Consider the following 115,343-nt stretch of genomic DNA (forward strand, 5'->3'; position numbering starts at 1 on the left):
GGAAAGCCTGCGGCGGCATCTGGAACGCGCCGAGGAGACCGCCGGGGACCTCCGCCTCGCGACGGATACCCTGGACGCGGGCGGCGACGGCGACGTCCTTTTCCCCGCCCGCCCCGAGCGCCGCTGCTCCTGGTGCGACTTCCGCCCGAGCTGCGCCGAGGGCCGCCAGGCGGCGCCGGGCCTGCAGCCATGGGAGCTGCTCGCCCCGTAAGGCCGCCCGAGACGACGATTGGACCGACGAGAACGTGGCGTCACCCGAGACTGAGAACCTGGCGACCGTTCCCCTGCCCGCCGGCGATCGCCCTCACCCGGATACTTCCGCGCCCGGGGACGGGCCGACTGCTGAGCTGCCCACTGGGGCTGGTACCGGCTCCGGCGCCGGCGCTGGCTCTGGTGGGAGGCCGGGGGCGGCCGGGCGTGCGGGTGGTTCTGGTGGCGGTGGTGGCCAGGCGGCTGGGCTTGCGGGTGGCGGTGGTGGCCAGGCGGCTGGGCTTGCGGGTGGCGATGGTGGCCACGCGGCCGGGCGTGCGGGTGGTTCTGGCGGTGGCCAGGCACCCGGGGATGGTGCGGCTGGCCGTTCCGCGGCAGTTGGTGGCAGCAGCCACCTGTCTGGGGATGGTGCGGCTGGCCGTTCCGCGGCGGTGGTTGGTGGCAACGGCCAGGCTCCGGTGGCTGGCCGTTCCGCGGTCGTAGCTGGTGGCAGTGGCGACGTGTCCGCGGGCGGAGCGGCTGCGAGTTCTGCGGCCGCGGTCGACAGCGCGGCCGCGACGGTGCAGCTGTCGACCGGTGGTGCCGCGGGTCCTGCGGTCGAAGGTGCGCCGGGCCGGGCAGAGATCGGGACCGGGGCCGGAGTCGAAGCGGGGCCCGAGGTCGGCGGCCGGGTGGCGAAGGAGCCGGGCCGGTGGTGGCGTGGGCTCACCGGGTCGGTCGCGGCGGGGCTGGCTGTGCTGGCGGTCGGGGTGCTGGGCGTGGCCGTGGTGTGCCTGGTGACCGGTGCGCCGGGGCCGGGACTGTTCCTGCTGATCGGCCATCCCGTTGCGGCGGTGGCGGCATTGCTGGTGCAGCGCGTCGCCGATCGGCGGAACGGGGCGGTGGCCGGGGTGGCCGGTGTCGGCGTTCTGGTGATCACCTTGGTGGCGTTGACGTTGTTCTGGTGGGCCTGACCGGGCACGTAAAGCAGTTGGCCCGGCTCCCGCCGTTCGGTGAAACTGGTGGGGTGTTCTCCGACGCTGACGCCGCCGAGTTGTACGACGCGCTGAATCCCTGGGACGGCAGCCGCTTTCCGGCGGACGCGTTTTACGACGGGCTGGTGACGGCCGCCGGGTCCGTGCTTGATGTCGGGTGCGGGACCGGGGCCATGCTGCACCGGGCGCGCGAGCGGGGGCATCGGGGGCGGCTCGTCGGGATCGATCCGGATCTTGCCGCGCTGGAGCGGGCGCGGCGGCGGACCGACGTCGAATGGATCGCCGGCACAGCCGCGGAAATCGGGCTGCGGCAGGAGTTCGAGCTCGCCACCATGGTCAGCCACGCGTTCCAGTGCCTCATCGGCGACGACGAACTCCGTCGCTCGCTCGCGGCCGTTCGCGGGGCGTTGGCGGACGGCGGGTGCTTCGCGTTCGAGACCCGCCACCCGCAGGCAAAGGCTTGGCAGGACTGGAATCCCGCCGACGTCACCGAAATCGCGGGGCTGCGGATGTGGCATGAGGTCGAGTCCGTCGAGGACGGTGTCGTCACGTTCGCCGAGACCACTGCCCAGCCGGACGGCACCGTGCTGCGTGTCGACCGCGGCGCCTTGCGGTTCCTGGACGTCGCGCGGCTGAACGCGTTCCTCACCGAAGCCGGGTTCGAGGTCGCCGAGCAGTACGGCGACTGGCAGCGCGGCCCGCTGACCGGTGCCAGCCGGGAGATCGTGACCATCGCCCGGCGCGTCGGCTGAATCCCGGCGGCCGGGCAAGCAGCGGCCGAGCTACTTCAGCGCCGCCAGGATGGGGCCGCGTTGTTCCAGCAGTACCGGGCCCAGCGCGGTCAGCCGGACGACCCCGCCGTAGCCGCTGCGGTCGACGCCGACGGTGCGGACCGTCGAGCCGTCCGCCTCGTTCAGCACGGCCAGACCGCCCTTGATCGGGACGACCAGTTGCCGCGCGAAGGTGATGCCCGGGCCGAGGGTGCCGTCGAGGGTCCAGCGGGGCGTGAGGTCGTCGCGCGAGAGGGCGACGGTCTTGGTGCCGGTGAACCAGTAGATGCCGCTGTCGGTGCGCGAGGTCTGCTCGACGCCGCCCGGCGGGTCGCCCGCGAGGTCGCTCGCCGGCAGGTCCATCGGGTACGCGGACTTCTCAGTGCCGTCCGGGCCGTAGATGACCAGCAGTTTCTGGTCCGGCAGCAGCACTGCCGTCAGATCGCCCGACATCGCGATCACTCGCGCGCGAGAGCCGGCCAGCACCGAGCTGAACACCACGGGCGGCTCGTCCTCGTGCTCGCCCGTCGCCTTGTAGACGGTGAGACGGTCGTGCGGGTCGCCGGGGCAGCGCTCGATCACGCCGACCTTCTCCGCCGCCGCGGCCACCGTGCCGTACGTGCAGCCGGTGCGCGGCTGCTTGTTCGGGTTCACGATCGCCGGGACCTTGCCGTACTCCATGCTCTTCACCAGGTCGTCGCGCCAGGTGTCGAGCAGTTGCTTGCCGGTGGTGGTCACATGGCTGCCGTCGCTGACGAGCTGGGTGCCGAGTTCGGCGTCGCCGTTGCGCTGGGCGGTGATGTGCCCGGTCGACGGGCTCAGCTGCGTGACCTCACTGCAGCCCTGCGACTTGTGGTAGACGGCGTTCACCCGCCCCCACGCAGTGTCCACAGTGCACAGTTGCAGGTTCTCACGTGTGTAGTGCCAACGGATCCGGCCGGTGAGCGGGTCGCGGCCGGCGACCTCGCCGCCATCGGCGGTGACCACGTTGCCGCCCTCGCCGATCGGCACGGGCGTGGCGGCGCTCGGCGCCTGCCACAGCTGGGCCATCGACCCCGGCACCGCGGCGGGTGCGGGCGGCAGGGCCGGCGGCGGTTCGGCGATCGCGCGGCTGGTGTGCAGGTTGTCGCTGTTGACGGCCACGATCAGCGCGACCACCACCACGACCACCGCGATCAGGGCCGCGATCACGCGATCCCGGCCCCGGTTCCACGGCGACTTCCGCGCCTTCACCGGCGGCGCGTTGTCGCGGCCCGACGCGACGTCGTGCCGCGACGGGATCAGGACGTCTTCATCGCCGTACGCCGGCGGCTCGGAGTTGTGCCGCTCCGTGCTGTACACGGCAGGCTCACCGTCGCGCGGCTCGTCGCTGTACGCGGGCGGCTCAGCGTCGCCCTGCTCGGCCTCGTACGCGGCCGCCCCAGCGTCGCCCGGCTCAGCGTCGCGCTGCTCGTCGCTGTACGCGGCTGGCTCAGCTTCGTACCGCTCCGCGGAGACAACGCCCGAAGGCTGTTCTTCGCCGAAGCGCCCGGCGCCGAGTTCCTCAGCGCCGGGCGATCCGGTGTCCTGCTGGCCGTCGGCGGGAGTGCCCGCTACGTCCGATCCGGGCTGTTCCGGTGCGTTGTGCTCCGCACCGTCCCCGTGGTCGCTCACGTACCTTGCTCCCGCCGTCGGCTCCGCTTGTTCCCCTCAGTCTGCCGACGCAGGTGTATCAGACGTCGCGGAGGGGCGGCGACGACGGCGCCGGCGGGCCGGACGCTCCCCGTTCTCGCCGGAGTCCTTCTCGGCCGAGCCGGCGGGGCCGGTGGCCTCGGGGCTCGAGTTCGCGGCACCGCGCGAGCGACGACGGGAGCGGGTGCGCTCGCCGCCCTCGGCCGTGTCCGCGCCGGAATCAGCCGAGGCCGAGCCCGAGCCAGAACCCGAGGCCGCGGCGTCGGCGGCCTCCACGGCTTCGGCCGCACGCGAGCCGCCGCGGGTCCGCTTGCGCGGGGTGCGGTTGCGCTTGCGCGGCGCCTCCTCGGCGTCGGACGGAGCTGCGGCGGCACCACGGCCGGGACCACTACGGCCACGACGCTTGCCGCCCAGGTCTTCTTCCTCTTCCGCGGCCAGCCCGGCGCGGGTGCGCTTGGACAGCGGCAGCCGTCCGGTGGTGCCCTCCGGGATGCCCAGGTCGCTGAACAGGTGCTTCGACGAGGAGTACGTCTCCACCGGCTCCGGCTTGTCCAGGCCGAGCGTGTCGGAGATGAGCTTCCAGCGCGGCATCTCGTCCCAGTCGACCAGGGTGACGGCGACACCCGTGCGCCCCGCGCGGCCGGTGCGGCCGATGCGGTGCACGTAGGTCTTCTCGTCGTCCGGGCACTGGTAGTTGATCACGTGCGTGACGTCGTCGATGTCGATGCCGCGGGCGGCGACGTCGGTCGCGACCAGCACGTCGACCTTGCCCGAGCGGAACGCGCGCAGCGCCTGCTCACGCGCGCCCTGGCCGAGGTCGCCGTGCACGGCGGCGGCCGCGAAGCCGCGCTCCACCAGGTCGTCGGCCACCTTCTGCGCGGTGCGCTTGGTGCGGCTGAAGATCATCGTCAGCCCGCGGTCCTCGGCCTGCAGGATCCGGGCGATGACCTCGGGCTTGTCCATCGAGTGCGCCCGGTAGACGAACTGGGTGGTGCGCTCGTGGATCGCGCTCGCGTCGTTCTCCTCGGCGCGGATGTGCGTCGGCTGGCGCAGGAAGGTGCGGGCCAGCGTGATGATCGGGCCGGGCATGGTGGCCGAGAACAGCATGGTCTGCCGCTCGTCCGGCACCATCCGCAGGATGCGCTCGATGTCGGGCAGGAAGCCCAGGTCGAGCATCTCGTCGGCCTCGTCGAGGACCAGGCCGCGGACCTTGCCCAGCACCAGGTCCTGCCGCTCGGCCAGGTCGAGCAGCCGGCCCGGGGTGCCGATCACGACGTCGACGCCCTTGCGCAGCGCGTCGGTCTGCTGCTCGTACGGGCGGCCGCCGTAGATGGCCAGGGTGCGGATGCCGAGGTGCTTGCCCGCGCCCTTGAGGTCGTTGGCGACCTGGACGCACAGCTCGCGGGTCGGGACCACGACCAGCACCTGCGGGGTGCCGTCGCCGGGGACCTGGACGCGGTGCAGCAGCGGGACGCCGAAGCCGAGGGTCTTGCCCATGCCCGTGCGGGCCTGGCCGATCAGGTCGTCGCCGGCCATGGCCAGCGGGAGGGTGAGCTCCTGGATGGCGAACGTGCGCTCGATGCCGGCCTCGGCCAGCGACCGCACGATCTCCGGCTTGACGCCGAACTCGGCGAAGGTAGGCGCCTCGGGCGTGACCGGGGCACCGGCCTGCAACGGGTGCGAGGTGTCGAGTGCCGGCGGGGCGTTCTCGCTGTGCTCGAGGGCCACCGCGGCGGTTTTTTCGGTTGTCGAACTCTCTGCGGTCAGGGTGATCGCCTCTCTCGTGACCAGCGCGCACAGGCCGGTTTGTCACTCGACACTCGACCGGGGGCTCGGGCTCGCACCGTCTTCCGATGTCGGAGCCGCCCACCCAGGAATGCCGCTGGAGGCGTGCACGCACAATTTGCGGCGAACCCCGGCAGCCCTGGTGGCGCCGGTCGCCCGCCTGGTTCCCGCAGCCGATGGCGTGCGGAAGCTTTGTCAATCTCTTCGGCAGTGTACCTGGTCAGGAGTTTTTCAACAGTACCGGGCGCGGCGGGGCCGGGTGGGATCGGTCTCTTCCCGACGGCCGCGGCCGGTTCGGCGATACCCTCGTCGCCGTGACCGAGCCGAAAGAGATCAGCGAAGGCGTCGTCGACCTGCTCGGCGTGATCGCCTATCTCGAACTTTCCGCGTTCGACCGGATGGCGGAGGACGCCCGCAGCGCGCCCACGCTCGCCGGCCGCGCCGCGCTGGCGTCGATGGCCGCGGCGGAGATCGGTCACTACGACCTGCTGGCCGCGCACCTGGCGGGCAGCGGCGTCACGGTCGAGGACGCGATGGGCCCGTTCGTCGCGCAGGTGGACGCCTGGCACGCCTCGACGCGGCCGAAGTCGTGGCTGGAGTCGCTGGTCAAGGCCTACGTCGGGGACGGGCTGGCGGCCGACCTGTACCGCGAGATCGCGAGCTGGCTCGACGCGGAGACCAAGGACCTGGTGCTCACCGTGCTGGCCGACACGGGCCATTCGGCGTTCGCCGAGCGCGAAGTCGCGGCCGGCATCAAGGCCGACCCGAAGACGCGCGACAAGCTCGCGCTGTGGGGCCGCCGCCTGCTCGGCGAGGCGCTGACGCAGGCCCAGTACGTCGTCGCCGAGCGCGATGGCCTGGCGGAACTCATCGTGGCCGGATCGGGCGACCTGTCGGGAATCGGCGCCCTGTTCCGCCGGTTGCAGCAGGGGCACACCAAGCGCATGCAGGCTCTCGGTCTCGGGTGACGTGGCTTTATCGCGCGGACGCGCGACACCGGAGCGGAGCGGTTCGGCTAGCCTTGCCAGGCGTAACCCCATCGAATTTTCAGCGGAGGTCCCACGTGGAGGTCAAGATCGGCATCAAGGACACCCCGCGCGAGCTGGTGGTGTCCAGCGGCCAGACCGCCGACGAGGTGGAGAAGCTGGTCGCCGAAGCCCTGACGGCCGGTGACGGGCTCTTCCGCCTCAACGACGAGAAGGGCCGCAAGTACCTCGTGCCCGCCGACCGCATCGCGTACGTCGAGATCGCCCCCTCGGACGCCCGCAAGGTCGGCTTCGGCGTCGGCGACTGAGGTCCGGCTGCGTTCCAAAACGCCGTCAAGGCCTCCTTACCCGCGTGTGACACGCGGGTAAGGAGGCCTTGACGGCGTTTACGCCAAGTGCGAGTCAGGCGTTCAGTTCCTCGAGGCTGGTCGGCACCGCGAACGGTGGCGTCGACGTGCCCATGACGCGGTAGCGGCCCCAGGGGTCCGGGTCCGACAGCTCGCCGGTGGCGGTGCGGTCGGCCACGCGGATCTCGCACGCCTTCTTCTTGCCGCCGGCCAGCTCGGTGACGGCCGGGTCGGCGGAAATCCGGCCGTACCAGTGGTAGTAGCCGTCGATGGGCTGGAAGTAGCCGCGCAGGTCGACCTCCACCGGCAGCTCCCGGCCGTGGGCGACGAGGGTGGCGGGGCCCGTGTAGCCGTCTTCGTCGTGCTCGCTCATGACCGTGCTCCTCTGCTCAGCCGGCGTCGCTGTCGGCCGGGTTCTCGTCGTCCTTGGCGCGGCTGAGCTGGACGACCTTGTTGGCCTCCAGCGGCAGGCTCGGGTCGATCACCACGCCGTGCTGGCGGGTCAGCCCGTCGATCGCCGCCCAGATGATCTGCGTGAGGTACTCGACGACCGAGTCGCGGCTCATCGAGCGCCGGTCGAGCCACCATTCGCCGGTGCTCTGGACCATGCCGACGATGCCGTGCGCCCACGGTTCCGCGGCGCCGGAGTCCATGGTGAACATCCGCATGTAGTCGCCGAGGAGCGCGGTCAGCGCGGTGGCGATGACCTCCTTGTCCTCGGCCACGACGTCGGCGTCCACGACCTTGCCCTGCAGGCCGCCGTGCGCGAGCAGGCGGTAGAGGTTCGGGTGCTCCTCGATCACGGTGAAAAACGCGTCGAGCGCCATCCGGATCCGCGGCACCGGCGCCAGTTCGGCGTTGATGGCCGGGATCAGCCGCTCGAAGAGGATCTCCGTGCCGCGCTGGCCGAGCGCGACGTACAGGTCGGCTTTGTCTTCGAAGTGCCGGTACAGCACGGGTTTCGTGACGCCTGCCTCCGCGGCGACGTCCTCCATGCCCAGGTCCGGGCCGTGGTTGTCGAGCGCCCGCAGCGCGGCCTCGACGAACTCCGCGCGGCGCGCGATGCGGTGCTTGCGCCACCGGTCGCGCCGGGCGTCGCCGGTCGTCGCCTCCCCGGAAGCGGACTGCTTGCCGGACTGCTTGCTGGAGCGCTTGACACGTTCGATCACGCAGGTCATGCTACCAGAGGTAACTGTTACCTCAAGTTACACGTATGGGAATTACAGGCGGCACCGGCGCCGGAAGGGGCGAGTTCATGACGCGGACGCTCAAGGACACGGACCGGGACAGGACCGCCGAGCGGCTGCTGAAGTCCTCGGCCAACAAGTTCTACGACCCCGACGTCGACATCGACTGGGATGCCCCGCTGGTCGAGGGCAAGCGCTTCATCCTCGACGAGCGCTCCTCGCTCTACGGCACCGAACTGTGGGACAAGCTGAGCCCGGAGCAGCGTATCGAGCTGGGCAAGCACGAGGTCGCCAGCGTGGCGACCACGGGCCTGTGGTTCGAGATCCTGCTGATGCAGATGCTGCTCAAAGAGGTCTACGAAGAGGACCCCACGACGGCGCACGCGCAGTTCGCGCTCACCGAGATCGCCGACGAATGCCGCCACTCCACCATGTTCGCGCGCATGGCGTCGCGGATCGGCTGCCCCGCGTACGGCCCGGTGCCGTTGCTGCGCCGCTTCGCGAAGCTGATGCCGGCGATCTCCTACGGCCCCGCGCGGTACGGCGCGATCCTGGTCGCCGAGGAGGTGCTCGACCGGCTGCAGCGCGAGCAGATGATCAGCGAGGACGTGCAGCCCCTGGTGCGGATGGTCAACCGCATCCACGTGCTGGAGGAGGCGCGGCACGTCACGTTCGCCCGCGAGGAGGTGACGCGCGGGATGGCGAAGCTGTCGAAGGCGGAGATCGTCTACCAGCAGTTCATCATCGCGCTGATCTCGTACTTCGTGACCCGCGCGTTCATCAACCCGAACGTCTACAAGGCCGTCGGCATCCGGCCGCGCGACGGCGTCAAGGCCGCGCTGGCCAACCCGAAGTGGCAGGGCACCATCGCCTGGGCCGGCGAGAAGATCATGCCGTTCCTGCAGGAGTCCGGCCTGGTCGGGTGGCCGGGGCGGTACTTCTGGCGCAAGTCGTTCCTGCTGCCGAAGGGCAAATAGGTGACTACAGCCGACGTACTTCTTCCCGCGGAGGCGGCATGACCACCGTCGAACGGCTTCGCCACCCGGCCCGTGAGCACCGGTTCGTCACGAGTGACGGCTGTGCGCTGCACGTCGAGGCGTCCGGTCCGGCCGACGCCGCGGTGACGCTGGTGCTCGTGCACGGCTGGACGCAGGACCACCGCACCTGGGACGGGGTGGTGGCCGCGCTCGGCCCGGGGACCCGGGTGCTGCGTTACGACCTGCGTGGCCACGGCGGATCGGCGCCGGCCCGCCGGGGCACCGCCACGATCCCGCGCCTGGCCGACGACCTCGCCGAGCTGATCGCCGCGCGCGTGCCGTCCGGGCCGATCGTGCTCGCCGGGCACTCGATGGGCGGGATGACCGTGATGGCGCTGGCCGAACGGCATCCGGAGCTGGTGGCGTCGCGCGTGGTGGGGGCGGCTTTCGTGGCCACGTCCTCGGGCCAGATGGACCGGATCACGTTGGGGCTGCCGGGTTTGGCCGGGGAGTTCTCGGTGCGCTTCGAGCGGCGGATCGCGAAGGCGCTGGCCCACCGGCGCGGGGAGCGGTTGCCGCTGAGCCCGGCGCTGGTGCGTTCGGGGGCCCGGTTCCTGGTGTTCGGGGAGCATCCGCGACGCGCCGACGTCCGGCTGGTCGCCGATCAGCTGCTGTGCGCGCACCCGGCCAGCCTGGGGGAGTTCCAGGACGCCATTTCCACGCACGACCGGCGGGTGGCGCTGGCTGCCCTGCGCGGGGTGCCGGCGGTGGTGCTCGCGGGGGAGAAGGACCGGCTGTGCCCGTTGCCGCACGCCAAGGTGATCGCGGACGAGCTGCCGGACGCGGAGTTCGTGCGTTATCCGGGGGCCGGGCACATGCTGCCGCAGGAACGGGCGGGGGAGGTCGCGGTGCGGATCGGGGCGCTGGTGCGAAAGAGCTCGTGAGTGTTTAGGACGGTTCTAACCGTCCTAAACACTCACGAGTCCTTGAGGGGGAAGCCGCCGCCGACGCCTCGCCAAGCCAGGTTGGCGGTCAGGGCGACGGCTTCTTCCTTGCTGATCGACTGGTTGTGCTGGAGCCAGTACCGCGCGCTCACCTGGCTCATCCCGACCAGGCCCACGGCCAGCAGCCGCGCCTTGTCCTCGTCCAGGCCCGCGTCCGCGGTGATCGTTTCCGTGATCGCCTCGACGCTGGCCGAGGTGGCCCGGTCCACCGCTTCCTGCACGGCGGGCTCACCCCTGAGGTCCGACTCGAAGACCATGCGGAACGCGCCGGCGTCGTTGTGCACGAAGTCGAAGAACGCGGCGACGGTGGCGGGGACGCGCTGGCGGTTCTCGGTGGTCGAGTCCAGTGCGCCCTTCACCCGGCCGACCAGGTCGTCGACGTGGCTTTCCAACAGGGCGATGTACAGGTCCAGCTTGCCGGGGAAGTGCTGGTAGAGCACCGGCTTGCTGACACCCGCCTCTTCGGCGATCTCGTCCATCGCCGCCGCGTGGTAGCCGTTCTCCGCGAAGACACGTTGCGCGGCCGCCAGGAGCTGGGCGCGGCGTTCTGTCCTCGGCAGCCGGACGCCCCGTTGCTGCAGTCGCGCCATGTCCGTCATTGTGCCTCCCGTCCGCGGCTTCGACGGGCGGGGTCACCACCGCGTGAAGTGGCCTTGAGATTACTCGTCGGTACGCCTGAAACGCCAAGTGTCGGGCATTCTGGATTCGTGACCAGTCCGACCACCCGCCCGGCCGCGAACCCGGCGACCCGCGCGCCGCTCACCCACGTGCCCCTCTCCACGCGGCCGTTGCCGCAGCTCGACCCGGTGCTCCCGCCCTGGCCGGGCGCCGTCGAGGAGGTCGGCGGCGTGGCCCTCAACGTCCGCCGCACCCCGGGCCCGGACGGCTCGGTCGCGGTCTACGTCCACGGCCTCGGCGGCTCGTCCAGCAACTGGACGGACCTGGCCGCGCTGCTTTCGCCCGTCGCGAGCGGACGGGCGATCGACCTGCCCGGCTTCGGTTACTCCGAGCCCGAGGCGCTGTTCGACTTCAGCCTCGACGCGCACGCCGAAGTCCTGGCGAAGTACGTCGAGGGGCTCGACGCCGGCCCCGTCCACCTGCTCGGCAACTCCATGGGCGGCGCGATCGCCCTGCTCGTCGCGGCGCGGCGGCCGGAGCTGGTCAAGACGCTCACGCTCATCTCGCCCGCGATGCCGGACCGCCGCCCGGACCCGCGCCGGCTGTCGGACCCGATGATGGCGCTCGCGTACCTGCCGCTGGTGGGCTCGCGCGTGCGGCGGCGGCTGGCCGGGCTGACCCCGCGCGAACGCGCCGCGCAAGTGATCAAGCTGTGCTTCCACGACCCGGCCAGGTTCTCCGACGCCCAGCTGGACGAGCTGGCCGAAGAGCACGGTGCGCGGGCCGCGTTCGCCTGGGCCGCGCCGGCCATGGCCCGCAGCACGTTCGGCATTTTCCGGGCCTGGTCGGCGCGCGGCGAGGCCTCGCTGTGGGCGGTCGCGCCGCGCGTGACGAGCCCCACACTCGTCGTCTGGGGGCTGCACGACCGGGTGATCTCGGCCCGCCGCGCGCCCCGCACCGCGCGGCTGATCCCGCACGGCCGGCTGCTGGTGCTCCCCCGAACCGGCCACGTGGCGCAGATGGAGCGCCCGAACGTCGTAGCCCGGGCGGTCCTGGGGCTCTGGGAGTCGGCTGAAAACGGTCAGTGGTAGTCCGATCGGGTGAAAGATGATCTCTCGGTAATCCGCCAGTCGCTTTCAGCATCACCGTGCGGTTATGGCACCCTGGGGCCGTGGACCGGCTTAAGCACGACGCTCGAGGAGACGACCGGCGGGCTTCGTACGCCGGGTCGTCACGGCGCACGTCGTCTTCCGGGGCTGCGTCCTCCTCGTCATCTTCGGGCTCTTCGAAGAAGCCCGCGAACTCCCCGCTGACCGACACCGGCTCGCCGCGCGTCGGCCAGTTCCGCCCCTCGAAGGCCCCGGCGCAGCGCGTCGGCGAGGACCGCTACCGCCCCGGCACCCGCCGCACCAGCGCGGAGCCGCTGCGCGCGTCGTGGAAGCCGAAGGGCGAGGACGAGCCCGAACGGCCCGCCCGCCGTCCCGTCAAGAAGTCCGGCGGCGGCGTCGGCAAGTTCGTGAAGACCTACGGCTGGCGCGTGTACGCGCTGCCGATCCTGGTGGTGATCACCGCGCTGGTGGTGTTCAACACGGCCACCGGCCCGCCCGAACCGGGCTCGCCGGCCGGCGCCGCCTCGGGTGAGGCCGCCGTGGGCAACTCCTCGTCGGGCGCGATCGACGGCGGCGACGGCATTCCGGAGAACCCGGCGAAACCGGTCGACGTCAACGTGCCGACGGCGGAACTGCCGAACGGCGGCGACTTCACCCAGGACGGCAAGGGCACCTGGCACGTCGTGGCCGGCTCCGGGCCGGTCGTCGGCAAGGCCGGGAAGCTGTACACCTACACCGTCGCGGTCGAGGACGGCATCGACCCGGCCAGCTACGCCGGCGACGACAGCTTCGGCACTGCGGTCCAGGGCATCCTGTCCGACCCGCGCAGCTGGACGTGGAACGGCGAGATCCGGCTGCAGCGCGTCGACGCGAGCTACCCGGACCCGGACTTCCAGGTGAGCCTGACCTCGCCGAACACCACACACCGGGCCGACGCGTGCGGCTTCCAGATCAAGTTCGAGGCCTCCTGCTACCGGCGCAGCATGGGCCGGGTGCTGATCAACCTGGCCCGCTGGGTGCGCGGCGCGAAGGTCTACGGCGCGGACATGACCGGCTATCGCCAGTACGCCATCAACCACGAGGTGGGCCACGCGCTCGGCAACATCCACGTCGGCTGCCCCGGCAACGGCCAGCCCGCGCCGGTGATGATGCAGCAGTCGTTCGGCGTGGCCGACGACTACGTGGCCGCGCTGAACAACATCCCCGGCGGCGACAAGGGCAAGGTGGCCCCCGACCACCGCGTCTGCGTGCCCAACGCGTGGCCGAACCCGACCCCGCCGCAGTAGCCGTACAAAGCAACCCCCTTCTCACGATCTGGACCCTGGGAAGCCCAACTTGCCAGTGAGCGTTGTGGATACTGGGATCGACAACGCGATCCGCGCGAGATGGAGGACCCGATGTCAGACACGGCACTGCCGCCGCTCGTAGAGCCGGCTGCCGAGCTCACCAAGGAAGAGGTGGGCCGGTACAGTCGTCACCTGATCATCCCCGATGTCGGGGTGGTCGGGCAGAAGCGGCTCAAGAACGCGAAGGTCCTGGTCATCGGGGCCGGCGGCCTGGGCAGTCCCGCGCTGCTGTACCTCGCCGCGGCGGGCGTGGGCACGCTCGGCATCGTCGACTTCGACGTGGTCGACGAGTCCAACCTGCAGCGCCAGGTGATCCACGGCATCTCCGACGTCGGCAAGCTCAAGGCCGCGTCGGCGCAGGAGTCGATCGCCGAGATCAACCCGTTCGTCAAGGTCTACCTGCACACCGAGCGGCTCGAGTCGGCGAACGCGCTGGAGATCTTCGGCCAGTACGACCTGATCGTCGACGGCACGGACAACTTCGCCACGCGGTACCTGGTGAACGACGCCGCCGTGCTGCTGGGCAAGCCGTACGTGTGGGGCTCGATCTTCCGGTTCGAGGGCCAGGTCAGCGTCTTCTGGGAGGACGCGCCGAACGGCAAGGGCCTGAACTACCGCGACCTCTACCCCGAGCCGCCGCCGCCCGGCATGGTGCCGTCGTGCGCCGAGGGCGGCGTGCTGGGCGTGCTGTGCGCGTCCATCGGCTCGATCATGGTGACCGAGGCGATCAAGCTGATCACCGGCATCGGCGAGCCGCTGCTCGGGCGGCTGATCAGCTACGACGCGCTGGAGATGAAGTACCGCGAGGTCAAGATCCGCAAGGATCCCGAGACCCCGAAGATCACCGAGCTGATCGACTACGAGGCGTTCTGCGGCGTCGTGTCCGACGAGGCGGCCGAGGCCGCTTCGGGCAGCACGATCACGCCCGCGGAGCTCAAGGCCAAGTTCGACAACGGCGACAGCTTCGCCCTGATCGACGTCCGCGAGCCGCACGAGTACGAGATCGTCAACATCAAGGGCGCGAAGCTGATCCCGAAGGACCGGATCCTCTCGGGCGAGGCACTCGCGGAGCTGCCGCAGGACAAGCCGATCGTGCTGCACTGCAAGTCCGGCGCGCGGTCCGCGGAGGCGCTCGCGGCGTTGCACGCGGCCGGCTTCAAGGACGCCACGCACCTGGGCGGCGGCGTGCTGGCCTGGGCGCGGCAGATCGACCCGAGCCTGCCGACGTACTGACAGTAGTGGTCCCTGAAGGCCACCATGAGGGCATCTAGGTCCCTGAAGGCCACCTTGAGGGCATCTACGTCCCTTATGGTGGCCTTCAGGGCCTTACGGCGGGGAAGTGTCGGCAGGGCGTGAGAAAACGGTGCGTGACCAGCGCGTCTTCTCGTTCGTGGCTGGTGGGGAGGGGTACCGTTTCCTCTTGTGCGGTCCACTCTCGAACGGCCATCCGAGCGCGTGTGCGTTGCTTTCGGCGGCGACACCGGCGGGGTTTCGGCGTTGCCGGACTCGTCCGCCTGGCGCTGCGGCGACCTGGTGCTCAAGCCGGTCACCGACAAGTCCCGCACGCTGTGGACCGCGCGGGCGCTGGACCACGTCGACGAGCCGGGCCTGCGGGTCGCGAAGCCGGTGCGTTCGCGCGACGGCCGCTGGATCGTCGGCGACTGGTCCGCGTGGCACTACGTTTCCGGCACGCCGGAGCACCGCTGCGACGAGGCCGTGCTCACCGCGGTGAAGCTGCACCGCGCCACGGCCGACCTTCCCCGGCCGGACTTTCTGGCTGCCCGCAAGGATCTTGACGCGGTCGCGGACCGGATCGCGTGGGAAGAGCTGGACCGCCCGCTCGACGAGGCCAAGGGCGGCCGCTGGTTCGAGATCCTGGCCCCGGCCCGCCGCCCGGTGAAGCTGCCGCCGCAGGTCGCCCACGGCGAACTGCTCGGCGGTGTCCTGTTCGACGGCGCCGCGGCCCCGGGCATCGTCGACTTCGTGCCGTACTACCGGCCGGGCGAATGGGGCGCGGCCATCGCCGCCGTCGACGCCCTGTCCTGGGGCGGCGCGACGGCCGCGCTGATCGACCGCTGGGCCCACCTGCCGGAGTGGCCGCAACTGCTGCTGCGCGCGGTGCTCTTCCGCCTGGCCGCGAACGCGCTGAACCCCCGCGCGACCGGCGCCGCCCTGGACGGCCTGCGCGCGGCGGCCCGTGAGGTCAGTGCTGTCCTCTGAGGCATCCGCTGCATCGGGACGAGCAGCGCGGACCTCACCAGCGGGCCCGCGCGCGGCGGGGGGATATGTGAACTGGCCGAAACATTCGGGAGTTTCCAGGTAACACGGCGTCCTTAGCGTCGGGGTCCTCGCCGATCCCGAGGAGCGCCCGTGCCGCACGTCGACACGCATTGCCCGTACTGCGCGTTGCAGTGCGGGATGCGCTTGACGGGTTCACGGGTCGAGCCGCGGGACTTTCCGGTCAACGCCGGGGGGTTGTGCCAGAAGGGCTGGACGTCCGGCGATCTGCTGCGCTCCGGGCGGCGGCTGACGACGCCGCTCGTCCGGCGGGGCGGGCAGCTGCGGCCCGCGAGCTGGGACGAGGCGCTGGACGTCGTCGCCGGGACGCTGCGGGAGCTGCGGGAACAGCACGGTCCCGATTCCGTCGCGGTGTTCGGCGGCGGTGGGCTGACCAACGAAAAGGCTTACCTGCTCGGCAAATTCGCCCGCGTCGCGCTCGGGACCTCGCAGATCGATTACAACGGCCGGTTCTGCATGTCGTCGGCTGCGGCCGCCGGGCTCCAGGCCTTCGGCGCTGACCGCGGGCTGCCGTTCCCCGTCACCGACCTCGGTGACGCCGACGTGGTGCTGCTGGCCGGGGCGAACCCCGCCGAGACGATGCCGCCGTTCGTGCAGCACCTGCGGCGCGCGGACCTGATCGTGGTCGACCCGCGCCGTACGCCGACCGCCGAGCTGGCGGGCCTGCACCTGGCCCCCGCGCCGGGCACGGATCTCGCGCTGGCGCTGGGAATCCTGCACGTCGTGGTCGCGGAAGGCCACCTGGAAAAGTCCTTTGTGGACGTGAGGACCACGGGCTTCGACGAGATGTGGCGCATCGCCGCCGCGTGGTGGCCGGAGCGGGCCGAGCGCGTCACCGGCGTCTCGGCCGCCGACCAGCGAGCCGCCGCGGCCAAGCTGGCCGGCGCGCGCAACGCGTACGTGCTCACTGCGCGCGGCACTGAACAACATGCCACGGGCACGGCGAACGTCGGCGGCTGGATCAACCTGGCGCTCGCGCTCGGCCTGCCCGGCCGCGAGGGTTCCGGCTTCGGTTGCCTGACCGGTCAGGGCAACGGCCAGGGAGGCCGGGAGCACGGGCAGAAGGCCGACCAGCTGCCCGGCTACCGCAAGATCAACGACCCCGCCGCGCGCGAGCACGTCGCCGGAGTCTGGGGTGTGACGCCGGAAAGCCTTCCGGGGCCGGGCCGGTCGGCCACCGAGTTGCTCGAAGCGCTCGGCCACGACGGCGGTCCCCGCGCGCTGCTTGTCTTCGGCAGCAACGTGGTGGTGTCCGCGCCACGCGCGTCGGGCGTCCAAGATCGACTGTCCTCATTGGATCTCCTGGTGGTCGCCGACCTCGTGCTGTCCGAGACGGCCGAGCTGGCGGACGTCGTCCTGCCCGTGACGCAGTGGGCCGAGGAGGACGGGACCCTCACCAGCCTGGAGGGCCGGATCCTGTTGCGTCGCAAGGCCCTCGACGCGCCACCGGAGGTCCGCACCGACCTCGAGGTGATCCACGGCCTCGCCACCCGCCTCGGCCAACCGGCCGCGCGGTTCCCGGCCGACGCCGAGACCGTGTTCGAGGAGCTGCGCGCCGCGTCGAAGGGTGGCACCGCGGACTACTCCGGCGTCACCTACGAGCGCCTGCGCGCGGGCGAGGCGCTGCACTGGCCGGTGCCGGCCGTGGACCACCCCGGCACGCCGCGGATGTTCCTCGACCGCTTCGCTCACCCGGACGGCCGCGCCCGCTTCGCCGCCGTCGACCACACCGGGCCCGCCGAGCTGCCCGACGCGGACTTTCCGTTGCAGGCCACCACCGGCCGGGTGCTGCAGCACTACCAGTCCGGCGCGCAGACCCGCCGGATCACCGAGCTGCTGGACGTCGTGCCGGAGATGTTCGTCGAGGTCCACCCGGACACCGCCGCGCGCTCCGGCCTCGCCGACGGTGAGCGCGCGCTGGTCCGCTCGCGGCGCGGTGAGACCGTGGCGAAGGTCCGGTGCGTCGGCTCGTTGCGGCCGGACTTGGTGTTTCTGCCGTTCCATTTCCCGGGTGAGGGTCGTGCGAATCTGTTGACCAATCCCGCGCTTGACCCGGTCAGTCGGATGCCGGAGTTCAAGGTGTGTTCGGTGTCGCTGTCCAAGGTGGACGCATGAGTGCGCGGCACGTGGTGGTCGCGGGGTACGGCATGGCCGGGGCGCGGCTCGCGGACGAGATCCGCCGACGCGATCCTGCAGGGGAGCGCGTGCGGCTCACCGTGGTTGGCGCCGAGCCGCATCCGGCGTACAACCGGGTGTTGCTGTCCTCGGTGGTCGCGGGCGGGCTGAGCGCCGAGCTGGTCCGGCTGCACGACGAGGGCTGGGCCGCGCGCACGGACGTCGACCTGCGTCTCGACACGAGTGTCACCGCGATCGACCGCCAGAACCGTTGTGTTGAAACGAAAAACGGCCCAATGTCCTACGACGCGCTGGTGCTCGCCACCGGCGCGTCGCCCTGGCTGCCGCCGGTGGAGGGGCTCGAACCCGGCCCGGACGTCGTCCCGTTCCGGACGCTCGACGACTGCGCCCGCATCGTCGACGCCGCCCGTCCCGGCGCGCCCGTCGCCGTGCTCGGCGGTGGCCTGCTGGGACTCGAAGCCGCGCGCGGGCTGGCCGGTCGCGGCGCGAACGTCACTGTCGTGCACCCGCGCCGGCATCTGATGGAACGCCAGCTCGACCCCGGTGCCGGGCGGGTGCTCGCGCGGCGGCTCGCGGAGCTGGGCGTCACCTTCCGCTTCGAGGCGACGGCCGCGCGGTACCTGCCCGGCGACGGCCTGAAGCTCGACGACGGCACGCTCGTCCCGGCCGACCTCGTGGTGGTCGCGGCGGGGGTCCGCCCGGAGACCGCGCTGGCCGAGGCGGCCGGGCTGGCCATTGACCGGGGTGTGCTGGTCGACGATCTCTTGCGCACCAGCGACGGCCGGGTCCACGCCCTCGGCGACTGCGCCCGGCACGCGCACGCCCCCGCCGGGCTCGTGCAGCCCGCGTGGGAACAGGCAGCGGTACTCGCCGACCTGCTCACCGGCGCCGACACCGCCGCGCGCTACCGCGGAACCACTGCCGTCACGCGGCTGAAGGCGCGCGACGTCGACCTCACCGCCGTCGGCGAGACCCACGTGACCAGCGAGGACGGCGACGCGGACGTGCTCACCTTCGACGACCCGTCCGGCGGCCGCTACGGCAAGCTGGTGATCCGCGATAACCGGGTTACCGGCGCGATCCTGCTCGGCCTGCCGGACGCGGCTGCAACCGTCACGCAGTTCCATGACCGTGGTATTCCGCTGCCCGAAGACCGGCTCGCGGTGCTGCTCGGCCGCGCGCTGCCCACCGGCAGTCCGGTCGCCGCGAGCCCCGCCGAACTGCCCGCGTCGGCGCTGATCTGCCGGTGCAACGCCGTCACCAAGAGCCGGCTCGTCGACGCCTGGCGCGGCGGCGCGACCGACGTCGCCGCACTGGCTCGCGTCACCCGGGCAACCACCGGCTGCGGTGGTTGCCGGGACACCGTCGGCGCCGTCGCGGACTGGCTGGCGGCGCAATGAAGACCCCTGTCGACCAAGGAACCGTCAACCAGGAGGAAACCATGACCACCACGGCCCACCGGGGAGCCCGCTGGATCGAGCGCTGGGAGCCCGAGGACGAAGGCTTCTGGGAGGCCACCGGGAAGAAGATCGCCCGCCGCAACCTCTGGTTCTCCGTGTTCGCCGAGCACATCGGGTTCTCGATCTGGACCCTGTGGTCGGTGGTCGTGCTGTTCATGGGCCCGAAGTACGGCTTCTCGGCCGCGGACAAGTTCCTGCTGGTGTCCACACCGACGCTGGTCGGCGCGCTCATGCGGCTGCCCTACACCTTCGCCGTGGCGAAGTTCGGCGGTCGCAATTGGACAGTCGTCAGCGCGCTCCTGCTGCTCGTCCCGACGGTGCTCACGGCGATCGTGCTGCACCCCGGCACGTCACTCGGCACGTTCCTGGTGATGGCGGCGCTGGGCGGGGTCGGCGGCGGCAACTTCGCGTCGTCGATGACCAACATCAACACCTTCTACCCCGAGCGGCTCAAGGGCTGGGCGCTCGGCCTCAACGCCGGCGGCGGGAACCTCGGCGTGGCGGTGATCCAGCTCGTCGGGCTGTTCGTGATCGCCGTGGCCGGCGCGACCGTGCCGCGGCTGGTGCTTTACATCTACATTCCGCTGATCGTGATCGCGGCCGTGTGCGCGGCGCTGTTCATGGACAACCTCGCCACCGTCCGCGGTGACAAGAAGGCGATGCGCGAAGTCGTCCGGCACGGTCACACCTGGGTGATGTCGCTGCTGTACGTCGGCACATTCGGCTCGTTCATCGGCTACAGCTTCGCGTTCGGGCTGGTGCTGCAGAACCAGTTCGGCCGGACGCCGTTGCAGGCCGCCGCGGTGACGTTCCTCGGCCCGCTGCTCGGCTCGTTGTCCCGCCCGCTCGGCGGACGGCTGTCGGACCGGATCGGCGGCGCCCGGGTCACCTTCGCGACGTTCGCCGCGATGGCGCTGGCCACGGTGGTGCTGATCCTGGCTTCGTCGGCGAACTCGCTGGCGCTGTTCACGGTCGCGTTCATCGTGCTGTTCGTCCTGACCGGGATCGGCAACGGCTCGACGTACAAGATGATCCCGGCGATCTTCCAGGTCAAGGCCAGGGCGGCGATCGACGCGGGCGCCGACGGGACGGCCGAGCTGCTCAAGGCGCGCCGCCTGTCCGGCGCGCTGATCGGGTTGGCCGGGGCGATCGGCGCGCTGGGCGGGCTGTTCATCAACCTCGCCTTCCGCCAGTCCTTCGCCGACGCGCACAGCGGGGTGCCCGCGTTCGTCGCGTTCCTGGTGTTCTACGCGGTGTGCGTGGCCGTCACCTGGGCCGCCTACCTGCGCAAGCCCGCGACGCAGGCGAAACCGGCGCTGGCCGGGGCCCAGGTCTGATGCGCACCCTGGTGGTCGCCGGGCACGGCATGGTCGCGCACCGGCTCGTCGAGGCGGTGCGCGCGGCGGACACGGCCGGGTTGTGGCGGGTCGTCGTGCTCGCCGAGGAGCCGCGGCCGGCGTACGACCGGGTCGCGCTGACATCCTATGTGGACACCTGGGACCCGGCGGCACTGGCGCTGCCCGGCTCCGACTACGCCAGTGACGACGCGGTCGAGCTGCGGCTGGGCGACGCGGTGACGTCGGTGGACCGGGCCGCGAAGACCGTCACCACCGCATCGGGGCGCACACAGGCCTACGACGCGCTGGTGCTGGCCACCGGGTCACGGCCGTTTGTGCCGCCGGTGCCGGGCCGGGACTTGCCGGGTGTGTTCGTCTACCGGACCATCGAGGACCTCGACGCCATCCGCGAAGCCGCGTCCCGCCCCGGCCGGGGACGCCGGTCCGCCGTGGTGATCGGCGGTGGCTTGCTCGGTCTGGAAGCGGCGAAAGCGTTACGTGACATGGGCTTGTCGCCACACGTCGTCGAGATGGCGCCGCGGCTCATGCCGTTGCAGGTGGACGAGGGCGGTGGCGCGTTGCTGCGGCGGCTGATCGCGCGGCTCGACGTGACCGTCCACACGGGAACGTCCACGGACGTCATCGAGGCGGACGGCTCCCGGTTGTTGGCGAAGCTGGGCAACGGGACCGAGCTGGACGTCGACCTCGTGGTGTTCTCCGCCGGGGTCCGGCCCCGTGATGACCTGGCGCGCGAGTCCGGCCTGGCGGTCGGCGGGCGCGGCGGCGTGCTGGTCGACGCGGAGTGCCGGACCAGCGACCCGGCGGTGTACGCGATCGGGGAGTGCGCGGCCGTCGAGGACCGGGTGTACGGCATCGTCGCGCCGGGTTATGCGATGGCCGAGGTGGTCGCGGCCGGGCTGACCGGTGACAGCGCGACGTTCCCGGTGCCGGACACGTCGACCAAGCTCAAGCTGATGGGCGTGGACGTCGCGAGTTTCGGCGACGCCCACGCGGCCACTGAGGGCGCGCTGGAGGTCGCGGTCAACGACGCGGTGACCGGCACGTACAAGAAGCTCGTGGTCACCGACGACGGCAAAACGCTGCTCGGCGGCGTGCTGGTAGGTGACGCTGCGGAGTACAACACGCTGCGAGCCCTCGTCGGCCGGACGCTGCCTGCCGAGCCCGGCGCGCTGCTGGCCCCGGCCGGCGGGGCCGCGTCGGTGGGGGTCGACGCGCTGCCGGACGAGGCGTTGATCTGTTCGTGCAACGGCGTTTCCAAGGGCCGGCTGACGCGGGCGATCACCGCGGACGGCTGCGATTCGGTCGGCAAGCTGAAGACGTGCACTCGCGCGGGCACCTCGTGCGGCTCCTGCGTGCCGATGCTGACGAAGCTGCTGAACGCTTGCGGGGTCGAGCAGTCCAAGGCGTTGTGTGAGCACTTCGGACAGTCGCGGGCCGAGATGTTCGAGATCATCCGGGCCACGCGCATGACCACGTTCAGCGAGGTCATCACGCGGTACGGCACGGGCACCGGTTGCGCGGTCTGCAAGCCGGCCGTCGCGTCGATCCTGGCCACACTCGGCAACGGCCACATCCTCGGCGGCGAGCAGGCGACGCTGCAGGACACCAACGACAAGTTCCTCGCCAACATGCAGCGCAACGGCAGTTACTCCGTCGTGCCGCGGATCCCCGGCGGGGAGATCACACCGGACAAGCTCATGGCGATCGCCCAGGTGGCGCAGGATTTCGGGCTGTACACCAAGATCACCGGCGGCCAGCGGATCGACCTGTTCGGCGCGACCGTGGACCAGCTGCCGGAGATCTGGCGGCGGCTGGTGGACGCCGGGTTCGAGTCCGGGCACGCGTACGGCAAGGCGTTGCGGACGGTCAAGTCGTGCGTCGGGTCCACCTGGTGCCGCTACGGCGTGCAGGACAGTGTGGCGCTGGCGATCGAGCTGGAGCTGCGGTACCGCGGGCTGCGCTCGCCGCACAAGATCAAGTCCGGTGTGTCCGGGTGCGCGCGGGAATGCGCGGAGGCGCGGAGCAAGGACTTCGGCGTGATCGCGACGGAGCAGGGCTGGAACCTGTACGTCGGCGGCAACGGCGGGGCGACGCCGCGGCACGCCGAGCTGCTGTTGTCCGATGTGGACACCGAGACGCTGGTGCGGACGATCGACCGGTTCCTGATGTTCTACGTGCGCACGGCCGACCGGCTGCAGCGCACGGCGCCGTGGATCGAAGAGATGGACGGCGGCCTCGACCACCTGCGCGCGGTGATCGTGGACGACCGCCTCGGCATCTGCGAGGACCTGGACGCGGCGATGGCCAAGCACGTCGAGGGCTACACCGACGAATGGCGCGGGGTGCTGGAGGATCCGGAGAAACTGGGGCGGTTCAGCTCGTTCGTGAACGCGCCGGGCACGCCGGACCCGTCGATCTCGTTCCGCGAGGAGCGCGCGCAGAAGGTGCCCGTGATGCTGGGCGTGCCGGAGGTCAGGCGATGACGGTGTCGATCGAGCGGACCTGGACCGCGGTGTGCCCGGCTTCGGCGGTCCCGGAGTTCTCGGGAGTCGCGGCGCTGGTGGACGGTGACCAGGTGGCCGTGTTCCATGTGGACGGAGAACGGTGGTACGCATTGTCCAATTGGGACCCGTGCAGCGGGGCGGCGGTGCTCTCACGCGGCATCGTCGGTGACGCCGGGGGAGTCCCGGTGGTCGCGTCGCCGGTGTACAAGGACCGGTTCGAGCTGACCACCGGACGCTGTCTGGACGACGAAAACGTGACGGTGGCGGTGTATCCGATCCGGGTGCGCTCAGGTGTGGTCGAGGTGGGCTCACCGTGACGGACGTGCTTCCGCTGGCCGGGTTCGTGGTCGGTATCACCGCGGCGCGCCGGGCTGAAGAGCTCGGCGCGCTGCTGGTGCGTAAGGGGGCGGAGATCCGGTACGGGCCGGCGATCCGGATCGTGCCATTGGCCGACGACACCGAGCTGCACGAGGCGACGTTGCGGCTACTGAAGTCCTCGGTGGACTCGGTGGTGGCGACGACCGGCATCGGCTTCCGCGGCTGGGTGGAGGCCGCCGAGGGCTGGGGGCTCGGCGAGGCGTTGCTGGAGTGCCTTTCGCACTCGGCCCTGCTGGCGCGCGGCCCGAAGGCGACCGGCGCGTTACGCGCGGCTGGGCTTTCGGAGGACTACTCGCCGGCGTCGGAAAGCAACGCCGAGGTGCTGGAGCACCTGCTGGAGTCCGGTGTGAATGGACAGTCGATCGCGGTGCAGCTGCACGGAGAGCCGCTGCCGTACTTTGTGGACACCCTGCGCGCGGCGGGCGCGGAGGTGATCGAGATCCCGGTGTACCGCTGGGTCGGCCCCGCGGACCCGGCGCCGCTGGACCGGTTGCTGGACGCCGTGCTGGACGGCACCGTGGACGCGCTGCCGTTCACGAGCGCGCCGGCGGTGGCGTCGGCGCTGGCCATGGCCCGGCGGACCGGGCGGCTGTCCGCGCTGGTGGACGCGCTGTCGTCCCGGGTGGTGGTCGCGTGCGTCGGCCCGATCACGGCGGGACCGCTCGCCGCGCTGGGCGTGCCGACGGTGCAGCCACAGCGTTCCCGCATCGGCGCGCTGGCCCGGACCGTCTCGGAGGCGCTGGTGTCCCGCTCGCCGCGGCTGTCCGCCGCCGGGCACGCCATCGAACTCCGCGGCCAGGCCGCCATCGTCGACGGCGAATGGTGCGACGTCGCCCCGGCTCCCATGGCGCTGTTGCGTGCGCTGGCCCGCTCGCCGGGCCGGGTCGTCTCCCGTCGCGAGCTGTGTTCCTCGCTGCCCGGCGGCGGTGAGGAACACGCGGTGGAGACGGCGATCGGGCGTCTGCGCACCTCCCTCGGCGGTGGCGGCGTGGTGCAGACGGTGGTGAAGCGCGGCTATCGGCTGGCAGTGGACTCGTGAGTGTTTATGACGGTTAGAACCGTCATAAACACTCACGAGCCCTAAACCCAGGTCACCGCATAGGTGCCGTACCCACGAGCCGCAGCCACCAGCGCAGCTTCGTCCTCGGCCGCCGTGCGGTCCGCGGGCCGGAGTGGGATGAACGGCGCGATCGTCAAGGTCAGGCGCTTGCCCGCGGCCTTGGCGCGCCAGGTGCCCAGTAGTTCGCCGTCGACGAGCAGGGCGCCGGGGCTGCCGAGGATCTTCCAGACCTCCTTCGCGTACGCCTTGTCCGGGACCAGTACAGCCTTGTCGCGCGCCTGCGTGAACGGGTCCCACGGCGGCAACAGCCGGACCAGTGACGGCGAGGGCGGGTTCTCCAGCGCCGAGACCCGGTCCGCGGGCAGGAAGGCACGGCGACCGTCGACCCGGACCTCGGCCAGGTCGTCGGGCCAGGTCTGCTTGAGCACGCTCTTCGCCGTGCCCGCGAAACCCGCCGCGTCGCCCTGGGCCGCGGGGCCGTTCAGGCGCAGGTACCGCTCCAGCACCCGGGACGCGGCCGCCGGATCCGCGTGGGTCGAGACCCGGCCGCGGTCTTCCAACGGCGCCAGCGTCGCCGGGGACTGGCCGGCTTCCAGGCGGACGCCGCCGTGCAGCGCGGCGACGCGCATGAGCTGCTCGTAGACGTGCGTGGCCTGGCAGCCCCGGCACGCGTAGGAGAACGAGTCCGGCAGCAGCTTCGTCACCGCGGTGCTCGCGGCGCCCTTCGACGTCGTCTTCGTCACGACCTTGCGCAGCGCCCGCGCCGTGGTGAAGAGAACGTCCACTGCGGACAGTCCGGTGGCCTGTAGTTCCTTCTGCTGCCACAACATCCGGGCCAGCGCATCCGCCTCGTCCAGTGGGACCAGCGACGCGACCAGCTCCGGCAGGTCCGCGCGCCGGTGGAAGTGCGGCGCGCCGCGGTGCGACCACACCAGCGCGAGCCGGGGGTCGTCGGCCAGCGTCGTCGGGACCACCGGCCCGGCCGAGCGCGCCGCGAGACCGAGCAACGCCGTGTCGCGCATACTGTCCTGGAGGCCGAGGTCGAACACGGCCAGCGACAGCGGGTCACCCGCGCCGCGGTGCAGGCCGTGTTCGGCGATCCGGTACGCCATGACCTGCTTGCGCGACACGTCGAGCACGTCGGGCCCCTTTCCGCTCAGAGCCGGTAGTCGAAGGTGTAGGACATGGCCGGTTCGCCCATCACGCCGTCCACCGAGCCCGTCCCGGTGAGCCCGGCCAGCTCACCGGTCGCGGAGCCGGGCACGACCTCGAACTTCGACTGGATGCCCTTCGGGTCGAAGCCGACTTCGTGCCGCACGACAAAGGTGCCGCGACGGCCGTTGACACTGCCGTCGAAGCGCTCGTAGCCGGGCGACGTCGTGTCGCCGCCGTCGTAGCCCTCACCTGCGTAGTACAGCAGGTAATCGCAGATCGACTCACCCTCGATGACGCCGCTGTACGCCATCGTGGCGTGGGCGTACGCCACCCGAGGCTGTCCTTCGGCGCCGCTGGCGAGGTGTTCTTCCCAGTTCTTCATGGTGAACGAGTTCATGAGACCTACTCAATCAGCCATACCTGTCAGCTTGTGTCAGGTTTTTCGGTCATACTCGAATCCATGCGCGCCAGCCGGCTCCTCTCCGTCCTCCTGCTGCTGCAGAACCGCGGCCGGATGACGGCCGACGAGCTGGCGGCCGAGCTCGAGGTGTCCGTGCGCACCGTGTACCGCGACATCGAGGCGCTTTCGGCGTCCGGCGTCCCGGTGTACGCGGACCGCGGCCGCACCGGCGGTTACCAGCTCGTCGACGGCTATCGCACCCGCCTGACCGGGCTGACCGAGGAGGAGGCGCAGTCCCTCTCGCTCGCCGGGCTGCCGACGGCGGCCGCTGAGCTGGGGCTCGGCACGGTGCTCGCGGCGGCCCAGCTCAAGCTGCACGCGGCGCTCCCGAAGGAGCTGCGCAGCCGCGCGGGCCGTGTCGCCGAGCGGTTCTACCTGGACGTGCCCGGCTGGCACCGCGGCATCGAAAGCCTGCCGCAGCTTTCGGCCGTCGCCGACGCGGTGTGGTCGGCGCACCGCATCCGGATCCGGTACGAGCGCTGGGGCCGTCAGGTGGTCGAGCGGGTGCTGGAGCCGTTGGGCCTGATCCTCAAGGCGGGCAACTGGTATCTCGCCGGCCGCTGCGAAGGCGCCGACCGGACTTACCGCGTTTCCCGGGTCCTGGAGCTGGAAGACCTGGGCGAGCCGTTCGAGCGGCCGTCGGACTTCGACCTCGCGGCCTACTGGCAGGAATGGTCCGCGCAGTTCGAAAAGCGGATGTACCCGACGGCCGCGAAGGTGCGGCTGTCGTCGCGCGCGCAGTCTCTCGTACCGTTCTACTTGGGCAGTGTCGGCGCGCGGGCGCTGCGTGAGGCCGTCGACGGCGGTGCGGAGCCCGACGACGGCGGCTGGCTCACGTTGGACCTGCCGGTCGAGCCGGGCGAGCCCGCGATCGGCGAGCTGCTGCGGTTCGGGCCGCACTTGGAAGTGCTTGAACCGGCGGACCTGCGGACGCGGCTCGCGAAGGCGATCGAGGAGATGGGCGCGGTGTATGGGTGAGCTGGACGGGGTGCGGATCGGGGTCACGGCCGAACGGCGGGCCGACGACCTGATCGCGGCCCTCGCCCGGGCCGGCGCCGAAGTCCGGCACGCCCCGACGATCACCATCGTCCCGCTGCCCGACGACCCGCAGCTGCGTGAGGGCACGGAAGACGTGCTGGCCGAGCCGGTCGACTTCACCGCCGTGACGACCGGCGCGGGCTTCCGCGGCTGGCTCTCGGCCGCCGAGGACTGGGGCCTGCGTCAGCCGCTGCTGGACGCTTTCGGCGCGTCGCGGATCTTCGCCCGCGGCCCGAAGGCGGTCGGCGCGCTGCGCGGCGCGGGGCTGCGCGAGGACTTTTCGGCGCCGGGGGAGAGCAACGCCGAGCTGTTCGGCGGCCTGGTGGACGCGGGGGTCGCGGGCGCGCGCGTCGCCGTCCAGCTGCACGGCACGCCGCTGCCGGAGTACACGAAGCTGCTCACCGACGCGGGCGCGTCACTGGTCACCGTGCAGCCCTACCGCTGGCACTCGCCGCCGAACACCAAGCCGGTCTTCTCACTGATCCACGACGTCCTGTCCGGCGAGGTCGACGCCATCGCGTTCACCAGCGCCCCGGCGGCGGCGAACTTCCTGGCGCTGGCCGCCGAGTACGGCCGTCGCGAGGAGCTGCTGACGGTCCTGCGCCGTGGCGACGTCGTGTGCGCCTGCGTCGGGCCGGTCACGGCGGCGCCGCTGGAGGACGCCGGGGTCCGGACGTTGCAGCCGGAACGCCAGCGTCTCGGCGCGTTGGTGAAGCTGCTGGTCACCAGGTTGGGGCAGCAGGGGCCACAAAGCTGAGCGAGGACCTGCCTCGGGACCGATCTGCCGTCACTGTGCTGCCACCATTGCGTCGCTGCCACCATTGCGTCGTCGCGGCCACCGGTGGGGACCCGGCCGGTGCGAATGGGTCCTCAGCCGCCGGCTGCCGCGCCACCACGAGCCGTCGCCGCGGTCCGCCTGCGCCGCCAGCTCAGCAGCACCGCCACCACGGCGAACAATTGCAGTTCTGTCGAGAGCCCTGGCAAGTCGGCGGAGGCACCGGCGCCCGCCATGCCGTCGCGGCGGATGGTGCCGGTCGCATCGCCGGCCGGGCCCAGCATCGAGTACTCGCGGCCGGCGAAGGCGCTCTGGCGGAATTGGACGTCCCGGCCCGTGAGGTGCGGGCTCAACCGACGCCGCACCCGGTCCGTGCTCGCCAGGACCTCGTCGTTTTCGGCGAGCAGGTCGTAAACGCCGCTGAAGCGGTGCTTGCGCACGCGGTACCCGGTGCCGTCGATGCTGCCCCGCCTCAGGGCCAGCTCCGGCAGCTGCCGCCCGTCCTGGGTGACTTCGTACCGGTGGCCAGGCAGATTGGCCCTCTTCACTCGTAACATGCCCATGGGAAAGCACGCCCCGGGGGAGGGCCGATCCGTCCGAAGTGGACTCATTCCGGCGACCGAGGCCATCGTGCGCCGCAGGTAAGGCGCCGTTTCCCGCTCCCCGACGCCGCCGCGTTCCAGCAGCCCGTGCTCGCGAGTCTCGCCCCCGGCGACCACCTGCCGATGCCCGTGGAACCGGCCATCGCGTTGCGCGGCGGACGCCACGTCCTCGCCTGCGGCAGCATCGGCGTCGGGCTGCACCAGGCCACCCTGCTCGGCATCCACCGCGCCCTCGCCCCCGGCCGGCCGTCACCGAGGCGATTGCCGCGCCACCCTCAGCCCCAGCCACGTCATCGACGAGCGCTTCTCCCCCGCGTGCGTAACCGCCGCGCGGGACGCCGGGTACCCCGTGACGACCCGTTCTGCCGACGATCCCACCCTGCCCCGCGGTTTCTGGGCCGCCATCACCACCGACCCGGACACCGGCACCCGCACCGGCGCGCGGATCCCTTACGGTCGAGGTCCCGTGCGCGCGATCTCGGTGCCGGGTTTGAAAACTGCGTTACCCACTCGGGAGGTTCCAGCGATGGCGGTGTCCGGCGGTTCGGTGCGGTCGATCGACTTGTTCAGCAACGAGGTACTGGCGGATCCGTACCCCGCTTACCGGTTGTTGCGTGACGCCGGTCCCGCTGTCTACTTGGAACGCATCGACGCGTGGGTGCTCGCGCGGGATGCTTCAGTGCGTACTGCGCTCACCGATTGGGAGACTTTTTCCTCGGCGGCCGGCATTGCCCTGACCGACGGGGTGAACCAGGCGCTGAAGGGGATGGTGCTCGCTTCGGACCCGCCGGAACACGATCAGCTCCGTGCGGTGATGAGTGAGCGGCTGGCTCCTCGTGTCCTCGGCGGCTTCCGTGGCAGTGTGCGTGAGCAGGCGGACATCATGGTCCGCGATCTGGTCTACCGACGTTCGTTCGACGCGGTGGACGATCTGGCCCGTGCGTTCCCCGTGGCTGTGCTGCTGGATCTGATCGGACTGCCCGAGGACGGGCGGGACCAGGTACTACGCTGGGCCGACGGAGCGTTCAACGCTTTCGGCCCGGACAACGAACGCCTTCGCCAGGCCCTGCCCGTCAGCCGGCACAAGATCGACTACCTGGCGTCCGTGGTGGCATCCGGCCGGTTGACTCCCGGGAGCATCGGGCACGGCATCTACGAGGCGGCCGAACGCGGCGAGATCAGCCACGAGTCGTGCGTCAACCTGCTGGCGGCGCTGGTCGATGCCGGGCTCGACACGACGATCAACGCGATGTCGAACGTGGCGCTGCTGTTCAGCGAACATCCGGAGCAATGGGAGCGCCTGCGCGCGGATCGGACCCGGATCCCGGCGGCGTTCAACGAAATCCTGCGGTTGGAGACTCCGGTGCAGGCGTTCGCGCGCGGGGTGACCACCGACTACGACCTGGACGGGGTGACCTTGCCCGCTGGGGCACGGGCGCTTCTGCTCTACGGCTCGGCCAACCGCGACGAGCGAGCGTGGACCGAACCGGAGAAGTTCGACATCGGCCGCGACGCCTCCCAGCACCTCGCCTTCGGCCGCGGGATCCACGTCTGCGCCGGGCAGGGTCTCGCCCGCCTGGAAGCCCATGCGTTGCTCTCGGCCCTGCTGGAGCACGTCGCGCGTTTCGAGACGGGCGAACCGGAACGACGGCTGAACAACACAGTCCGCGGGCTGAGCCACCTCCCGACGACGGTGACTCCGGCCTGAACCGGCGCTGGTCAGGCGCGCTGAGCCGCTTCCACATTCGCGCGGCCCACGGCTTCCTCGCTCATCCCCTGGCGCCAGTACCCGGTGAAGCAGATCGCGCGCTTGTCGAAGCCTCGCTCGCGCACCAGGTGACGGCGAAGCAGCTTCACCACGCCCGCCTCGCCGGAAATCCAGGCGTACGGCGCGCCGCCGGGGAGGTTGGCGGCCCGGACGGCGTCTACCAGGGCATCGCCGTGGGGACGGCTGTTGTTGACCACCCAATGCAGCTCCACGGCGCCGCGGGTGTCGAACGTCTGGCGCTCCTCACGATCCGGGACCTCGACGTACACGACCGCGCGCGTCGAGGCGGGTAGCGACTCGAGGATCGCGCCGATGGCGGGCAACGCCGTCTGGTCGCCCGCCAGCAGCTGCCAGCCGGTGTCGTCGGGCACGTCGTACAGGCCGTGGGGACCGAGGAACGCGACTGTGTCACCGACTCCGGCCCGCGCCGCCCACGCGGACGCCGGGCCACCGTCGTCCTCGTGCAGCACGAAGTCGACGTCCACCTCGCCGGTGTCCGGGCGGGCGGCGCGCACGGTGTACGTGCGCATCGGCGGCCGGACGTCGTCGGGCATCGCCAGGTAGCTGCCGCGGTACCAGGAGGACACCTCGCCGTTCACCGGCGGCGGCAGCTGGGGCTCGGCTTCGCAGGGGAGAGGGAAGAAGACCTTCATGTACGCGTCGGGCGCGACCGGCCCGGCGGACGCGAGGCCCGGGGCGGCGAACGTGATCCTGGCCATGTGCGGCGTCAGCCGGCGGACCGCGGTGACCCGGCCGCGGTGGTAGTTCATTCCCATTAGGTCAGGCTAACCTACTGTGCTGTTCGTTTTAGTGATCCGACGGCAGCCACGGCGGAAACGGTTCCGACGAGTGGGTCGGCTGCAGACCGTATCCGCCTGCTTTCGGTCGGATCACTAAAACAATCCGGCCGGGCCATCCTCCTCGTCGACGCCGTCCGGGCGCCAGCGGTACTTGCGCAGGTCGACGCGCGGGCCGTCGGCGAGCACGCCTTCGCCACGCAGGAGCTCCAGCTGTTCGTGCGCCAGGTGGGGCGCCGGAGTGCCGTTCGCGCGCAGGATCCGCTGCCACGGCAGGTCGTGGCCGTCTTCCGCGAGGACCCGGCCGACCAGCCGGGGTGAAGGCGCGCCCGAAAGCGCCGCGATGTCCCCGTACGTCGCGACGGTCCCCGCGGGCACGTCGGTGATCACCGCGCGGATCCGCTCGTGCAGTTCGTCGTCCATAACCGCGCACTCTGCCGCACCACACCGACACTCTGTCGGACAACACCGTGCCGCACCGGCCCGCCAAGTGCGTGCCGGTGCGCCACCCCCGCGAGGAGGCATGGTTCCATCGCTGGTGTGAACGGGCGGAGAACGGCGCAGGGGCAGGCGCGACTGGTGCGCCCGCCCGCCGTCGGCACGCCTTCGTTCACCTGGGACGCAGGCGCCCGGCGGGTCCTCGCGGCGCCCGGCGGCTTCGTGCGGGTGCTCGGCGGGCCGGGCACCGGGAAGACGTCGCTGCTCGCTTCCGCGGCGGCGCGGCGGATCGCCGACGGCGCGGACCCGGAGAGCGTGCTCGTGCTGACCACGTCGCGCAAGGCCGCGGACGCGCTGCGTGCCGACATCACCCGGCGGCTCACCGCCGATCCCGACCAGACCTCGCCGCTGCCGCGCACGGTGAGTGAACCGCTCGTGCGCACTGTGCACTCGTACGCGTTCTCCCTGCTGCGCCTGGAGGCGCGCGCCGAAGAGCTGCCCGCGCCACGGCTGCTGGCCGGCGCCGAGCAGGACGTCGTCGTGCGCGAGCTGCTGGAGGGCGACCTGGAGTCGGGCGCGCTCGACTGGCCCGAGCAGCTGCGCCCGGCGCTGGTCGTGCCCGGGTTCGCCGAGGAGCTGCGCGACCTGCTGATGCGCGCGGCCGAGCGTGGCCTCGGGCCCGAAGACCTCGAAGAGCTGGGGCACCGCAAGGACCGCGAGGAGTGGGTGGCCGCCGGGCGGTTCTGGGCGCAGTACGAGGAGGTCACGCAGCTGCAGGGCGCGGGCGGAAACGCGCTGGGCGTCCGCAGTGCGCCCGCGCTCGACGCCGCCGAGCTGGTCACGTCCGCGCTGCTCGCGCTGGAGGACGACGACGAGCTGCGCGACCGTGAGCGCGCCCGCGTGCGGCACCTGTTCGTCGACGACGCGCATCACCTCGACCCGCTGCAGAGCCAGCTGATCCGGCTGATCGGGCACACCGCGGCGGAGTTCGTGGTGGCCGGGGACCCGGACCAGTCCGTGTTCTCCTTCCGTGGCGCCGACCCGCGCCTGTTCGCCGACGCGGACACCGACGGCGACCGGACCGTGACGCTGACGACCTCGCACCGGCTCGCCCCGACCGTGCGCGAGGCCGTGGCCCGGCTCGGCGCCACGCTGCCCGGCGCGTCCCAGCATCGGAAACTCGTTACGCCACAAGGTAAACGCGGCGGCAAGGTGCGGGTGCGGCTGATGCCGACCCCGGCCGCCGAGGCCAGCTGGATCGCCGACCAGCTCCGCCGGGCGCACCTCGTCGACGGGGTGCCGTGGTCGGAGATGGCCGTGCTGGTGCGCTCGCCCGCGCGGACTTTCCTGGTGCTGCAACGGGCTCTGCGCGCGGCGGGCGTGCCGATCGGCTCGGCGACCGAGGAGCTGCCGCTGGCCCGGCACTCCGCCGTCCGCCCGCTGCTCGCCGTGCTGCGGATCGCCGCCGAGCCGGAACTGCTCGACGTCGACCTCGCCGAGATGCTGCTGTCGTCCGCGCTCGGCGGCGCGGACCCGCTGGCGCTGAGGCGGCTGCGACGCGGCCTGCGCCGGCTGGAGCTGGCCGGCGGCGGGCAGCGCTCAAGCGACGAACTGCTCGTGGAAGCCCTGCGCGGCGGCGACATCCTGGCCGGGCTCGCCGACGCGGAGTCGTTGCCCGTGCGGCGCGTCGGCTCGCTGCTGAGCGTCACGAACCAGGCGGTGCAACGTGGTGACGGCGTCGAGCAGGTGCTGTGGGAGCTGTGGCAGGCCAGCGGGCTGCAGGAACGGCTGCTGCGGATGGTCGAGCGCGGCGGCTCGCTGGGCGCGCAGGCGGACCGTGACCTCGACGCCGTAGTGGCGCTGTTCGACTCGGCCGGCCGATATGTCGACCGGCTGCCGCGCGCGAGCGTCGCGGCGTTCGCCGATTACCTGTCTTCACAGAACATCGCGGGTGACACGCTCGCGCCCGCCGCGATCCCGGGCGACGGCGTCTCGCTGCTCACCGCGCACGCTTCGGCCGGTCGCGAGTGGACAGTGGTCGCCGTCGCCGGGGTGCAGGAGGGCGCGTGGCCGGACCTGCGGCTGCGCGGCTCGCTGCTGGGGGTGGAACGGCTCGTCGACCTGCTGTCCGGAGTGGACGACAACGACAAGGTGTCCGCCATCGCGCCGATCCTCGCCGAGGAGCGGCGGCTGTTCTACCTGGCCGCCAGCCGTGCGCGCCGGACGCTGCTGGTCACCGCCGTCGCCGGGGAGGACGAGCAGCCGTCGCGGTTCCTCGACGACCTGGAGGAGAACGGCGCCGACGACGGCGCGCTCGACTCGCGCATGAAACCGGCCGGCCGGTCGCTCGTGCTGGCCGAGCTGGTCGGCGAGCTGCGCGAAGTGGTCTGCGACGACAAGTCCGAGCCCGAGCGCCGGGCCCGCGCGGCGAAGCAGCTGGCGCGGCTGGCGAACGCCGGGGTCCCCGGCGCGCACCCGAGCACCTGGTACGGCCTGCTGCCGCCGTCCACCGACCGGCCCGTGCACGGGCCCGGCGACCTGATGCGGATCTCACCGTCCACAGTGGAGATCCTGGTGAAGTGCCCGCTGCGCTGGCTGATCGAGCGCCACGGCGGCAGCGACCCGGCGCAGCTCGCCGCCGTCACGGGCACGCTGGTGCACGGCCTCGCGCAGGCCGTCGCGGGCGGCAGCACCGAGGACCAGATCCAGGCGGCGCTCGACGACGCGTGGGTGCGCGTGGACGCCGGCGCCCCGTGGTTCTCCCGCCGCGAGCGCGGCCGGGTGGAGAAGATGCTGCGCAACTTCGTCACCTGGCTGGAGACCAGCCGCCGGGAGCTGATCGAGGCCGGGGTCGAGCAGGACATCGAGGTCGAGCTGCCGATGGGCGACGACGAGGTGCGGGTGATGCTGCGCGGGCGCGTCGACCGGGTCGAACTCGACAAGGACGGCCGCCCGGTGATCGTCGACATCAAGACCGGCAAGGTGCCCGTGTCCGCCTCCGATGCCGAGAAGCACCCGCAGCTCGCGGCGTACCAGCTGGCCGTGCTGCTCGGCGCGATCGAGGGCAAGAACACCCCCGGCGGCGCGAGGCTGGTGTACGTCGCGAAGTCCAACAAGCAGACCGGCTCGACCCAGCGCGACCAGCTGCCGCTCGACGAGGACGGCGGCAAGCAGTGGCTCGAACTGGTGCGCTCGGCGGCGAACGCCGCGGCCGGGCCGGACTACCAGGCCAGCGAGAACCCGGACTGCGACCGCTGCCCGGCACGCGGCTGCTGCCCGCTGCGCCCGGAGGGCAGGCAGGTGACCGGTCCGTGAGCCCGTTGCTGATCGCGAACCCGGTGGAGCCGGCGGAGATCGCCGACGCGCTGGGGCTGCACCGCCCGACGCCGGAGCAGGCGACCGTGATCGCGTCACCCGTGGAGCCGTCGCTGGTGGTCGCGGGCGCCGGCGCGGGCAAGACCGAGACGATGGCCGCGCGGGTGGTCTGGCTGGTGACCAACGGGATCGTCAGCCCGGAGCGCGTGCTCGGCCTGACGTTCACGCGCAAGGCCGCGCGGCAGCTCGGCGAGCGCGTGCGGGCGCGGCTGCGGCGGCTGGCCGGGTCCGGGCTGCTGGAACGGCTCGACCCGACGGGCGGGCTGCGCGCCACCGTCGTCGCCGGTGAGCCGACAGTGCTGACTTACCACGCGTACGCCGGCCGCCTGCTGAGCGAGCACGGGCTGCGGCTGCCGGTGCAGCCCGGCGTGCGGCTGCTTTCGGAGACGTCCTCGTGGCAGCTGGCGCACCGCGTGGTGTCCACATGGGACAACGACCTGGAGACCGACCGGGTGCCGTCCTCGGTCACCGCGCAGCTGCTCGCGCTGGCCGGGGAGCTGGGCGAGCACCTGGTGTCCACCGAGCGGCTGGGCGAGTACACGTCGTGGCTGTGCGACGTGATCGAGAACGCGCCGCGTGCGAAGGGCCAGCGGGCCTCGCTGCCGGTGAAGCTCACGGAAGTGATGGCGGCGCAACGGTTCCGGCTCGAACTGCTGCCGCTCGTCGAGGCGTACCACCGGCGCAAGCGGGCCGAGGGCGCGCTCGACTTCGCCGACCAGATGTCGCTGGCGGCGCAGCTCGCCGACCATTATCCGGCCGTGGTGACCGGCGAGCGGGAGCGTTACGGCGCTGTGCTGCTCGACGAGTACCAGGACACCGGCCACGCCCAGCGCGTGCTGCTGCGGTCGCTGTTCGGCGGTGGCGGGCACCGGCCGATGCCGGTCACCGCGGTCGGCGACCCGGCGCAGGCGATCTACGGCTGGCGCGGGGCGAGCGCGGCCAACCTGCCGCGGTTCACCACGGACTTCCCCAGGCACAGTTTTTCGGAGGACAGCGGGGAAAGGCTGGAGCCCGCGCACGAATTCGGGCTGCTGACGAGCTTCCGGAACCCTCCCGAGATTCTGGAGCTGGCCAACGCCGTGGCCGAGCCGCTGCGGGCGCGCGGGCTGGGCGTGGAGCGGCTGCGGGCGCGTGAGGGCGCCGGGCCGGCGGACATCGCCGTCTCGCTGCAGCCGGACGTGCGCGCCGAGCGCGAGTGGGTCGCGGACGCGCTGGCCCGGCGCTGGTTCGCGGAGAAGGAGGAGTCCGGCAAGCCGCCGACCGCGGCCGTGCTGGTGCGCCGCCGCGCGGACATGGCGCCGATCGCGAGTGAGCTGCGGATGCGCGGGCTGCCCGTGGAGGTCGTCGGCCTCGGCGGGCTGCTGGACGAGCCGGAGGTCGCCGACCTGGTCAGCACGCTGCGGGTGCTGGCCGACCCGCTCGCGGGCAGCGCGGCCGCGCGGCTGCTGACCGGGGCGCGCTGGCGGCTCGCGGCGGCGGACCTCGCGGCGTTGTGGCGGCGGGCCAACGAACTCTCGTCGCCGGCGCCGTCTGGTGGCTCGGGCGAGGAGCCGACGCTGGTCATGGAACGCGCCGAGCAGGCGGGGCTGATCGACGCCGTTGACGAACCGGGCTCACCCGAGCGCTACTCCGAGGACGGGTACCGGCGGATCCGGCGCGTCGGCGCCGAGCTGGCGGCGCTGCGGCGGCGGCTGGACCAGTCGCTGCCCGAGCTGGTCGCCGACGTCGAGCGGACGCTGCTGCTGGACGTCGAGTCGCTGGCCCGGCCGGGCTCGGCGGGGCGGGCGCACCTGGACGCGTTCGCCGAGGTCGTCACCGACTACGCCGAGACGGCGCCGACCGCCACCCTGCTGTCCTTTGTGGACTACCTGAACACCGCCGCGCACGCGGAGGACGGCCTCACCCCCGGTGAGGTCGAGGTCGTGCCGGACCGCGTGCAGGTGCTGACCGTCCACTCGGCGAAGGGCCTGGAATGGGAGGTCGTCGCCGTCCCGCACCTGGTGGCCGACGTGTTCCCGAGCAAGCGGCGCTCGTCCTCGTGGCTGCGGACGTCGACGGCGTTGCCGGCGATCCTGCGCGGTGACTCGGCGGACCTGCCGGAGCTGCGCGTCTCCGACGGTTTCGACCGCAAGGAAGTCCAGGAGGCGCTTGAACTGCACGAGGCGGGCTTCGTCGAACGGGAGGCCGACGAGGAGCGGCGGCTGTGTTACGTCGCGCTGACCCGGTCCGAGCGCGCCCTGATCGTCTCCGGGCATTGGTGGAACGAGAGCAGCACCCGGGCCAAGGGGCCGTCGGTCTTCCTGACCGACATCGCGGAGGTGCTGCGCGCCTCGGACCCGCCGATCGGCTCGCTCGCGTCGTGGGCCGACGAGCCGGCCGCGGACGAGGAGAACCCGCTGGTCGCGGACTCCCGGACCGGCCGCTGGCCGCTGGACCCGCTGGGCGACCGGCGGACCGGGGTGTCGACGGGGGTGGAGCTGGTCTTCGCGGAGATGGCCGCCGCGCCGCCGGAGCCGGACCCGGCCACCGCCACCGCCACCGCCACCGCCGATGCCGCCGCGCCGGTGGCCGCGCCGGTTTCCGCTCCGGCCGAAACCGCGGTCGAGACGGCCGGGGCGGCCCCGGACGAAGAGTGGCCGCTGCCGCCGGAGCCGGAGGAGTTCGAGGATTCGTTCTCCGAGGAGGACGAACCGTTCGAAGAGTCCGATGAGGACCTTTCCGACGAGGTCGACCCGGAGGACCCGGACGGCTGGGCGTCGGACACCGACGTCCTGCTCGCCGAGCGCGCCCGGGCACGGGCCACAGTGGACCGGGTGGTGCTCCCGTCGCAGCTGTCGGTGAGCCAGCTGGTGGAGCTGGCGGCCGACGCGGACGCGCTCGCGCAACGGCTGCGTCGTCCGCTTCCGTTGGCGCCCAACAGTTTCGCCCGCCGCGGCACGGCGTTCCACGGCTGGCTGGAGCAGCGCTTCTCCGGTGATCGCCTGCTGGAGATCGACGACCTGCCCGGTGCCGCGGACTTCGGCGAGGCCCCGGACAGCGACTTCGAGGAGCTGCAGGCGGCCTTCGAACGCAGCGAGTGGGCCGAGCGCGTCCCGCTGGCCGTCGAGATCCCGTTCTCGGCCGACGTGGAGGGCATCACCGTCCGCGGCCGGATGGACGCCGTGTACGCCGACGCCGACGGCGGCTGGACCGTGGTGGACTGGAAGACCGGCGGTGTGCCGTCCACCGAGCGGCTGCCCGCGCTCGCCGTGCAGCTGGCCGCGTACCGGCTCGCGTGGGCGGCGCTCAAGGGCGTGCCGGTCGAGCGGGTGCGCGCGGCCTTCCACTACGTCCGCCACGACCACACGCTGCGGCCGGCGGACCTGCTGGACGCGGAAGGCCTGCGTGACCTGCTGCGAAACGTGCCCTCGGAGTAGTCCGGAGGGCTTATCCTGGCCGCGTGATCAATGGTGGGCACGTCATCGTCTACAGCCGCGACGCGGAAGCGGACCGGGCCTTCTTCCGGGACGTGCTGGAGTTCCCGCACGTGGACGTGGGAGGCGGCTGGCTGATCTTCAAGCTCCCGCCGAGCGAGGTCGCCGTGCATCCCGCGGAGGGCCCGGAGACGCAGGAGCTTTACCTGATGTGTGACGACGTCGACGCGACCGTGGCCGACCTGGTCGCGAAGGGCGTCGAGTTCACCCAGCCGGTCACCAACGCGGGCTGGGGCAGGCTGACCAGGTTGCGCCTGCCGGGTGGCGGCGAGGTGGGCCTGTACGAGCCCCGCCACGAGCGAGCCACGGAGCTGTAAGGCCTCCCGTGGGTTCGGGTCAGCCGCGGTCGCGGACCGTCAGCGCCCACCGGACCAGCGGCCACTGCACCGGCAGCCGCAGCCAGGCGATGGCGCGGTCGCGGGCCGGGCGGCCGCGGCGCTGGTAGTCGAGCGCCATCTTCACGTTGCCCGGGAACACGCCGACGAACAGCAGCGCCGCCGCGAGACCGCCGAGACGGCGGGTGCGCGGCGCGACGATGCCCGCCGCCACGCCCAGCTCGGCGACCCCCGAGCCGTAGGTCCAGGCACGGCGCGTGCCGGGCAGCTCCTTCGGGACCAGTGCGTCGAACGGCTTCGGGCGCAGGAAGTGCAGGGCGCCGGACGTCGCCAGCAGGCCGGCGAGGAGGTAGGCGGGCCGCTGCGAACCGCGGGAGTCGGGCATGTCCCCACCCTGCCACAGCGACGGGTGTGCGGCGGGTGGCCTTGGGCTAGGCTCGCCTGCGTGAGTGACGCCGAACACCCGCGGGGAGCCGGTGCATGAAGGCCCTCAAACGGCTACCGCTGAACGTCCGGCTGAACGACCGTCCCGATCACGAGCTCGTCGGCGTGATCCGGATGCCGGAGCTGACCGTCAGCCCGATGCGCTCGATCGTGAAGCGGGTCATCGGCGCGCTGCTCGCGCTGCTGGCGACGGTGCTGATCGTGTACGCCGACCGCGGCGGCTACCGCGACGTCAACGGGGACGGCGTCTCGTTCCTGGACGCCATCTACTACTCGACCGTCTCGCTTTCGACGACCGGCTACGGCGACATCGCGCCGGCCTCGGCGACGGCGCGGCTGGTCAACATCGTGATCATCACCCCGCTGCGGGTGCTGTTCCTCATCGTCCTCGTCGGGACCACGCTGGAGGTGCTCACCGAGCGCTCCCGGCAGGCATTCAAGATCCAGAAGTGGAGGACGAAGGTGCGCGACCACACCGTCGTCGTCGGGTTCGGCACCAAGGGCCGGTCGGCCGTCAACGCGCTGCTCGGCGACGAGGACGTCCAGCCCAACCGGATCGTGGTGGTCGACACCGACCAGCAGGCGCTGGACGCGGCGAGCGCGCTCGGCCTCGTCACCGTGCACGGCTCCGCGACCCGCGCGGACGTGCTGCGGGTGGCGGGCGTCCAGCACGCGCGCGCCGTCGTCGTCGCGCCGAACCGTGACGACACCGCCGTGCTCGTCACGCTGACCGCGCGTGAGCTGGCGCCGAAGTCGCACATCGTGGCGTCGGTGCGGGAGGCGGAGAACGTCCACCTGCTCAAGCAGTCCGGGGCCAGCCAGGTCGTGGTGTCCAGCGAGACCGCGGGACGGCTGCTCGGCCTGGCGACGTCCACCCCGCTGGTGGTCGACATGGTCGAGGACCTGCTGACGCCGGAGTCGGGCCTGGCCATCGCGGAACGCGCGGTCGAGCCGTCCGAGGAGGGCGGCTCGCCGCGGCACCTGCCGGACATCGTGCTGGGCGTGGTCCGCGACGGCGTGCTCTACCGCGTGGACGCCCCGCAGTCCGACGCCATCGAGCCCGGCGACCGGCTGCTGTACGTCAAGAAGGTCACCCAGACCGACAAGGTGGAGCGCTAAGGTCCGCAGGCCGGCGCGGGGGTCACCCGGGGCCACCGTCACCTTCACTGGGTTTTGCCCGGGGTATCTGGAACCATGGCGGCGTGCTGTCTTCCGACCCGGCGAGAAAGACCTCCCTGCAGCGGTGGCTGCAGGTGGGCATCCCCACGGCCGCCGGTGTGCTCGTGGTGGTGCTGGCCTGGTTCGCCGGGCCCGGCCTCTTCGGCATCGCCGTGAACGACGGGGGAGTGCCGACGCAGGCGGAGGTCACCAAGCCGGCGGCCTGCTCGGCCGCGAACCCGGTGGAGTCGGTGAAGTTCACCCTCGGTGGCAAGCCGCGCGAGGGCTCGTTGAACGGCTGCGGCCACGCCCAGGGCGACCACGTGGAGGTCGGCGTCCCCTCGGACGCCCCGGCGGACGGCCCGGTCACCGTCCGCGCGTCCGACACCTCGGCCGGCTCACAGGATTCCCGCGGCCCGATCGCGCTGGTGCTGCTGGTGTTCGCCTGCTTCGCGGGCGGGATGTACGCGTACCTGGTGATCAAGGGACCCGGTCGGCTGGCGTTGCTCAGCTGATCGCCTGGCCGGCCAGCCGGTTCTGAAGCGCCCCAATGTGGCGTTGGTTGCGTTGGACGCACCCAATGTGGCGTTCGGTGCGTTGGACGCACCGAACGCCACATTGGGGCGTTTGGAGCCGGGGGCGGCGTTGCTCAGCTGACCTCGGAAGCCGGGGCCGCGAAGGTGTTGCAGTCCGTGATCCGGTTGCTGCGGGCGCCGGCCCGCCACCACTGGGCGTAGTGGGCGTTGGTGCCGTGGTCGTGGCTGTGCGAGGTGTTGTCGCCGCGGGTTTCCTGGTCGTTCCAGGCCTTGTTGTACATGTCGCGGGTGACGGTGCCGCCCTGGTCGACGTGCGCGCCGAGGAACATGCCGGAGAAGCACTGCGCCTGCAGTTCCTTGCGGCGCGACATGTCCAGGCCGTCCGCGCTGTTCTGGCCCGCCGCGTAGATCTTCTGCCACGCGGCGTCCATGATCCCGGCGACCTCCTGCACGTGGTGGCCGTACTCGTGCGCGAACAGGGCCAGGTAGACGCCGGGGTTGTTGCCGTACTGGTCGGTCTGCAGGCCCTTGAACGGCACGTACAGGTTGTTCTCGCAGTAGTACGCGGCCGTCGCGATGCCGACCTGGATGGTGCCGCACTCCGTCTCGAAGCTCGGCCCGGTCGGGAAGTGCAGCGCGGGCGAGGTGAACGGCAGGTTGTAGGCCTCGAGGAACGGGCCCCACGCGGCGTCGAGGCACTTGCTGGCCGCGGTGAAGAACGCCTCCGCGCCGTCCTGCGTGCTCACCCACGGCGGCAGGTTGCAGACGCGGTTCTGCAGCCCGGCGTTGGGGTCCTGCAGGATCGGGTGGTCGGCGAGCTTGAGGACCTTCTGCGGGCCGGTCGAGCTGGGCGCGCTGCTGGGCGCGTCCGAAGTCGACGGTGCGGACGAAGGGGACGACGAGCCGTTGTTCGGCGGCAGCTCGTACGGGCTGCTCGGCGCGGGCGACGGGGTGTTCTGGTAACCGGCGTTGGCGACGGAGGAACTGGGCGAGTTCAGCGCGACGATCGCCACCACGCCCAGCACCAGCACGGCCACCGCGCCGAGGCAGAGCCCGACGATCAGGCCGGTCGAACGCCGCTTCGGCGGCGGGAAGTTGTGCGGCTGCGACCACGGCGCCTGCGGGGGCGGACCCTGCGGCGGACCCTGGTTGTACGCCCCGGGCGGGCCCTGCGGCGATCCCTGGCCGTACGACCCCGGCGCGCCCTGCGGTGCGCCCTGGTACGGCTGGCCCGGGTACTGCTGGCCCGGCGGCTGGCCCTGATACGGCGGCTGGCCCGGCGGCCCTTGCGGCGGCTGGACGGGCCCACGGCCCGGTACCGGGGGCGGTTGAACGGTCCCGCGTGGCGGCACTGGGCCGTAGGGCGGTTGCGTCATCAGGGCAGTCCCGGTGGGTCTCGGCGCGAAGCCGGGCGGCCCCCGGCTTCCGTTCAGCATATCGGGGGAACAGGCCGCTTCCCCACCACTTGCCGAGACTGGTCACCCGTCCCGGTCGTCACCCCAGGTCTGGCCGGGTTTGGGGGGCTCTGGAAGAGTGAGCGCCAGTTAGTGACGGGTCGTGAGGACGAGGGGTTTCGATGACAGACACACCCGGCTCGCCCGGGCCCGGTGCGGACGACGAGACGCCCACCCCGAGCCAGGGCTTCCCGAGGCCCGAAGTTCCCGGCGCGACCCCCGCGTCTTCCCCGTCCCAGCCCGACGCCGGATCCACGCCGGTCACGCCCCAGCAGGGCATGGCGGGCGACGGCTCCGGCCCGGCCCCGCAGGTGACCCCCGGCGGCGTGGCCTCGCCGCCCGCGTCCGGCGCGAGCACCGAGGCCGGCGACGACACCAAGACCCCGGCTTCGGGTGTGCCGCAGCAGACTCCGCCGTCCGGCAGCGCCGGTCAGGCCCCGTCGGGCGGGAACGCCGCGCAGAGCCCGCCGTCGTTCGCCGCGCAGAACAGCGCACCCGGACAGCCGGGCCAGCCCGGTCAGCAGTGGCAGTCGCCCGGCCAGCCCCCGATGCCCCAGTACCCCGGTGGCGCCTACGGCCGTCCCGGCGCCGGCTGGAGCCCGCAGGGACTCGGCAAACCCGGCGTGATCGCGTTGCGCCCGCTCAACATCGGCGACATCCTCGACGGCGCCATCACCGCGATCCGCCGCTACCCGTTGCTGGTGCTGGGCGTTTCGGCGGTCGTCGCGGTGATCGTGGCGGCGCTGAACCTGGCGATTTCGCTGACGCTGCTGCCGGATGTCACGCGCGTGGCCACCCTCGGCCCCGGCGCGACCCAGCAGGAGCAGCTCGACGCGGTCTACAACCTGCTCGGCAGCACCTTGCTCACGCTGATCCCGACGTTGATCATCACAATTCTCGGCCAGACGTTCCTCACCGGCTTCCTCACCGTGGTGATGGGCAAGGCCGTGCTCGGCCGTCCCGTCGACTTCCGCACGGCGATGCGCGAGGCCGGCCCGCGGCTGCTGCCGCTGCTGGGCCTGACCCTGCTGTACACGCTGGCCACCATGGTCGCGGCGATCTTCTGCCTGCTGCCCGCGGTGATCCCGTACGTCTTCTGGGCGCTCGCCGGTCCGGCGCTGGTGCTGGAGCGCGGCACGATCCGCCAGGCCTTCGGGCGCTCGCGCCGGCTGGTGTCCGGCACGTTCTGGCGGGTGCTCGGCATCCTGCTGCTGGCGTCGCTGATCGGCTGGCTGATCACCACGATCATCGGGCTGCCGTTCGACCTCGGCTCGGGCGCGTTCTCCGGGCTGTTCGACCCGCAGGCCGGGGTGCCGCAGCAGAGCACCGGCTCGCTGGTGCTGCAGTCGGTGGGCTCGGTGATCGCGTCGACGATCGTCACGCCGTTCACGGCGCTGGTCACGGTGGTGCTCTACATCGACCAGCGGATGCGGCGCGAGGGCATGGACATCGAGCTGGCGCGCGCCGCGGGGATCAACCCGCCGGCGCCGCCGCAGCAGGCGTGGTGACGTTCCTGCTCACCGACGTCCCGGTCGACATCGACCGGGACCCCGCCCGCGCGCAAGCGGCACAGGAACTGACCGGCCCCGGCTACCGGGCGGCCCAGCCGAGCCTGCTGGAACGGCTCGGCCATTGGCTTGGCGAGCTCTTCAACAAGCTGCTCGACGCGCTGTCCGGCGTGCCCGGCGGCCCGCTGGGCGTGCTGCTGGTCCTCGCGCTGCTGATCGTGCTGGTCGTGGTGGTCCGGCTGCGCGTCGGCAAGGTCGGCCGCGCCGGGCAGGCGGCCAAGCAGGTTTTCGCGGGGCGACGCCGTTCCGCCGACGAGTACCGCCGTGCCGCCGACGAGGCCGCGGCGCGAGGACAGTTCGCCGACGCCGTCCGTGAGCGTTTCCGTGCCCTCGTCCGAGGTCTGGAGGAACGCGCGCTGCTCGACAGCCGCTCCGGCCGGACCGCCGACGAGGCCGCCGCCGAAGCCGGCACGCTGCTGCCGAACCTGGCCGCCGACCTCACCGCGGGCGCCCGGCTGTTCGACGACGTGCACTACGGCGGCCGCCCCGGCACCGAGGACGGCTACCGCGCACTGACCGACCTCGAAAACCGCGTCCGCCGTGAGCGGCCGGCACTGGTGGGCGCGTGAGCGACACCGGCACCTCTGTCTCGCCCGATCTGCGCCGGATTTGGCGCGGCGTAAGGATTCCGCTGGCGTTGCTGCTGCTGATCGTGCTCACCGGCCTGGCGCTGGTGCTCAGCCGCGGCGACCAGACGAGCGGGCAGCTGGAGCCCGGTTCCTACGAACCGGGCGGCAGCCGCGCGCTCGCTCAGCTGCTCGGCCGCCAGGGCGTGAACGTCCATCCGGCGCACACCATCGACGAGGCGTTGCAGCAGGCCGACGGCGGCACGCTGCTGATCACCGCACCGGATTTGGTGCCTGGTAACGGACTTGTCGAGCTGCGCCGCCGCGTCGCGCACCTCGTGCTGATCGCGCCGGGGCCGGAGGCGCTGCGGCAGGTGCTGCCGTCGGTCACCGTGGCCGGCACCGGAGATGTGCGGACGCTGGCGCCGGACTGCACGGTCGGCTCGGCCGTCGCGGCGGGCCCGGCGGCGCTCGGCGGCGTGCGTTACCGCACCACGGACCCGTCCGCGCGGTCCTGTTACCGCGACGGCGCCGACCCGACGTTCGTGCAGTTCGCCGACCGCACGGGCACCGTCACGGTGCTCGGCACGTCCGCACCGCTGACCAACGACCGGCTCGCCGACGAGGGCGACGCGGCGCTCACCATGCGGCTGCTGGGTGACCACGGCCGGCTCGTCTGGTACCTGCCCTCACCCACGGATCCCGCGCTGGGAGGGGACAAGAAGCCGTTCTTCGACCTCATCCCCGCGGGCTGGCGTTACGGCGCGCTGACCGCCGGGATCGCCGTGGTGCTGCTGGCTTTGTGGCGGGCGAGGCGGCTCGGGCCGGTGGTGCGCGAGCCGCTGCCGATCGTCGTGCGCGCGGCCGAGACGGCCGAGGGCCGCGCGCGGCTGTACCGGCGGGGCGGCGCGACCGGGCACGCCGCGGAGACGTTGCGGGAGGCCGCCCGCGTCCGGCTGCGGTCGAGGCTCGGCCTGCCGCGTGACGCCGATCCGGCGTCGCTCGTGGAGACGGTCAGCACGCGCGCCGGACGGGCGCCGGCCGAGATCGGCTCGGTGCTGCACGGCCCGCCGCCGGCCAACGAGGCCGAGCTGGTGCGGCTGGCGGACGAACTGGACAGGGTGGAACGAGAGGTGGAGCGGTCTTGAGTACCGAACAGACGCAGGCGCCGGTTGACGCGCGGGCGGCCCTGATCGCCCTGCGCGCCGAGGTCGGCAAGGCCGTGGTGGGCAACGACGCGGCCGTCACCGGGCTCATCCTGGCGCTGCTCTGCCGTGGGCACGTGCTGCTCGAAGGTGTGCCCGGCGTCGCGAAAACGTTGCTGGTGCGGGCTTTGGCGGCGTCGCTGGACCTGAAGACCACCCGCGTGCAGTTCACGCCGGACCTGATGCCGGGCGACGTCACGGGCTCCATCGTGTACGACGCGCACAGCGGCGAGTTCTCCTTCCGCGAGGGCCCGGTGTTCACGAACCTGCTGCTGGCCGACGAGATCAACCGGACCCCGCCGAAGACGCAGTCCTCGCTGCTGGAGGCGATGGAGGAGCGGCAGGTCTCGATCGACGGCCGCTCGCACCCGCTGCCGGACCCGTTTGTGGTGGTGGCGACGCAGAACCCGGTGGAGTACGAGGGCACCTACCCGCTGCCCGAGGCGCAGCTGGACCGGTTCCTGCTCAAGCTGACCATGCCCGCGCCGTCGCGTGAGGACGAGATCGGCATCCTGTGGCGGCACGCGCAGGGTTTCGACCCGCGTGACCTCGCGGCCGCGGGCATCCGCCCGGTGGCCGGCGCGGCGCACCTGACCGCGGCGCGCCAGGCGGTCGCGCGGGTGACGATCGGGCCCGAGGTGATCGGCTACGTCGTGGACCTGTGCCGCGCGACGCGTGAGCTGCCTTCGGTGCAGCTGGGCGTTTCCCCGCGTGGCGCAACGGCTTTGCTCGCCGTGACCCGCGCGTGGGCCTGGCTCGCCGGGCGCGACTACGCGACGCCGGACGACGTCAAGGCGCTCGCCCGCCCCGCGCTCCGGCACCGGCTGGGCGTGCGGCCGGAGGCCGAGCTGGAAGGCGTGACCGCGGACGGCGTCCTCGACCGGGTGCTGGCCTCCGTGCCGGTGCCGCGCTGAGCCGATGGCGCTGACCGGGCGGCTCGGGCTGCTGGCCCTGCTGGGCGCGCTGGTGGTCGGGCTGCTGGCCCCGTCCGGTGCTGGCGTGGCGGCCGTGCTCCTGGTGCTGCTGGTGCTGGTGGTGGTGGACCTGGCGCTCGCGGGCAGCGTGCGCGCGCTGCGATTTTCGCGTGCTGGAACGACTTCCGTGCGTCTCGGCGAGCCCGCCGAGGTGACGCTGACCGTCACCAATCCCGGGCGACGCGCGGTGCGCGGGCTGCTGCGTGACGCGTGGCCGCCGAGCGCCGCGGCCGACGACCGGCACCGGATCGCCGTCCCGCCGGGGGAGCGGCGCGCGTTCACCACGCGCCTGCTGCCGACGCGACGCGGTGACCGGCCGGCGTTCCGCGTGACCGTGCGCGCGGTGGGGCCGCTGGGTTTGGCCGCACGGCAGGGTTCGCACGAGGTGCCGTGGTCGGTGCGGGTGCTGCCGCCGTTCCACAGTCGTAAGCACTTGCCGTCGCGGCTCGCGCGGCTGCAGCAGCTCGACGGGCGCAACGCGGTGATGATCCGCGGCCAGGGCACGGAGTTCGACTCGCTGCGCGAGTACGTGATCGGCGACGACGTGCGCTCGATCGACTGGCGCGCCTCGGCCCGCGCGGCCGACGTGATGGTGCGGACCTGGCGCCCGGAACGCGACCGGCACCTGGTGCTGGTCCTCGACACGGGCCGCGTCTCGGCCGGGCGCGTCGGCGATGCCCCGCGTCTCGACGCGGCGATGGACGCGGCGCTGCTGCTGGCGGCGCTGGCCTCCCGCGCGGGTGACCGGGTGGACCTGCTGGCTTACGACCGTCGTCTGCGGGCCGCTGTGCAGGGCTCTTCGGCGACCACGCTGCTGCCGTCGCTGGTGAACGCGATGGCGCCGCTGGAGCCGTCATTGGTCGAGACGGACGCGCGCGGCATGGTCGCGGAAATCTTGCGGCGCACTCGTCGGCGGGCGCTGGTCGTGCTGCTGACAGGCCTCGACCCGGCGCCGTTGGAGGAGGGCCTGTTCCCGGTGCTGGGCTCGCTGACTTCGCGGCACGAGGTGATCGTCGCGTCGGTGGCGGACCCGCGCGTCGCGGAGATGGCGCGTGGCCGCGGTGACGCCGAAGCGGTGTACGACGCGGCCGCGGCCGAGCGGGCGATGGCCGAGCGCGCGTCCGCCGTGGCCCGCCTCGGCCGTCGCGGGGTCGCCGTGGTGGACGCCGTGCCGGACGAACTGCCCCCGGCACTGGCCGACCGGTACTTGGCGTTGAAGGCCGCCGGGCGCTTGTGACTCGTGAGTGTTTATGACGGTTCTAACCGTCATAAACACTCACGAGCTTTTAGCCGGCCTCGGGCAGGGCGTCGCCGGTGTACTGGGAGTCCAGGTCGCCGACTTCGCCTTCGCGGGCGGCGCGGCGGCCGAGGGTGAAGACGTAGGTCAGGAAGAGCAGCTCCACCACCGCGCCGATGCCGATGCGCAGCCAGGTCGGCCAGCCCGACGGCGTCACGAAGGCCTCGATCACGCCCGAGACCAGCAGCACACAGGCCAGCCCGAGCGCGATGACCACCACGGAACGGCCCTGTTCGGCCAGCGCGGCGCTGCGCGAGCGGCGGCCGGGGTCGATCACCGTCCAGCCGAGTTTCAGGCCGGTGCCCGCGGCGATGAACACGGCCGTCAGCTCCAGCAGGCCGTGCGGCAGGAGCAGGCCGAGCAGCACGTCGCCGCGGCCGGCCGAGGACATCAGGCCGATGGCGATGCCCGCGTTCAGCGAGTTCAGCCACAACGCGCTGATCACCGGCAGGCCAAGCGCCACGCCGAGGAACAGGCAGGTCGCGGCCACCCAGGCGTTGTTCGTCCACACCTTCGCCGCGAACGACGCCGCGGGCCCGGTCGAGTAGTACGTCTCGTACTGGCCGCCGGGCGCGGTCATCGCCTTCAGCTCGTCCGGGGAGATCAGCGACGCGCGCACCTGCGGGTCGCCCGCGATCCACACCCCGAGCACGGCCATCACCGCCACCGACACCAGCGCGGCGGGGATCCACCAGCGCCGGCTCAGGTACACCGCGGCCGGGAACCGGCGGGTGAAGAACAGCGCCACCTCGCGCCACGCCGGGCTGTGCGAGCCCGTGACGGCCGAGCGCGCCCGCGCCACCAGCGCGGACAGGCGCGCGAGCAGGGCCGGGTCCGGCGCCGTCGAGCGGATGATCGACAGGTGCGTCGCCGTGCGCTGGTACAGCGTCACCAGCTCGTCGGCCTCGGCGCCGCTGAGCCGGCGGCGCCGCACGAGCTGGCCGAGCCGCGACCACTCCGCGCTGTGCGCCGCGACGAAAACGTCGACGTCCACCCGTCACCCCCTCTGCTGGAACCCCCAGCCTAGAGGCCGGGCTCACCCGCCGAGGATGAACTCCGCGGCGCGTTCGCCGATCAGCACCGCGGGCGCGTGCGTGTTGCCCCGGGTGACGGCGGGCATCACCGAATTGTCCGCCACCATCAGGTTCTCCACGCCGTGCACGGCCAGCCGCGGGGTGACCACCGCCAGCGGATCGGTGCCCATCCGGCAGGTGCCGCAGGGATGCCACTGCGTCTGCACGTTCTGCCGGATCCACTCGTCGAGCGCTTCGTCCGAGGCGATTTCCGCCGGGAAGACGCGGGCCCCGCTGACCTTCCGCGCGGCGGGTGCCGCCATCAGCTCGGCGACCCGTCGTACCCCTTCGCGAAGCCGGGGCAGGTCGCCCGGATCGGTCAGGTAACCGGGGTCGACGATCGGCGCCGCCGCCGGATCGGCCGACGCGAGCCGGAGCGTTCCCCGGCTCCGCGGGGTCAGCAGGGCGACGGTCACGGTCACCGCCGGCTCGTCGAGCGGCTGCAGGTCCCCGTCCAGCCCGATCAGGTAGAACAGCCCCTGGACCTCCGGGGCACCGTCCCCGTCCGCCGGCGGGAAGAACGCCGCCACCGTGGGGAAGGCGCTCAACGGCCCGCGGCCGAGCAGCCGGTACGCCTCCTGCGACTGCTCGTCCTGGGCGTCGAGCAGCGTGCGCCCGGAGTGCACCTGCCAGACCGCCGGGACCATCGGGTGATCGTGCAGGTTCTGCCCGACGCCTGGGCTGTCGGCGACGACGTCGATCCCGTGCGCGCGCAGGTGCTCCGCCGGGCCCACCCCGGAGAGCATCAGCAGCTTCGGCGTCTTCAGCGCACCCGCCGCGAGCACCACCTTCTCCCTGGCCCGGATCACCGTGCCGTCCGCCAGCCGGACCCCGGTGGCCCGGCCGTCCTCGATCAGGATCCGTTCCACCGGGGAGTCGCCGCGGACGCTCAGGCCGGGCCGGTGCGCCACCGGCGTGAGGTACCCGTCGACGACGCTGTGCCGGGCGCCGTTGCGGATGTTCGTCGGGCTCAGCCCGACCCCGACCCGGTCCTTGCCGTTGAGGTCGTGGGAAACCGGCAGGCCGACCTGCTCCCCGGCGGCGACGAACCGCAGCAGGCCGGGTTCGATGTCCCGCGCGAAGTCGATCGCCATCGGGCCGCCCGCACCGTGGAACTCGCCCGCGCCCGCCGCGTTGTGCTCGATCCGCTGGAAGACCGGGCGCACGTCCGCCCAGCCCCAGCCCTCGGCGCCGGCGGCGAGCCAGCCGTCGTAGTCCGCGGGGTCGCCCTGGAACCAGGCCAGCATGTTGACCGAGCTGCCACCGCCGAGCGCCTTCCCGGTCAGCACGGCGATCTTCCGGCCGCCCAATTCCGGCTGCGGCACCGTGACGTCCGTGTGCAGGATCTCGTCATTGAGCGCGGCGAAGGCACCGCCGGGCATCGGGGACCGCCGGGCGTCCGCCACCGACCCCGCTTCCAGCAGCACGATCTCCCGGTCCGACCCGGCGGCGAGCCGGCCGGCCACGACGCAACCGGCCGCGCCACCGCCGACGATCACCACGTCCGCGACTTCGGACGGCCCGGTCGTGGTTCTCGGCTCCACTGAGTGCTCCTCTGGTTCGGCGGATCTCCAGTGCCGATTCTGCTGATCCGGCCGAGCCCGGCAGAAGCGCCGACCGGGTGCGGCTCGCCCCGATTCCCGGCCGGAAACCTCTGTGCCGGCTGGGTCTGCGGACAATCGCGCCGTAACCACCCGCAGTTCACTAGGCTGGCCCGGTGCAGGAAGAGTCCGATCTCGTCACCGGCGAAGCCGTGGTGCTGGACCTGCGGGTGGCCAAGCTCGCCAGCCGCGGGGTCGCGATGCTGCTCGACGTCCTCGTGCAGGCCGCGCTGCTGCTGATCGCCGTGTTCGTGCTGGTGTTCGCCATGCCCAGCGCCGACTCGTCGCTGGCACTGACGCTCCTGCTCGTGCTGTTCGTGCTGGTCGTGATCGGCTACCCGGTGTTGTTCGAGACGCTCAGCCGCGGCCGCTCGCTCGGCAAGCTGGCGCTGGGCCTGCGCGTGGTCCGCCTCGACGGCGGCCCGATCCGCTTCCGCCACGCGCTGACCCGCGCGCTGGCCGGGTTCTTCGTGGACTTCTGGGCGCTGGGCTTCCTGGGCGCCGTGGCGGTGATCGTCTCGCTGACCTCGTCGGACGGCCGCCGCGTCGGCGACTTCCTGGCCGGCACGCTGGTGATCCGTGAGCGGGTGCCGGAGAGCGCGCAGGCGTACGTCGTGATGCCGCCGGGTCTGGAGGGGTGGGCCGCGCAGCTGGACCTCAGCCGCCTGCCGGACGACCTGGCGCTGGCGTCCCGGCAGTTCCTCGGCCGTTACCACGAGCTGCGCCCGGAAGCGGCCGCGTCGCTCGGCCAGGGCCTGGCGCATCAGGTGGCGAACGCCGTCGGGGCAGCCATCCCGTACGGCCTGCCGCCGTGGACTTTCCTGCAGGCCGTGCTGGCGGAACGCCGCAATCGTGACCAGGCGCGGCTCGCGCAGGCGTACGTGCGGCCTGCGCCGCCGGTCCAGTACCCGCCGCAGCCGGGGTATTCGCAGCACCCCGGACTGGCGTCGGGTTACGTGCCGGACCCGCCGCGCGCCGAGCCGGAGAACCCGTTCACCCCACCGAGCTGACCGTGGGCCTTACGCTGTCGCCGTGCTGACCGAACTGGCCGTGGCGCTGGTGCTCGCGCCGTCCGGCGGGGTGACCGACGACGTCGCCGTGACGGCCGCGCGGGACGGCTCGCTCACCGTGACCGAGCGGGTCACCACCAGCGGGCACGCCGTCCACCGGATCCCGCTGCGGGTGCCCGCCACCGAGAACCAGGACCGCCGCTACGCGATCGACCACGTCCGCATCACCGGCGGCCACGTCGAAACCGGCGCCGACGGCGTGGTGGCGACCTTCGACGGCGGCACCGCCACCCTGACGTACACAGTGGACGGTGCGGTCGACGACGGCGGCCAGCTGCGCTGGCAGGTCACCGGCGGCTGGGACACCGACGTGGCCCGCGTGACCGCCGCTTTCACCCCGCCCGTGCCCGGAATGTCCACTGCGGACTGTTTCGCCGGCTCGCCCGGATCGGCGCGGCAGTGCACGTTCTCCGAGATCGGCGACCACGGCGTGGTGCGTGTCGAGCAGGACGGCCTCGCCCGGGGCGACCGCATCGACCTCGCCGTGCGGCTGCCGGCCGGGGCGCTGCCCGCCAACGCCCGGTTCGTCCCGGTCTCGACGGTCGCGGCGGCCTTCGTGTTCGGCCCGGTCGCCGCTGTGGGACTCAGTGTCCTGGCGGTGTTGCTGCTTCTCGGTGCACTCGCCGTCTGGTGGCTGCGCCGCCGCGACCGCATACCGACCAAGCCGATATCGCCAACCACAACGACCGTCGTCCCGCCCGCGTACGCCGCGATCGTGAACGGCGACCGCCTCGACCTCGCCGGCACAGCACTCGACCTGGCCGCCCGCGGTCACCTGCGCTTCACCGAGACGGACGGCGCCAACTGGCAAGTCACCCGCGGCGAAGGCGACGAGCTGCGGGACTTCGAACGCACCGTGCTCGCGGCATTCGACGTCCCCCGGTTGTCGGAAGTCCGCGCCCTCGATCCCAAGGCCCTGCGTGACCGCCTTCGCGCCGACGCCGTCCGCGAAGGCTGGCTGTCCCGCTTACCCGCCCGCGCGCGGCGACTCGGCCTCGGCCTACTCGCGCTGGGCGTGGTCGCGACGGCCGTCCTCACCTTCACCGTCGGGTACGCGCTGCTGGGCGTCGCGGTGGTCGTCGCCGGTCTCGCGCTGGTCGCGGCCGCGCCGAGCCTGCCCCGCCGGACCGCGCGCGGGCGGGCACTCGCTGCCCCGCCCCGACCCGACGACGAAGCCCTGGAGGCCGCGCTCGACGGGGTCCTAGCCCTGTCCGAACGTCGCCGCGCACTGGAGCCGGACGGGGTTTTCGCATGAGGCGCACCATCTTCCTCGCCGTTCCGGCGCTGCTACTGGTCCTGACCCCGGCCGCGTCCGCACAGGATCTGCCCGCGTTGCCGCAGAGCGCGGAGGTCACGCTGAAGGTGCAGCGCGACGGCAGCCTGTCCGTCACCGAAGCCGTCTCCGTGCCCGAGGGCACGTCGATGACCCGGCGAATCCCGCTGCGCGCACCGGCCGACGACGACCAGGACCGCCTGCTCACCGTCCGCGACCTGAGCATCGAGGGCGCGGGCAGCTCCGAGACCTCGGCCGACGCCGTGACGCTGGACCTCCGTGGCGGCACGTCGATCGTCCAGTACACGGTGGACGGTGCGGTCGGCGCGGGCCGCGGCGTCGAGCGGGTGACGTGGGACCTCGCGGGCGGCTGGGACACGCGGCTGGAGCTGGTGCGGGCGACGTTCGCCGCGCCGAATGTGCCGGACGCGCTGACCTGCGTCGCCGGCCCACCCGAGACGGTCACCCCGTGCGGGGCCGCGCAGATCGACCACTCCGGCCTCACGCGGGTGTCGGTCTCGAACCTCGCCGCGGGCCAGCGCGTGGAGCTGACGGCCGAGCTGCCGGGCGGCACCGTGCCCGTCACCGAGCGGCTGGTGCCGTCGAAGACCGTGGCGGGCGCGATCTCGGCGTCGGCCCCGGTGCGGTGGGCGTGGGGCGCGTTCGTGGTGCTGCTGCTGGCGGCGCTGGCGATGGTGGCGTTCCTGCGCCGACGGGACGCCGCGCCCGCCGCTCCGATGCCGGTGGACCTGCTGGCGGGCGGCCGTTTCTCCTCGCCGGACGGCGTGCTGCCCGGCCACGTCGGCCCGCTGCTCACCGGCCGCGCCGACGCCGTCGACCTCGCCGCGACCGTGCTGGACCTGTGCGTGCGGAACTACATCTGGGTCAGCGAGGACGGCCCGCGCGACTGGACGCTCGTGCGCCGGAACCCGCCGGACGAGCAGCTGGGCCGGTTCGAGCGCGCGGTGTACGAAGCCGTGCTGCCGGGGGAGTCGGTGACGGTGTCGTCACTGCGCTCAACAGCGCTGCCATCGTTCCGGGCCGGGCTGCTGGCCGACGTCGTCCGCCGCCGCTGGCTCTCCCGCCGCGCCCCGCGGCTGTCCCGGGCCGGCGCGCGACTCTGTCTGTACGGCGTGTTCCTGACGGTGCTGCTCACCTTCACCGTCGGCTACGCCCAGCTCGGCCTCGTGGTGATCGCCTGCGGCGCGGCGCTCGCGCTCGGCGCCCGCCTGCTCCCCGCGCGGACGACGTCGGGTCTGCTTTTGCGCCGTCGCCTGCTCGGCCTGCGCGCCCGGCTGGCCGCGCCGGAGCCCGCCCGCCTCACCGCCGCGGACCGAGAGCTGCTCTTCTCCCGGGCCCTCCCGTACGCACTCGCCCTCGGCGAAGCCGATCAATGGGCGGCGGCCTTCGCCGCGCCCGGCCGTTCGCCACAGGCGTACTGGTATGGAACGGCCGCCGAAGGCCCCGCCGCGGTGGCCGCGACCAGCGGTTTCGCGGCCGCGCTGGTCGCCGCGTTCGCGACAGCGCACCACGGGGTGAGAGGCATCCGACCGGACGCACCGAGGGACCCGGCTCCTGCGTAGGGTGGGGGTATGGCCGATCCCGAACTCGTCCGTTTCACCACCGACAACGGTCTGCGCGTGGTGCTCGCCCCGGACCCGACCGCGCCGGTTGTCGGGGTCAGCGTGCACTACGACGTGGGCTTCCGTTCCGAGCCGGAGGGGCTGACGGGGTTCGCGCACCTCTTCGAGCACCTGATGTTCCAGGGCAGCGAGAGCCTGGAGAAGCTCGCCCACTTCCGGCACGTGCAGTCCAGCGGCGGGACCTTCAACGGGTCCACCCACCCGGACTACACGGACTACTTCGAGGTGCTGCCGTCGGCGGCGCTCGAGCGCGCGCTGTTCCTCGAAGCCGACCGCATGCGCGCGCCGAAGCTGACCGCGGAGAACCTGGCGAACCAGATCGAGGTCGTCAAGGAGGAGATCCGCCTCAACGTGCGGAACCGGCCGTACGGCGGCTTCCCGTGGATCCTGCTCCCGCCGGTGCTGTACAACACCTTCGCGAACGCCCACGACGGTTACGGCGCGTTCGAGGACCTCGAGGGCGCCACCCTAGAGGACTGCGCGGCGTTCTTCGACACCTTCTACTCACCGGCGAACGCGGTGCTCACCGTCGCGGGCGACTTCGAGGTGGAGAACGCGAAAGCACTGATCGAGAAGCACTTCGGCGATGTCCCGTACCGGCCCGCGCCGCCGCGCCGCTCGTTCGCCGAGCCCGCGCCCACCAGCGAGCTGTACGGGGAGCACCAGGACGCGCACGCGCCGCTGCCCGCGCTCGCCGTGGGCTACCGCATGCCGGACCCGATCAACGAGCTCGACGGTTACCTCGCCTACCTGGTGCTCGCCAGCGTGCTCACCGACGGCGACGGCTCCCGCCTGCAGCAGCGGCTGGTGCACCGCGAGCCGCTGGTGGTCGACATCGGCGCGGGCGCCGGGCTGTTCGGCCCGTTCGAGGCGCGCGACCCGGACACGTTCACCATCACCGCGATCCACCCGCCGGACGTGTCGCGCGAGCGCGTGCTCGCCGCGCTCGACGAGGAGCTGGAGAAGCTCGCGTCGACGCCGCCGGACGAGCAGGAACTCAAGAAGGTCACCGCGCGCTGGGCCGCGAGCCTGCACTCGGAGCACGACAGGCTGGTGTCGCGCACGCTCGCTTTCGGCGCGTTCGAGCTGCTGTACGGCGACGCGACGCTGGTGCACCGGCTGGCCGACCGCATGTCGGCGATCACCGGCGAGGCGGTGTCGGCCGCGGCGAAGGCGCTGCGGCCCGACTCGCGCGCCGTGCTGGTCATCAAGCCGGCCAACTCTGAAGGGACCGATCAGCAGTGACTTCGGCTACGCACCTGATCGTGAACCTGGCCGACTCTGAAAGGAACGATCAGCAGTGACTTCGGCTACGCATCGCAGTGCGGCGGAGATCGGCCGCACGGCCACGGGGCCGCGCCCGCTGCCCCCGCTGGGCTCGCAGTCCCCGGCGGCCGACCTGTCCCATGTGGACACCACGCTGAGCAACGGCCTGCGGGTGGTGGCCGTGCGCAAGGCCACCGTGCCGCTGGTCGAGGTCCGCGTCTGGATCCCGTTCGCGGGCGAGGACAAGCTGCACCCGGCCACCGCGGAGGTGCTGGCGGAGACCCTGCTCACCGGCACCGCGCGCCGCGACCGCGTCGAGATCGACGCCGAGCTGGCGCTGATCGGCGGCGACCTGGGCACCGGCGTCGACCCGGAACGCTTGTACGTCACCGGTTCCGCGCTGTCGAGCGGCCTGCCGACGCTGCTCGACGTACTCGGCGACGTGTTCACCGGCGCGACGTACACCGACGCCGAGGTGGGCCGCGAGCGTGAGCGGCTGATCGAGCGCATCGCGGTTTCGCGCACGCAGCCGCGCACGATCGCGCGTGAGGCGTTGCAGAAGCAGCGTTACGGCGACCACCCCGCCACGCGCGAGGTGCCGCAGGCGTCCGATGTGGAGGTGGTGACGCCGGAGCAGGTGCGGGCGCTGCACGCGGCTTCGGTGCTGCCGCGCGGTTCCGTGCTGGTGATCGTCGGCGACATCGACCCGCAGACCGTGCCGGCCGACCTCGAGCGCGCGCTCGGCGGCTGGGCGTCGGACCGCTCCGCGCTGCGGCTGCCCGCGCTGCCCGAGCTGACCGGCGGCAACGTGCTGCTGGTGCCGCGTTCCGGCGCGGTCCAGTCGCAGATCCGGCTGTCCGCGCAGACGGTGCCGCGCACCGACCCGCGTTACCCGTCGCTGCAGCTGGCGAACCTGGCTTACGGCGGCTACTTCTCCTCGCGCCTGGTGGAGAACATCCGTGAGGACAAGGGTTACACCTACGGCGCGCACTCGGGTTTCGAGTTCACCGACCAGAACGCGACGGTGAACGTCGATGCCGACACGGCCAACGAGGTGACGGCCGCGGCGCTGCTGGAGACGCGGTACGAGCTGGGCCGCCTCGGCTTGGTGCCGCCGACGGCCGACGAGGTCGAGTCGGTGCGCCAGTACGCGATCGGCTCGCTGCTCACCTCGACCTCTTCGCAGACCGGCCTGGCCGGGCAGGTGATGGCGCTCGCGTCCACCGGCCTCGGTGTCGAGTGGCTGCAGGAGCACCCGGCGCGGATCGCGGCGGTGACGGGGGAGCAGGTCGCGCAGGCGGCGCTGGACTTCTTCGCGCCCAAGCGGTTCACCGGCGTGGTCGTGGGCGACGCGGACCTGCTGGGGCCGAAGCTCACCGCGCTGGGCGACGTCACGGTGGGCGAAGAAGCAGTGGGCGAAGAGACAGCGGGCGAGCAGGCCTGATGACCGTCCCGTACACCCTCGATTCGCTTCCGACGCTGTCCCGGTCCACTGTGGACCGTCAGGAGACGTTGCGCACCAACCCGGAGCGGCTCGTCTCGAAGTGGCCGCAGGCGCGGGTCGTGCTGCTCGACGACGCCGGGCGCACCCCGGTCGTCGAGGGCACCACCTCGCTGGCCACGCGCAAGGCCGCCAACTACGGCAATGAGCCGCCCGCCGACGCGGTGTTCCTCGGCGAGTGGGAGGACACCGACTACTGGTCGCTGCCCGGCCGCGCCGAGGGCGACGCGGACACCGTGCGGATGGCCGGCAGCTGGGGCTTCGTCGAAGAGGTCCCGCGCGTCGACGGCGAGATCTGGGTCGAGCTGCGCGGCCACGGCGACCTGCTGGACGACACGTCGGCCGGCCTGTTCACCACCGCGCAGGCGCTGCGGAACTGGCGTCGCCAGGCGAAGTACTGCACGCGCGACGGCTCGCCGACCGAGCTGACCCAGTTCGGCTGGGCCAGCCGGTGCGAGGCGAACGGACACGAGGAGTACCCGCGGACGGACCCCGCGGTGATCTGCCTGGTGCACGACTACGAAGGCGTCAACGGCTCGCGCGTGCTGCTCGCGCGCCAGCCGGTGTGGCCCGCGGGCCGTTACTCGGTGCTGGCGGGCTTCGTCGAGGCTGGCGAGTCGCTGGAAGGCTGTGTCGAGCGGGAGATCCGCGAGGAGGTCGGCGCCGAGGTGTCCGACGTGCGGTACCTGGGCAGCCAGCCCTGGCCGTTCCCGCGCTCGATCATGCTGGGCTTCACCGCCCGCGCCGACCCGTCGTTGCCGCTGGTCCCGGCGGACGGCGAGATCGAAGAGGCCCTGTGGGTCACCCGCGAGGAGGTCCGCGCGGCCTTCCGCAACAGCCAGATCCGCAACGAGGGCGCCGTCCCGACCCCCATCGCGGGAGGCACGGCGGAGATGATCCTCCCGGGCAACTCCTCGATCGCCCGCGTGATGCTCAAAGCCTGGGCTGACGCCGACGAGTGACTCGTGAGTGTTTATGCCGGTTAGAACCGGCATAAACACTCACGAGAAGTAGTGGCCCTGCTCGATGTCCTCGATGAGGCTCGGGTGGGTGGGCTTCCAGCCCAGGAGTTCCCGGGTGATGGCGCTGGAAGCGGGCATGTCGGTGCCGAGCAGGCGCACGAACATCCCCTCGTACTCCGCGGCGGGCAGGGGCTTGGCCGGCAGGTTCAAGTGCCGCCCGAGGGCTTCGGCGATGTCGCGGACGGGCACGCCTTCGTCGCCGACAGCGTGGAGCACCGCGCCGGCGGGCGCCTGCTCGATGGCCAGCCGGTAGAGACTCGCGGCGTCCTTCACATGGACGGCGGGCCAGCGGCTGGTCCCGTCGCCGAGGTAGCCGGAGACGCCCTTGTCCCGGGCCAAGGAGATGAGCCGGGGGACGAATCCGTGCCGGTCCCCATCGCCGTGCACTGAGCGGGGCAGCATGACCAGGCAGGAGCGAACGCCCTGGTCGGCGGCGGCCAGCGCGGCCCGCATGGTGGTGATGCGGGCCGCGATCGGTCCTTCGGCGATGAGCTCGTCGCGCTCGGTCGCGGGTCGTCCGGGTCTGACGAGGGTTCCGCCGGAGACCACCAGGGGCTTGCCGGAGCCGGCGAGGCTGGTGGCGAACGTGGTGACGGCCGAGGCGTCGGTCCGCGTCGCGGCCTCGGTGGTGCTGGGCACGACAAAGGCCAGATGGATGACGCCGTCGCTGTCGAGGGCGCCGGCGCGCAGTACGTCGAGGTCGTTCAGGTCGCCGCGCATCACCTCGGCGCCCAGATCGGCGACGGTTTTGGCGGCGGCGTCCGAGCGGGCCAGCCCGAGGACCTGATGGCCGGCGCCGAGGAGTTCGGGGACCACGGCCGAGCCGATCCAGCCTGAGGCACCGGTGACGAAGACGCGCATGGGAGTTCTCCTGGGGTAAGTGATGCGATCGGGTCGCATCAAAGCTAGCACAAGTGACGCGACTCAGTCGCCTCGCTTAGACTGTGCTGGTGAGTAGATGGGCGCCGGACGCGCGTGAGCGCCTCGAGGCCGCGGCGCTGGACCTGTTCGTGAAGAACGGGTACGAGGAGACGACCGTCGCCCAGATCGCGGACCGGGCCGGGTTGAACCGCGCCACGTTCTTCCGGCACTTCGCCGACAAGCGGGAAGTCCTGTTCGGCGGTGAAGACGTGCTGGCCGGGCTGCTCGGCGACGCTGTCCGGGCAGCCCCGCCGGGGTCGACGCTCACAGCGTGCCTACGGGCCGCGCTCGCGGCCGCCGAGGTCGCGATGACTCCGCAGCGGCGGGCCAAAGCCCGCCAGCGCGTGCAGGTGGTCGCGGCGAACGCCGAAGCGCAGGAGCGGGGACTGCTCAAGTACGCCCGGATCGCCGGGTCGATCAGCGACGCCCTGCGTGCCCGTGGCGCGGACGAGCTGACCGCCCGGCTGGGGGCGGAAGTGGGGATGCTCGCCTTCCGGATCGCCATCGAGCGCTGGATGGCGTCGGAGGACAACGAGTTCGCGCGCCATGCCGCGGCGGCCTTGAACGAGCTGCAGGCGTGCGCGGTCAAGCTCGATTCCCTTGTCGCGGGCCAATAAGAGTCAGCTCGTGAACGGGGAAGATCGGGGCCGCTCGCTGTCCTGAACCGCTCACGGCCGGCAGCGGATCAGTCACTATGAGCACCGGTTTACCCGCCGGACCCGAAGCGTTACCCGCCCGTTCCCGGCGCCCATTGACGAGCTGTGGCCGCGCTCACTACAGTCCCCGGAAACCGTCTGTAAAGTATCCTAATTAAGGAGAACCCCCGTGCGAGCCGGCAGTCCGCGGATGCTGCGCGAGATCAATGATCGCGCGGCGATCGAGGTGCTCCTGCGCAGCGGGCCGTTGACGCGGTCCGAGCTGGAGGTCGCGATCGGGCTGTCGAAGCCCGCCACGGCGCAGCTGCTCACCCGGCTTGAGCAGGACAAAGTCGTCGGCAAGGCCGGTGAACGCGGGGGTGGCCGTGGGCCGCGCGCGCAGCTCTGGGCGGTCAACGGCGGGCTGGCGCACGTCGTGGCCGTGGACCTTACGCCGAATCTCGCGGACTTCGTGGTCGCCGACGTCGCGGGGACCGTGCTCGCCGAATACCGGGTACAGCTGCCCGTGCACGAGGGTGCGGACGTTGTCGGCACGTTCGGCGAAGCGCTGCGGCACGTCACCGCGCAGGCCGGGATCGACCTCGCCGCGCTGGCGAACGTCGTGATCGGCGCGCAGGGCGCGTTCGACCCGCGCACCGGGCGGCTGTCCTCCGCGCCGCACATCCCCGGCTGGCTCGGCTTCGACGTCCCGGCGCGGCTGTCCGAGGAGCTGGGCATCGCAGTCACCATCGAGAACGACGTGAACCTCGTCGCGGTGGAGGAAATGAGCGAGGGCAAGGCCCAGGACGTCGACGACTTCGTCATGGTCTGGCTGTCCGAGGGCGTCGGCGGCGCCGTGGTCATCGGACGGCGGCTGCTGCGCGGCGCGACCGGCGGCGGCGGTGAGATCGACTGGATGCGCGTCCCCGATCCGGCCATTGTGGACACCGGCGACGAGTGGCCCGAGGCCGGCGCGCGGTTCGGCAACCTCGTGGACTCACCCGCCGTGACCAGGCTCGCGAAGGCGCACGGCATCACCGCCGAGGCCGCCTGGGACGCCGTGGCCCAGGCGAAGTCCCTGCCCGGCAACGGTTTTCTCGACGATCTGGCACGACGGGTCGCGGGCGGCATCGCGAGCCTCGTCGCCGTCGCCGACCCGCAGCTGATCCTGCTCTGCGGCGAAACCAGCCGCGCCGGCGGCGAGGAGTTCGCCGCGAACGTCGCCGAGAAGCTGCACGCGCTGGTCCTGCCCCGCACGCCCGTCGGCGTCGCTTCGGTGCAGGGCAACGCGGTGCGCGCGGGCGCGCTGCAGTCCGCGCTCGCCACCGCCCGTGAGGACGTCTTCGGCGTCGTCACCCCCACGCTCCTCGGGTCGCGCAGGCCCGCGGGGGGAACGCCGTCCGCGGCGCTCCCGAGCTCAGCTGAGTCCCGGAAAGACGAGTCTCCAGAAAATGAGTCCCGACCGAGTAGTCCCCACCGATGAGGAGGAGGGTCATGCCCCTCACGACCCGCATCCGGAGAATCGCACGAAGGCGCGGTTCCCTGCTGCTCTGCGCCGCGACCGCCACCGCGCTGCTCACGTCCGCCTGTGGCGCGGCCGCGCCGACCGCTTCGGGTGACGCCGCCGCGCCGCCGGGCAAGGACGACAAGCTCACCATCACCGTCTACAGCAAGTTCACCGACCGCGAGTACGGCGTCGTCACCAACGCGCTGAACAAGCTCAAGGCCAAGTACCCCAACATCACCATCAACCACGAGGGCAACCAGGACGACGACAAGCTCACCCAGTCGATCCGCGGCGGCAACCCGCCCGACGTGGCGATCTCGTTCTACACCGACAACCTCGGCGCCTGGTGCTCCACCGGCAGCTTCCAGGACCTCAAGCCCTACCTCGACCGGGACAAGGTCGACCTGAACCAGATCCCCGAGGCGGTCCGGAACTACACGTCGTACCAGGGCAAGCGCTGCGCCATGCCGATGCTCGCCGACGTTTACGGGCTCTACTACAACAAGGACCTGTTCGCGGCCAAGGGCATCACCGCACCGCCGAAGACGACCAGCGAGCTGCTCGAAGACGCCAAGAAGCTCACCGAGTTCAACGCGGACGGCTCGATCAAGACCGCGGGTTTCATCCCCGCGATGCCGTTCTACGCCAACCAGGCGCAGTACTGGGCCCCGAACTTCGGCGCGCAGTTCATCGGCCCGGACGGCAAGTCCTCACTCGCGTCCAGCCCCGGCTGGAAGGCGATGTTCGAGTTCCAGAAGCAGCTGATCGACTTCTACGGCGGCCACGACAAGGTCGAGAAGTTCAAGGCCGGCCTCGGTGACGAGTACTCGGCCGACAACGGCTTCCAGACGGGCAAGCTGGCGATGATGTACGACGGTGAGTTCCGCACCGCGTTCATCAAGGACCAGACGCCGAAGCTGAACTACGCCACCGCGCCCGCCCCCGTCCTCGACAGCATGGCCGACCACTACGGCGGCGGCTTCGCGACCGGCACCATCATCGCCATCCCCAAGGGCGCCAAGAACCCCGGCGCGGCTTGGGAACTGATCAAGCAGGCCTCGCTCGACACCGACACACTGGTCGACATGGCCAACGGCCTGAAGAACGTGCCCAGCACCAAGGACTCGCTCTCCTCGCCGAAGCTCGACGTGCCGCCGCAGTTCAAGACGTTCCTCGACATCTACGGCAGCGGCAAGATGGTCGCGAACCCGTCCACCCCGATCGGCGACGCCTTCCTCAAGGCAGTCAACGACTTCGCCGAGAAGTGGCAGGCCGGCTCCGTGCCCGACCTCGACGCCGGCCTCAAGGCGGTCGACGCGCAGGTGAACGACGAGCTGGCGCAGAAGGGCTCGGGCGGATGACTCCGTCCGATGGCGCCTCGGCGGTAGAAATTGCCTCGCCGCGCGTACTGACGTCAAAGACGAGCACCCCGCCCGCACCCGCGAAGGTGCGGGCGGGGGCCCGGCGGGCCAAGCGCCGCCGGACGGTGTTCTACTTCATGGCCCCGGCGTCGCTCGGGTTCCTGATCTTCTTCGGCTACCCGCTGATCGCCACCGTCTACTACTCGTTCACCCGGTACGACCTGATCAACCCTCCACAGTGGATCGGGTTCGAGAACTACGTGCGGATGTTCACCAGCGAGCCGCTGGTGAAGACCGCGGCCTACAACACGTTGTGGCTGGTCATCATCCTGACCATCTGCCGGGTGCTGTTCTCGCTCGGCGTCGCCTCGGTGATCTCGCGGCTGAAGTCGGGCGTCGGCATCGTCCGCACGCTCTGCTACCTGCCCGCGCTGGCCCCGCCGGCCGCGGCGACGCTGGCGTTCGTCTTCGTGTTCAACCCCGAATTCGGCCCGGTGAACCGGTTCCTGCGCCTGCTGGGCATCGACGGCGGGCTGTGGTTCAACAGCCCGGAGATGTCGAAGCCCGCGCTCACACTGCTGGCGTTGTGGGGCTCCGGCGAGCTGATGATCATCATTCTCGCCGCGCTCCTCGACGTGCCTGTCGAGCAGTACGAAGCCGCCGAGCTGGACGGCGCCGGCCCGGTCCGCCGGTTCTGGCACGTGACGCTGCCGTCGATCTCGCCGGTGCTGCTGTTCGGCGTGGTCAACTCGATGATCTACGCGCTGCAGTTCTTCACCCAGGCGATCGTCGCCTCGTCCGCTTCGGCGGGCACGGCGGACGTCGCGGGCAACTCGAAGCTGATCGGCGCGCCGGAGAACTCGACGCTGACCTACCCGATCTGGTTGTACGTCCAGGGTTTTCGCTACTTCAACATGGGTTACGCGGCGGCCATGGCCGTGCTGCTGTTCATCGTTTCCGCAGGCTTCACGTGGATTCTCGTGCGGCAGTTGCGTAAGGCCCAGCATCAGGAGGAGGGGGCATGACCACGATCTCGGCGCCCGCGCGCCCACCCGCGTCCGTGCCCCCGCGCGTGCATTTCAAGCGCCAGTGGGACAAACGCCTCGGCTTCATCGCGACGCACGCCATCGGCATCGCGCTCGGCGTGGTCTTCGTGCTGCCGCTGCTGTTCGTCTTCCTCACCGCGGTGATGAAGAGCGACCAGGCGATGTCGTCCAGCCTGTGGCCGACGGAGTGGCACTTCGAGAACTTCGTCGAGGTGTTCCGCCGGGCGCCGTTGCTGGAGTACTTCGGCAACAGCCTGCTCTACTCCTCGCTGGCGACAGTCGGGGCGCTCGTCTCGGCCATCCCCGCGGCGTACGGGCTGGCGAAGCTGCGGTGGCGCGGCCAGAACCTGTTCTTCATGCTCACGGTGGCGGCGATGATGCTGCCGCCGCAGGTCACCATCGTGCCGTTGTACGACCTGTGGGTGCGGCTCGGCCTCACCGGCACGCTGGTGCCGCTGATCGTGCCGTACTTCTTCTTCGACGCGTTCTCGATCTTCCTGCTCCGGCAGTTCTTCCTCACCATCCCCAAGGACTACCTCGAAGCGGCGAAGATCGACGGCTGCAACGAGTTCCAGGCCATGGTCAGGGTGCTGCTCCCGATGGCCAAGCCGGGTATCGCGGCCACCGCGATGTTCTGCTTCCTGTTCACCTGGAACGACTACTTCGGGCCGCTGCTCTACACCGGCGAGAACCAGGACAACTGGCCGCTGTCGCTGGCGATCGCGTCGTTCCGCGGCATGCACCACGTCGAGTGGAACCTCACGATGGCCGCCACCGCGCTGATCATGGCGCCGGTGATCGTGCTGTTCGTGTTCGCGCAGAAGTCTTTTGTCAAGGGCATCACGTTCACGGGAGTCAAGGGATGAAGCTGGCAGTGGTCGGCGGTGGGTCCACCTACACGCCGGAGCTGGTCGACGGGATCGCCGGGCGAAGGTCCACATTGGACGTCGACGAGATCGTGCTGATCGACCCCGACGCCTACCGGGTGGAGGCCGTCGGCGGGTTCAGCCAGCGGCTGCTCGACCACGCCGGGCACCCGGCCCGGGTGCGCACAACCGCGAACCTGGAGGAGGGCGTCGACGGTGCTTCGGCGGTCCTGATCCAGCTGCGGGTCGGCGGGCAGCGGGCGCGCGCGACGGACGAGACGTTCCCGCACGCGTGCGGCTGCCTCGGCCAGGAGACGACGGGTGCGGGCGGGCTGGCGAAGGCGCTGCGGACGGTGCCGGTGGTGCTCGACATCGCCGAACGCGTGCGCAAGGTGGCGGGCGACGACACCTGGATCGTCAACTTCACGAACCCGGTCGGCATCGTCACGCGGGCGCTGCTGCAGGAGGGCCACCGCGCTGTCGGGCTGTGCAACGTCGCGATCAACCTGCAGCGGAAGTTCGGAAAGCTGCTCGGCGCGGGGACCGGCGACGTCAAGCTCGTCCACACGGGACTGAACCACCTGAGCTGGGAGCGCGGCGTTTTCGTCGACGGCGTCGACCGGCTGCCGGAGCTGCTGTCCGAGCACGCGGAGTTCCTCGGCGAAGAGGTGACGGCGCCGGTTGAGTGGATGCGGCGGATGAACGCCGTGCCATCGTATTACCTGAAGTACTACTACGCACACGACGAGCAGGTGGCCAAGCAGCTCAAGGAACGCCCGCGCGCCGAGGTGGTCAGCGACGTGGAGGAGGAGCTGCTGAAGCTCTACCTCGACCCGGAGCAGGTGACGAAGCCGGATTCGCTGGAGAAGCGCGGCGGCGCGTACTACTCGGAGGCGGCGGTGCAGCTCGTGCACGCGCTGACCGCGGGCGGGCCGCCGGAGGAGCACGTGGTGAACGTGCCCAACAACGGCACGTTCGGCTTCCTGCCGGACGACGCGGTGATCGAGGTATCCTCCACTGTGGACTCCGGTGGCGCGGTGGCGATCCCGCAGAAGCCCGTCGAGCCGCGGTTCTCCGGGCTGATCGCGGCCGTGACGGCGTACGAGCACCTCGCGCTGGAGGCCGCGGTGAAGGGCGGGCGCGACCGGGTGGCCGACGCGCTGCTGGCCCACCCGCTGATCGGGCAGTACACCAAGGCCGACCAGCTGGCCGACTCCCTGGTGTCGATCAACCGCGACTTCCTGCCATGGGCGTGAGGTCCGCGGTTGTCGCCATCGATGGAGGAAACAGCAAAACCGAAGTACTGCTGGTGTCGCGCGACGGCGAGGTGCTCGCCCAATCGCGCGGCCCCGGCGCCTCCCCGCAGAACGTCGGCGTCGCGGGGTGTGTGGCCGCGCTCGAATCGCTGGTGGCCGAGGCGCTGACCTCGGCCGGGCTGCCGGTGGAACGGCCGTACGGCGTGCACACTTCGGCGTACCTGGCCGGGCTGGACTTCCCGCGCGAGGAAAAGGCGTTGCGTGAAGCGCTTCTTGCCCGCGGTTGGAGCGTCACGTTGGAGGTCGGCAACGACGTCCTCGCGCTGCTGCGCGCCGGCAGCTCGGACGGCACCGGCGTCGCCGTGGTGTGCGGCGCGGGAATCAACGGCATCGGCGTCGGACCGGACGGCCGCGTGTACCGGTTTCCCGCGCTGGGCCGGCTTTCCGGCGACTGGGGCGGCGGCTACCGGCTCGGTGAGGAGGCCCTGTGGTGGGCCGTCCGCGCGGAGGACGGCCGTGGCCCCCGGACGGAACTGCAGGCCGCGGTGGCGGGCTTCTTCGGCCGGCCGACGCTGCTGGATGTGGTGCAGGGCCTGCATTTCGGCGAGCTGGACTCAGCGTCCATCCACGGGCTGTGCCCGCTGCTGTTCGAGGTCGCGGCCGACGGCGACGAGGTGGCGCAGCAGGTGGTCGCGCGGTTCGTCGAGGAGGTGAGCGTGCTGGTCGCGGTGATCCTGCGGCGGCTGGACCTCACCGAGTCGGCCCCGGAGGTGATCCTCGGCGGCGGTGTGCTGACCGGTGTCGGCGCGCCGGTGATCGCGGAGATCGAGCGGCGCTGCCTCAAGGTGGCGCCGCTCGCGCGAGTGCGGGTGGTCGACGTGAACCCCGTCGTCGGCGCGGCCCTGTTCGGCCTCGACGCGCTCGGCTCACCCGCGTCGGCGAAGGCCGCGCTGAAGGCCGCCACCCAGCGGGCCTGACCTCCGAAGCCGTTAAGGCCTCCTTACCCGCGTCCGACGCGGGTAAGGAGGCCTTAACGGACTTCGACCAAGCGGGGGTCAGCGGACCGCGACGGTTTCGCCGGTTTCCAGCAGGGACTTGAGGTCCGAGAGGACCCAGGCCCAGCCGCCGCCCGCGTTCTGCCCGGGGCCGGCGTTGAGGTCCTCGTGCACCCCGGCGACCATCGCGGCGTGGTTCGGCGCGCCGGTGACGTCGTGGGTGATGGTGAGCCGGGTGCCCGTCGACTGGGTTTCCTCGATGTCGTAGGTGAGCGTGGTGTACGGCTCCGCGATCAGGCTCGGGTCCATCAGCAGCCGCCAGGTGATGACCAGTCTGCGCGGCGGGTCGACCTCGACGACCTCGCCGTCGAGCAGGTCACCGGTGTACCCGGCGTCGATGAAGTCCTGCGTCGGGCGGAAGCGGTGCTTGCCGCCGGCCTGGAGGTCGAAGTCGGCCAGGCCGCCGTAGCCGTACTTCGCCGTCCACTCGGGCTTGGTGATGGCGTCCCAGATCGCCTGCGGGCTCGCCTTGATGTAAACGCGGTTGACCTGCACGGTCTTCGTCTCGGTCATTCTGGTGGCTCCTTCTCCAGTTCGGCTTTGAGGTCGAGCAGCGCCGCGGTGTGACGGGCGGTGTACTTGCCGATCCACCGGTCGTGGATCTGGCGGATCGGCACCGCGTTCAGGAAGTGCCGCTTCTCGCGCCCCTCCTTGCGGCTGATGACCAGCCCGGCCTCCTCCAGCAGCTTCAGGTGTTTCATCACGCCGAAGCGCGTCATGTCCACTTCGGACTCCAGCTCGCCCAGTGTCCGCCCGTCTCGCGCGAACAGCTGGTCGAGCAGGAACCGCCGGGTGGGATCCGCCAGCGCCTTGAACACCAGGTCGTCATCCGGCATGGAGGAAGGATAGGTGACCAAAAGGTCACATGTCAACCGGGAGCCGTGCCGATCAGCCGAACATGTTCGCGGGCAGGCCGGACTGCTTGAGGATGTCGGCGACGCTGTAGTAGTCGTCGTCCGAGACGATCTTGTCGCCCTGCATCTTGAGTACCGCGACGGCGGGCACGGAGAACGGCTTGGGCGCGCCTTCCATCTGGCCGGTGAAGGTCCATTGGAGAGTGACCTGGTCGCCGCCGGCGAAGGAGTTGGTGACCTTGAGGCCGGCGTTGTGGACGTACTGGTGGGTGCGGGCGGCCCAGGCCGTGACGCCGTCGGTGCCGTTGCTGGTCTTCTGGAAGGCGTGGTCGGTGTAGCGGGCGCCGTCCTTGACGAACAGCTCGGAAACGGCCTTGGGGTCGGCGTTGTTCCAGGCGGCGTCCCACTTGGCGGCGATCTCCGGGGTGCCCTTGGAACCGTTGTCGTCGCCCGAGCCGCAGGCGGCGAGTCCGCCCAGTGCGGCGATGCCGAGCACGCTGGCGGCGATGGTGGTGGTGACGGAGCGACGGATGGCCATGACTTCTTCTCCTGAGTGGCGTTGTGATTGATCGGTCACTAAGTATGTAACCGCACACTCACAACCGTGTCAACAAACTTTCGGGCAAGGCGCGAAACCGACAAAACAGCGCCGCAGGACCGGGGTGGTCCTGCGGCGCTGTGTGTCTGAGGGCTGGGTAGGAGCAGGTGTCTAGAGCAGGGCGCCGAGCGGGAGGATCAGCGCGATCGCGACCACCGAGATGATCGTCTCCATCACCGACCAGGTCTTCAGCGTCTGGCCGACGGACATCCCGAAGTACTCCTTGACCAGCCAGAACCCGGCGTCGTTCACGTGTGAGAAGAACAGCGAGCCCGCGCCGATGGCGAGCACCAGCAGGGCGTTGTGCGTCGGGTCGAGGGTGGCGGCCAGCGGGGCGACGATGCCGGCGGCGGACACGGTCGCGACCGTCGCCGAGCCCGTGGCCAGCCGGATCGCGACAGCGACCAGCCAGCCCAGCAGCAGCGGGGAGAAGTGGGCGCCGGTGGCGAGGCTGGTGATCACGTCGCCGACGCCGGCGTCCACCAGCGTCTGCTTGAACCCGCCGCCCGCGGCGACGATGAGCATGATGCCGGCGATCGGGCCGAGCGACTCGCCGATGATCGCGGTCAGCCGGGCGCGGTCGAGGCGCGCGGGGCGGCCCAGCAGGACCATGCCGACGAGCACGGCGAGCAGCAGGGCCACCAGCGGGTCGCCGATGAAGTCGAGCACGCGGCGGACGCCGTTTTCCTTGCCCGCCAAGATGTCCGCCAGCGCCTTGGCCAGCATGAGCACCACAGGAAGGAGCACAGTGGACAGTGTCGCGGCGAAGCTCGGCCGGTCGTCGGCGTCGCTGCGCTTCGAATCGGGAACGAGCCGCTCGGGCGGCGTGGCGTCGGGCACGAGCTTCGCCGCCAGGCGGCCGAACAGCGGGCCCGCGATGACCACCGTCGGCAGGCCGACGAGCAGGCCGAGGGCGAGCGTGATGCCGACGTTCGCGCCCAGCGCGCCCGCGGCCGCGAGCGGGCCGGGGTGCGGCGGGATCAGGCCGTGCAGCACCGACAGCCCGGCCAGCGCCGGAACTCCCAGCAGCAGCACGGGTTTCCCGCTGCGCTTGGCGACCAGCAGCACCACCGGGATCAGCATCACCAGGCCGATCTCGAAGAACATCGGCAGCCCGATCAGTGCGGCCACCAGCGCCATCGCCCACGGCAGCCCGCGGCCGCGCACCCGGCCGAGCACGGTGTCCACGATCCGGTCGGCGCCGCCGGAGTCGGCCAGCAGCTTGCCGAGCATCGCGCCGAACGCGATCAGCACGCCCACCGACGCGATGGTGCTGCCGACCCCGGTCTCGAAGCTCTTCAGCAACTTGTCGACCGGCATCCCGGCGACCAGGCCGAGCACGGCGGAGCCGAGGGTGAGCGCGAGCAGCGGGTGCAGCTTCACCTTGCTGATTCCGGCGACGATCACGGCGATGGCGAGCACCGTCGCGCCGATCAGGCGGGTGTCGTGGCCGGTCCAGCCGGCGGCGAGGGTGGTCATGCGTCCTCCTCGATGGACGCGGCGAGCCGCGACTGTATCTCCGCGTCGGCCAGGCATGGCGCCGATGATTCGGACCTGCAAGCAGTCCTCATGCGCGCTCCCGGAAGCCGGCCAGTGCGGCGGCGATGATGTCAGTGGGGCTTTCGGCGATGTCGAAGACGCGGCCCGGCTCGTCCGGCTGCAGCGGCTCGAGGTCCGCGAGCTGGGAGTCGAGCAGCGAGACGGGCATGAAGTGGCCCGTGCGTGTCTTCATCCGCTCGGCGAGGACGGCCCGGTCGCCGTCCAGGTGCAGGAACCAGACGCGGCCGCCGGTCCGGAGGACGTCGCGGTAACGGCGCTTGAGCGCGGACGACGTGACCACACCGCCGGTCTCCTGGTGCCGCCGGATCCACTCGGCGATGGACTCGAGCCACGGCGCGCGGTCCGCGTCCGTGAGCGCGTGGCCCGCGGTCATCTTGTCGATGTTGGCCTGCGGGTGGAAAGTGTCGGCCTCGGCGTACTCGACGCCCAGCTGTTCGGCCAGCGCCGTGCCGACCGTCGTCTTGCCGGATCCCGAAACGCCCATCACCACGATGACGGTCATCCGCACCTCCCACGTCTTTGTGCCCGGAGCAGTCAAACTCAAAAGTACTACTTAATCAAGAAGAAGTACTACTTAATCGAATCAGAGGGTTAGGTTGGCCGGGTGGGGAGTGACAGGCACGAGGAAGTCCTCGACGCGCTGGGCGCGGCGATCGCGGGCGGTGAGCTGGCGCCGGGTTCGGTGCTGCGCTCCGACGAGCTGCAGGAGCGCTTCGGGGCGTCGCGGACCGTCGCGCGCGAGGTGGTGCGCGTGCTGGAGACGATGCGGCTGACCAGCAGCCGGCGGCGCGTCGGCGTGATCGTGCGCGAACCGGCCGAGTGGAACCACTACGACCCGCGGCTGATCCGCTGGCAGCTGGACGGCCCGGGCCGCGCCGTCGCCCTGCGGACCCTGACCGAGCTGCGGTCCGGCGTCGAGCCGTGCGCCGCGCGGTTCGCGGCCCTGCGCGCGACGCCGGAGGACCGCGGCCGGCTGCGCGCGCTGGCGGCGCACCTCGAGCGCACGGCGCGGGCGCGGGACCTGCCGACGTTCCTCGGCCACGACGTCGCCTTCCACGACCTGCTGCTGGCGGCCTCGGGGAACCCGATGTTCGCGCAGCTGTCGTCAGTGGTCGCCGAGGTGCTGGCGGGCCGCACGGAACACGGTCTGATGCCGGCGGAACCGCAGCCGGAGGCCGTCGCCCTGCACGTGGAGGTCGCCCGCGCCGTCGACGCCGGCGAGGCCGACCGGGCGGAGCGCGCGATGCGCGACATCGTCGACCAGGCACGCGACGAGATCGCCGCCGCCGTGGCCGGGTAATCTCGGGCCCGCACTCGACTTTTCACGAATCCGGGGGGCTTCTGTGAGCGCGGCGCGCGCTATCGGCTTAATGCTGGGCCTGGCGGCAGACGGCGTCCTGGGCAACCCTCGGAAACGCCCGCCGGTCACCGCTTTCCGGCGGCTGGCCTCGACACCGGGTGCTCCGGTGGGGCGGGATGCTGGGGTGGCGACCTCGACCCAGGCCTCAGGGCCTCCGGCCGCTGCCGCTGCGGCTGCGACCTCGGCGACCGCGGCTGCGACTTCGTCCCCATCTGCCGCCACGCCACGATCTGACTCGCCAACCCCACTCGTCCCGATAACCCCAGCCGCCCCCGCGTCGGTGCGGTCCGTTGTGGTCGGGTTGGGCGTGGCGGCTGCGGCGGTGGCTGTCGGGGTGGTCGTCGAGCGGGCCGGGCGGGGGCGGCCGGTGGTGCAGGCCGCGACGACGGCCGTCACGACGTGGGCGGTCGTCGGCGCCGCGGGGCTCGCCACGCAGGGCACCGAGCTGGCGCGCGAACTCGAAGAGGGCCGCCTTGAACCGGCCCGCGGCACACTGTCCGAATTGGACACCCGGGTCGCGGACGGGCTCGGGCTGATCGCGCTTTCCCGTGCGTCCGTGGAAACCCTGGCGGAGAACACGTCCGAAGTGGTCGTCGCGCCGTTGCTGTGGGGTGCGCTCGCGGGGGTGCCGGGCCTGCTGGCGTCCCGCACGATCAGCGTCCTGCGGCGGGCGGCGCGGGGCAGCACCGGCAGGCACCACTGGGCGGTCGAGCGGATCGACGAGCTGATCCACCTGGTCCCGACCCGCGCCGCGGCGGGCCTGACGGTGCTGGCGGCCCCCGTCGTCGGCGGGTCCGCGGGCGGGGCCTGGCGCGCCTGGCGCCGCGACACGATCGCCCACCCGAGCCCGAACGCCGGCCGCGTCGAGGCCGCTTTCGCCGGTGCGCTGGAAATCCGCGTCGGCGGCCGCACGGTCTACCCGCACGGCGTCGTCGAGCTCCCGGTACTGGGCGTCGGCCGCAACCCGGACGCGGGCCACGTGACCAGGGCCGTCGAGCTTTCCCGGGTCGTCGGCTGGCTCGCCGGCGCCACTTCGGTGGTGGTGGCCCTGACCGTGGGCCTGCGTCACCGCAAGGGCTGACCGCTCAAGCTCGCCGCAACGTCAGCTCCTTCAGCTCGCCGGCGAGCGCGGGGGAGGCGTAGGTCTTGAGGACGTCGTTACCTGCCGGGCAGACGCCCAAGTCGGGGCAGGTAAGCGGAATCAGCGCACGAAGCGCTTTCGTAAGGTGCCCGGCCGGCAGCGTGCCGAGCACCTTCTTCACCCCGAACGCCGAAGCCAGCCCCAGCGTCTCCGCCATGAACTTCGGGAATCCGAGCGCAAGCAGCCCGGCGCTCACCGGCCGTTGGAACAGCTGAGCGTAAGTGGCCGGATCAATGCCTTTCGCCAGGCTGTTGAGCTTGACGCAGAGGCTATGGCCGAAGCGGTAAGTTGGGCGACGCCGGGTCTTGTCCAGGAGCTGGTTCGCGAGCTTTACGTAGAAGCCGTCTTCGTCGAAGACGTAGGTGACCGCGTCCATCGAGATCGCCGACGGCTGCTTTCTCAGCACCTCGCGCGCGCGGCCGCGCCGTTCTTGTCGTCGGTCCCGCGGCGGTACGGGGGCCGGGCGAGCATTGGAGAGGGAAGGCCGCGACGGACGCGGAGGCGAGGACGGTTCCCAACGAGGCGGGTGGACATTGCGGCCGGAACCGCTGCTCGTCCGCTGCTGAGCGGCTTTCCTGGCGCACTCCTGCTCGCGCTCCGATCCTGGGCGGTGGTTGTGACCGGCGAAGTACCGACAAGGGCGTTCACCTGCGCGAGGCGGCTTCCGGGTTGCCATTCGTTCCACGCTACGAACGAGATCTCAGCAGGTCACTCGGCTGATGCGGTCGAGCCGAGGCGGCGATGGATCACGCGTTGTGCGTCCACTGCGCCTTGTGGGTCACAGCCGTTCCCTCACGTGAGTGCATCGGATCCGCTCAGCACCGCCGCGGTGGCCGGGTCAAAGAGCCTGCTCCCGGCCGAACCAGCAGCCCACCTATCGGGCCGCCGTGAACTCCTCGTCGTCCTCGGCCAGCATCTCGGCGACGGACTTGCGCCGGGTGCGGTCCGTCTTCTCCGTGGTCAGGGCTCCGCCGGGCTTCAGCTCGCGGATGGTGAAGTACAGCCAGCCCAGCACGGCCATGGTGCCGAACGCGATCCACTGCAGCGCGTACGAGAAGAACGGCCCCGAGTCCAGCTGCGGCAACGGCAGCGCGCCCAGCACGCCGGGCTGGTTCTGGTCGAGCTGGAAGTAACCGGGCCGGATCGTCAGGCCGGACGAGCGCGCGACCACCTGCGAGTCCACGGTGTAGCTCTGCAGCTTGCCGTCGGTGGACGCGTCGGCGAAGGCGTTGCGGTGCTTCGGGTCGGCCTCGTCGTTGCGGATGCGCGCGACCACCGTCACCTGTCCGCCCGGCGCGGCGGCGTACGGGAGCACGCCGGACTTGTCGTCGAGCCGCACGTAGCCGCGGTCGACGAGGTAGACGATGCCGTCGGACGCGCGTAGCGGTGTAAGGACCTCGAACGCCGCTTCGCCCTGCACGGTCCGCAGCCGCGCCACGACCTCGGCGGACGGGATGTACGTGCCGGTCAGCGACACCAGGTGCCACTCGTTCTGCTGGTCCGGCGCGGAGCCGGGCGCCAGCAGCTGCGAGACGGCCGCCGGCTGCGCGGTGAACGACGCGGTCAGCGCGTTGTTCTGCGCCGACTGCTCGGCGTCGCGCCGGAACTGCCATGGCGCCAGGAGCGTGAAGCAGCAGACGGCGAAGGTGAAGACCACCACCGTCAAGGCCAGCCAGCCTGGCCGGAGCAGAAAGCGCAACCGCACCCCTCCACGGTAGGCGGTCGCCGTCACGGCGCGCGCGGCGACCTCTCCACCAGTGGCTTTCGCGCGGGACAAAGTGCGCTAACCGTGCGCGCGCACCCAGTCGACGAGGGCGGGCATGGCGCGTTCGATCATGCCGAGCACCTCTTCGAAGCCGCCGTCGGCGCCGTAGTACGGGTCCGGCACCTCGGAGCACGGCGGCGCGATGGGGTCGAAGTCCCGCAGCAGCCGAACCCGCCCGGGCTCCGCGACGCGCGCCTGAAGGAACTCGAGGTGCCCCTCGTCGGCGGCCAGCAGCAGGTCGGCTTCGAGATCTTCGTCGCCGACCTCGGCCGCGACGTGCTCCGTGGGGTAGCCGTGCGCTTTCAACGTCGCGCGCGCCCGCCGGTCCGCAGCCTCCCCGACGTGCCACGGCCCCGTCCCGGCACTCGACACCCGTACGGCCCCTTCGAGCCCCGCTTCGGCCAGCTTCGCCCGGAACACCATCTCCGCCATGGGAGACCGGCAGATGTTGCCGGAACACACGAACACGACATGAGTCACGGGGTGGAGTCTTCCAGAACCGCCGCGGCCAGGTGGGCTCGTGAGTGTTGATGCCGGTTCTAACCGGCATCAACACTCACGAGCCCGTCAACCTGATGACGTGGGAAGATCCCCCCGTGCCCGCCCTATCCGAGATCATCGAAGTCCTCGAACGCAGCTACCCGAAGCACCTCGCCGAGAGCTGGGACGCCGTAGGCCTCGTCTGCGGCGACCCCACCGACGACGTGACGCGCGTGCTCTTCTGCGTAGACCCCGTCGAGGCGACGGTGGCCGAGGCCGAGGAACTGGGCGCGCAGCTGATCGTCGCGCACCATCCGTTGTTGCTCAGGGGTGTGCACGGGGTGCCGGCGGACACGGCGAAGGGTGGTCTCGTCCACCGCATGATCCGGGGCGGCATCGCGCTCTACTGCGCGCACACCAACGCCGATTCGGCCGACCCGGGCGTGTCCGACGCGCTCGCGGAGGCCATCGGGCTCACCGTGCGGCGGCCGCTGGACCCCCACGTTCCCGGTGGCCGCACCGGGATCGGCCGGATCGGGGAGCTGCCCGAGGCCGAGCCGTTCGGCGCGTTCGTGCAGCGGGTGGCCGAGGCGCTGCCGGCGACGCTGCCCGGAGTGCTCGGCGCCGGCGACCCGGACCGGCCGATCCGCACCGTCGCGGTGTCCGGCGGGGCCGGCGACTCCCACCTCGCCAAGGCCGCCGCGGCGGGCGTCGACGCCTACGTCACCGCGGACCTGCGCCATCACCCCGCCGGTGAGCACCTCGCCGCCGCCGGGGGAGCGCCCGCACTGGTCGGGCTCACGCACTGGGCCAGCGAATGGCCCTGGTGCAGGCAAGCCTCGGCCATTGTCGGCGCGGCCTTTGCGGGTAACGTCGACAGTCACGTCTCCACGCGGTGCACCGACCCGTGGACCGTCCGCGCTAGCCAACAAGGAGCACCGTGAAGGCCGACCCCGCCGTCCAGCGCCAGCTGCTCGAACTCGCGAAGGTGGACGCCGAGCTCTCGCGCACCGCGCACCGTCGCCGCACCCTCCCCGAGCTCGCCGAAATCGACGCCGGGGAGAAGACCGAGCGGGACAAGCGTGACGCCCTCGTGTCGGTCCAGACCGCCGTCTCCGACCTCGACCGCGAGATCGCCCGGCAGGAGAAAGAGATCGAGTCGGTGCGCGCCCGCGAGGACCGCGACCGCAAGCTGCTCGAGTCCGGTTCCGTGAACTCCAAGCAGATGACCGACATCGAGCACGAGCTGCAGACGCTCGGCCGCCGGCAGGGCGCGCTGGAGGACGACCTGCTGGAGCTGATGGAGCAGCGCGAGGCACTGGAGCTGGACGCCAAGCGCACCAGCGCCGAGGTCGCCAAGGCGGAGCAGGAGGTCGCCGCCGCGATCGCCCGCCGCGACGAGACGTTCAAGGACCTCGACACCACCCGCGCCCGCCGCGACGAGGACCGCGCGAAGCTGCTGCCGCGCTTCCCGGAGCCGGTGCTCAAGCTGTACCAGCGCACCCTCGAGCACAAGGGCATCGGCGCGGCCCTGCTGCGCGCCCGCCGCTGCGGCGCCTGCCAGCTGGAGCTGGACCGCAACACGATCAACGAGATCAAGGCCACCGCCGAGGACACCGTCGTGCAGTGCGAGAACTGCGGGGCGATCCTCGTCCGCACCCTGGAGTCGGGCCTGTGACGGACCGGGTGGTCGTCGAGGCCGACGGCGGCTCGCGCGGCAACCCCGGCCCGGCCGGCTACGGCGCCGTGGTCAAGGACGCCGCGACCGGCGAGGTCCTCGTCGAGCGGCACGAGTTCCTCGGCGTGGTCACCAACAACGTGGCCGAGTACTCGGGCCTGATCGCCGGGCTCGCCGCGGCCGCCGAGACCGGTGCGTCCACTGTGGACGTCCGGATGGACTCGAAGCTCGTCGTGGAGCAGATGTCCGGCCGCTGGAAGATCAAGCACGCCGCGCTGCAGCCGCTCGCCGCCGAGGCGCGTGAACTCGCGGACGGGTTCGACCGTGTCACTTACATGTGGATCCCCCGCGCCGAGAACTCGCACGCCGACCGGCTCGCCAACGTCGCGATGGACAGCGGCACCGGCCGTCCCACCGCCAAGGCCGCCACCGCTGCCGCCAAGACCGCTGCCGCCAAGGTCACCGAGCCGGACCGGATTTCCCCGGTCGGCTGGACCGGCGCCCGCGGCACGCCGACCAAGCTGCTCCTGCTGCGCCACGGCCAGACGGCGATGTCGGTCGACCGCCGCTACTCCGGCCGCGGCGACGTCCCGCTCACCGAGCACGGCCGTGGGCAGGCCGCCGCCGCGGCGAAGCGGCTGGCCGGCATGCCGGGCCTGATCGGCGAGGACGGCGAGGCCGCGCCCATCGTCGCGTCGCCGCTGACCCGGACGAAGCAGACCGCGCAGGCCGTCGCCGACGCGCTCGGCGGCCGGGTCGAGACGCACCCGGGCCTGATCGAAACCGACTTCGGCGAGTGGGAGGGCCTCACCTTCACCGAGGCCGCGGAGCACGACCCGGAGCTGCACCGCTGCTGGCTGTCCGACGCCTCGTGCGCGCCGCCCGGCGGCGAGAGCTTCGACGCGGTCTACGTGCGCGTCCGCCAGGCCCTCGACGACCTGGTCGAGCAGTACGCCGGCCGCACGGTCGTGGTGGTCAGCCACGTGACGCCGATCAAGACGCTGCTGCGGCTGGGCCTGGACTCCGGCCCGTCGCTGCTCTTCCGGCTGCACCTGGACCTGGCGTCGCTGTCGATCGTCGAGTTCTACCCCGACGGCAACGCTTCCGTCCGGCTGGTCAACGACATCTCACACCTGAGCTGACCGGCGGGAATGTGCTGCGGATCACGCCCGACGGTGACGCGTGGGAACCGGCCGGTGAGGTATTGGCTAGAGTGCTGAGTCGACCGCGGCGCCGCGGCGCGGATCCCCGGGGATCCTCATAGGGGGGCGCAGGCTCGTGCGTTTCTCGGCAAGATCTGCGAGTAGAAACAGTGACGAGGACATGACGGCAAGCGCACTCAGCGAAGCATCCGAACGTGACCTGCCCGAGCAGGACGCGCCCGAGACCGCCCGCGGCCTGCGTCACGGCTGGATCGCCGCGACGCTGGCGGTGCTCGCCGGTGTGGCCGCGGTCGCCTGGCACGCCACTCGCTACGGCCACTGGATCGTGGACGACGCGGCGATCACGTTCTCCTACTCGCGCAGCTTCGCCGACGGCCTCGGCCCGGTGCTGCAGCCCGGCGCGCCGCCGGTCGAGGGCTTCTCCGACCCGACCTGGATGGTGCTGCTCGCGCTCGGCAAGCTGGCCGGCCTGTTCGACCACGGCCTGCTGTTCGGCATCCCGGACTACGTGCTGTTCCCGAAGCTGCTCGGCCTGCTGTTCACCGCCGGCATCCTGATCCTCTGCCACGTGGCGGCGCGCCAGCTCTTCCCGCGGCGCGCGTGGGCGGTCACCCTGGCCGTCGGCCTCACGCTGGCCACCATCCCGTCGTTTGTCATCTGGGTGGTCTCCGGCCTGGAGAACTCGCTGTTCGCGTTCGCCGTGCTCGGCCTGGCGGTGCTGCTGTTCAGCGCGGTGCACAAGGAGCGCGCGCTCACGCCGAAGGTCGCGATCGCGGCGGGCGTGATCGTCGCGTTCGCCGCGCTGACGCGTCCTGAGGGCCTGATCTACATGGCCGCGTACCCGATCGTCCTGCTCTTCGGCATCCGCCGGGACGGCTTCTGGCGCAGCTTCCGCTTCGCCGTGCTGTCCATCGTGGCCTTCGCCGTCCCGTTCGGGGCGTACGTGGCCTGGCGCTACAGCGAGTTTCACCGGCTGCTGGCGAACCCGTCGGTGGCGAAGAAGCAGGGCCTGCCCGACCTGTACTCGATCATCCGGCCCGGCAACCTGATCGCGTACGCCGGCATCGCGGCCACGATCGTGCTCGCCGCCGTGGTGATCTGGGCGCTGGTCAAGGCCCCGTGGCGCCGGGCGCTGGTGGCGCTGATGACGCCGTTCGCGCTGGGCGTGATCGCCTTCGGCGTGATGATCCCGGACTGGATGGCGCAGAACCGTTTCGCGACGCCGGTGTGGGTGCTGGGCGCGCTGGGCGGGACGCTGGCGTTCGCCGAGCTGCTGCGCACGGTCAAGGTGCGCTGGCGCGCGGTGGCTTCGGTCGTGGTGGTGGCCGCGGCGATCCCGTCGCTGGTCGGGTTCACGCACGCCTCCGACCAGTTCATCAAGAGCCCCACCATCCCCGCCTGCCTGGTCGCCGACCGCTTCGGCCGCGGCTTCAACACCTACGCCGACATGCTGGGCCTCCAGCAGGCCTCGCTGCTGCTGCCGGACCTCGGCGGCTCGTCGATGACCAGCCGCCTGCACCTGGTGGACATGGCCGGGCTGGTGAACGCGGACATCGCGGACCTGACCAAGAACGAGGACCTCGCCGGCCTGCGCAACTACGTGTTCGACTCGGTCAAGCCGACCTTCATCCACTCCTGGGGCCCGTGGGCGGCGGGCAACGGGATCACGGTCGACCCGCGCGTGGACCGCGACTACTACCCGATCTTCGTCTACCCGGGCCCGGGCCCGCGCAACGGCGACTTCGTGCGCAAGGACGCCGTCACGGACATGGCCAAGCTCAAGGCCGTCCAGCACTACGCGGCGACCACGATGATGGACGTCGAGGCCTACCGGTTCGGCGAGGGCCTGAACGACTGCGGCCCGACGATGCAGCCGGGCCAGACCATCCCGCCGCGTCCCTGAGCCCCTTGTGAGTGTTTATGACGGTTCTAACCGTCATAAACACTCACGAGTCTTTTCAGGGGAGCACGAGCCAGAGCGCCACGGTGGCCGCGGCGAGGGAGAGCGGCGTGGTGAGCACGCCGAGCTTCAGGAACTCCCTCGCCGACGGCCGGTGCCCGGCCTTCGCGAGCACCCGGCGCCACAGCAGCGTGGCGAGTGAGCCGAGGTAGGTCGCGTTCGGGCCGATGTTCACGCCGAGCAGCACGGCGAGCAGGATGCCGGTGTTCGGGTGCGGGCCCAGCACGGTCAGCAGGATCAGCGTCGCCGGCAGGTTGTTGACGAGGTTGGCCAGCACGGCCGCGATGGCGGCGGTGGCCAGCAGCTCGGGCAGTCCGGCGGAGTCCGGCAGCAGGGTGTGCAGGACGCCGCCCAGCAGGTGCTCCGACACGGCCTCGACGACCACGGCCAGCCCGAGCACGAAGAGGATCAGCATCGGCGAGGCCTCGGTGACGAGCTGCCAGGGCTTGATCTTGCGTTCGGCCAGTGCTTTCACGCCGAGGATGAGCGCGGCCAGCGCGGCCACCCAGACGGGCTCGACGTGCACCAGCTGCCCGGCCCCGAACCCGACCAGCGTGCCCGCCAGCACGACGAGCGCGAACACCGGCGCGTCCCGGTGCTCGGGCGTACGGGTGCTGGGCGCGGCCCGGAGGTCCTTGCGGAAGAACCGGGCGAACACGGCCAGCTCGATGGCCAGCGTGACGAGCCATGGCAGCGCCATCAGCGCGGTGAACCCGGCGAACGTGAGCCCGGAGGCGGCGAAGGCGAGCAGGTTCGTCAGGTTGGAGACGGGCAGCAGGGTGGACGCGGAGTTGGCGAGGTGCGCGCACGCGTAGACGTGGGGCTTCGATTCGAGCCGCAGCCCTTCGGCGGTCGCGAGGACAACGGGCGTGAGCAGCACGACGGTCGCGTCGAGGCTGAGGATCGCGGTAACCCCGGCCGCCGCGGCGAACGTGAGGACGAGCAGCCGCCGCGGCCGCCCGCGGCAGACCTCCGCGAGCCGGGTCCCGAGCCAGCTGAACACCCCGTCCGCCGCGGCGAGATGGCTGACGAGCAGGATCGCGGCGAGGAACCCCATCGTCGGCAGGATCTCGACCACCCGCTGTCCCGCTTCCGCGGGAGTCGCCAGCCCCAGCAGCAACGCCACCCCGGCCAACGGCACGGCGGCCACCGCCTCGGGCCACCCCCGCGGCCGCACCATGGCGAACACCAGCGTGGCGGCAAGCAGGATCAGGCTGGCCACTGCCGCTGCGGGTCCGGTCACGCGCCAACGCTAACCGGCCCCATGTGGACACTCGGACAGCGGCTCGTGGGCGAGCCCCTCAGACCCGGCCGGTAGCCGGTTCCGGGACCCCGGCGCCGCGGGCCAGGTCCTGTTCCTTCGAGCGGATGACCGGCAGCACGTGCGAGCCGAAGTGGGCCACGTCCTCCAGGTAGTGCAGGAAGCCGAGCAGCAGCAGGTTCGCGCCGCGGCGCTTGTACTCGATGGCGCGGTCCGCGATCTGCTCCGGGGTGCCGATCAGGCCCGTGCGGAAGCCGTCGTTGTACTGGACCAGGTCCTTGAACTCCGAGTCCGCCCACATGCCCTTAGTGTCCGAAGTGGACTTACCAGCCTGCTTCACCGCGGAGCGGAAGCCTTCGACGGCGTCCACATTGGCCTTGGCGACGATCTCACGCAGGACGTCCTTGGCCTCGGACTCCGTCTCGCGGGCGATGACAAAACCGTTCAGTCCGAAGCGGACACTGTGGTCGTTCTCCGCCGCGTAGCCGTTGACTTCCTCGACCTGTTCGGTGAAACCGTCGAAGTCCTTGCCGTTGCTGAAGTACCAGTCCGAGACGCGGCCGGCCAGCTTGCGCGCCGCGGTGGAGTTGCCGCCCTGGAAGATCTCCGGGTGCGGGCGGCTTTCGGGCTTGGGCTTGATGTCGAAGTCGTGAATGCGGTAGAAGTCGCCGCCGAACTCGGCGTGGTCGTCGGTCCAGAGTTCCTTCAGCACACGGATGAACTCCTCCGTGCGGCGGTACCGCTCGTCGTGCTCCAGCCACGGCTCGCCGAGCTTCGTGAATTCGTCCTTGAACCAGCCGCTCACCACGTTGACCGCGGCGCGGCCGCCGGAGATCACGTCGGCGCTCGCGATGAACTTCGCCAGCACGCCCGGGTGCCACAGCCCCGGGTGGACCGCCGCGATCACCTTCAGCCGCTGCGTCGCCAGCAGCAGCGCGAGGCTGAACCCGGTCGACTCGTGCTGGTAGGCGGCGCCGTAGCTGGCGGTGTAGCGGACCTGGCTGAGCGCGTACTCGAAGCCGTTGTCCTCCGCGAGCACGGCCAGTTTCCGGTTGTACTCGTACCCCCAGTCGGTGCGCTGTTCGATGTCGCTCGTGACCAGGCCGCCGCTCACGTTCGGCACCCAGTAGGCGAATTTCAGTGGCTCGTGCAGGTCTGGTACGGACATGGGCCGAGTGAACAGCGGGGCACCGGCACCGTCAACGGTCGTCCATGCGATGAGAACGGCGTCCACAAAGGATGGTGCAAAGACCCGGGTGAACGGCGCCGTCGCCGCGGGGCAAACCCGACCGCGCGCGAGGCGGACGCGCAGCGGCAGGTACGATTCGCCGGCGGACGAGCTGGCAGGACGGTCGCGGCCCGGGGCGACCCGGTCCGAGGAAAGTCCGGACTCCGCAGGGCAGGGTGGTTGCTAACGGCAACCCGGGGCGACCCGCGGGACAGTGCCACAGAAAACAGACCGCCCCCGTCAGTGCTCGATTCGGCGGGGGTAAGGGTGAAACGGTGGTGTAAGAGACCACCAGCATCCCGGGTGACCGGGATGGCTCGGTAAACCCCACCCGGAGCAAGGCCAAGAGGGAGCTCACGCTCCTGCGCAGGCGTTCGAGGACGGCCCGTCCGATGCCTGCGGGTAGGCCGCTGGAGCCTGCCGGCAACGGCAGGCCGAGATGGATGACCGTCGCCCGGTCCGCCGCAAGGCGCGGCCGGGAACAGGATCCGGCTTACATGCCAGCTCGTCCGCCCCAATCCCACATTGGGTGCGTCTAACGCACCCAACGCCACATTGGGTGCGTTGGACGCACCGAACGCCACATTGGGTGCGTTGGACGCACCCAACGCCACATTGGGGCGCTTCAGACCAGGCCCGCCATCAGGCCTCGGACTGCTGCTTCCGGCGGTGCGCACCCGTGGTTACCACGCGGTAGGGTGCCCGGCATGGGCGAGGCCACGGACGTCGCGAAGCAGTTCAAGGGCACTTTCGACACGCTGCACTCCTTGGTGTACTTCGTGCCGGAGACGGAGCAGTACCTCACCGCGGCGAGGCTGCGGCCCGGCCGGATGTGCTACTTCGCCGGGCGGTCCGCGCCGATGGGGGCCGTCGGACCGGCCGTGGTGGCCGCGACGTTCTACAACTTCAACCCCGACATCGTCGCCCGGCACATCCCGCGCGCCTGGACCCTGGCGACGCCGGAGGCCGTGCTCGAGGCCCGGCTCGAGGCCGTCGACGCGGCGTACCGGCGGCTGCTCGGCGACGAGGTCCTCGCGTCCGACGACGTGGCCGAGGCCGCCGAGCTGGCGCGCGAGGCCACGGGCGGCTGCACCGCCGAGGGCCGTCCCCTCTACGCCGGGCACGCGAGCCTGCCCTGGCCCGACCGGCCGCACCTCGCGCTCTGGCACGCCGTCTCGCTGCTGCGCGAGCACCGCGGCGACGCGCACGTCGCCGCCCTGATGCTGAACGGCCTGAGCGGGATCGGCGCCCTCGTCACCCACGTCGCGACCGGCGCCGGCTTCACCCCGGAAGCCGCGAAGCAAACCCGCGGCTGGAGCGATGAGCAGTGGGACGCCGCCGTCGCCGAGCTGGTCGGCCAGGGCGTCGTCGGCGCCGACGACGCCCTCACCGACCGCGGCGCCGAGCTGCGGGAGCGGATCGAGGCCGCGACGAACCTCGCGTCCGAGGAGCCGTGGACGCACCTGGGCGAGCAGAAGTCCGCCCGCCTGCGCGAGCTGTGCCGTCCGCTGAGCCGCGCCGTGGTGAAGGCCGGCGCGTTCCCGCGCGCGATCACCGGACCGTCCTGACCCGACCAGTTTCGCGGCCTGCGGTCGTGGGCACCGGAGCCGCCGAACGGCGCAGGTCGCGCTGGTTCGGGCGGCCGAAGGGTGTACCCGGAGTGAGCACGCCTTGGTGCCGGGAATCGGGCCTTCCTGGCTCGGAGGACGCCCGTACACGGCTTTCGGCGACGCCAGTCCCCGATGTCCGATATCACGCTATGTAGTGAAAAAAGGCGTCCGACTTGCGCGTATCGTGACAAGCGCCTCACTGCTTCGTGATCGCTTTCGGACCACGGCCGCAGCGTGGCGCTCACTCAGCGGACTCGCTACAGGCGGCCGAATGGGGCATGCCACACTGGTTCCGACCCCATCACGTCGGCACCGGGAGCACCGAGAGTGAGCAAAGTGCTCCCGGCGGAGTGAGTTCGTCGGTCCACTGCGAAATCCGGGTGTCCGGGGTTAATCCCGAGCACCCTTGCCACCATGATGGAGGGCGAGGAATTCTGACCAGACCGCTCCGGCTCCGGCCCCTGCCCACAAGTCGACATTTACAAAGCGCGCTTTGACCACTACCCCTTGTGACGCCATGATGTTGTTCGAAGCTTCGCCGAAGCCAGAACCGCGCGGCCCCCTCCGCGCACCGGGAGTATCGCGATGATGACCATGACCACCCTCGAGACGCTGGCTGCCGGCGAGCTCGGCACCGGCAACGTCCGTAGCTGGTTGATCGACAACGTCATCCCCCTGGTGCTGCTCGCCGTCGCGCTCCTGCTGCTCTGGCTGGGCGGCGGCAAGGGTGACAACGCGGGTGTGATGCGCCGGCTCGCCGGTGTTGTCATCGCGCTCGCGATCATCGGGCTCGCGGTCAGCGGCGCCGGCGTCAACGTGGGCCAGTGGATCGCCGGCCTGTTCACCGGCTGAGGCGGGGCAGGCGTGCGTATCAGGACAGATGACGAGGTCTACCGGGTCGACGCCGTCTGGCTCGGCCCGCCGAAGGCGACTTTTCCCTGGAGGGCCCGCTACGTAGCGTGGCTCATCGGCATACCGGTCTTCCTGCTCGTGCTCACTGTCGAGCGCTGGGCGGGGTGGAGCTTCGGGTTCTTCTCCACGGCGTGGGCCTTTGTGATCACGATCGTGATCACCAGGCTGATCACGGCCAAAATCAGCCACGAACGCCCGTTGGGCGCGGTGGTCGGGATGGCGGGCCGTGAGCTCAACACGCCGCGGGAGCGGGGCATGGGCACGGGCGGCGCGGTCAGCGCCAGCCGGATCCGCGTCCGGGCCGAGCGCCCGGTCCCGAAGCACAAGAAAAGGCGGCAGTACCAGCACCACGGCTACGGCCAGGTCGCTGGAGCACAGGCCGGGGCACAGGGAGCACCACGAGCGCGCCGGAGCCGCCCCGCGGCTCGGGCCGGGAGGTAGTCGTTGTTCGGTCGCGGCGGAAGCCGAGGGAAGCGGGATCAGGACGTGCCGGTGGGCGCTTGGCAGACGCCCCAGCAGGTCCGGTCCGCGAACGCCAGGAACAACTCCTCGGGCGGCAAGGGCGGGAAACGCCTGACGGGTGAGCAGGCCATACCGGCCTACACCCCGTCGATAGCCGCCCGCAGCATCGACGGGCACCTGCTGCGCACAGGGTATGAGGTGTACGCCTGGTACCGGCTCGCGCCGCAGCGCTGGTCGTTCCGCTCCGACTCACAGCGCCGCGACCTGATCGCGGCCATCGCGGGCCAGTACGCCGAGCTGCAGGGCCGCTGGCTGCACCTGCGCGTGACCAACCGGCCGTACCCGATCCGGATGTGGGCCGAGGCCCACGTGCACAACGCGGTCGGGCGGCCGGGTGACGTGCCCGGCGCGCTGTCCTTCGACGACTACCTGATCGGCGAGCAGCAGCAGCTGATGGGCCGGTCGATGGCGGAGAAGGAGGTCTACCTCGGCGTCCAGGTCCAGACCCGGCGCATGGTGGACCGCGCGGTCGAGCGCGCCGCGCCGGTGCTGCGCAAGATCCTGCCCGAGGCCGTCGACGCCGAGCTGGCGGCGCTGGACTCCGAGGTCGAGCACCTGGACCAGGTCATCGGCAGCGCCGGGCTGGAGGGCCGCCCGGTGCACGCCGAGGAGATGTCCTGGCTGATGCACCGGTCCTGCTCGCTGGGCCTGCCCGCGCCCCGGAACATGCCCGCCGTGCCGGGCGCCGCGTGGGAGCCCGAGGACCTCGCCAGCTTCACCGATGCCGCCGACTTCTACGCCGACCCGTACGCCCCGACGGTCACCGTCCGCGGCCGCACGGGCTCCAACGCGGGCGTCTCGCGGCACCTCGCCGTGCTGACCGTCGGCCAGATGCACGGCCTGCAGATCCCCGAGGTCGACGACCCGTGGATCCAGCACGCCGACCGCCTGCCCGCCGCTGTCGAGGTGTCCGCGCGGATCTACGTCCGCCGTCCCGAGGAAGTGTCCGGCGAGCTGCAGCGCCAGATGAACAAGGTGCGCTCGCAGGTCAAGCACTACACCGACGAGCACGAGCTGGAGCCGCCGCAGTCGCTGTCGCGCCAGGCCGGGCGGGTGCTGGAGATCGACGACGAGATGACGTCGGGCTTCACCGCGCTTGCCACGCGCGTGCGTTCGTGGTGGCGGCTGGCGGTGTCCGGCCCCACCGAGCGTGACGCGCTGCGACTGGCCCAGCAGCTGCTCGACCTGTACAAGCCGAAGGTCGCCATCGAGCACCCCGAGGCGCAGTACGCGATGGCGCGGGAGTTCATCCCGGGCGAGCCGCTGGCCTCGGCGGCGTACATGCGCCGCGGTTCCGTGGTGTGGGGCGCGTCCGCGGTGCCGACGGCCACGGCCGAGGTCGGCGACCGGCGCGGCATCCTGCTCGGCGAGACGGTCACCGCGACCCGGCGCCCGGTGGCCTGGGACCCGTGGATGGCACAGGAGATCCGCGACGGCTCGGGCCTCACCGCGATGGTGGCCGGACTCGGTGGCGGCAAGTCGTTCCTCGGCGGCGGCATCGTCTACAAGACACTGCGCGCCGGGGCACATTGGACGATCCTCGACCCGTCCGGCCCGCTCTCGCGCCTGTGCGACCTGCCCGAGCTGCGCCCGTACGCGCGGCCGATCAACCTGCTCAACGCGCAGCCCGGCATCCTCAACCCGTACCGCGTGGTCGCCGACCCGCTGCTCGAGCACTTCATGGACGAGGAGGACCCCGAGCGGTCCTGGCGCCGGGAGAAGGCGCTGGCGGGCGCAACGCGGCGCCGCCTGGTGCTGGACGTGCTCACCGGCGTGCTGCCGTACGAGGTGTCGCGCATGGCGCAGACGCGGATCGTGCTGCTGCGCGCCGTCCGCGCGGTCGGCGGCCGGTTCGACGCCGACCCGGGCCAGGTCATCGACGCGCTGCGCCGGGACTCCAGTGAGCACCACGAGCACGCCGTCGTCGTCGCGGACTTCCTCGACGAGATGCGTGAGCGCATGGCGCTGCTGATCCCGGAGGACGACGCCGACCCGTACGCCGAGACCCGCGACGACCGCATGACCGTGCTGACCATGGCGGGCCTGACCCTGCCCAAGGACGGCGTGCCGCGCGAGTACTGGACGGACGCGGAGTCCCTCGGCGTCGAGATGCTGAACCTGGCGGCGTGGCTGACCCAGCGGTCGGTGTACGAGAAGCCGAAGGAACTGCGCAAGGGCGTCTGGATCGACGAGGCGTTTTTCCTGTCCGAGGTGCCGACCGGGCGCGTGCTGATGAACCGCTTCGCGCGTGACTCGCGTAAGTGGAACGTCCGGGTGCTGCTGTCCTCGCAGATCCCGGCGGACTTCCTGAAGATCCAGGGTTTCGTCGCGCTGCTGGACTCGGTCTTCGTCGGCCGGTTGGACGACGACGACGCGCAGGCCGACGCGCTGCGCCTGCTGAAGGTGCCCGTCGGCGTGGGCTACGAGCAGGTCGTCGCGGCGCTGGGCCGCCGCCCGGGCGCGCAACGCGGCCTGGAGCGCGACGTCGAACCCCGCCAGTTCATCTTCGGCGACGGCGCCGGCGGCGTGGAGCGCATCCGCGTCGACTTCTCCGGCCCGCACCTGCAGCAGCTGCGGTCGGTCATGGACACCACCCCGGGCTCGAAGGACGCGTACACCAAGCCGGGCACCGACCTGGTCGTGCCGCACCCGCCGGAGGAAGAGCCCGCCCCGTACGTCCCCACCCCACCGGAAGACGACGAGCTGGAACACGACTTCGAGCTCGAGGCCGAGCTCGAAGTCGGCCTGACCGACGAGCAGCTCCTCGGCTCGCCGGACCCGCTCGCGTCCGAGACCGGCGAGGTGGAGGGTGCGGTGCAGCAGAACGGAAACGGCGCCAACGGACGCGGCCAGGGCCAGCCCGCCCGAACCGGCGGCAAGGGCGGCACCGGCAGGGATGCCGCGTGAGCACAGTCTGGACGCTGGCGTTCGTACTGGCGTTCGCCGCCGCCTGGCACGCCCTGCGGCGGCGGATCAAGGAGGGCCCCAAGCCGGGCAAGCACAAGCCCAGCCGCCGGGCCACCATGATCGCGGTCATGGTCATCCTCGGGATGCAGACCGTGGTGCTGGCTCCGTCCGCGAGCGCCGCCGCCTGCGGCGACTCGCCGAACCCGGAGCGGCCCGGTTCCGGCATGGTCGGCGCGATCGACCCGCCGGAGGGACACGGCGAGCCGAACAGCGCGTACATCGACTACAGCTACGCCGGGCTCGTCTGGGACACGTTCCAGACCGACTGCTCCCCGCTCTCCAGTCTCGCCTCGCCCAGCTCGACCATCGACACCTGGGCGGGCAACCAGCTGTTCAACATCGGCAAGAACATCGTGGGCGCCACGAACTCGCTGCACTACACCGTGCTCGAGGGCGGCCTGCTGAACCCGATCTACAACGCCGTGAAGTCGGGCGCCGAGAAGGTCTACAACAACATCTACGCGCAGCTGTTCGGGCTGGTCGCGCTGATCCTGTCGATCATGCTGTTCCGCAACATCTGGCGGGGTGACCTGGCCGCGGTCAGCAAACGGGCGCTGTACGCGCTGGCGGCTGTGTGGCTGGCCGCGTCGTCACTGGCGATGCTCAGATACTTCGACCCCATCGACAAGGCGATCGTCCAGACCACCACGAACATCCAGGCGGGCTTCGTCGACGAGAGCTCCGACCGGATCGTCCGCGACATCCTGCCGACCAACCTGCACACGCAGATCGTCTACAACAACTGGCTGCGCGGCGAGTTCGGCAGCCCGACGGCGCCGCAGGCCGACCAGTTCGGCAAGCCGCTGCTGGACGCGCAGGCCTTCACCCGCGACCAGCTGGTGAACGGCGACGACGGCAAGCAGAACGTCGTAGACGCCAAGAAGGCCGCGTTCAAGGACATCTCCACCAAGCTCGGCCCCGCGACCGGCTACTTCACCGGGGAGTCCGGCGGGCGGACCGGGGCGGGGTTCCTGGCACTGGGCCAGAGCATCGTCTACTCGCTGTTCCAGTTGCTGGCCAAGGCTTCCGTGCTGCTCGCGCAGGTGCTGATCCGGCTGTTCGCGCTCACCGCGCCGCTGATCGGGCTGGTGGCGCTGCTGCACCCGGACATCCTGCGGCGTGTGCTGAAGGTGGCCGGCGGGGTGGCGTTCAACCTGGTCGTGCTGTCCGTGCTGGCCGGGGTGCACGCGTTGCTGCTGCAGGCGATCTTCGACGCCGGCAACTCGTTGAACATGCTGACGCAGATGGTGCTCGCCGGGCTGATCACCGTGCTGTTGTTCATGGTCGGCCGTCCGGTGCGGCGGTTGTGGCAGATGGTCGAGATGTCCGTGAGCATGGTCGGCGCCGCCGTGCCGTCGCCGTCCGGTGGGATCTTCTCGAAGTTCCGCAAGGGCGCGAACGGGCCGACGCCGCAGGATTCGTTCTGGCAGAACGTGCGCGAGACCGACGACGTGGTGGACGGCGAAGCCCGCGGGCCCATGGGCGCCACCGTCGGCGGCGGGCGCTACCGGCCCGAGGCGACGGTCTTCGCCAGCTCCCAGCGGCTCGATAACGGTTCCGGCGCGGTCCGGCCCGCCGCCGCGTGGTCCGGGGCGCCGTGGCCCGGCGCCGTCGGCTCGGGCGGGGCGGCGGCCGCGCTGCCGTCGGGACGCCCGGGCTCACCCGTGTACCGCCAGTACAACCCGGTCTCCGGCGAACCCGGCGATTACGTGGGCGGCCGCCGCCTGCCGATGCAGGAGAGCCGCCGCGTCGACACCTCGCCGGTCGCCGACCTGCGCTGGAGCGACGAGCCCGAGCCGGTCGTCGTGCCGTCGCGGATGAACAACGCCGACCGCGGTTACGCGACGCCGGAGGTCGTGCCCGACCAGGCCAACGTGTATACGCCGCCGGGCATCCGCGCGCAGCCGCGCCGGGTGGACCCCGAGGTCGTGGCGGGCAAACCGGTGTTCGTGCTCTACCGTCCCTCGCGGGGCATCGAGGTGCGCGATACCGACCAGGTCATGGGGCGGTGACGGATGCCGATCCGCACCAACCGCGGCCGGACCGCGGTCTACCGCCGCCTGTGGGGCTGGCCGCTGCGCTCGCCGCGGCACCTCGTCGGGACGCTGGTGTTCCTGGCCATCCTGGTCACCGTGCTCGGCATCGTGCTGCCGAAGGCGATCGACAAGCCGGCCACGGCCGCGCCCGGTCCCACCACCTCGGCGACCCGCACCGCTCCGCCGTCCGGGCTCGCCGTGCCGGTGCCGACGCCGTCGACGCTGCCCACGCGGCTGTCCAGCCCGCTGGCCACGCCGACGTCCGCGCCGCCGAACCCCGAGGCCCTGAACGTGGCGAAACAGTGGGCCACGGCGTGGGTGAACCACCCGGCGGGCATCTCGAACGCCGACTGGCTCAACGGGATGCGCGCGCTGACCACCGACGAGTACCTGCCCGTCATGTCCACTGTGGACCCTTCGAACATCCCGGCCACACGCGTGACCGGTGAGCCGACCGTCACGTCCTCCTACACCAGTTCCGTCCAGGTCGTCGTCCCCACCGATGGTCCGAAGCTCAGCATCACCGTGGTCAACACCGGCGCGGGGTGGCGAGTGGCGGACTACGACCAGGCGAGCTGAGCCCGGTGAAGCTCGGGATCCTCGTCGGGGTGCTGGTCGCCGCGGTGTTCGCGGCGGTGCTGACCACCAGCGCCGTGACGAAGGTGGTGGTGGACCAGCAGCAGGCCGCGGCCGGCGGGCTGATGAACACCTCCTGCGACGCCGCCATCGGCCCGACCCAGCCGGGCCAGCCCGAGCAGGGCGCCGCCGACGCGTCGAACCTGGACCAGGACCAGCGCGGCATCGTCGCGCTGATCATCTCGATCGGCAAGCAGCGCGGCCTCGCGCCGCGCGCGTGGCAGGTGGCGATCCAGGCCGGCATGACGGAATCGACCCTGCACAACTACGACCACGGCGACCTCGACTCGCTCGGCATCTTCCAGATGCGCCCGTCGATGAACTGGGGCACCGCCGCCGAGGTGACCAACCCGAACTACGCGATCAACAAGTTCTTCGACGTGCTGCAGGGCATCCCGGACTGGGCTGACCTGCGCCCCGGCGACGCGGCCCAGTCCGTGGAGCGGTCCGGCTTCCCCGACCGCTACCACAAGTGGGAGGCGATGGCGGCCGTCCTCGTGCAGAACCTGGGCCAGGTCGCCGACGCCGCCGGCTGTGGGCAGGGGCTGGGCGCGGCGCTGCCGCCGAGCCAGGCGGCGGCGCAGGCGATCAAGTTCGCGCTGGGGGAGCAGGGCAAGCCGTACGTCTGGGGCGCCACCGGGCCCAACTCGTACGACTGCTCCGGCCTGATGCTGCGCGCGTACGAGTCGGCGGGCGTGATCCTGCCGCGGGTTTCACAGGACCAGTACAAGGCCGGTGCGATGATGCCGGTGCGTGACGCGCAGCCCGGTGACCTGATCTTCCTCGCGACCGACCCGTCGGACCCGTCGACGATCCACCACGTCGCGATGTACCTGGGCGACGGCAAGATCGTCGAGGCCCAGCAGACCGGCGTCCCGGTGCACATCCGGCCGTTCTCCTTCGACGAGGCGGAAGTGGTACCGCAGGCGGTGCGTCCCGGCGTCTAGCATGGGGTTCGGGAGTCACCGGCTCTTGACACCGACCGGGGTGACCGCTATGGCCTGCCTGATTACCCGCCGGCGGGCCCGATTCACCCGAAGTCGCGGCCTGTCCACGAGCACGCGGCCGCGCGCTGGCAGAGGATGACACACGTGGCACGGAAATTCGGCAAGCGAGGCAAGCCCGGCCAGGGCGAGCCCCAGGACCCGCGAACGCTGTTCGGCGCACCGCAGCCGCAGCGTCAGTCCGCGCACCCGGCGTCCAGCACGCCGCTGTCCGACCAGCTGAACCACGGATGGCCCGGCGTCGACCCGGGTTACGTCGTGCTGCCGCGCTCCCTGGCGGAGGGCATGTCGCTGCCGTGGCAGCAGCAGATGGCGGCCCTGCTGGCGCAGTTCCACGCCGAGCACGCGCGCCTGACCTGGCCGGTTTACCGCGTGGTGCCGTCCCGCTACGAAAAGCTCGTGGATCTGGACGAGGAGCAACTGGCGGAGGCCGGTTACCTCGTGGAGATCGACACCGAGGGCGAGATGATCTACCGGGAGCGCAGCGGCCGCAAGGTGACGGACCCGCTGAACACGACCGTCCTGGTCTCCTGCCTCGACCCGATCCCGAAACCCGCCCCGCGCCCCGCCGCCCCCGCCCCCACGGCGGGCCCTCTTGCCGCTCCCGCCGCGATGAACATCGGCCCGGCCCCGGTCTGGCGGACGATGCCGCCTTCGGCTGGTCCTGAGGGTGGGGTGCCGGGTTCTGGTGTTGCTGGCTCTGGTTCTGGTTCTGGTGGGCCGGATGGGTACGAAGCTGGTGCCGCTGCGCCGGGCGCTGCCAATGGACCTGGTGGGTCGGGCGTGGGCTCGCCGGGTTCCGCGGCGGGAATGCGTCCGAGGGCTGGTCACGTTCCGACTGCGCCCGAGACTGCGCCGCAGGGAACAGCGGGTAGTGCGGAACGGCCTGCCGGTGCACCCCGCACTGGTGCTGCGCCACAGAGCTCGGCCGCTGCAGCACCTTCTTCTAGCAGCGCAGCAGAGAGCGCGGGGCCTGCTGCGGGCATTCACACTGCTCGTGAGGCTGTGTCGAAGGGACCGGGCAGTGCCGCGACGCCTGTCATGCCCTCTCGTCCTGGTCCCGTGCCCGATGCTGCGCCGCCCGGTTCGGCGTCGATGCCTGCGGGCCCTGCGCGTGAGGCCTTCCCGCAGTGGTCGCCCGGCCCGACACCGAAGTGGTCGACTTCCCCGTCGCACGCTCCCGAACAGGCGGGCGAGGCCGGGACCGTTCAGCCGCAGTCGCAGCCGCTCCACCGCGCGCCGATCGATCAGACCCCGGAACCGGGCCAGCTTCCGCCGGAACCGGCAACGCCGCCTCACGCTTTCGCTGCACCCTCAGAAGTGACCACTCCGACGCCACAGGCCGAGCAGCCCACTGACGCCGCGTCGCCGGATAGCGAAACCTCGACGGAGTCCGTGCCGAGCCCGCAGCGGGAGTCCGTTGCCGAGGCGCCGCCCGCGACGCTGACAGACCCGGCCACGAAGCCCGATCCGGCTGGCCCGGTTACTGAGGCTGGTGGCTTGACGGAACCTGTTGCTGTGCCTGGTGTTGCTGTCCGGGCTGAGTCTGTCGGCGAGTCGGGGCCAGACGGTGCGGCGGAGTCCGGGCCTGCTGACCTGACTGAACCTGAGCCGAGTCGGGCCGCTGAGACTGCCACCGAGCCTGGACCCGTCGACCGGGCTGAGACGGCTGTTCAGCCTGAGCCGGGTGGTTCGGCTGAGACGGTCGTTCAGCCAGAGCCGGGTGGTTCGGCCGAAGTGGTCGTTCAGCCTGAGCCGGGCGGATTGGCCGAGCCTGTTGCGCAGCCAGAGTCCGCGGGGTTGACTGAGCCCGATGGTGCAGCAACGCCGCCTGGTGTGGCGGTGGAAGCCGAGCCGGCAGTTGAGTTCGAGTCAGATGCTCGGCCGGACTCGTCTGCTCAAGCCGATGCCGACGAGCCGGGGGAGCCGACCGCCGAGGCTGAGCCCGCGACGCGGCCGGAGCCGGTTGCCGAGCCGGAACCTGTTGCGGCGTCGACGGCCCCAGCGGAACAGACAGACCAGCCGGAAGCTGCCGCGGCGCCGATGGACTCGCTGGAGTCCGCCGTGGAACGGAAAGTCCAGCCGGAGTCTGATGCGGAGCCAGTGACTCGGCCGGAGCCTGTCGCGCAAGCACCGGAGGGCCCGGAACGGTCAGAGCACGCCACGGAGGCCTCGCAGCGGCAGTCGATTGAGCAGGCTCAGCCGTCGATCGTGCCATCAGTGCAGTCGCCGGTGGCGGAAGTGCGGGAGTGGCAGCCTCAGGAGGCCCCAGCTGAGCTGCTCGCGCGACAGACGGATACTGCGACTGACTCGCACGCGCGACACGCGTCCTCTTCGGAGTTGCAACAGTCAGGTTGGCAGGCACAGCCGGGAAATCAGCCAACGCAGCCGGTGGACCACCCTGGTCGGCAGCCGTATCAAGTGAGCCAGCCGGAGCAGGCGAACCAGCTGCCTGGGCAGCCGACGGGCTGGCCTGTACAGCCGTCACAGCATGGGAGCCACGCACAGCAAGCGGGCCAGACACGGCACGGGAGCCAGCCGCAACAAGCGAGCCAGGCACAGCACGAGAGCCAGCCGCAGCCAGCGAGTCAGCCTCAGCACGAGAGTCCGGCACAACACGGAAGCCAGCCGCAGCAAGCGAGCCAGGCGCAGCAGGGGAGCCAGGCGCAGCACGGGAACCCGCCGCAGCCAGCGAGTCAGCCGCAGCAGCAGTTGCCGCAGCCGTCGTTGCCTCAGCCGCAGGGGCAGCGGCCGTCGTTGCCGCAGCCTGGTGGGGGGCGTTCGGCGGGGTTGGGGCCGGATGGGCGGCCGTTGCCGGTGTTTCCCGGGCAGGAGAAGGGGCCCGCCGGGGCTCCGCCGCCGGTGCGGAGTTTCCGGGCCGCGCCGCCGGTGTTCCCGGGGCGGGAGCCGGTTGTGCCGCCGGTGCCTCAGGCGCCCACAGAACCGCAGGTGACCGCTGTGCAGCAGGGACCTGCTGCACCACAGGGACCCGCGCAGGAGCAGACGTTCGCGTTGCAGCAGGGGCCCGCGCAGCAGCAGGGGCCCGGCGTACCGCAGGGGGCCGGCGGGCAGCAGGGGGCTGTGGAACAGCAAGGATCCGTCGGAGGGCAGGGGCCTGCGGAGCAGCAGGCGTCCGGTGGGCACCAGGGCCCGGCCGGGCCCTGGGGGCAGGAGCGGGGTGGGCTGCCGCGGCCGTCGTCGATGGCTCGGAGGCTTGAAGGTGGGGCGGGTGATGCGGAGCCGCCGCAGGTGAGGGATGCGCCGATCGCGTTTTCGGCTCCCTCTCCGGCTGACGAGGCTGACACGCCGCCTCGGGGGCTGCCGCTGCCGCAGTCACGCGGGTGGTTCGACGAGTTCGAGAACCGCGAGGACAACGGCGGCGGCGAATTCGGCCCGACCGGCGAGCCGACGGAGATCCCCTACAAGTTCCGGAAGTGACTCCTCGCCCCGTCACCCGAACCGACCGCCGGAGTGACAGGCGGGTCGCCAGGTGCCACGCTGAGAAGCATGGTTGACGACCCGAACCCGGACCAAGGGTGGTACTACAACACCCGCACCAATGAGGTGGAGCACCTGGAGCGCAGCCGGAGCATCGACCTGCTCGGCCCGTACCCGGACGAGGCCACGGCCCGCCGTGCGTTGCAGATCGCCCGGGAACGGACACAACAGGCCGACGCAGCCGACCGCGCCTGGGACAGCGACTGACAACGGACGGCCGGGAGACCATCAACGCCCGGGGAATCACCCGCGGCCGGGAAACCATCCGCGGTGGGACGGTCTCCCGGTCACCGGATCCGGAAACCGCCTGAGGTGGGCACCGGTTCCCCCGCCGAGCACGCTCCGTGTGCAGGACAACGGAAGCAGCCGTCGCCCGGAGCCGCTGGGAAGTTGCCGCTCCCTGCCGCGAGGGTGGTGGCCGAGCTCAGGGCAACGGCAGTCGAAGGAGCCCCGAAACCAGCACCCCGCCGACAACAGCTCAGCGCAAAGCAGGAACCGAAGGATCCAGCACGAAGTCCGGGTCCACCTGGGCCTCCAGGTCCGCCCCCGTGCGCCCGTTGCCCCAGGCACGGGCGTTGCGCAAGTGGAATTCCACGCCCTGCCGCTGGTACCGCGCCCAGTCGCGCTGTTCGGCGTCCACCGTGGACAACATGGTGGACAGGGTGTCCAGGTTGTGCGGCTCCAGCTCGCCGATGGGGCGGGTCGCGCCGCGTTCGGTTGCGCGGACGTGGCCGGAGGCGCTCAGCCAGCCGATCAGGGCGTCGCCCAGTTGGGCGCTCAGGAATTCGACGTCGTCGGCGTCGGTGACCTTGTTGCCGACCACCATGAGGCGCACGCCGAAGTCGCGCGCGTGGTCCGCGTACTGGCGGTACACGCCGACGCTGCGCAGAGTCGGTTCGCAGACCAGGAACGTCACGTCGAAGCGGGTGAACAGGCCGGAGGCGAACGCGTCCGCGCCTGCCGTCATGTCCATCACCACGTACTCGCCCCGGCCGTCGACCATGTGGTTCAGCAGCAGCTCCGCCGCGCCGACCTTCGAGTGGTAGCAGGCCACGCCGAGGTCGTCCTCGTCGAACTGGCCCGTGACGCCCAGCCGCACGCCGCCGAGGGAGCGGAAACACGCGTCGAAGACCGGGTTGTCCTCGAAGGGCTTCACCAGGCGCGAACCGCGGCCCGGCGGGGTGGTCTTGATCATCGACGCGGCGTCCGGGATGCGCGGGTTGGCGCCGCGCAGGTACTCCTTGATCAACGCCATGTTGTCGCCCAGCGTCGGCCACGCGAGGGCCTCCTCCTCGGTGGCGCCCAGTGCCACGGCGAGGTGCTGGTTGATGTCGGCGTCGATCGCCAGCACCGGCTTGGCGGCGTCGGCCAGGTACGAGACGAACAGCGAGGACAGCGTGGTCTTCCCGCTGCCGCCCTTGCCGACGAACGCGATCTTCACGGCGAAACCCTTTCCGAAAATGAAGATGGTTTTCATTGCAGGCCGCGCTCAACGTACACCCGACCGGCGCGCGCCCGAACGGGCGATCGCCGGCGCTCGATCGGGATACTGTTGTGTGGTGCCTCCACTCGTGATCAGGACACACGCGGCGGGAGGGGACTTCGGTCGTCTCCGGGCCGAGTTCGCGCTGCCGGAGTCCTTCGGTCCCGAGGTGCTGGCCGAGGCGGAACAGTCGGTGCTCGACCCGCTCGCGTCGGCCGGCGGCCGCGAGGACGCGACGGACCTGCCGTTCGTCACCATCGACCCGCCCGGCTCCAAGGACCTCGACCAGGCGATGCTCATCGAGCGCACCCGCCACGGCTTCCGGGTGCATTACGCCATCGCGGACCTGGCGGCGTTCGTCCCGCCCGGCGGCGCGCTGGACCGCGAGGCCCGCCGCCGTGGCCAGACGCTGTACCTGCCCGACGGCAACGTCCCGCTCCATCCGCCCGTGCTGTCCGAGGGCGCCGCGAGCCTGCTGCCCGGCGAGATCCGCCCGGCGGTGCTGTGGACGATCGACGTGGACGAAGGCGGCGAGCTGACAGACGCGCGCGTCCGCCGGGCGCTGGTCCGGTCCACCGAGCAGTTCGACTACGAGACCGTGCAGGCCGCGCTCGACGCCCGCCGCTCGCACCCGTCCGTGGCCGCGCTGCCGGAGCTGGGCCGGGTCCGGCGTGAGCTGGCCGTCCGCCGCGGGGCCGTGGAGCTGCAGCTGCCCGAGCAGGAGATCAGCGGCGACGCCGACGGGGGCTGGGCGCTCGCCCGCCGGCCGCGCACCGCCGTCGACGCCTGGAACGCCGAGATCTCGCTGCTCACCGGCATGGCCGCCGCGCAGATCATGCTGGACGCGCGGGTCGGCGTCCTCCGCACGTTGCCGCCGCCGGAGCCGGACGCGGTGGAGTGGCTGCGCCGCTCGGCGCACGCGCTGGGCGTGGCCTGGCCCGAGGGGCTGACCGTCTCGGAGTTCCTGTCCGCTTTGGACCCCGGACGGCCCTCGTCGATGGCGCTGTACGCCGACACGACGCGGCTGTTGCGCGGCGCGGGGTACACGTCGTTCGACGGCGAGCTGCCGGGCCTCGCCACGCACGCGGGCATCGGCGGGGCGTACGCGCACGTCACCGCCCCGATCCGACGGCTGGTCGACCGCTTCGCCACGGAGGTCTGCCTGGCGGTGGTGGCGGGGCGCGAGGTGCCGTCGTGGGCGCGGGAGGCGCTGGAGGAGGTGCCGGCGAAGATGTCCGCTTCGGACGTTCTCGCCGCGCGCGTCGAGCGGGCCTGCATCGACCAGGTGGAGGCGTGGGTGCTGGCGGAGCGCGTCGGCGGCGAGTTCACGGCCGTGGTGCTGCGTGCGGAGGAGACGAAGGCGGAGATCCTCGTCGAGGACCCGCCGGTGATGGCGAAGTGCGCGGGGGAGCGGTTTCCGGAGGGTGAGCGGATCGGCGTGCGGCTGACCGCCGTCGACGTCGACAAGCGGAAGGTGTTGTTCGAACGCGTATGAGGAGCCGTGAGCTGGTCGACGACCTGGGTGAGCTGGTGCCGGTCGAGGGGTCGCCGTCCCGGGTGGTCTCGCTGGTGCCGTCGCTGACGGAGGCGGTGGCGGTGAGCGCGCCGGGGCGGCTGGTGGGCGCCACGGACTACTGCACGCATCCGTCCACATTGGAGGTCACGCGCGTCGGCGGCTCGAAGTACCCGAAGGTGGACCGCGCGCTGGAGCTGGCGCCGGACCTGGTGCTGGCGAACTCGGAGGAGAACCGGCCCGAAGACGTGGAACGCTTGCGCGCCAACGGGATCCCGGTCTGGGTGATGGAGGCCTCCGCCACCGTGCCGGCCGCGCTGGGGTCGCTGCGCCGGATCCTGACGCAGGCCTACGACATCCCCGAGCCGACCTGGCTCGTCGAGGCCGAGGAGCTGTGGCGGGAGGTCGCGCCGCTCCGGCATCGGGCGGTGGTGCCGGTCTGGCGGAAGCCGTGGATCGTGCTGGGCCGCGACACATTCGCCGGTGACGTGCTGCGCCGAGTCGGGGTGGACAACGTCTACGCGGACTCGGCCGAGCGCTACCCACGGCCCCCGATCGACGAGCTGCGAACCCGGGCGGACGACCTCGTGGTCCTGCCGGACGAGCCGTACGAGTTCACCGCGGAGGACGGCCCGGAGTTCTTCCCGGCGGCCCGTCCGCTGTTGGTGTCGGGCCGGTATCTGACCTGGTATGGGCCTTCGCTTGTTGAGGCGCATGCTGTGTTGAGCGAGGCGCTGCGCACCCTGTAGCCGGGCCTGGCATTCGTCGGCTTTGGCGGCCCGCCAAGGGATTTCTGGTCCGGCTTTCGTGCAGTGGTGGCGGAGTTGCCGGGCATGGTGGTCGAGGGAGGTGTAGATGGCGGAGGCCTGTTCGACGGGAAGGTCGCAGAGCAGGGTAGCCATGGTTTCGTCTTGGTGGATGAGGCAGACGCTACGTTCGCGCCGCCGAGCCCGGGACCGTCGCTCGTAGCCTTCAGCATCGACTTTTTGGACGACTCGATTGACGGCAGCCCGGAGCGAAGAGGGGTTTCTCCCAGCCAGCCGGTTCGCGACGATGGCGTCAACCTGGGCGGCCATCTCATCGGAGAGGGCATTGGTCGGCTCGAACACCATCCGCGCTTTGAACCCGTCGATCTCCCCACGCCGAAACGCGGCGAAGGTTTCGGGCAGCCGGGTGGTCGGGGCTCAGGGCTTGCGCCAGCGCGACATCGGCACCGGCCCGCCGTTCAGTCACCGACAGCTCCAACGCGAGCTCGGCGGCCACAGACCGCGATGACCCGCCCACCGCAGCGAACGCGGCGATATCGGCGACTTGCTCAGCCTCCATTTGCGCTATCCGAATAGCCCGATCATGAATCCGAGTCAACACCTCGGACGAAGAATCCCCAGAACAACTCACCCTTTAATTCTACCTAAACAGCCAACGGAAAACGTCACCAAATAGGGTGAACGGAAAAACTGCATACGAAACATGACCACGAAACGCCACCACCCTGAATGCCCACACCTCCCCGCCCCCGATCCCCGCCGCCCACACGCTCACTGGGATTTGTCAAGGCATCCCTCCAGCCTTGACAAATCCCAGTGAGCGTCAGTGACACTAAAACATCGGGGCATACCCCAAAAAAACCTACAACGTAACCCCAGTCAAAACAGTAACCCGCTCCTCAGTCAGATCAGCCATAGCGGCCCCCGGCCCCTCACGCCCAACACCAGAATCCTTAACCCCGCCATAAGGCATCTGATCAGCCCGAAAGCTAGGCACGTCACCCACCAAAACCCCACCAACCTTCAACCGAGCAGACACGTCAAAAGCCGTAGGAAGATCCCGAGTAAACACACCAGCCTGCAACCCAAACCGCGAAGCATTGATCCGCGCAACCCCCTCGCCCACAGAGGACACCCGAACCAAAGAAATCACCGGCCCGAAAACCTCCTCAGCCATCACCAACGCATCCTCAGGCACATCCGCCAACACGGTCGGCTCCACAGCGGCCCCAGAACGCCCACCCCCAGCCAGCAGAGTCCCACCAGCAGCCACCGCCTCCGAAACCCACGATGAAACCCGCACAGCAGCCGCCTCATTGATCAACGGCCCAACGTCCACCCCCTCCTCCCGCGGATCACCCGTCCGCAGCCCCGCGACCTGCGCCAGCACCTTCTCCCGCAACGCATCGTAAACGTCGGTGTGCACATAAACCCGCTGCACCGAGATACAAGACTGCCCAGCCTGATACATACCAAACGTAGCAATCCGCTCAGCCGCGAAGTCCAGGTCCGTCCAATCCGGACACACCAGAACGGCACCGTTCCCACCCAGCTCCAACGCCACATGCTTACGCGGCACGCTCTCGCGGATACTCCAGCCGACCGGCACCGACCCGGTAAACGAAACCACCGGCAGCCGAGGATCCTTAACCAGTTCGGCGGTCTCCTCATTGCCAATGGGCAGAATCGACCAACTCCCAGCAGGCAACCCCGTCTCGGCCAGGATCTCGCCAAGCAACAACGCAGTCAACGGCGTCGCAGGCGCGGGCTTGAGCACGATCGGCGCCCCAACCGCAATCGCCGGCGCTACTTTGTGCGCCACCAAGTTCAACGGGAAGTTGAACGGTGTAATCCCCAGCACCGGCCCGCGCGGCACCCGCCGGACCAGCGCGAGCCGTCCCGTTCCACCCGGGTCGGTGTCGAGGCGCTGCAACTCACCAGAGAACCGCCGGGCCTCCTCGGCCGCCCACCGGAACGTGGACACCGCCCGCCCGACCTCACCACGCGCCCACTTCAACGGCTTACCCGACTCCGCCGTAATCAACTGCGCGATCTCTTCGGACCGCGAGTCCAAGCCCCGGGACACCTGGTCCAGCGCGCCCGCCCGGACGTGCGCGGGCAGCGTCGCGAACTCGTCGGCGACGTCGGCCGCCGCCTGCACGGCCGTCTCGATGTCCGAAGTGGACGGTACGTGGTGCGAACCGGCCTCGCCGCCGTCGTAGGGATGGCGGACGACGGCGGTGGTGCTGCTGGTCACCGGCTTGCCGGCGACCCAGTAGGGGACGGTCACTTGCGGGCCTCCGTGCGGATCGCGTACTCGAGGACGGACAGGCCCTCGTCGAGCAGTTCGTCGGACAGGGAAAGGGGCGGCAGTAGCCGGACGACGTTGCCGTAGGTGCCGCAGGTCAGGACCACCACGCCGAGCGCGTGGCAGGCCGCGGCGACGCGTTTGGTCAGATCCGCGTCCGGCTCCACCCCACCCGGCTTCACGAACTCCGCCGCCAGCATCGCGCCGCGCCCGCGCACTTCGCCGATCACGCCCGTCTCCGCGGCCAGCGCGCGAAGCCGGGGCACGACCTGCTCCTGGATCCGGCGCGCGGACGCCGCCAGGTCCGCCCCGCGCATGGTCTCGATCGAGCCGAGCGCCGCGGCGCAGGCGATCGGGTTGCCGCCGTAGGTGCCGCCGAGCCCGCCCGGGCCGACGGCGTCGAGCAGCTCCGCGCGCCCGGTCACGGCGGCGAGCGGCAGGCCGCCCGCGATGCCCTTGGCCGTCGCGATCAGGTCGGGGACCACGTTCTCGTCGGTGGAGGCGAACCAGTCGCCGGTGCGGCAGAAGCCGGTCTGCACCTCGTCGGCGACGAAGACCACGCCGTTCGCGGAGCACCACGCCGACAGGGCGGGCAGGAAACCGGGTGCGGGCTCGATGAACCCGCCCTCGCCTTGGATCGGCTCGATCACCACGGCGGCCACCTGGTCGCCGCCGATCTGCTTCTCGATCCGGTCGATCGCGAGGCGCGCGGCCTCGGGGCCGTCCAGCCCGTCGCGGAACGGGTACGAGCCGGGCACGCGGTAGACCTCGGGCGCGAACGGGCCGAAGCCGTGCTTGTAGGGCACCGACTTCGCGGTCAGCGCCATCGTCAGGTTGGTCCGGCCGTGGTAGGCGTGGTCGAACACGACCACGGCCTGGCGCCCGGTCGCGGCGCGGGCGATCTTCACCGCGTTCTCCACGGCCTCGGCGCCGGAGTTGAACAGCACCGACTTCTTCGCGTGGTCGCCAGGGGTCAGCTCTGCCAGCGCTTCGCAGACCTCCACGTAACCCTCGTACGGCGTGACCATGAAACAGGTGTGCGTGAACAGCCCGGCCTGCTCGCGGACGTGGTCGACGACCGCGGGCGCGGAGTGGCCGACGTTCGTCACGGCGATGCCGGAGCCGAAGTCGATGAGCACGTTGCCGTCGGCGTCGGTCAGCAGCCCGCCGCTCGCGGACGTGATGTACGCGGGCAGCGTGGACGCGACGCCGGCCGCGACGACGTTCGCCCGGCGTTCCTGCAGCGCGCGCGACGCGGGGCCGGGGATCTCGGTGCGCAGCCTGCGCTGCTGGGGGGCCGGGGCCTGGGGCTCGGCGGCAGTCGTGGTCACGGGCGCTCCTGGAAGGACTCGTGAGTGTTTATGACGGTTCTAACCGGCATAAACACTCACGACGGGCTGGGTCGTTCACCAGGGTGCAGCCGGGAGGGGGCGGAGTCAGGTGGCCGAGTTGGCCAATTTCGCCGGTAGAGTTGGCCGTTATGGCACTGACCTTGCGCGCGCTGGCCGACGAGCGGCCGCTAGGCCTGCGGGTGGTCGCCGGGGCCGCGGCGCTGGAGCGGCCGATCGGCTGGGTGCACCCCACCGAGCTGACCGACCCGCAGGCGTTCCTCGAAGGCGGCGAGCTGCTGCTGACCACCGGCCTCGCGCTGGACGAAGCGACCTCGGCGGCGTACGTCCGACGCCTTGTCGAAGCAGGTGTCGCGGGCCTCGGCTTCGGCGTCGGGCTGAGCCACGCGCGCGTGCCCGAAGCGCTGGTGACCACGGCGGACGAGGTTGGCCTGCCCGTGCTCGAAGTGCCGCGGAAGACGCCGTTCATCGCGATCACCCGGGCCGTCTCGCGCGCGGTGGCCGCCGACGAGTACGCCGCCACCGTCCGAGTCGGCCGGGCTCAGCAGGAACTGACCCGGACGGCGGTCGGCAAGGGCGGCGCCGGGGGCGTGGTCCGCCGGCTGGCGCGGCTCGTCGACGCCTGGGTGGTGCTGTTCGACTCCGCCGGCCGGGTGACCGAGGCCGCGCCCGCCGCCGCCCGCGCGCACGGCGAACGCCTTGACGTCGCCGGGCTTCGCGCGGGCACCCGTGTGGTGCCGCTCGGCGACGACGAGGTCGTGCTCCAGACCCTGCACACGCGCGGTGCGCTGGCGGTCGGGCGAAAGGAGCCGCTCGACGCGCCGGGGCGGCACATCGTCAACACCGCCGTCTCGCTGCTTTCCCTTGCCCTGGAACAGGATCGCGCCCAGCACGCCGCGCTGTCCCGGCTGCGCACCGGCCTGCTGGAGCTGCTGGTGGCAGGGCAGGAGGACCTCGCGCTGGACGTCCTGCGCACCGTGCAGGAGGTGCCGCCACGGCCGTGGACGGTGCTCGCCCTGTCCGGCGCGAAAGGCCAACGCAACGTGCTGTACGACCGGCTCGAAACCGTTGCGGGGCAAGTGTTCTTCGCCCACCGCGACGCGCTGCTGGTCGCGGTGACCGACGACGTGGACCGAGTGGTGACCGCGGCCCAGGGCGTCGGCGAGTTCCACGTGGGCGTCGCCGAGGCGGACGGTTTCGCCACTGCCCTGCACCAGGCGGGCGAGGCGGCCGCCGCCGCGCGCACCACCGGCGTCCCGCTCGTCCGCTACGCCGACCATGCCGGCCGTGGACTGCTCGGACTGCTGGAACCCGAAGCGGCGCAAGCGTTTTCGGCGCAACTGCTCGCCCCGCTGCGCGCCTTCGACGCGACCGGCCGCGGGGACCTGGAGACGTCGTTGCGCGGCTGGCTCGAACACCACGGCCACTGGGACCTCGCCGCGACGAAGCTCGGCGTGCACCGGCACACGCTGCGCAACCGCGTGACGAAGGCGGGCGAGCTGCTCGGCCGGGACCTCGACTCGCCCGGCGTACGCGCCGAACTCTGGCTGGCGCTGCAGGTCAGGTCGTGACGAGCAGCGCGATCGGCGAGTCCCCGCAGCGGCGCAGGGTCAGGCCGCCGTCGGTGGTGTACGGCTCGGCGCCGGAAGCCCACCAGGCCGGCACGTCGACCGCCCGCACCAGCGAGCCCGTCGCCTGCCGGACGCTGTTGGACACGATCACCCGGCCCTGCGCGTTCAGCAGCGCCGCCTCGCGGCCGAGCGACCGCAGCCGACGACGCACCGTGCGCTCGAACTCGCGCACGTACACGTCCGCGCCGACAACGCCGGCGAAGCCCTCTCGCTCGACCGGCAGCGTGAAGGTGAGCGTGTACTCGTCGGTGCAGAGGTAGTCGACGTACGGGCCGTTGATGTGCCGTCGACCGCTGTCGCGCGGCACCGTGAACCACGATTGGCGCGTGTAGTCGAGGAAGTTCTCGCTGTCCGGGTCAAGGGAAATGAACAGCTGCTCCGGCGGCTCGCCCTCTTCGGCGGCGCTGGTCCACCACTCGAAGCCGAACTCCTGGTCGGACAGCACGTGTGGCGCGCTGACGAAGCCGGCGCCGATGACCAGGCCGCCGAGGGCCTCGATGACCTGCGGCCGGATGCGGTGCAGGGCAGCCGACGTCGAGCCGTCCGGCTCGGCGAGCAGGGACTCGGCGGCGGCCAGCACCGGCTTCAGGCGCTCGAAGATTTCTTCCACCAGCGCAGATACCTGGGCCACGACTTCATCGCCGGTCAGCGTTGGGGTGTCGTTCACCATGCTCACCTCGGATGCGGGGTCATCAGAGCTTACGGCGTTTCGAGACATACCAAAAAGGCCGGAAGCAAGCCGACCGGGACAGGTGACATAGTGGCACGAACTGCTTGCTTCCGGTCGGTTTGGTATCTATTGGCACTGTAAGTGCAGATCGGCTAGCCGGTCCAGTGCGCCCAGTATGTGTTCCTCGGTGAGCTTCCTGGCCAGGTCGCCGTCCGCGGCGGCGATCGCCGTGACGATCGCGCGGTGCTCAGCGTAGGCCTGCTGGGAACCCTCCTCGCCGCCGAGGGGCACCCAGAGCAACCCCCCGCGTTCGCCCTGCAACTGAACTTCCTGGTTGGTGAGCCGCGGCGACTGCGCGGCCGCCGCCACCTCCAGGTGGAAGTGCCGCTCGGCGCGCGTCGCGTCAGGCCCGGCGGCGTCGAGCAGGTCCTCGCCGGCCAGCCGCAGCCGTTCGAGGTCCTCAGGGGAGCTGCGCTCGGCGGCGAGCTTGGCCGCGGAGCCGGCGACGGCGAGGTAGTGGTCGCCGAAGTCGCGCAGGTCCGCGAGCGAGACCAGGCGCAGGCGCTCGGCCCACGAACTCGGCGCCGGCCACGCGGGTGTGCGCACGAAGCTGCCGCCGCCCCGTCCGCGGCGCGTCTCGACCAGCCCCTGGTGGCGCAGGACCGCGAGCGCCTCTCGCACCGTGACCGTGGAGACGCGGAACTGCGCGGCCAGCTCGACCTCGCTCGGCAGCTGCTCGGCGTCGTCGAGCAGGCCGAGGGTGATGGCGTCCAGCAGCCGCGCCGCCACCGCCTCAGCCCGGCCGAGCTGGTCCAGCGGCGCGAACATGGCCAGTCGCGCGTTGTGCGGCATCTCCTTGCGCATGAGTCCACCCGTCTCGCACCTGCGATTGAGTCAATCCTGCCCCAAAGTCTTGTGATTTGAAATATGGAGTTATATGTTTCAGCCTGCCACGGAGAGTCAGGAGGCGTACGCGTGCAGGAATTGAAGCACTACGTCGGCGGGAAGTTCGTCGACTCCCTGTCCGGCGAGGTCGCCGAGATCATCGATCCGGTGACCGGGCGCCCGTACTGCACCGCTCCGGTGGCCGGCGCCGAGGACGTCGACCGCGCGCTGAAGGCCGCCGCGGAGGCGTTCGAGAGCTGGCGGGAGACCACTCCGGCCCAGCGCCAGCTCGCGTTGCTGAAGATCGCCGACGCCGTCGAGGCCCGCGGGGAGGAGATCATCCGCGTCGAGTCCGCGAACACCGGGAAGCCGGTGGCGCTGACGATGTCGGAGGAGCTGCCGATGATCGTCGACCAGCTGCGCTTCTTCGCCGGCGCCGCGCGGGTGCTGGAAGGCCGGTCGGCGGGGGAGTACATGGAGGGCCACACGTCCTTCATCCGCCGCGAGCCGGTGGGCGTCTGCGCCCAGGTGACGCCGTGGAACTACCCGCTGCTGATGGCCATCTGGAAGATCGCGCCCGCGTTGGCGGCGGGGAACACGATCGTGCTCAAGCCATCCGACACCACACCCGCGTCGACGCTGCTGCTCGCCGAGATCTGCGGCGAGTTCCTGCCTCCGGGCGTGTTCAACGTCGTGTGCGGCGACCGCGACACCGGCCGCGCGCTGGTGGAGCACGAGATCCCGGCGATGGTGTCGATCACCGGCTCCGTCCGCGCGGGCATCGAGGTGGCCGCCGCCGCGGCCCGCGACGTCAAGCGCGTGCACCTCGAGCTCGGCGGCAAGGCCCCGGTGCTCGTCTTCGAAGACGCCGACCTCGACCTCGCGGCCGAGACGATCGCGATGGCCGGCTACTTCAACGGCGGCCAGGACTGCACCGCCGCCACCCGCGTGCTCGTCTCCGACGACGTGCACGACACCTTCATCGCCGCGCTCACCCGCCAGGCCGAGGCGACCAAGACCGGTCTGCCGGACGACGACACCGTCGCCTATGGCCCGCTGAACAACGCCGCGCAGCTGGAAAAGGTGTCCGGCTTCGTGGACCGCCTGCCCGAGCACGCCACCGTCCACTGTGGAGGGCGACGGGCCGGCGACGAGGGCTACTTCTACGAGGCCACCGTGGTTTCCGGCGTCACGCAGGACGACGAGATCACGCAGAACGAGGTGTTCGGCCCGGTCATCACCGTGCAGCGGTTCACCGACGAGGCCGACGCGGTGAAGGCCGCGAACGGCGTGCCGTACGGGCTGGCGTCCTCGGTGTGGACCAAGGACCACCAGCGGGCCATGCGGGTGTCGGCCAAGCTCGACTTCGGCTGCGTGTGGATCAACACCCACATCCCGCTGGTCGCCGAGATGCCGCACGGCGGGTTCAAGAAGTCGGGCTACGGCAAGGATCTCTCGCTCTACGGCCTCGAGGACTACACCCGCGTCAAGCACGTGATGAGCGCGCTGTAACCGAGACCGGAACGACGCCGAAAGGCCCGCCATGCCCCACCAAGCCCCCTCGACGGCCCCCCGCGCCGGTGCCGCGCGGACCCCGGGAACCGGCCCGGCGATCCGGCTCACCGGACTGCAGAAGCACTTCGCCGAAGTTCGCGCGGTCGACGGCGTCGACCTCGACATCCCGCCCGGCGAGTTCTTCTCGATGCTCGGCCCGTCCGGCTCCGGGAAGACGACCGTGCTGCGGTTGATCGCCGGGTTCGAACTGCCCACCGCGGGCGGCATCGAGCTGGACGGCCGCGACGTCAGCCGGCTCGCGCCGTTCGACCGTGACGTGAACACGGTTTTCCAGGACTACGCGCTCTTCCCGCACATGTCCGTGCAGCAGAACGTCGAGTACGGCCTGCGAGTGAAGGGCGTCGGCAAGGCCGAGCGCCACCGTCGCGCGGAAGAAGCGCTGCGCACGGTGCGGCTGGAGGAGTACGGGCGGCGGAAGCCGTCACAGCTCTCCGGCGGCCAGCGTCAGCGGGTCGCGCTCGCCCGCGCCTTGGTAAATCGCCCGAAAGTGTTATTGCTTGACGAGCCCTTGGGCGCGTTGGATCTCAAACTGCGTCAAGCGATGCAAGTCGAGCTGAAACAGATCCAGCGCGAAGTCGGCATCACGTTCGTCTTCGTGACGCACGACCAGGACGAGGCCCTGACGATGAGCGACCGCATCGCGGTGTTCAACGCCGGGCGGATCGAGCAGGTCGGCACCCCCGTGGAGGTGTACGAGAAGCCGGCGACCGCGTTCGTGGCCGGTTTCGTCGGCACGTCCAACCTGCTCAGTGGCCGCGGAGCGGAGGCGGTGATCGGCCGTCCGGGTGTTTACAGCATCCGGCCGGAGAAGATCACCATCGACGGAAACCTGGCTTCACCAGCGGGTCCCGGCGAGACGAGCGCGACCGGAATCGTCACGGATGTCGTATACGCCGGGTCCACAGTGCGCTACGCTGTCGCGCTCGACGCGGGGGGCCAGTTGTCCGTTGTCCGCCAGAACACCAGTGATCCGACCGAGTTCGCCGATGGCCGGGTTCGGCTGAGCTGGCGCCGCGAACACAGTTTCCGGGTCCCCGAAGCCGGTTAGTCCTCACGGGAAGGTTTCTCTCGACATGAAGAACAGGAAGACGCTGCTCGTTGGCTTGTGCGGCGTGAGCCTCCTGCTCGCGGCCTGCGGCACGGCCAGTAACAGTTCCTCCTCGGGATCGGCGCCGGGCGCGCAGGGGTTCACCCCGCCGAAGCTGTCCGCCCTCACCGAGCTCGGCCAGCCGGAAGGCCAGCTGAACGTGCTGGCGTGGCCTGGTTACGCGGAAAACGGCTCGAACGACCCGAAGGTCAACTGGGTCACGCCGTTCGAACAGCAGACCGGCTGCAAGGTCAACGTCAAGCCGTTCGGCACGTCCGACGAGGCCGTGACGCTGATGAAGACCGGGCAGTACGACGTCGTGTCGGCTTCGGGCGACGCGTCGCTGCGGCTGGTCGCTTCGGGTGACGTGGAGCCGGTGAACACCGCGCTCGTGCCGAACTACAACGACATCTACCCGTTCCTGAAGAACAAGTCGTGGAACAGCGTCAACAACGTCGCCTACGGCATCCCGCACGGCTGGGGCGCGAACGTGCTGACCTGGCGCACCGACAAGGTGAACCCGGCGCCCACCTCGTGGTCGGCGATGTTCGACCCGAACTCGCCGTACAAGGGCAAGATCATCGCCTACGACTCCCCGATCTACATCGCCGACGCCGCGGTCTACCTGATGGCGCACCAGCCGGACCTGGGCATCAAGAACCCGTACGCCTTGGACGACAAGCAGTTCAACGCCGCGGTGGACCTGCTCAAGAAGCAGCGCCCGCAGGTCGAGGAGTACTGGGCGGACTACCTGAAGGAGACGCAGTCGCTCAAGAACGGCGACGGCGTGATCGGCACCGCCTGGCAGGTGACGGTCAACCTGGCCAAGAGCGAGGGTGCGCCGCTGCAGTCGGCGGTGCCGAGCGAGGGCGCTACGGGCTGGTCGGACACCTGGATGGTGGCCGCGAAGTCGCAGCACAAGACGTGTGCGTACAAGTGGATGGACTACATCGTCAGCCCGAAGGTGAACGCCCAGGTCGCCGAGTACTTCGGTGAGGCGCCGGCGAACAGCAAGGCCTGCGCCGAGTTCAAGGACAAGTCGCTGTGCGACACCTACCACGCGAACGACGCCGCGTACGCCGCCAAGATCCAGTACTGGACCACGCCGATCCCGCAGTGCCTCGACGGCCGCACGGACGTCAAGTGCAAGGACTACGGCGACTGGACCCGTGCCTGGACCGAGATCAAGGGCTGACCCCCTTGTGAGTGTTTAGGACGGTTAGAACCGTCATAAACACTCACAAGCCCCCTGACTCCGGGGGCGGCAGGCACCCTCCCCCCTCGTCTGCCGCCCCCGGACCCCCCTTCCCGCTAGCGTGCCCCGAAGGTGCCCGACATGACCGCCGTGAGCCCGCCGAGCCGCCGAGCTTCGGCCTTCTTCTTCCGCAAACCCCGGCTGCGCCTGGCCATTCTGCTTTCGGCACCGCTGCTGTGGCTCGGCCTGGCCTACCTCGGCGCGCTCGCCGCGCTGTTCATCACGGCCTTCTGGTCGACCGACGTGTTCACCGGCCAGGTGGTCACGAGCTGGTCGTTCGACAACTTCGTCACGCTGTTCAGCGACTCGGTGTACCGCACGATCACGCTGCGGACCGTGGGCATCGCGGCGCTGGTCACGGTGGTGGACGCGGTGATCGCGTTCCCGATGGCGTTCGCCATGGCCAAGCTCGCCTCCCCGCGCGCGCAGCGGATCCTGGTGATCGCCGTGATGACGCCGCTGTGGGCCAGCTACCTGGTGAAGGCGTACGCCTGGCGGACGCTGCTTTCGGGCAACGGCGCGATCAACTGGCTGCTCGACCCGTTCGGCCTCTCCGGACCCGGGTACGGCGTCGCGGCCACCGTGATCACGCTGTCCTACCTCTGGCTGCCGTACATGATCCTGCCGATCTACGCCGGGCTCGAGCGGCTGCCCGACTCGCTGGTGGACGCCTCCAGCGACCTCGGCGCGAAGTCGTTCCGCACGTTCCGCTCGGTGATCCTGCCGCTGACCTTCCCGGCGATCGTCGCGGGCTCGATCTTCACGTTTTCCCTGTCGCTCGGCGACTACATCGCGGTGAAGATCGTCGGCGGCACGTCGCAGATGCTCGGCAACGTCGTCTACGACAACATCGGCGCGGCCAACAACCTGCCGTTCGCGGCGACCGTGGCCACCGTGCCGGTCGTGATCATGCTCGTGTACTTGGCCGTCGTGCGCCGCACCGGCGCGCTGGACAATCTCTAGGAGGCTCCCCGTGCGGATGTCGAAGACCGCCAGGGTGCTGCTGTGGACGGCGCTCGGGGCCGGGTTCGCGGTGATCTACTTCCCGCTGCTGGTGGTGCTGCTGAACTCGGTGAACTCGGACACCACGTTCGGCTGGCCGCCGAAGAGCTTCACCCTGGAGTGGTGGGGCCGCGCGGTGACGAACGAGGGTGCGCTGCGCGCGCTGTGGACCAGCGTCGAGGCCGGCCTCGCGGCCACCGCGATCGCGCTGGTGCTGGGCACGATGGCCGCGTTCGCCCTGCAGCGCTACCGGTTCTTCGGGCGGAACTCGGTCTCGCTGCTGATCGTGCTGCCGATCGCGCTGCCCGGCATCGTCACCGGCATCGCGCTGAACAACGCGTTCCGCACCATCCTCGGCATCGACCTCGGCCTGCTCACGGCGATCATCGCGCACTCGACGTTCTGCATCGTGGTGGTGTTCAACAACGTGGTCGCGCGGCTGCGCCGGATGGGCGGCAACCTCGAAGAGGCGTCGATGGACCTCGGCGCCGACGGCGTCACGACGTTCCGCCTGGTCACGTTCCCGATGCTGCGCTCGGCCCTGCTGGCCGGCGGGCTGCTGGCGTTCGCCCTGTCGTTCGACGAGATCATCGTGACCACGTTCACGCTCGGCACCGGCCTGGAGACGCTGCCGATCTGGATCTACGACAACCTGTTCCGCCCCAACCAGGCCCCGGTGGTGAACGTGGTGGCGGCGGTGCTGATCGTCGTCTCGACTGTGCCGGTGTATTTCGCCCAGAGGCTGTCGGGTGGCGACAGTTCCAGCGGCGGCCGGATTTAGGACTCGTGAGTGTTTATGCCGGTTCTAACCGTCATAAACACTCACGAGCCCTGGGCGGTCAACGGAATCCGTCCGTCGCCGCGCGCAGGGCGGCCAGGATCCCGGGGTCGTTCACCGCGTGGCCGGCGCCTTCGGTGAGCTGCAGGGAGGAGCCCGGCCACGCGCGGTGCAGCTGGTAGGCCGTGACGGGCGGGCAGACCGAGTCGTACCGGCCCTGCACCAGGACGCCCGGGATGTCGGCGAGGCGGCCCGCGTCGCGGATCAGCTGGCCTTCTTCGAGCCAGGCGCCGTGGCTGAAGTAGTGCACGGCGAGGCGCGCGAAGGTCAACGCGAAAGCCGGGCTGGCGTACTGGTTGCGGAACGCCTCCTGTGGCAGCAGGGCGACCGTCGCGCCTTCCCAGACGCTCCAGGCGATCGCGGCGCGTTCGCGGACCGCGCGGTCGTCGGAGGCGAGCAGCTCGCCGTAGCCGGCCAGCGGGTCGGCGCGGAGTGATTCCGGCAGCGGCGCCAGGAACTCCTCCCACTCGGCCGGGAACAGGTTCGCCGCGCCGCCGCGGTAGATCCAGTCCAGCTCGCTGCTTCGCACCGTGAAAACGCCGCGCAGCACGATCTCCGAGACCCGCGACGGATGCGTCTGCGCGTACGCCAGCGCGAGCGTCGAGCCCCACGAGCCGCCGAACAGCTGCCAGCGCTCGATGTTCAGCCGTTCGCGCAGCAGTTCCATGTCGGACACCAGGTGCCACAGCGTGTTCGTGGTCAGGTCCACGTCCGGGTCGCCGATGTTCGGCGTGCTGCGGCCGGCGCCGCGCTGGTCGAACAGGATGATCCGGTAGGCGTCCGGGTCGAAGTGCCGGCGCGCCATCGACGCGATCCCGCTGCCCGGCCCGCCGTGCAGCACGACGACCGGCTTGCCGTCCGGGTTTCCCGCGTCCTGGCAGTAGATCCGGTGCCCGTCGCCGACGTCGAGCATTCCGTCGGCGCGCACCGGGAGCGGCGGGTAGAGATCGTCGTCCATGGCGGACACTCTGCCGGAATGGGGAAGAAGGTGGGGGCCCGCCCCCGCCGCCGGGCTGAGCGGGCCCCCAGTCTGTGGTCGCGCTAGCAGCCTTGAGCGGCCGCCACGTTCGCGAATCCCTTTCCGGCACCCGTCACGGTGTTGCTCGCGCAGACCTTGTTCCCCTGCGCGGCGGCCACGACGTAGAAGCCGTAGGCCGAGGGCGCCTGCACGTCGGCGGTGTTGTCCGAAAAGGTGTTGTCCTGGCCCCAGCCGTCGACCTGCACGTGGACCTCGAACGCGCCGTAGGTGGCGTCGTGCATGAAGACCTTGCTGCCCTTGTTGCCGGTGACCAGGTAGCCGTTGCCCTTCACGTCGACCCAGCTGTCGGCGCAGTTACTGATCCGACCGGAGGCAGGCGGATACGGGCTGCAGCCGATCTGCTTGTAGGGACCCGTTTCCGCCGTGGCTGTAGTCGGATTAGTAACGAACGGCACAGTCTCGCCGCTCTGGCCGGTTCCGTCGAAAGTGTTGCCGCGCAGCTCGCCGCCGGTAGTGCCCTCCTTGACATCGATCGACTCGGCGCGCACGTCCGGCCCGATCTTGTTGTTCAGCGCCTTGTTGCGGTCGCTGTGGTCGGGCTGGCCGTCGGGCCAGTTGCTGTTCGCGGAGCCGAAGTAGATGCCCTCGCCGAAGCCGCCGTTGTCCTTGCCGGTGTCGGAGATCTCCGAGTTCTGCACGACGTTGTCGCTGCTCGTGTACTGGAAGTGGATGCCCTCGTTGTCGACGCCGGTGACCTTCAGGCCGTCCACCAGCGTGTCGTGGACGCCGAGCGCCATCAGGCCCAACTGGGCGCCGGTGATGGTGAAGCCCGAGATCGTCCAGTAGCTGCCGGTCAGCTCGAGCCCGCGGCCGCCGGACGCCGTCAGCACCGCGCTGCGCGGGCCGGTCAGCGTGATGCGGTCGGCCGCGGTGCCGTTGACCGCGGCCTTGAAGTTGCCGGTGAACGTGGTGTCCGCGGCCAGCTGGATCGTCGTGCCGGGGGTCGCCGCCGCCAGCGCCGACTTCAGTTCCGCGGACGTCGAGACCGACACGGTCGCGCCGGAAGCGCTGGGTGTGGCCAGGGCGAGCAGTGCGGCGGCTCCGGCCGCCACAGCCAGAACCCGCTCACGTACACGCATCTCGTCCTCCTCGTCGAGGGCTGAACTTCGTGGTGTGCGGCGATGGCGTAGACGCTAAGCCAAGGCCCGAACGCCAGTCAAGGACATGATTGATGTTCATATACGTGAACGAACTGGGCCGAGTCCGGTCGTCTTCGCACTTTTGCCCGTTGTTAACCCGGCCATGGTTGGCTTTTCGGTAATTCCCCGGATCGACCCGGAACGGCGCCGAGAAAGGCTTTGCGAATGTCCGCGGTTACCTATGTCGAGGCGATCGTCGTCGGCGCCCTGCAAGGCGTGTCGGAATTGTTTCCGGTGTCCAGTCTCGGGCACAGCATCCTGCTGCCCGCGCTGATCGGCGGCTCCTGGCAGCGGGACCTGAGCATCGGCAAGGACTCGCCTTATCTCGCCGTGCTCGTCGCGATGCACGTGGCCACCGCGCTCGCCCTCGTGCTGTTCTTCCGGCGTGACTGGGTGCGGATCATCGGCGGCTTCTGGACGTCGATCCGCCACCGCGAAGTGCGCACGCCGGACCAGCGCCTCGCGTGGCTGCTCGTGCTCGCCACGATCCCGGTCGGCATCGCCGGCCTGCTGCTCGAAAGCGTGCTGCGGGACTTCCTCGGCAAGCCCGTGCCGTCGGCGATCTTCCTCGCCCTCAACGGCGGGGTGCTGCTCGCCGCCGAGCGCTTCTCCCGGCCGAAGTCGTCGGCGAAAACCCCAGCCCGACGGTCGGAAGAGACGATCGACTTCTCGGCGGAGGAGACGCTCGTGATGCGCGCGGTCACCGTCGAGGAGGCCACCGACGCGCGGCTGGCGAAGCTCGGTGTCGGCGAGGCGGTGCTGATCGGCTCGGCCCAGATCCTCGCGCTGCTGCCGGGCATCAGCCGGTCCGGCATCACGATGGTCGCGGGCCTGCGCCGGGGCCTCGGGCACGAGGACGCGGCGCGCTTCGCGTGGCTGCTCGCGACGCCGGTGATCCTCGCCGCGGGCGTGCTGAAGCTGCCGTCGCTGTTCACCCCGGAGAACAGCCCGTCGCTCGGCCCGGCGCTCGTCGGAAGCCTTGTCGCGGGCGTTGCGTCGTATATCGCTGTCCGTTTTCTGACGAAATACTTCGAAACGCGTACCTTGACGCCGTTCGCGATCTACTGCGTGGTCGCCGGAATCGGGAGCCTGCTCTTTTTCTCGTTCTGAGGGTGGTGTCCGGCCCGAATTCCGGGAAGGGGACACTATCGGCATCGGACTCGCGGCGAATGTGCCTCCGCTGAGCGGGGCAACCCTCTTCACGGCCTGGACCATCGACATCCCGGCCGTCCTTGTCGTGCTCCTGCTCGCCGTCGCGTACCTGTCCGCCGCCCGGCGGCAGCCGGTCTGGTCACCCGGCCGGACCACCGCGTTCCTTGCCGGGCTTGCGACGATCGTGCTGGTCACCTGCTCGTTCCTCGGCGTCTACGACACCACGCTGTTCTGGGTCCGGGCCACGCAGAACACCGTGCTGCTGATGGTGACGCCGCTGCTGCTCGCGCTCGGCGCGCCCGTCACGCTGCTCATGCGCACCGCGTCGCCGGGCCTCGCCGCGTGGCTGCGCCGCTACGGCCGCAGCGGCTTCGCGCGGTTCCTGACCTTCCCGCCGTCGGTCACCGTGGTGCTGATCGCGCCGTTCCTGCTGATCTACCTGACGCCGCTGTACGAGCTGTCGCTGGACTCGCCGGTCGTCGGCGGGCTCGTCCGCCTGCTGCTGGTGCTGGCCGGGTTCCTCTACTTCTACAGCCGGGTGCAGCTCGACCCGACCCCGCGCGGCGGCTCGCACCTGGTGTCGGTGTGGATCTCGTTCACCGAGGTGGTCTTCGACGGCGCGCTCGGCCTCGTGCTGTGGCTCGGCCCGCTGCTCGCGCCCGCGCACTACGCGACCGCGCACCCGGGCTGGGGCCCGGACCCGCGCACCGACCAGATCGTCGGCG

At 71.2% G+C, this 115,343-nt stretch carries 101 protein-coding genes, 1 other RNA gene and 1 pseudogene (2 of these 103 cut by a window edge); 70 read left to right on the plus strand and 33 right to left on the minus strand.

The genetic code is table 11. From position 1 onward, the window contains the following. The 4 genes from OG943_RS42770 to OG943_RS42785 form a co-directional block, all read left to right on the plus strand. Window positions 1–211: the end of a RecB family exonuclease gene (locus tag OG943_RS42770; RefSeq protein WP_328612322.1), read on the plus strand. It extends 638 nt beyond the left edge of the window; only the last 211 of its 849 coding nucleotides appear in the window; its start codon lies beyond the left edge, outside the window; the stop codon is at window positions 209–211. Window positions 212–417: 206 nt separating this feature from the next. Continuing rightward, window positions 418–693: a hypothetical protein gene (locus OG943_RS42775; protein WP_328606571.1), complete on the plus strand. Its 276-nt coding sequence runs from the start codon at window positions 418–420 to the stop codon at window positions 691–693. 17 nt (window positions 694–710) lie between these two features. After that, a complete protein-coding gene (locus OG943_RS42780; RefSeq protein ID WP_328606572.1) occupies window positions 711–1,163 on the plus strand; it encodes a hypothetical protein in 453 nt (150 codons plus the stop codon). Window positions 1,164–1,216: 53 nt separating this feature from the next. Next, a complete protein-coding gene (locus OG943_RS42785) occupies window positions 1,217–1,936 on the plus strand; it encodes a class I SAM-dependent methyltransferase (RefSeq protein WP_328606573.1) in 720 nt (239 codons plus the stop codon). A 30-nt stretch (window positions 1,937–1,966) separates the two neighbouring features. Here the strand turns inward: OG943_RS42785 and OG943_RS42790 are convergent, their stop codons facing one another. Both OG943_RS42790 and OG943_RS42795 read right to left on the minus strand, forming a co-directional pair. Continuing rightward, window positions 1,967–3,607: an Rv3212 family protein gene (locus tag OG943_RS42790; RefSeq protein ID WP_442874649.1), complete on the minus strand. Its 1,641-nt coding sequence runs from the start codon at window positions 3,605–3,607 to the stop codon at window positions 1,967–1,969. Window positions 3,608–3,643: 36 nt separating this feature from the next. Further along, entirely contained in the window at window positions 3,644–5,353 is a 1,710-nt protein-coding gene (locus OG943_RS42795) for a DEAD/DEAH box helicase (protein WP_328606574.1), read from the minus strand. Between the two features lie 371 nt (window positions 5,354–5,724). Between OG943_RS42795 and OG943_RS42800 the strand changes: the two genes are divergently transcribed. Beyond that, entirely contained in the window at window positions 5,725–6,378 is a 654-nt protein-coding gene (locus OG943_RS42800) for a ferritin-like fold-containing protein (protein ID WP_328606575.1), read from the plus strand. Window positions 6,379–6,473: 95 nt separating this feature from the next. Continuing rightward, a complete protein-coding gene (locus OG943_RS42805; protein ID WP_328606576.1) occupies window positions 6,474–6,704 on the plus strand; it encodes a DUF3107 domain-containing protein in 231 nt (76 codons plus the stop codon). A gap of 94 nt (window positions 6,705–6,798) precedes the next feature. Here the strand turns inward: OG943_RS42805 and OG943_RS42810 are convergent, their stop codons facing one another. Both OG943_RS42810 and OG943_RS42815 read right to left on the minus strand, forming a co-directional pair. Beyond that, window positions 6,799–7,116, minus strand: coding sequence for a DUF4873 domain-containing protein (locus tag OG943_RS42810; protein WP_328606577.1), 318 nt, complete (start codon window positions 7,114–7,116; stop codon window positions 6,799–6,801). A 16-nt stretch (window positions 7,117–7,132) separates the two neighbouring features. Continuing rightward, window positions 7,133–7,921: a TetR/AcrR family transcriptional regulator gene (locus OG943_RS42815; RefSeq protein WP_328606578.1), complete on the minus strand. Its 789-nt coding sequence runs from the start codon at window positions 7,919–7,921 to the stop codon at window positions 7,133–7,135. 77 nt (window positions 7,922–7,998) lie between these two features. Between OG943_RS42815 and OG943_RS42820 the strand changes: the two genes are divergently transcribed. Together OG943_RS42820 and OG943_RS42825 are read left to right on the plus strand one after the other, a co-directional pair. After that, window positions 7,999–8,907 (plus strand): AurF N-oxygenase family protein, encoded by a 909-nt coding sequence (locus OG943_RS42820; protein WP_328606579.1) that lies wholly within the window; start codon window positions 7,999–8,001, stop codon window positions 8,905–8,907. Between the two features lie 38 nt (window positions 8,908–8,945). Further along, window positions 8,946–9,851 (plus strand): alpha/beta fold hydrolase, encoded by a 906-nt coding sequence (locus OG943_RS42825; RefSeq protein WP_328606580.1) that lies wholly within the window; start codon window positions 8,946–8,948, stop codon window positions 9,849–9,851. Between the two features lie 32 nt (window positions 9,852–9,883). Here OG943_RS42825 and OG943_RS42830 read toward each other — a convergent pair whose 3' ends face one another. Beyond that, on the minus strand, window positions 9,884–10,510 hold the full coding sequence (locus tag OG943_RS42830; protein ID WP_328606581.1) for a TetR/AcrR family transcriptional regulator: 627 nt from the start codon (window positions 10,508–10,510) through the stop codon (window positions 9,884–9,886). A 108-nt stretch (window positions 10,511–10,618) separates the two neighbouring features. Here OG943_RS42830 and OG943_RS42835 point away from each other — a divergent pair, with 108 nt between their 5' ends. The 10 genes from OG943_RS42835 to OG943_RS42880 all read left to right on the plus strand — a co-directional run bounded on the left by OG943_RS42835 (window position 10,619) and on the right by OG943_RS42880 (window position 24,157). Continuing rightward, entirely contained in the window at window positions 10,619–11,620 is a 1,002-nt protein-coding gene (locus OG943_RS42835) for an alpha/beta fold hydrolase (protein ID WP_328606582.1), read from the plus strand. An 80-nt stretch (window positions 11,621–11,700) separates the two neighbouring features. Beyond that, complete coding sequence (locus tag OG943_RS42840; RefSeq protein ID WP_328606583.1) at window positions 11,701–12,924, plus strand: DUF3152 domain-containing protein; 1,224 nt, start codon at window positions 11,701–11,703, stop codon at window positions 12,922–12,924. 111 nt (window positions 12,925–13,035) lie between these two features. Beyond that, entirely contained in the window at window positions 13,036–14,217 is a 1,182-nt protein-coding gene (moeZ, locus tag OG943_RS42845; protein WP_328606584.1) for an adenylyltransferase/sulfurtransferase MoeZ, read from the plus strand. 189 nt (window positions 14,218–14,406) lie between these two features. Continuing rightward, complete coding sequence (locus tag OG943_RS42850; protein WP_328606585.1) at window positions 14,407–15,204, plus strand: TIGR02569 family protein; 798 nt, start codon at window positions 14,407–14,409, stop codon at window positions 15,202–15,204. A gap of 150 nt (window positions 15,205–15,354) precedes the next feature. Next, on the plus strand, window positions 15,355–17,397 hold the full coding sequence (locus OG943_RS42855; RefSeq protein WP_328606586.1) for a molybdopterin oxidoreductase family protein: 2,043 nt from the start codon (window positions 15,355–15,357) through the stop codon (window positions 17,395–17,397). Continuing rightward, a complete protein-coding gene (locus tag OG943_RS42860) occupies window positions 17,394–18,818 on the plus strand; it encodes an FAD-dependent oxidoreductase (protein ID WP_328606587.1) in 1,425 nt (474 codons plus the stop codon). Before OG943_RS42855 ends, OG943_RS42860 begins: the two co-directional genes overlap by 4 nt. A gap of 41 nt (window positions 18,819–18,859) precedes the next feature. Then, window positions 18,860–20,215 (plus strand): nitrate/nitrite transporter, encoded by a 1,356-nt coding sequence (locus OG943_RS42865; protein WP_328606588.1) that lies wholly within the window; start codon window positions 18,860–18,862, stop codon window positions 20,213–20,215. Then, a complete protein-coding gene (nirB, locus tag OG943_RS42870; protein ID WP_328606589.1) occupies window positions 20,215–22,719 on the plus strand; it encodes a nitrite reductase large subunit NirB in 2,505 nt (834 codons plus the stop codon). Before OG943_RS42865 ends, nirB begins: the two co-directional genes overlap by 1 nt. Then, a complete protein-coding gene (gene nirD, locus OG943_RS42875) occupies window positions 22,716–23,057 on the plus strand; it encodes a nitrite reductase small subunit NirD (protein WP_328606590.1) in 342 nt (113 codons plus the stop codon). Before nirB ends, nirD begins: the two co-directional genes overlap by 4 nt. Continuing rightward, a complete protein-coding gene (locus tag OG943_RS42880) occupies window positions 23,054–24,157 on the plus strand; it encodes a uroporphyrinogen-III synthase (RefSeq protein WP_328606591.1) in 1,104 nt (367 codons plus the stop codon). The genes nirD and OG943_RS42880 overlap by 4 nt, the downstream gene beginning before the upstream one ends. A gap of 41 nt (window positions 24,158–24,198) precedes the next feature. Here the strand turns inward: OG943_RS42880 and OG943_RS42885 are convergent, their stop codons facing one another. After that, window positions 24,199–25,317 (minus strand): winged helix DNA-binding domain-containing protein, encoded by a 1,119-nt coding sequence (locus OG943_RS42885; protein WP_328606592.1) that lies wholly within the window; start codon window positions 25,315–25,317, stop codon window positions 24,199–24,201. Window positions 25,318–25,334: 17 nt separating this feature from the next. After that, window positions 25,335–25,730, minus strand: a complete 396-nt coding sequence (locus OG943_RS42890; RefSeq protein WP_328606593.1) for a DUF3224 domain-containing protein — start codon at window positions 25,728–25,730, stop codon at window positions 25,335–25,337. A gap of 63 nt (window positions 25,731–25,793) precedes the next feature. Here OG943_RS42890 and OG943_RS42895 point away from each other — a divergent pair, with 63 nt between their 5' ends. Next, window positions 25,794–26,771: a helix-turn-helix transcriptional regulator gene (locus OG943_RS42895; protein ID WP_328606594.1), complete on the plus strand. Its 978-nt coding sequence runs from the start codon at window positions 25,794–25,796 to the stop codon at window positions 26,769–26,771. Continuing rightward, window positions 26,764–27,588 (plus strand): uroporphyrinogen-III synthase, encoded by an 825-nt coding sequence (locus OG943_RS42900; protein ID WP_328606595.1) that lies wholly within the window; start codon window positions 26,764–26,766, stop codon window positions 27,586–27,588. Before OG943_RS42895 ends, OG943_RS42900 begins: the two co-directional genes overlap by 8 nt. Window positions 27,589–27,701: 113 nt before the next feature. On the opposite strand, the gene OG943_RS42905 is transcribed toward OG943_RS42900, so the two are convergent. Beyond that, on the minus strand, window positions 27,702–28,433 hold the full coding sequence (locus OG943_RS42905) for a hypothetical protein (protein WP_328606596.1): 732 nt from the start codon (window positions 28,431–28,433) through the stop codon (window positions 27,702–27,704). A 301-nt stretch (window positions 28,434–28,734) separates the two neighbouring features. Between OG943_RS42905 and OG943_RS42910 the strand changes: the two genes are divergently transcribed. Further along, window positions 28,735–29,916, plus strand: a complete 1,182-nt coding sequence (locus OG943_RS42910) for a cytochrome P450 (RefSeq protein ID WP_328606597.1) — start codon at window positions 28,735–28,737, stop codon at window positions 29,914–29,916. 11 nt (window positions 29,917–29,927) lie between these two features. Here OG943_RS42910 and OG943_RS42915 read toward each other — a convergent pair whose 3' ends face one another. Beyond that, window positions 29,928–30,746 (minus strand): siderophore-interacting protein, encoded by an 819-nt coding sequence (locus tag OG943_RS42915; RefSeq protein ID WP_328612324.1) that lies wholly within the window; start codon window positions 30,744–30,746, stop codon window positions 29,928–29,930. A 123-nt stretch (window positions 30,747–30,869) separates the two neighbouring features. Continuing rightward, the gene (locus OG943_RS42920; RefSeq protein ID WP_328606598.1) at window positions 30,870–31,196 is read right to left on the minus strand and encodes an MGMT family protein; all 327 of its coding nucleotides are present in this window, start codon (window positions 31,194–31,196) and stop codon (window positions 30,870–30,872) included. 117 nt (window positions 31,197–31,313) lie between these two features. Between OG943_RS42920 and OG943_RS42925 the strand changes: the two genes are divergently transcribed. Genes OG943_RS42925 through OG943_RS42935 form a run of 3 tightly spaced genes read left to right on the plus strand, consistent with a single transcriptional unit; the run spans window position 31,314 to window position 38,376 of the window. Then, window positions 31,314–34,526: an ATP-dependent helicase gene (locus OG943_RS42925; protein ID WP_442874650.1), complete on the plus strand. Its 3,213-nt coding sequence runs from the start codon at window positions 31,314–31,316 to the stop codon at window positions 34,524–34,526. Beyond that, on the plus strand, window positions 34,523–38,002 hold the full coding sequence (locus OG943_RS42930) for an ATP-dependent helicase (RefSeq protein ID WP_328606599.1): 3,480 nt from the start codon (window positions 34,523–34,525) through the stop codon (window positions 38,000–38,002). The genes OG943_RS42925 and OG943_RS42930 overlap by 4 nt, the downstream gene beginning before the upstream one ends. A gap of 23 nt (window positions 38,003–38,025) precedes the next feature. Next, window positions 38,026–38,376, plus strand: a complete 351-nt coding sequence (locus tag OG943_RS42935) for a VOC family protein (protein WP_328606600.1) — start codon at window positions 38,026–38,028, stop codon at window positions 38,374–38,376. A gap of 19 nt (window positions 38,377–38,395) precedes the next feature. On the opposite strand, the gene OG943_RS42940 is transcribed toward OG943_RS42935, so the two are convergent. Next, window positions 38,396–38,779 carry a DoxX family protein gene (locus tag OG943_RS42940; protein WP_328606601.1) on the minus strand — a complete coding sequence of 128 codons (384 nt, stop codon included), beginning with the start codon at window positions 38,777–38,779 and terminating at the stop codon, window positions 38,396–38,398. A 95-nt stretch (window positions 38,780–38,874) separates the two neighbouring features. Between OG943_RS42940 and OG943_RS42945 the strand changes: the two genes are divergently transcribed. Together OG943_RS42945 and OG943_RS42950 are read left to right on the plus strand one after the other, a co-directional pair. Then, complete coding sequence (locus tag OG943_RS42945; protein ID WP_328606602.1) at window positions 38,875–39,957, plus strand: potassium channel family protein; 1,083 nt, start codon at window positions 38,875–38,877, stop codon at window positions 39,955–39,957. A gap of 83 nt (window positions 39,958–40,040) precedes the next feature. Continuing rightward, a complete protein-coding gene (locus OG943_RS42950; protein ID WP_328606603.1) occupies window positions 40,041–40,511 on the plus strand; it encodes a hypothetical protein in 471 nt (156 codons plus the stop codon). Window positions 40,512–40,645: 134 nt separating this feature from the next. On the opposite strand, the gene OG943_RS42955 is transcribed toward OG943_RS42950, so the two are convergent. Further along, entirely contained in the window at window positions 40,646–41,596 is a 951-nt protein-coding gene (locus OG943_RS42955) for a neutral zinc metallopeptidase (RefSeq protein ID WP_328612326.1), read from the minus strand. A gap of 512 nt (window positions 41,597–42,108) precedes the next feature. Here OG943_RS42955 and OG943_RS42960 point away from each other — a divergent pair. Genes OG943_RS42960 through OG943_RS42980 form a run of 5 tightly spaced genes read left to right on the plus strand, consistent with a single transcriptional unit; the run spans window position 42,109 to window position 47,536 of the window. After that, window positions 42,109–43,494: a hypothetical protein gene (locus OG943_RS42960; RefSeq protein ID WP_328606604.1), complete on the plus strand. Its 1,386-nt coding sequence runs from the start codon at window positions 42,109–42,111 to the stop codon at window positions 43,492–43,494. Continuing rightward, window positions 43,488–44,123: a DUF4129 domain-containing protein gene (locus OG943_RS42965; RefSeq protein WP_328606605.1), complete on the plus strand. Its 636-nt coding sequence runs from the start codon at window positions 43,488–43,490 to the stop codon at window positions 44,121–44,123. The genes OG943_RS42960 and OG943_RS42965 overlap by 7 nt, the downstream gene beginning before the upstream one ends. After that, window positions 44,120–45,268, plus strand: coding sequence for a DUF4350 domain-containing protein (locus OG943_RS42970; protein WP_328606606.1), 1,149 nt, complete (start codon window positions 44,120–44,122; stop codon window positions 45,266–45,268). Before OG943_RS42965 ends, OG943_RS42970 begins: the two co-directional genes overlap by 4 nt. Further along, entirely contained in the window at window positions 45,265–46,239 is a 975-nt protein-coding gene (locus tag OG943_RS42975) for an AAA family ATPase (RefSeq protein WP_328606607.1), read from the plus strand. Before OG943_RS42970 ends, OG943_RS42975 begins: the two co-directional genes overlap by 4 nt. A gap of 4 nt (window positions 46,240–46,243) precedes the next feature. Further along, a complete protein-coding gene (locus OG943_RS42980) occupies window positions 46,244–47,536 on the plus strand; it encodes a DUF58 domain-containing protein (RefSeq protein WP_328606608.1) in 1,293 nt (430 codons plus the stop codon). A gap of 49 nt (window positions 47,537–47,585) precedes the next feature. Here the strand turns inward: OG943_RS42980 and OG943_RS42985 are convergent, their stop codons facing one another. Next, on the minus strand, window positions 47,586–48,590 hold the full coding sequence (locus OG943_RS42985; protein WP_328606609.1) for a stage II sporulation protein M: 1,005 nt from the start codon (window positions 48,588–48,590) through the stop codon (window positions 47,586–47,588). Window positions 48,591–48,632: 42 nt separating this feature from the next. Then, the gene (locus tag OG943_RS42990) at window positions 48,633–50,213 is read right to left on the minus strand and encodes a GMC family oxidoreductase (RefSeq protein WP_328606610.1); all 1,581 of its coding nucleotides are present in this window, start codon (window positions 50,211–50,213) and stop codon (window positions 48,633–48,635) included. Window positions 50,214–50,386: 173 nt separating this feature from the next. On the opposite strand from OG943_RS42990, the gene OG943_RS42995 reads away from it, so the two are divergent. Genes OG943_RS42995 through nudC form a run of 6 tightly spaced genes read left to right on the plus strand, consistent with a single transcriptional unit; the run spans window position 50,387 to window position 57,985 of the window. Continuing rightward, window positions 50,387–51,280, plus strand: a complete 894-nt coding sequence (locus OG943_RS42995; protein WP_328606611.1) for an RDD family protein — start codon at window positions 50,387–50,389, stop codon at window positions 51,278–51,280. A 22-nt stretch (window positions 51,281–51,302) separates the two neighbouring features. After that, window positions 51,303–52,595, plus strand: a complete 1,293-nt coding sequence (locus OG943_RS43000) for a DUF2207 domain-containing protein (RefSeq protein ID WP_328606612.1) — start codon at window positions 51,303–51,305, stop codon at window positions 52,593–52,595. Then, window positions 52,592–54,196 (plus strand): DUF2207 family protein, encoded by a 1,605-nt coding sequence (locus tag OG943_RS43005; RefSeq protein ID WP_328606613.1) that lies wholly within the window; start codon window positions 52,592–52,594, stop codon window positions 54,194–54,196. Before OG943_RS43000 ends, OG943_RS43005 begins: the two co-directional genes overlap by 4 nt. A gap of 9 nt (window positions 54,197–54,205) precedes the next feature. Then, the gene (locus OG943_RS43010) at window positions 54,206–55,501 is read left to right on the plus strand and encodes a M16 family metallopeptidase (protein WP_328606614.1); all 1,296 of its coding nucleotides are present in this window, start codon (window positions 54,206–54,208) and stop codon (window positions 55,499–55,501) included. Window positions 55,502–55,556: 55 nt separating this feature from the next. After that, on the plus strand, window positions 55,557–56,966 hold the full coding sequence (locus tag OG943_RS43015; protein WP_328606615.1) for a M16 family metallopeptidase: 1,410 nt from the start codon (window positions 55,557–55,559) through the stop codon (window positions 56,964–56,966). After that, window positions 56,966–57,985, plus strand: coding sequence for an NAD(+) diphosphatase (gene nudC / locus OG943_RS43020; RefSeq protein WP_328606616.1), 1,020 nt, complete (start codon window positions 56,966–56,968; stop codon window positions 57,983–57,985). Before OG943_RS43015 ends, nudC begins: the two co-directional genes overlap by 1 nt. 39 nt (window positions 57,986–58,024) lie before the next feature. Here the strand turns inward: nudC and OG943_RS43025 are convergent, their stop codons facing one another. Continuing rightward, complete coding sequence (locus OG943_RS43025) at window positions 58,025–58,906, minus strand: SDR family oxidoreductase (RefSeq protein WP_328606617.1); 882 nt, start codon at window positions 58,904–58,906, stop codon at window positions 58,025–58,027. Between the two features lie 89 nt (window positions 58,907–58,995). Here OG943_RS43025 and OG943_RS43030 point away from each other — a divergent pair, with 89 nt between their 5' ends. The 7 genes from OG943_RS43030 to OG943_RS43060 all read left to right on the plus strand — a co-directional run bounded on the left by OG943_RS43030 (window position 58,996) and on the right by OG943_RS43060 (window position 66,614). Further along, window positions 58,996–59,583 carry a TetR/AcrR family transcriptional regulator gene (locus OG943_RS43030; RefSeq protein ID WP_328606618.1) on the plus strand — a complete coding sequence of 196 codons (588 nt, stop codon included), beginning with the start codon at window positions 58,996–58,998 and terminating at the stop codon, window positions 59,581–59,583. Window positions 59,584–59,812: 229 nt separating this feature from the next. Then, entirely contained in the window at window positions 59,813–61,084 is a 1,272-nt protein-coding gene (locus OG943_RS43035; protein ID WP_328612327.1) for an ROK family transcriptional regulator, read from the plus strand. Window positions 61,085–61,095: 11 nt separating this feature from the next. Beyond that, entirely contained in the window at window positions 61,096–62,469 is a 1,374-nt protein-coding gene (locus tag OG943_RS43040; protein WP_328606619.1) for an ABC transporter substrate-binding protein, read from the plus strand. Between the two features lie 137 nt (window positions 62,470–62,606). Further along, the gene (locus OG943_RS43045) at window positions 62,607–63,494 is read left to right on the plus strand and encodes a carbohydrate ABC transporter permease (protein ID WP_442874842.1); all 888 of its coding nucleotides are present in this window, start codon (window positions 62,607–62,609) and stop codon (window positions 63,492–63,494) included. Next, the gene (locus OG943_RS43050) at window positions 63,491–64,381 is read left to right on the plus strand and encodes a carbohydrate ABC transporter permease (protein WP_328606621.1); all 891 of its coding nucleotides are present in this window, start codon (window positions 63,491–63,493) and stop codon (window positions 64,379–64,381) included. The genes OG943_RS43045 and OG943_RS43050 overlap by 4 nt, the downstream gene beginning before the upstream one ends. Beyond that, the gene (locus tag OG943_RS43055) at window positions 64,378–65,637 is read left to right on the plus strand and encodes a 6-phospho-beta-glucosidase (RefSeq protein ID WP_328606622.1); all 1,260 of its coding nucleotides are present in this window, start codon (window positions 64,378–64,380) and stop codon (window positions 65,635–65,637) included. Before OG943_RS43050 ends, OG943_RS43055 begins: the two co-directional genes overlap by 4 nt. Further along, window positions 65,628–66,614, plus strand: coding sequence for an N-acetylglucosamine kinase (locus OG943_RS43060; RefSeq protein ID WP_328606623.1), 987 nt, complete (start codon window positions 65,628–65,630; stop codon window positions 66,612–66,614). The genes OG943_RS43055 and OG943_RS43060 overlap by 10 nt, the downstream gene beginning before the upstream one ends. 78 nt (window positions 66,615–66,692) lie before the next feature. On the opposite strand, the gene OG943_RS43065 is transcribed toward OG943_RS43060, so the two are convergent. From OG943_RS43065 to OG943_RS43085, 5 genes are all read right to left on the minus strand, one after another. Then, the gene (locus OG943_RS43065) at window positions 66,693–67,205 is read right to left on the minus strand and encodes an SRPBCC domain-containing protein (RefSeq protein ID WP_328606624.1); all 513 of its coding nucleotides are present in this window, start codon (window positions 67,203–67,205) and stop codon (window positions 66,693–66,695) included. Continuing rightward, window positions 67,202–67,528: an ArsR/SmtB family transcription factor gene (locus OG943_RS43070; protein ID WP_328606625.1), complete on the minus strand. Its 327-nt coding sequence runs from the start codon at window positions 67,526–67,528 to the stop codon at window positions 67,202–67,204. Before OG943_RS43070 ends, OG943_RS43065 begins: the two co-directional genes overlap by 4 nt. Before the next feature lie 52 nt (window positions 67,529–67,580). Continuing rightward, window positions 67,581–68,084 carry a nuclear transport factor 2 family protein gene (locus OG943_RS43075; RefSeq protein WP_328606626.1) on the minus strand — a complete coding sequence of 168 codons (504 nt, stop codon included), beginning with the start codon at window positions 68,082–68,084 and terminating at the stop codon, window positions 67,581–67,583. Between the two features lie 171 nt (window positions 68,085–68,255). Continuing rightward, window positions 68,256–69,623 carry a GntT/GntP/DsdX family permease gene (locus tag OG943_RS43080; protein ID WP_328606627.1) on the minus strand — a complete coding sequence of 456 codons (1,368 nt, stop codon included), beginning with the start codon at window positions 69,621–69,623 and terminating at the stop codon, window positions 68,256–68,258. Between the two features lie 88 nt (window positions 69,624–69,711). After that, window positions 69,712–70,206, minus strand: coding sequence for a gluconokinase (locus tag OG943_RS43085; RefSeq protein WP_328606628.1), 495 nt, complete (start codon window positions 70,204–70,206; stop codon window positions 69,712–69,714). 102 nt (window positions 70,207–70,308) lie between these two features. Here OG943_RS43085 and OG943_RS43090 point away from each other — a divergent pair, with 102 nt between their 5' ends. Then, complete coding sequence (locus tag OG943_RS43090; RefSeq protein ID WP_328606629.1) at window positions 70,309–71,004, plus strand: FadR/GntR family transcriptional regulator; 696 nt, start codon at window positions 70,309–70,311, stop codon at window positions 71,002–71,004. A gap of 184 nt (window positions 71,005–71,188) precedes the next feature. Further along, the gene (locus OG943_RS43095; RefSeq protein ID WP_442874651.1) at window positions 71,189–72,145 is read left to right on the plus strand and encodes a cobalamin biosynthesis protein CobD/CbiB; all 957 of its coding nucleotides are present in this window, start codon (window positions 71,189–71,191) and stop codon (window positions 72,143–72,145) included. Between the two features lie 4 nt (window positions 72,146–72,149). Here OG943_RS43095 and OG943_RS43100 read toward each other — a convergent pair whose 3' ends face one another. The 3 genes from OG943_RS43100 to OG943_RS43110 form a co-directional block, all read right to left on the minus strand. Further along, window positions 72,150–72,581 carry a hypothetical protein gene (locus tag OG943_RS43100; RefSeq protein WP_328606630.1) on the minus strand — a complete coding sequence of 144 codons (432 nt, stop codon included), beginning with the start codon at window positions 72,579–72,581 and terminating at the stop codon, window positions 72,150–72,152. Window positions 72,582–73,079: 498 nt separating this feature from the next. Beyond that, the gene (locus OG943_RS43105) at window positions 73,080–73,910 is read right to left on the minus strand and encodes an SURF1 family cytochrome oxidase biogenesis protein (RefSeq protein WP_328606631.1); all 831 of its coding nucleotides are present in this window, start codon (window positions 73,908–73,910) and stop codon (window positions 73,080–73,082) included. Window positions 73,911–73,988: 78 nt separating this feature from the next. Further along, on the minus strand, window positions 73,989–74,450 hold the full coding sequence (locus OG943_RS43110) for a low molecular weight protein-tyrosine-phosphatase (protein WP_328606632.1): 462 nt from the start codon (window positions 74,448–74,450) through the stop codon (window positions 73,989–73,991). Between the two features lie 116 nt (window positions 74,451–74,566). Here OG943_RS43110 and OG943_RS43115 point away from each other — a divergent pair, with 116 nt between their 5' ends. From OG943_RS43115 to OG943_RS43130, 4 genes are all read left to right on the plus strand, one after another. After that, window positions 74,567–75,394: a Nif3-like dinuclear metal center hexameric protein gene (locus tag OG943_RS43115; protein WP_328606633.1), complete on the plus strand. Its 828-nt coding sequence runs from the start codon at window positions 74,567–74,569 to the stop codon at window positions 75,392–75,394. Continuing rightward, a complete protein-coding gene (locus tag OG943_RS43120) occupies window positions 75,391–76,128 on the plus strand; it encodes a zinc ribbon domain-containing protein (protein ID WP_328606634.1) in 738 nt (245 codons plus the stop codon). Before OG943_RS43115 ends, OG943_RS43120 begins: the two co-directional genes overlap by 4 nt. Continuing rightward, complete coding sequence (locus OG943_RS43125) at window positions 76,125–77,270, plus strand: bifunctional RNase H/acid phosphatase (protein WP_328606635.1); 1,146 nt, start codon at window positions 76,125–76,127, stop codon at window positions 77,268–77,270. Before OG943_RS43120 ends, OG943_RS43125 begins: the two co-directional genes overlap by 4 nt. 181 nt (window positions 77,271–77,451) lie before the next feature. Continuing rightward, window positions 77,452–79,194 carry a hypothetical protein gene (locus tag OG943_RS43130; protein WP_328606636.1) on the plus strand — a complete coding sequence of 581 codons (1,743 nt, stop codon included), beginning with the start codon at window positions 77,452–77,454 and terminating at the stop codon, window positions 79,192–79,194. Window positions 79,195–79,249: 55 nt separating this feature from the next. Here the strand turns inward: OG943_RS43130 and OG943_RS43135 are convergent, their stop codons facing one another. Together OG943_RS43135 and sfnG are read right to left on the minus strand one after the other, a co-directional pair. Continuing rightward, window positions 79,250–80,494 carry an ArsB/NhaD family transporter gene (locus OG943_RS43135; RefSeq protein WP_328606637.1) on the minus strand — a complete coding sequence of 415 codons (1,245 nt, stop codon included), beginning with the start codon at window positions 80,492–80,494 and terminating at the stop codon, window positions 79,250–79,252. A gap of 58 nt (window positions 80,495–80,552) precedes the next feature. Then, on the minus strand, window positions 80,553–81,680 hold the full coding sequence (sfnG, locus tag OG943_RS43140; RefSeq protein WP_328606638.1) for a dimethylsulfone monooxygenase SfnG: 1,128 nt from the start codon (window positions 81,678–81,680) through the stop codon (window positions 80,553–80,555). A 168-nt stretch (window positions 81,681–81,848) separates the two neighbouring features. Here sfnG and rnpB point away from each other — a divergent pair. The 10 genes from rnpB (at window position 81,849) to OG943_RS43195 (ending at window position 95,132) form a co-directional block, all read left to right on the plus strand. Then, an RNA gene (rnpB, locus tag OG943_RS43145) (RNase P RNA component class A) lies at window positions 81,849–82,252 on the plus strand. 195 nt (window positions 82,253–82,447) lie between these two features. Then, window positions 82,448–83,308 (plus strand): SCO6745 family protein, encoded by an 861-nt coding sequence (locus tag OG943_RS43150; RefSeq protein WP_328606639.1) that lies wholly within the window; start codon window positions 82,448–82,450, stop codon window positions 83,306–83,308. A 627-nt stretch (window positions 83,309–83,935) separates the two neighbouring features. Further along, a complete protein-coding gene (locus OG943_RS43155) occupies window positions 83,936–84,202 on the plus strand; it encodes a hypothetical protein (RefSeq protein ID WP_091625991.1) in 267 nt (88 codons plus the stop codon). 12 nt (window positions 84,203–84,214) lie between these two features. Continuing rightward, complete coding sequence (locus OG943_RS43160; RefSeq protein ID WP_328606640.1) at window positions 84,215–84,703, plus strand: hypothetical protein; 489 nt, start codon at window positions 84,215–84,217, stop codon at window positions 84,701–84,703. A 3-nt stretch (window positions 84,704–84,706) separates the two neighbouring features. Continuing rightward, the gene (locus tag OG943_RS43165) at window positions 84,707–87,691 is read left to right on the plus strand and encodes an ATP-binding protein (RefSeq protein ID WP_328606641.1); all 2,985 of its coding nucleotides are present in this window, start codon (window positions 84,707–84,709) and stop codon (window positions 87,689–87,691) included. Beyond that, window positions 87,688–89,763, plus strand: coding sequence for a magnesium transporter (locus OG943_RS43170; protein ID WP_328606642.1), 2,076 nt, complete (start codon window positions 87,688–87,690; stop codon window positions 89,761–89,763). The genes OG943_RS43165 and OG943_RS43170 overlap by 4 nt, the downstream gene beginning before the upstream one ends. 3 nt (window positions 89,764–89,766) lie before the next feature. Then, window positions 89,767–90,366, plus strand: coding sequence for a hypothetical protein (locus OG943_RS43175; protein WP_328606643.1), 600 nt, complete (start codon window positions 89,767–89,769; stop codon window positions 90,364–90,366). 5 nt (window positions 90,367–90,371) lie between these two features. After that, window positions 90,372–91,370, plus strand: a complete 999-nt coding sequence (locus OG943_RS43180) for a C40 family peptidase (RefSeq protein ID WP_328606644.1) — start codon at window positions 90,372–90,374, stop codon at window positions 91,368–91,370. A gap of 3,006 nt (window positions 91,371–94,376) precedes the next feature. Further along, a complete protein-coding gene (locus tag OG943_RS43190; RefSeq protein WP_328612375.1) occupies window positions 94,377–94,865 on the plus strand; it encodes a hypothetical protein in 489 nt (162 codons plus the stop codon). A 69-nt stretch (window positions 94,866–94,934) separates the two neighbouring features. Beyond that, the gene (locus OG943_RS43195) at window positions 94,935–95,132 is read left to right on the plus strand and encodes a hypothetical protein (protein ID WP_328606645.1); all 198 of its coding nucleotides are present in this window, start codon (window positions 94,935–94,937) and stop codon (window positions 95,130–95,132) included. A 271-nt stretch (window positions 95,133–95,403) separates the two neighbouring features. On the opposite strand, the gene OG943_RS43200 is transcribed toward OG943_RS43195, so the two are convergent. Continuing rightward, window positions 95,404–96,366: an ATP-binding protein gene (locus OG943_RS43200; protein WP_328606646.1), complete on the minus strand. Its 963-nt coding sequence runs from the start codon at window positions 96,364–96,366 to the stop codon at window positions 95,404–95,406. Between the two features lie 130 nt (window positions 96,367–96,496). Here OG943_RS43200 and OG943_RS43205 point away from each other — a divergent pair, with 130 nt between their 5' ends. Beyond that, complete coding sequence (locus OG943_RS43205) at window positions 96,497–97,903, plus strand: RNB domain-containing ribonuclease (RefSeq protein WP_328612328.1); 1,407 nt, start codon at window positions 96,497–96,499, stop codon at window positions 97,901–97,903. After that, on the plus strand, window positions 97,900–98,670 hold the full coding sequence (locus OG943_RS43210; protein WP_328606647.1) for a helical backbone metal receptor: 771 nt from the start codon (window positions 97,900–97,902) through the stop codon (window positions 98,668–98,670). The genes OG943_RS43205 and OG943_RS43210 overlap by 4 nt, the downstream gene beginning before the upstream one ends. A gap of 78 nt (window positions 98,671–98,748) precedes the next feature. On the opposite strand, the pseudogene OG943_RS48560 reads toward OG943_RS43210, so the two are convergent. From OG943_RS48560 to gabT, 3 genes and pseudogenes are all read right to left on the minus strand, one after another. Next, window positions 98,749–99,090 (minus strand): annotated as a pseudogene (locus OG943_RS48560) (DUF222 domain-containing protein); the annotation flags it as partial. Between the two features lie 460 nt (window positions 99,091–99,550). After that, window positions 99,551–100,978 (minus strand): aldehyde dehydrogenase family protein, encoded by a 1,428-nt coding sequence (locus OG943_RS43215; RefSeq protein WP_328606648.1) that lies wholly within the window; start codon window positions 100,976–100,978, stop codon window positions 99,551–99,553. Beyond that, window positions 100,975–102,327 (minus strand): 4-aminobutyrate--2-oxoglutarate transaminase, encoded by a 1,353-nt coding sequence (gene gabT, locus OG943_RS43220; protein WP_328606649.1) that lies wholly within the window; start codon window positions 102,325–102,327, stop codon window positions 100,975–100,977. The genes OG943_RS43215 and gabT overlap by 4 nt, the downstream gene beginning before the upstream one ends. A gap of 149 nt (window positions 102,328–102,476) precedes the next feature. On the opposite strand from gabT, the gene OG943_RS43225 reads away from it, so the two are divergent. Then, window positions 102,477–103,916 (plus strand): PucR family transcriptional regulator, encoded by a 1,440-nt coding sequence (locus tag OG943_RS43225; RefSeq protein WP_328606650.1) that lies wholly within the window; start codon window positions 102,477–102,479, stop codon window positions 103,914–103,916. Here OG943_RS43225 and OG943_RS43230 read toward each other — a convergent pair. After that, the gene (locus OG943_RS43230; RefSeq protein ID WP_328606651.1) at window positions 103,906–104,643 is read right to left on the minus strand and encodes a cache domain-containing protein; all 738 of its coding nucleotides are present in this window, start codon (window positions 104,641–104,643) and stop codon (window positions 103,906–103,908) included. The genes OG943_RS43225 and OG943_RS43230 overlap by 11 nt on opposite strands. A 129-nt stretch (window positions 104,644–104,772) precedes the next feature. After that, entirely contained in the window at window positions 104,773–105,510 is a 738-nt protein-coding gene (locus OG943_RS43235) for a FadR/GntR family transcriptional regulator (protein ID WP_328606652.1), read from the minus strand. A 111-nt stretch (window positions 105,511–105,621) separates the two neighbouring features. Here OG943_RS43235 and OG943_RS43240 point away from each other — a divergent pair, with 111 nt between their 5' ends. The 5 genes from OG943_RS43240 (at window position 105,622) to OG943_RS43260 (ending at window position 111,231) form a co-directional block, all read left to right on the plus strand. Beyond that, the gene (locus OG943_RS43240) at window positions 105,622–107,043 is read left to right on the plus strand and encodes a gamma-aminobutyraldehyde dehydrogenase (RefSeq protein ID WP_328606653.1); all 1,422 of its coding nucleotides are present in this window, start codon (window positions 105,622–105,624) and stop codon (window positions 107,041–107,043) included. A 31-nt stretch (window positions 107,044–107,074) separates the two neighbouring features. Beyond that, a complete protein-coding gene (locus tag OG943_RS43245; protein WP_328606654.1) occupies window positions 107,075–108,154 on the plus strand; it encodes an ABC transporter ATP-binding protein in 1,080 nt (359 codons plus the stop codon). A gap of 25 nt (window positions 108,155–108,179) precedes the next feature. Further along, entirely contained in the window at window positions 108,180–109,388 is a 1,209-nt protein-coding gene (locus OG943_RS43250; RefSeq protein ID WP_328606655.1) for an ABC transporter substrate-binding protein, read from the plus strand. Window positions 109,389–109,529: 141 nt separating this feature from the next. Next, on the plus strand, window positions 109,530–110,411 hold the full coding sequence (locus tag OG943_RS43255) for an ABC transporter permease (RefSeq protein WP_328606656.1): 882 nt from the start codon (window positions 109,530–109,532) through the stop codon (window positions 110,409–110,411). Window positions 110,412–110,427: 16 nt separating this feature from the next. Continuing rightward, entirely contained in the window at window positions 110,428–111,231 is an 804-nt protein-coding gene (locus OG943_RS43260) for an ABC transporter permease (protein WP_442874843.1), read from the plus strand. A gap of 58 nt (window positions 111,232–111,289) precedes the next feature. Here OG943_RS43260 and pip read toward each other — a convergent pair whose 3' ends face one another. Both pip and OG943_RS43270 read right to left on the minus strand, forming a co-directional pair. Next, a complete protein-coding gene (pip, locus tag OG943_RS43265; RefSeq protein WP_328606658.1) occupies window positions 111,290–112,246 on the minus strand; it encodes a prolyl aminopeptidase in 957 nt (318 codons plus the stop codon). An 83-nt stretch (window positions 112,247–112,329) separates the two neighbouring features. After that, the gene (locus tag OG943_RS43270) at window positions 112,330–113,406 is read right to left on the minus strand and encodes a right-handed parallel beta-helix repeat-containing protein (RefSeq protein WP_328606659.1); all 1,077 of its coding nucleotides are present in this window, start codon (window positions 113,404–113,406) and stop codon (window positions 112,330–112,332) included. A gap of 225 nt (window positions 113,407–113,631) precedes the next feature. Between OG943_RS43270 and OG943_RS43275 the strand changes: the two genes are divergently transcribed. Then, window positions 113,632–114,576, plus strand: a complete 945-nt coding sequence (locus OG943_RS43275) for an undecaprenyl-diphosphate phosphatase (protein ID WP_328606660.1) — start codon at window positions 113,632–113,634, stop codon at window positions 114,574–114,576. 61 nt (window positions 114,577–114,637) lie between these two features. Next, window positions 114,638–115,343, plus strand: the 5' portion of a protein-coding gene (locus tag OG943_RS43280) for a cytochrome c oxidase assembly protein (protein ID WP_442874653.1). Its footprint extends 203 nt past the window's final position; the window shows 706 of its 909 coding nt (coding positions 1–706); it begins with the start codon at window positions 114,638–114,640; its stop codon lies beyond the right edge, outside the window.

It is taken from the genome of Amycolatopsis sp. NBC_00345, assembly GCF_036116635.1.
In the GTDB taxonomy this organism is placed as follows: domain Bacteria; phylum Actinomycetota; class Actinomycetes; order Mycobacteriales; family Pseudonocardiaceae; genus Amycolatopsis.

Coding starts and splice junctions, on each gene's coding strand:
- OG943_RS43130 (WP_328606636.1), top strand. CDS start 77,452: ATGACGGCAAGCGCACTCAGCGAAGCATCCGAACGTGACCTGCCCGAG.
- nirD (WP_328606590.1), top strand. CDS start 22,716: ATGACGGTGTCGATCGAGCGGACCTGGACCGCGGTGTGCCCGGCTTCG.
- OG943_RS42810 (WP_328606577.1), bottom strand. CDS start 7,116: ATGAGCGAGCACGACGAAGACGGCTACACGGGCCCCGCCACCCTCGTC.
- OG943_RS43060 (WP_328606623.1), top strand. CDS start 65,628: ATGGGCGTGAGGTCCGCGGTTGTCGCCATCGATGGAGGAAACAGCAAA.
- nudC (WP_328606616.1), top strand. CDS start 56,966: ATGACCGTCCCGTACACCCTCGATTCGCTTCCGACGCTGTCCCGGTCC.
- OG943_RS42960 (WP_328606604.1), top strand. CDS start 42,109: ATGACAGACACACCCGGCTCGCCCGGGCCCGGTGCGGACGACGAGACG.
- OG943_RS43210 (WP_328606647.1), top strand. CDS start 97,900: ATGAGGAGCCGTGAGCTGGTCGACGACCTGGGTGAGCTGGTGCCGGTC.
- OG943_RS43055 (WP_328606622.1), top strand. CDS start 64,378: ATGAAGCTGGCAGTGGTCGGCGGTGGGTCCACCTACACGCCGGAGCTG.
- OG943_RS42910 (WP_328606597.1), top strand. CDS start 28,735: ATGGCGGTGTCCGGCGGTTCGGTGCGGTCGATCGACTTGTTCAGCAAC.
- OG943_RS43040 (WP_328606619.1), top strand. CDS start 61,096: ATGCCCCTCACGACCCGCATCCGGAGAATCGCACGAAGGCGCGGTTCC.
- OG943_RS42820 (WP_328606579.1), top strand. CDS start 7,999: ATGACGCGGACGCTCAAGGACACGGACCGGGACAGGACCGCCGAGCGG.
- OG943_RS43005 (WP_328606613.1), top strand. CDS start 52,592: ATGAGGCGCACCATCTTCCTCGCCGTTCCGGCGCTGCTACTGGTCCTG.
- OG943_RS42945 (WP_328606602.1), top strand. CDS start 38,875: ATGAAGGCCCTCAAACGGCTACCGCTGAACGTCCGGCTGAACGACCGT.
- OG943_RS42980 (WP_328606608.1), top strand. CDS start 46,244: ATGGCGCTGACCGGGCGGCTCGGGCTGCTGGCCCTGCTGGGCGCGCTG.
- OG943_RS43245 (WP_328606654.1), top strand. CDS start 107,075: ATGCCCCACCAAGCCCCCTCGACGGCCCCCCGCGCCGGTGCCGCGCGG.
- OG943_RS43010 (WP_328606614.1), top strand. CDS start 54,206: ATGGCCGATCCCGAACTCGTCCGTTTCACCACCGACAACGGTCTGCGC.
- OG943_RS43260 (WP_442874843.1), top strand. CDS start 110,428: ATGTCGAAGACCGCCAGGGTGCTGCTGTGGACGGCGCTCGGGGCCGGG.
- OG943_RS43255 (WP_328606656.1), top strand. CDS start 109,530: ATGACCGCCGTGAGCCCGCCGAGCCGCCGAGCTTCGGCCTTCTTCTTC.
- OG943_RS42900 (WP_328606595.1), top strand. CDS start 26,764: ATGGGTGAGCTGGACGGGGTGCGGATCGGGGTCACGGCCGAACGGCGG.
- OG943_RS42865 (WP_328606588.1), top strand. CDS start 18,860: ATGACCACCACGGCCCACCGGGGAGCCCGCTGGATCGAGCGCTGGGAG.
- OG943_RS42825 (WP_328606580.1), top strand. CDS start 8,946: ATGACCACCGTCGAACGGCTTCGCCACCCGGCCCGTGAGCACCGGTTC.
- OG943_RS43085 (WP_328606628.1), bottom strand. CDS start 70,206: ATGACCGTCATCGTGGTGATGGGCGTTTCGGGATCCGGCAAGACGACG.
- OG943_RS42890 (WP_328606593.1), bottom strand. CDS start 25,730: ATGAACTCGTTCACCATGAAGAACTGGGAAGAACACCTCGCCAGCGGC.
- OG943_RS42940 (WP_328606601.1), bottom strand. CDS start 38,779: ATGCCCGACTCCCGCGGTTCGCAGCGGCCCGCCTACCTCCTCGCCGGC.
- pip (WP_328606658.1), bottom strand. CDS start 112,246: ATGGACGACGATCTCTACCCGCCGCTCCCGGTGCGCGCCGACGGAATG.
- sfnG (WP_328606638.1), bottom strand. CDS start 81,680: ATGTCCGTACCAGACCTGCACGAGCCACTGAAATTCGCCTACTGGGTG.
- OG943_RS42915 (WP_328612324.1), bottom strand. CDS start 30,746: ATGAACTACCACCGCGGCCGGGTCACCGCGGTCCGCCGGCTGACGCCG.
- OG943_RS43050 (WP_328606621.1), top strand. CDS start 63,491: ATGACCACGATCTCGGCGCCCGCGCGCCCACCCGCGTCCGTGCCCCCG.
- OG943_RS43155 (WP_091625991.1), top strand. CDS start 83,936: ATGATGACCATGACCACCCTCGAGACGCTGGCTGCCGGCGAGCTCGGC.
- OG943_RS43250 (WP_328606655.1), top strand. CDS start 108,180: ATGAAGAACAGGAAGACGCTGCTCGTTGGCTTGTGCGGCGTGAGCCTC.
- OG943_RS43235 (WP_328606652.1), bottom strand. CDS start 105,510: ATGCGCAAGGAGATGCCGCACAACGCGCGACTGGCCATGTTCGCGCCG.
- OG943_RS43075 (WP_328606626.1), bottom strand. CDS start 68,084: ATGGCCATCCGTCGCTCCGTCACCACCACCATCGCCGCCAGCGTGCTC.
- OG943_RS42815 (WP_328606578.1), bottom strand. CDS start 7,921: ATGACCTGCGTGATCGAACGTGTCAAGCGCTCCAGCAAGCAGTCCGGC.
- OG943_RS42895 (WP_328606594.1), top strand. CDS start 25,794: ATGCGCGCCAGCCGGCTCCTCTCCGTCCTCCTGCTGCTGCAGAACCGC.
- OG943_RS43035 (WP_328612327.1), top strand. CDS start 59,813: ATGCTGCGCGAGATCAATGATCGCGCGGCGATCGAGGTGCTCCTGCGC.
- OG943_RS43150 (WP_328606639.1), top strand. CDS start 82,448: ATGGGCGAGGCCACGGACGTCGCGAAGCAGTTCAAGGGCACTTTCGAC.
- moeZ (WP_328606584.1), top strand. CDS start 13,036: ATGTCAGACACGGCACTGCCGCCGCTCGTAGAGCCGGCTGCCGAGCTC.
- OG943_RS42830 (WP_328606581.1), bottom strand. CDS start 10,510: ATGACGGACATGGCGCGACTGCAGCAACGGGGCGTCCGGCTGCCGAGG.
- OG943_RS42860 (WP_328606587.1), top strand. CDS start 17,394: ATGAGTGCGCGGCACGTGGTGGTCGCGGGGTACGGCATGGCCGGGGCG.
- OG943_RS43025 (WP_328606617.1), bottom strand. CDS start 58,906: ATGCGCGTCTTCGTCACCGGTGCCTCAGGCTGGATCGGCTCGGCCGTG.
- OG943_RS43275 (WP_328606660.1), top strand. CDS start 113,632: ATGTCCGCGGTTACCTATGTCGAGGCGATCGTCGTCGGCGCCCTGCAA.
- OG943_RS43195 (WP_328606645.1), top strand. CDS start 94,935: ATGGTTGACGACCCGAACCCGGACCAAGGGTGGTACTACAACACCCGC.
- nirB (WP_328606589.1), top strand. CDS start 20,215: ATGCGCACCCTGGTGGTCGCCGGGCACGGCATGGTCGCGCACCGGCTC.
- OG943_RS43225 (WP_328606650.1), top strand. CDS start 102,477: ATGGCACTGACCTTGCGCGCGCTGGCCGACGAGCGGCCGCTAGGCCTG.
- OG943_RS42920 (WP_328606598.1), bottom strand. CDS start 31,196: ATGGACGACGAACTGCACGAGCGGATCCGCGCGGTGATCACCGACGTG.
- OG943_RS43270 (WP_328606659.1), bottom strand. CDS start 113,406: ATGCGTGTACGTGAGCGGGTTCTGGCTGTGGCGGCCGGAGCCGCCGCA.
- OG943_RS43045 (WP_442874842.1), top strand. CDS start 62,607: ATGGCCCCGGCGTCGCTCGGGTTCCTGATCTTCTTCGGCTACCCGCTG.
- OG943_RS43065 (WP_328606624.1), bottom strand. CDS start 67,205: ATGACCGAGACGAAGACCGTGCAGGTCAACCGCGTTTACATCAAGGCG.
- OG943_RS43070 (WP_328606625.1), bottom strand. CDS start 67,528: ATGCCGGATGACGACCTGGTGTTCAAGGCGCTGGCGGATCCCACCCGG.
- OG943_RS43080 (WP_328606627.1), bottom strand. CDS start 69,623: ATGACCACCCTCGCCGCCGGCTGGACCGGCCACGACACCCGCCTGATC.
- OG943_RS43100 (WP_328606630.1), bottom strand. CDS start 72,581: ATGGACGCGGTCACCTACGTCTTCGACGAAGACGGCTTCTACGTAAAG.
- OG943_RS43175 (WP_328606643.1), top strand. CDS start 89,767: ATGCCGATCCGCACCAACCGCGGCCGGACCGCGGTCTACCGCCGCCTG.